At 51.8% G+C, this 115,343-nt stretch carries 111 protein-coding genes, 5 tRNA genes, 3 rRNA genes and 1 riboswitch (2 of these 120 only partly in view); of the genes, 39 read left to right on the forward strand and 80 right to left on the reverse strand.

What is annotated here, in order from left to right:
• Together BUQ98_RS10440 and nfuA are read left to right on the forward strand one after the other, a co-directional pair.
• A protein-coding gene (locus tag BUQ98_RS10440) for a ComF family protein (RefSeq protein WP_074214204.1) crosses the window boundary here: on the forward strand, window positions 1–408 show its 3' portion. 129 nt of this gene lie to the left of the window's left edge; only the last 408 of its 537 coding nucleotides appear in the window; its start codon lies off the left edge, out of view; its stop codon occupies window positions 406–408.
• Between the two features lie 36 nt (window positions 409–444).
• Window positions 445–1,104: a Fe-S biogenesis protein NfuA gene (gene nfuA / locus BUQ98_RS10445; protein WP_175566315.1), complete on the forward strand. Its 660-nt coding sequence runs from the start codon at window positions 445–447 to the stop codon at window positions 1,102–1,104.
• A gap of 86 nt (window positions 1,105–1,190) precedes the next feature.
• Here nfuA and dinF read toward each other — a convergent pair whose 3' ends face one another.
• Window positions 1,191–2,522: an MATE family efflux transporter DinF gene (gene dinF, locus BUQ98_RS10450; protein ID WP_074213795.1), complete on the reverse strand. Its 1,332-nt coding sequence runs from the start codon at window positions 2,520–2,522 to the stop codon at window positions 1,191–1,193.
• A 217-nt stretch (window positions 2,523–2,739) separates the two neighbouring features.
• On the opposite strand from dinF, the gene BUQ98_RS10455 reads away from it, so the two are divergent.
• On the forward strand, window positions 2,740–2,988 hold the full coding sequence (locus BUQ98_RS10455; protein WP_074213796.1) for a DUF3862 domain-containing protein: 249 nt from the start codon (window positions 2,740–2,742) through the stop codon (window positions 2,986–2,988).
• Between the two features lie 4 nt (window positions 2,989–2,992).
• Here the strand turns inward: BUQ98_RS10455 and cyoE are convergent, their stop codons facing one another.
• Genes cyoE through BUQ98_RS10475 form a run of 4 tightly spaced genes read right to left on the reverse strand, consistent with a single transcriptional unit; the run spans window position 2,993 to window position 6,120 of the window.
• Window positions 2,993–3,895 carry a heme o synthase gene (gene cyoE / locus BUQ98_RS10460; RefSeq protein ID WP_074213797.1) on the reverse strand — a complete coding sequence of 301 codons (903 nt, stop codon included), beginning with the start codon at window positions 3,893–3,895 and terminating at the stop codon, window positions 2,993–2,995.
• A complete protein-coding gene (locus BUQ98_RS10465) occupies window positions 3,870–4,892 on the reverse strand; it encodes a COX15/CtaA family protein (RefSeq protein WP_074213798.1) in 1,023 nt (340 codons plus the stop codon). The genes cyoE and BUQ98_RS10465 overlap by 26 nt, the downstream gene beginning before the upstream one ends.
• A 2-nt stretch (window positions 4,893–4,894) precedes the next feature.
• A complete protein-coding gene (locus BUQ98_RS10470) occupies window positions 4,895–5,416 on the reverse strand; it encodes a hypothetical protein (RefSeq protein WP_074213799.1) in 522 nt (173 codons plus the stop codon).
• Window positions 5,413–6,120, reverse strand: coding sequence for an SURF1 family protein (locus BUQ98_RS10475; RefSeq protein ID WP_175566316.1), 708 nt, complete (start codon window positions 6,118–6,120; stop codon window positions 5,413–5,415). Before BUQ98_RS10475 ends, BUQ98_RS10470 begins: the two co-directional genes overlap by 4 nt.
• 45 nt (window positions 6,121–6,165) lie before the next feature.
• On the opposite strand from BUQ98_RS10475, the gene BUQ98_RS10480 reads away from it, so the two are divergent.
• Entirely contained in the window at window positions 6,166–6,372 is a 207-nt protein-coding gene (locus tag BUQ98_RS10480) for a DUF2909 family protein (protein WP_074213800.1), read from the forward strand.
• 1 nt (window position 6,373) lies between these two features.
• Here the strand turns inward: BUQ98_RS10480 and BUQ98_RS10485 are convergent, their stop codons facing one another.
• The 6 genes from BUQ98_RS10485 to lexA all read right to left on the reverse strand — a co-directional run bounded on the left by BUQ98_RS10485 (window position 6,374) and on the right by lexA (window position 12,345).
• Window positions 6,374–7,240: a cytochrome c oxidase subunit 3 gene (locus BUQ98_RS10485; protein WP_074213801.1), complete on the reverse strand. Its 867-nt coding sequence runs from the start codon at window positions 7,238–7,240 to the stop codon at window positions 6,374–6,376.
• 10 nt (window positions 7,241–7,250) lie between these two features.
• Entirely contained in the window at window positions 7,251–7,778 is a 528-nt protein-coding gene (locus tag BUQ98_RS10490) for a cytochrome c oxidase assembly protein (RefSeq protein ID WP_074213802.1), read from the reverse strand.
• Window positions 7,768–9,369, reverse strand: coding sequence for a cytochrome c oxidase subunit I (ctaD, locus tag BUQ98_RS10495; protein WP_074213803.1), 1,602 nt, complete (start codon window positions 9,367–9,369; stop codon window positions 7,768–7,770). The genes BUQ98_RS10490 and ctaD overlap by 11 nt, the downstream gene beginning before the upstream one ends.
• 9 nt (window positions 9,370–9,378) lie before the next feature.
• Window positions 9,379–10,494, reverse strand: a complete 1,116-nt coding sequence (coxB, locus tag BUQ98_RS10500) for a cytochrome c oxidase subunit II (protein ID WP_074213804.1) — start codon at window positions 10,492–10,494, stop codon at window positions 9,379–9,381.
• 309 nt (window positions 10,495–10,803) lie between these two features.
• A complete protein-coding gene (locus BUQ98_RS10505) occupies window positions 10,804–11,598 on the reverse strand; it encodes a class I SAM-dependent methyltransferase (protein WP_371515115.1) in 795 nt (264 codons plus the stop codon).
• A 120-nt stretch (window positions 11,599–11,718) separates the two neighbouring features.
• Entirely contained in the window at window positions 11,719–12,345 is a 627-nt protein-coding gene (lexA, locus tag BUQ98_RS10510) for a transcriptional repressor LexA (RefSeq protein WP_074213805.1), read from the reverse strand.
• Window positions 12,346–12,558: 213 nt separating this feature from the next.
• Between lexA and plsB the strand changes: the two genes are divergently transcribed.
• The gene (plsB, locus tag BUQ98_RS10515) at window positions 12,559–14,994 is read left to right on the forward strand and encodes a glycerol-3-phosphate 1-O-acyltransferase PlsB (protein ID WP_074214208.1); all 2,436 of its coding nucleotides are present in this window, start codon (window positions 12,559–12,561) and stop codon (window positions 14,992–14,994) included.
• A 56-nt stretch (window positions 14,995–15,050) separates the two neighbouring features.
• On the opposite strand, the gene BUQ98_RS16810 is transcribed toward plsB, so the two are convergent.
• The 3 genes from BUQ98_RS16810 to BUQ98_RS10535 all read right to left on the reverse strand — a co-directional run bounded on the left by BUQ98_RS16810 (window position 15,051) and on the right by BUQ98_RS10535 (window position 17,769).
• Window positions 15,051–16,279 (reverse strand): IS3 family transposase gene (locus tag BUQ98_RS16810; RefSeq protein WP_139294628.1). Its coding sequence is split into 2 segments (ribosomal slippage): window positions 15,051–15,928 and window positions 15,928–16,279, totalling 1,230 coding nucleotides; the frame shifts between segments, so codons are not numbered across the junction.
• A gap of 96 nt (window positions 16,280–16,375) precedes the next feature.
• A complete protein-coding gene (gene ubiA / locus BUQ98_RS10530) occupies window positions 16,376–17,230 on the reverse strand; it encodes a 4-hydroxybenzoate octaprenyltransferase (RefSeq protein WP_074213806.1) in 855 nt (284 codons plus the stop codon).
• Window positions 17,227–17,769: a chorismate lyase gene (locus BUQ98_RS10535; RefSeq protein ID WP_074213807.1), complete on the reverse strand. Its 543-nt coding sequence runs from the start codon at window positions 17,767–17,769 to the stop codon at window positions 17,227–17,229. The genes ubiA and BUQ98_RS10535 overlap by 4 nt, the downstream gene beginning before the upstream one ends.
• A gap of 156 nt (window positions 17,770–17,925) precedes the next feature.
• Here BUQ98_RS10535 and BUQ98_RS10540 point away from each other — a divergent pair, with 156 nt between their 5' ends.
• Window positions 17,926–18,348 carry a flagellar basal body-associated protein FliL gene (locus BUQ98_RS10540; protein ID WP_074214209.1) on the forward strand — a complete coding sequence of 141 codons (423 nt, stop codon included), beginning with the start codon at window positions 17,926–17,928 and terminating at the stop codon, window positions 18,346–18,348.
• On the opposite strand, the gene BUQ98_RS10545 is transcribed toward BUQ98_RS10540, so the two are convergent.
• From BUQ98_RS10545 to ftsY, 8 genes are all read right to left on the reverse strand, one after another.
• Window positions 18,349–19,143 carry a DeoR/GlpR family transcriptional regulator gene (locus BUQ98_RS10545; RefSeq protein WP_074213808.1) on the reverse strand — a complete coding sequence of 265 codons (795 nt, stop codon included), beginning with the start codon at window positions 19,141–19,143 and terminating at the stop codon, window positions 18,349–18,351.
• Window positions 19,144–19,232: 89 nt separating this feature from the next.
• On the reverse strand, window positions 19,233–20,594 hold the full coding sequence (gene glpT / locus BUQ98_RS10550; protein WP_074213809.1) for a glycerol-3-phosphate transporter: 1,362 nt from the start codon (window positions 20,592–20,594) through the stop codon (window positions 19,233–19,235).
• Window positions 20,595–20,846: 252 nt separating this feature from the next.
• The gene (gene glpG / locus BUQ98_RS10555; RefSeq protein ID WP_074213810.1) at window positions 20,847–21,677 is read right to left on the reverse strand and encodes a rhomboid family intramembrane serine protease GlpG; all 831 of its coding nucleotides are present in this window, start codon (window positions 21,675–21,677) and stop codon (window positions 20,847–20,849) included.
• Between the two features lie 8 nt (window positions 21,678–21,685).
• On the reverse strand, window positions 21,686–22,024 hold the full coding sequence (gene glpE / locus BUQ98_RS10560) for a thiosulfate sulfurtransferase GlpE (protein WP_074213811.1): 339 nt from the start codon (window positions 22,022–22,024) through the stop codon (window positions 21,686–21,688).
• 317 nt (window positions 22,025–22,341) lie between these two features.
• Window positions 22,342–23,193 carry an RNA polymerase sigma factor RpoH gene (rpoH, locus tag BUQ98_RS10565; protein ID WP_371515118.1) on the reverse strand — a complete coding sequence of 284 codons (852 nt, stop codon included), beginning with the start codon at window positions 23,191–23,193 and terminating at the stop codon, window positions 22,342–22,344.
• A 132-nt stretch (window positions 23,194–23,325) separates the two neighbouring features.
• Window positions 23,326–24,264 carry a permease-like cell division protein FtsX gene (gene ftsX, locus BUQ98_RS10570; RefSeq protein ID WP_074213813.1) on the reverse strand — a complete coding sequence of 313 codons (939 nt, stop codon included), beginning with the start codon at window positions 24,262–24,264 and terminating at the stop codon, window positions 23,326–23,328.
• Window positions 24,257–24,925, reverse strand: coding sequence for a cell division ATP-binding protein FtsE (gene ftsE / locus BUQ98_RS10575; RefSeq protein WP_074213814.1), 669 nt, complete (start codon window positions 24,923–24,925; stop codon window positions 24,257–24,259). The genes ftsX and ftsE overlap by 8 nt, the downstream gene beginning before the upstream one ends.
• A gap of 2 nt (window positions 24,926–24,927) precedes the next feature.
• Window positions 24,928–26,286: a signal recognition particle-docking protein FtsY gene (gene ftsY, locus BUQ98_RS10580; RefSeq protein ID WP_074213815.1), complete on the reverse strand. Its 1,359-nt coding sequence runs from the start codon at window positions 26,284–26,286 to the stop codon at window positions 24,928–24,930.
• 87 nt (window positions 26,287–26,373) lie between these two features.
• Here ftsY and rsmD point away from each other — a divergent pair, with 87 nt between their 5' ends.
• Both rsmD and BUQ98_RS10590 read left to right on the forward strand, forming a co-directional pair.
• Window positions 26,374–27,003, forward strand: a complete 630-nt coding sequence (rsmD, locus tag BUQ98_RS10585; protein WP_074213816.1) for a 16S rRNA (guanine(966)-N(2))-methyltransferase RsmD — start codon at window positions 26,374–26,376, stop codon at window positions 27,001–27,003.
• The gene (locus tag BUQ98_RS10590) at window positions 27,000–27,266 is read left to right on the forward strand and encodes a DUF1145 domain-containing protein (RefSeq protein WP_074213817.1); all 267 of its coding nucleotides are present in this window, start codon (window positions 27,000–27,002) and stop codon (window positions 27,264–27,266) included. Before rsmD ends, BUQ98_RS10590 begins: the two co-directional genes overlap by 4 nt.
• A 19-nt stretch (window positions 27,267–27,285) precedes the next feature.
• Here the strand turns inward: BUQ98_RS10590 and BUQ98_RS10595 are convergent, their stop codons facing one another.
• From BUQ98_RS10595 to BUQ98_RS10610, 4 genes are all read right to left on the reverse strand, one after another.
• Entirely contained in the window at window positions 27,286–27,588 is a 303-nt protein-coding gene (locus BUQ98_RS10595) for a putative signal transducing protein (protein ID WP_074213818.1), read from the reverse strand.
• Window positions 27,589–27,599: 11 nt separating this feature from the next.
• Entirely contained in the window at window positions 27,600–28,226 is a 627-nt protein-coding gene (locus BUQ98_RS10600; RefSeq protein ID WP_074213819.1) for a lysoplasmalogenase, read from the reverse strand.
• Window positions 28,227–28,366: 140 nt separating this feature from the next.
• A complete protein-coding gene (locus BUQ98_RS10605; RefSeq protein ID WP_074213820.1) occupies window positions 28,367–28,726 on the reverse strand; it encodes a DUF4145 domain-containing protein in 360 nt (119 codons plus the stop codon).
• 145 nt (window positions 28,727–28,871) lie between these two features.
• Window positions 28,872–29,882, reverse strand: a complete 1,011-nt coding sequence (locus tag BUQ98_RS10610) for an acyltransferase (protein ID WP_074213821.1) — start codon at window positions 29,880–29,882, stop codon at window positions 28,872–28,874.
• 249 nt (window positions 29,883–30,131) lie between these two features.
• On the opposite strand from BUQ98_RS10610, the gene BUQ98_RS10615 reads away from it, so the two are divergent.
• The 3 genes from BUQ98_RS10615 to BUQ98_RS10625 all read left to right on the forward strand — a co-directional run bounded on the left by BUQ98_RS10615 (window position 30,132) and on the right by BUQ98_RS10625 (window position 33,779).
• Window positions 30,132–31,730 (forward strand): AbgT family transporter, encoded by a 1,599-nt coding sequence (locus BUQ98_RS10615; RefSeq protein ID WP_074213822.1) that lies wholly within the window; start codon window positions 30,132–30,134, stop codon window positions 31,728–31,730.
• A gap of 117 nt (window positions 31,731–31,847) precedes the next feature.
• Window positions 31,848–32,867: an alpha/beta fold hydrolase gene (locus tag BUQ98_RS10620; RefSeq protein WP_074213823.1), complete on the forward strand. Its 1,020-nt coding sequence runs from the start codon at window positions 31,848–31,850 to the stop codon at window positions 32,865–32,867.
• Between the two features lie 102 nt (window positions 32,868–32,969).
• The gene (locus BUQ98_RS10625) at window positions 32,970–33,779 is read left to right on the forward strand and encodes a Cof-type HAD-IIB family hydrolase (protein WP_074213824.1); all 810 of its coding nucleotides are present in this window, start codon (window positions 32,970–32,972) and stop codon (window positions 33,777–33,779) included.
• A gap of 44 nt (window positions 33,780–33,823) precedes the next feature.
• On the opposite strand, the gene BUQ98_RS10630 is transcribed toward BUQ98_RS10625, so the two are convergent.
• Entirely contained in the window at window positions 33,824–34,279 is a 456-nt protein-coding gene (locus BUQ98_RS10630; RefSeq protein ID WP_074213825.1) for an EVE domain-containing protein, read from the reverse strand.
• A 94-nt stretch (window positions 34,280–34,373) separates the two neighbouring features.
• On the opposite strand from BUQ98_RS10630, the gene BUQ98_RS10635 reads away from it, so the two are divergent.
• Window positions 34,374–35,402, forward strand: coding sequence for a hypothetical protein (locus BUQ98_RS10635; protein WP_074213826.1), 1,029 nt, complete (start codon window positions 34,374–34,376; stop codon window positions 35,400–35,402).
• A 58-nt stretch (window positions 35,403–35,460) separates the two neighbouring features.
• The gene (locus tag BUQ98_RS10640) at window positions 35,461–36,150 is read left to right on the forward strand and encodes a tRNA-uridine aminocarboxypropyltransferase (RefSeq protein WP_074213827.1); all 690 of its coding nucleotides are present in this window, start codon (window positions 35,461–35,463) and stop codon (window positions 36,148–36,150) included.
• A gap of 57 nt (window positions 36,151–36,207) precedes the next feature.
• Here BUQ98_RS10640 and BUQ98_RS10645 read toward each other — a convergent pair whose 3' ends face one another.
• The 6 genes from BUQ98_RS10645 to ftnA all read right to left on the reverse strand — a co-directional run bounded on the left by BUQ98_RS10645 (window position 36,208) and on the right by ftnA (window position 43,307).
• The gene (locus BUQ98_RS10645; RefSeq protein ID WP_074213828.1) at window positions 36,208–38,088 is read right to left on the reverse strand and encodes a methyl-accepting chemotaxis protein; all 1,881 of its coding nucleotides are present in this window, start codon (window positions 38,086–38,088) and stop codon (window positions 36,208–36,210) included.
• 343 nt (window positions 38,089–38,431) lie between these two features.
• A complete protein-coding gene (locus BUQ98_RS10650) occupies window positions 38,432–39,763 on the reverse strand; it encodes an ATP-binding protein (protein WP_083605272.1) in 1,332 nt (443 codons plus the stop codon).
• Window positions 39,764–39,895: 132 nt separating this feature from the next.
• Window positions 39,896–41,080 (reverse strand): BaiN/RdsA family NAD(P)/FAD-dependent oxidoreductase, encoded by a 1,185-nt coding sequence (locus tag BUQ98_RS10655; protein ID WP_074213829.1) that lies wholly within the window; start codon window positions 41,078–41,080, stop codon window positions 39,896–39,898.
• A gap of 76 nt (window positions 41,081–41,156) precedes the next feature.
• Window positions 41,157–42,278 (reverse strand): mechanosensitive ion channel family protein, encoded by a 1,122-nt coding sequence (locus tag BUQ98_RS10660; protein WP_074213830.1) that lies wholly within the window; start codon window positions 42,276–42,278, stop codon window positions 41,157–41,159.
• Between the two features lie 97 nt (window positions 42,279–42,375).
• Complete coding sequence (locus BUQ98_RS10665) at window positions 42,376–42,723, reverse strand: universal stress protein UspB (RefSeq protein WP_074213831.1); 348 nt, start codon at window positions 42,721–42,723, stop codon at window positions 42,376–42,378.
• Window positions 42,724–42,776: 53 nt separating this feature from the next.
• Window positions 42,777–43,307 carry a non-heme ferritin gene (ftnA, locus tag BUQ98_RS10670; protein ID WP_074213832.1) on the reverse strand — a complete coding sequence of 177 codons (531 nt, stop codon included), beginning with the start codon at window positions 43,305–43,307 and terminating at the stop codon, window positions 42,777–42,779.
• A 221-nt stretch (window positions 43,308–43,528) separates the two neighbouring features.
• Between ftnA and BUQ98_RS10675 the strand changes: the two genes are divergently transcribed.
• Together BUQ98_RS10675 and BUQ98_RS10680 are read left to right on the forward strand one after the other, a co-directional pair.
• Window positions 43,529–43,954, forward strand: a complete 426-nt coding sequence (locus BUQ98_RS10675; RefSeq protein ID WP_074213833.1) for a universal stress protein — start codon at window positions 43,529–43,531, stop codon at window positions 43,952–43,954.
• 151 nt (window positions 43,955–44,105) lie between these two features.
• Window positions 44,106–44,987 (forward strand): carboxylate/amino acid/amine transporter, encoded by an 882-nt coding sequence (locus BUQ98_RS10680; protein ID WP_074213834.1) that lies wholly within the window; start codon window positions 44,106–44,108, stop codon window positions 44,985–44,987.
• Window positions 44,988–45,071: 84 nt separating this feature from the next.
• Here BUQ98_RS10680 and fre read toward each other — a convergent pair whose 3' ends face one another.
• From fre to trxA, 5 genes are all read right to left on the reverse strand, one after another.
• The gene (gene fre, locus BUQ98_RS10685; RefSeq protein WP_074213835.1) at window positions 45,072–45,788 is read right to left on the reverse strand and encodes an NAD(P)H-flavin reductase; all 717 of its coding nucleotides are present in this window, start codon (window positions 45,786–45,788) and stop codon (window positions 45,072–45,074) included.
• A 148-nt stretch (window positions 45,789–45,936) separates the two neighbouring features.
• Window positions 45,937–47,406 carry a 4-hydroxy-3-polyprenylbenzoate decarboxylase gene (ubiD, locus tag BUQ98_RS10690; protein WP_074213836.1) on the reverse strand — a complete coding sequence of 490 codons (1,470 nt, stop codon included), beginning with the start codon at window positions 47,404–47,406 and terminating at the stop codon, window positions 45,937–45,939.
• A gap of 75 nt (window positions 47,407–47,481) precedes the next feature.
• Window positions 47,482–48,501: a hypothetical protein gene (locus BUQ98_RS10695; RefSeq protein WP_074213837.1), complete on the reverse strand. Its 1,020-nt coding sequence runs from the start codon at window positions 48,499–48,501 to the stop codon at window positions 47,482–47,484.
• A 136-nt stretch (window positions 48,502–48,637) separates the two neighbouring features.
• Window positions 48,638–49,903 carry a transcription termination factor Rho gene (rho, locus tag BUQ98_RS10700; protein ID WP_074213838.1) on the reverse strand — a complete coding sequence of 422 codons (1,266 nt, stop codon included), beginning with the start codon at window positions 49,901–49,903 and terminating at the stop codon, window positions 48,638–48,640.
• A gap of 183 nt (window positions 49,904–50,086) precedes the next feature.
• Window positions 50,087–50,413 (reverse strand): thioredoxin TrxA, encoded by a 327-nt coding sequence (trxA, locus tag BUQ98_RS10705; RefSeq protein ID WP_074213839.1) that lies wholly within the window; start codon window positions 50,411–50,413, stop codon window positions 50,087–50,089.
• A gap of 112 nt (window positions 50,414–50,525) precedes the next feature.
• On the opposite strand from trxA, the gene rhlB reads away from it, so the two are divergent.
• Together rhlB and gppA are read left to right on the forward strand one after the other, a co-directional pair.
• The gene (rhlB, locus tag BUQ98_RS10710; protein WP_074213840.1) at window positions 50,526–51,818 is read left to right on the forward strand and encodes an ATP-dependent RNA helicase RhlB; all 1,293 of its coding nucleotides are present in this window, start codon (window positions 50,526–50,528) and stop codon (window positions 51,816–51,818) included.
• 31 nt (window positions 51,819–51,849) lie between these two features.
• Entirely contained in the window at window positions 51,850–53,364 is a 1,515-nt protein-coding gene (gppA, locus tag BUQ98_RS10715) for a guanosine-5'-triphosphate,3'-diphosphate diphosphatase (protein ID WP_074213841.1), read from the forward strand.
• 66 nt (window positions 53,365–53,430) lie between these two features.
• On the opposite strand, the gene prlC is transcribed toward gppA, so the two are convergent.
• A complete protein-coding gene (gene prlC, locus BUQ98_RS10720) occupies window positions 53,431–55,473 on the reverse strand; it encodes an oligopeptidase A (protein WP_074213842.1) in 2,043 nt (680 codons plus the stop codon).
• 283 nt (window positions 55,474–55,756) lie between these two features.
• Between prlC and gorA the strand changes: the two genes are divergently transcribed.
• A complete protein-coding gene (gene gorA, locus BUQ98_RS10725; protein ID WP_074214211.1) occupies window positions 55,757–57,112 on the forward strand; it encodes a glutathione-disulfide reductase in 1,356 nt (451 codons plus the stop codon).
• 87 nt (window positions 57,113–57,199) lie between these two features.
• Here gorA and BUQ98_RS10730 read toward each other — a convergent pair whose 3' ends face one another.
• From BUQ98_RS10730 to BUQ98_RS10745, 4 genes are all read right to left on the reverse strand, one after another.
• Window positions 57,200–57,553: an Hpt domain-containing protein gene (locus BUQ98_RS10730; RefSeq protein WP_074213843.1), complete on the reverse strand. Its 354-nt coding sequence runs from the start codon at window positions 57,551–57,553 to the stop codon at window positions 57,200–57,202.
• Window positions 57,554–57,918: 365 nt separating this feature from the next.
• Window positions 57,919–58,176, reverse strand: a complete 258-nt coding sequence (locus BUQ98_RS10735; protein WP_074213844.1) for a hypothetical protein — start codon at window positions 58,174–58,176, stop codon at window positions 57,919–57,921.
• Window positions 58,177–58,956 (reverse strand): class I SAM-dependent methyltransferase, encoded by a 780-nt coding sequence (locus BUQ98_RS10740; RefSeq protein WP_074213845.1) that lies wholly within the window; start codon window positions 58,954–58,956, stop codon window positions 58,177–58,179.
• Between the two features lie 35 nt (window positions 58,957–58,991).
• Window positions 58,992–62,141 (reverse strand): ABC transporter substrate binding protein, encoded by a 3,150-nt coding sequence (locus tag BUQ98_RS10745; protein WP_254813923.1) that lies wholly within the window; start codon window positions 62,139–62,141, stop codon window positions 58,992–58,994.
• Between the two features lie 128 nt (window positions 62,142–62,269).
• On the opposite strand from BUQ98_RS10745, the gene asnC reads away from it, so the two are divergent.
• Window positions 62,270–62,731, forward strand: coding sequence for a transcriptional regulator AsnC (gene asnC, locus BUQ98_RS10750; protein WP_074213846.1), 462 nt, complete (start codon window positions 62,270–62,272; stop codon window positions 62,729–62,731).
• Window positions 62,732–62,805: 74 nt separating this feature from the next.
• On the opposite strand, the gene hemB is transcribed toward asnC, so the two are convergent.
• The 9 genes from hemB to rmuC all read right to left on the reverse strand — a co-directional run bounded on the left by hemB (window position 62,806) and on the right by rmuC (window position 70,824).
• The gene (hemB, locus tag BUQ98_RS10755; RefSeq protein WP_074213847.1) at window positions 62,806–63,858 is read right to left on the reverse strand and encodes a porphobilinogen synthase; all 1,053 of its coding nucleotides are present in this window, start codon (window positions 63,856–63,858) and stop codon (window positions 62,806–62,808) included.
• 69 nt (window positions 63,859–63,927) lie between these two features.
• Window positions 63,928–64,710: a TatD family hydrolase gene (locus BUQ98_RS10760; protein WP_074213848.1), complete on the reverse strand. Its 783-nt coding sequence runs from the start codon at window positions 64,708–64,710 to the stop codon at window positions 63,928–63,930.
• Window positions 64,707–65,459, reverse strand: coding sequence for a twin-arginine translocase subunit TatC (gene tatC, locus BUQ98_RS10765; protein ID WP_074213849.1), 753 nt, complete (start codon window positions 65,457–65,459; stop codon window positions 64,707–64,709). Before tatC ends, BUQ98_RS10760 begins: the two co-directional genes overlap by 4 nt.
• A 38-nt stretch (window positions 65,460–65,497) precedes the next feature.
• Window positions 65,498–65,866, reverse strand: coding sequence for a Sec-independent protein translocase protein TatB (tatB, locus tag BUQ98_RS10770; protein WP_074213850.1), 369 nt, complete (start codon window positions 65,864–65,866; stop codon window positions 65,498–65,500).
• Window positions 65,867–65,869: 3 nt separating this feature from the next.
• Window positions 65,870–66,124 carry a Sec-independent protein translocase subunit TatA gene (gene tatA, locus BUQ98_RS10775; protein ID WP_074213851.1) on the reverse strand — a complete coding sequence of 85 codons (255 nt, stop codon included), beginning with the start codon at window positions 66,122–66,124 and terminating at the stop codon, window positions 65,870–65,872.
• 54 nt (window positions 66,125–66,178) lie between these two features.
• Complete coding sequence (gene ubiB / locus BUQ98_RS10780) at window positions 66,179–67,825, reverse strand: ubiquinone biosynthesis regulatory protein kinase UbiB (RefSeq protein WP_074213852.1); 1,647 nt, start codon at window positions 67,823–67,825, stop codon at window positions 66,179–66,181.
• The gene (locus tag BUQ98_RS10785) at window positions 67,822–68,436 is read right to left on the reverse strand and encodes a ubiquinone biosynthesis accessory factor UbiJ (RefSeq protein ID WP_074213853.1); all 615 of its coding nucleotides are present in this window, start codon (window positions 68,434–68,436) and stop codon (window positions 67,822–67,824) included. The genes ubiB and BUQ98_RS10785 overlap by 4 nt, the downstream gene beginning before the upstream one ends.
• A gap of 9 nt (window positions 68,437–68,445) precedes the next feature.
• Complete coding sequence (gene ubiE, locus BUQ98_RS10790) at window positions 68,446–69,213, reverse strand: bifunctional demethylmenaquinone methyltransferase/2-methoxy-6-polyprenyl-1,4-benzoquinol methylase UbiE (RefSeq protein ID WP_074213854.1); 768 nt, start codon at window positions 69,211–69,213, stop codon at window positions 68,446–68,448.
• Window positions 69,214–69,282: 69 nt separating this feature from the next.
• A complete protein-coding gene (rmuC, locus tag BUQ98_RS10795; protein WP_083605274.1) occupies window positions 69,283–70,824 on the reverse strand; it encodes a DNA recombination protein RmuC in 1,542 nt (513 codons plus the stop codon).
• A gap of 132 nt (window positions 70,825–70,956) precedes the next feature.
• Here rmuC and BUQ98_RS10800 point away from each other — a divergent pair, with 132 nt between their 5' ends.
• Window positions 70,957–71,862 carry a DMT family transporter gene (locus tag BUQ98_RS10800; RefSeq protein WP_074213855.1) on the forward strand — a complete coding sequence of 302 codons (906 nt, stop codon included), beginning with the start codon at window positions 70,957–70,959 and terminating at the stop codon, window positions 71,860–71,862.
• Between the two features lie 74 nt (window positions 71,863–71,936).
• Here the strand turns inward: BUQ98_RS10800 and BUQ98_RS10805 are convergent, their stop codons facing one another.
• Together BUQ98_RS10805 and BUQ98_RS10810 are read right to left on the reverse strand one after the other, a co-directional pair.
• Window positions 71,937–72,230: an H-NS-like global regulator TsrA gene (locus BUQ98_RS10805; RefSeq protein ID WP_074214214.1), complete on the reverse strand. Its 294-nt coding sequence runs from the start codon at window positions 72,228–72,230 to the stop codon at window positions 71,937–71,939.
• Window positions 72,231–72,434: 204 nt separating this feature from the next.
• Complete coding sequence (locus tag BUQ98_RS10810) at window positions 72,435–73,640, reverse strand: multidrug effflux MFS transporter (RefSeq protein WP_074213856.1); 1,206 nt, start codon at window positions 73,638–73,640, stop codon at window positions 72,435–72,437.
• A gap of 98 nt (window positions 73,641–73,738) precedes the next feature.
• Here BUQ98_RS10810 and BUQ98_RS10815 point away from each other — a divergent pair, with 98 nt between their 5' ends.
• Window positions 73,739–74,719 (forward strand): LysR family transcriptional regulator, encoded by a 981-nt coding sequence (locus BUQ98_RS10815; RefSeq protein WP_046074598.1) that lies wholly within the window; start codon window positions 73,739–73,741, stop codon window positions 74,717–74,719.
• Window positions 74,720–74,782: 63 nt separating this feature from the next.
• Complete coding sequence (locus BUQ98_RS10820) at window positions 74,783–76,570, forward strand: aminopeptidase P family protein (protein ID WP_074213857.1); 1,788 nt, start codon at window positions 74,783–74,785, stop codon at window positions 76,568–76,570.
• A 53-nt stretch (window positions 76,571–76,623) separates the two neighbouring features.
• Here the strand turns inward: BUQ98_RS10820 and BUQ98_RS10825 are convergent, their stop codons facing one another.
• From BUQ98_RS10825 to BUQ98_RS10900, 16 genes are all read right to left on the reverse strand, one after another.
• Entirely contained in the window at window positions 76,624–76,854 is a 231-nt protein-coding gene (locus BUQ98_RS10825; RefSeq protein ID WP_069361819.1) for a glutaredoxin family protein, read from the reverse strand.
• Between the two features lie 13 nt (window positions 76,855–76,867).
• Window positions 76,868–78,019: a 2-iminoacetate synthase ThiH gene (thiH, locus tag BUQ98_RS10830; protein WP_074213858.1), complete on the reverse strand. Its 1,152-nt coding sequence runs from the start codon at window positions 78,017–78,019 to the stop codon at window positions 76,868–76,870.
• Window positions 78,016–78,792, reverse strand: coding sequence for a thiazole synthase (locus BUQ98_RS10835; protein ID WP_074213859.1), 777 nt, complete (start codon window positions 78,790–78,792; stop codon window positions 78,016–78,018). Before BUQ98_RS10835 ends, thiH begins: the two co-directional genes overlap by 4 nt.
• A gap of 2 nt (window positions 78,793–78,794) precedes the next feature.
• On the reverse strand, window positions 78,795–78,992 hold the full coding sequence (gene thiS / locus BUQ98_RS10840; protein ID WP_069361822.1) for a sulfur carrier protein ThiS: 198 nt from the start codon (window positions 78,990–78,992) through the stop codon (window positions 78,795–78,797).
• Window positions 78,976–79,743 carry a HesA/MoeB/ThiF family protein gene (locus BUQ98_RS10845; RefSeq protein WP_074213860.1) on the reverse strand — a complete coding sequence of 256 codons (768 nt, stop codon included), beginning with the start codon at window positions 79,741–79,743 and terminating at the stop codon, window positions 78,976–78,978. Before BUQ98_RS10845 ends, thiS begins: the two co-directional genes overlap by 17 nt.
• Entirely contained in the window at window positions 79,727–80,395 is a 669-nt protein-coding gene (gene thiE / locus BUQ98_RS10850) for a thiamine phosphate synthase (RefSeq protein ID WP_074213861.1), read from the reverse strand. The genes BUQ98_RS10845 and thiE overlap by 17 nt, the downstream gene beginning before the upstream one ends.
• Window positions 80,392–82,368, reverse strand: coding sequence for a phosphomethylpyrimidine synthase ThiC (gene thiC, locus BUQ98_RS10855; RefSeq protein WP_074213862.1), 1,977 nt, complete (start codon window positions 82,366–82,368; stop codon window positions 80,392–80,394). Before thiC ends, thiE begins: the two co-directional genes overlap by 4 nt.
• A 94-nt stretch (window positions 82,369–82,462) precedes the next feature.
• Window positions 82,463–82,562, reverse strand: a riboswitch (TPP riboswitch).
• A 55-nt stretch (window positions 82,563–82,617) separates the two neighbouring features.
• Window positions 82,618–82,998: a fluoride efflux transporter CrcB gene (gene crcB / locus BUQ98_RS10860; RefSeq protein ID WP_025739291.1), complete on the reverse strand. Its 381-nt coding sequence runs from the start codon at window positions 82,996–82,998 to the stop codon at window positions 82,618–82,620.
• A gap of 136 nt (window positions 82,999–83,134) precedes the next feature.
• Window positions 83,135–83,211 (reverse strand) — tRNA-Trp (locus tag BUQ98_RS10865).
• A gap of 146 nt (window positions 83,212–83,357) precedes the next feature.
• A tRNA-Asp gene (locus tag BUQ98_RS10870) sits at window positions 83,358–83,434 on the reverse strand.
• A 101-nt stretch (window positions 83,435–83,535) separates the two neighbouring features.
• Window positions 83,536–83,651: ribosomal RNA gene (rrf, locus tag BUQ98_RS10875) — 5S ribosomal RNA — on the reverse strand.
• An 86-nt stretch (window positions 83,652–83,737) separates the two neighbouring features.
• A 23S ribosomal RNA gene (locus BUQ98_RS10880) occupies window positions 83,738–86,627 on the reverse strand.
• 255 nt (window positions 86,628–86,882) lie between these two features.
• A tRNA-Val gene (locus tag BUQ98_RS10885) sits at window positions 86,883–86,958 on the reverse strand.
• A gap of 9 nt (window positions 86,959–86,967) precedes the next feature.
• Window positions 86,968–87,043: transfer RNA gene (locus BUQ98_RS10890), tRNA-Lys, on the reverse strand.
• 2 nt (window positions 87,044–87,045) lie between these two features.
• A tRNA-Glu gene (locus BUQ98_RS10895) sits at window positions 87,046–87,121 on the reverse strand.
• Between the two features lie 80 nt (window positions 87,122–87,201).
• Window positions 87,202–88,756, reverse strand: a 16S ribosomal RNA gene (locus tag BUQ98_RS10900).
• The 16S, 23S and 5S rRNA genes sit together here with 5 tRNA genes alongside, the layout of an rRNA operon.
• A 620-nt stretch (window positions 88,757–89,376) precedes the next feature.
• Between BUQ98_RS10900 and BUQ98_RS10905 the strand changes: the two genes are divergently transcribed.
• Window positions 89,377–89,916, forward strand: a complete 540-nt coding sequence (locus tag BUQ98_RS10905) for a gamma carbonic anhydrase family protein (protein WP_074213863.1) — start codon at window positions 89,377–89,379, stop codon at window positions 89,914–89,916.
• On the opposite strand, the gene BUQ98_RS10910 is transcribed toward BUQ98_RS10905, so the two are convergent.
• Genes BUQ98_RS10910 through hemF form a run of 3 tightly spaced genes read right to left on the reverse strand, consistent with a single transcriptional unit; the run spans window position 89,913 to window position 91,914 of the window.
• The gene (locus BUQ98_RS10910) at window positions 89,913–90,110 is read right to left on the reverse strand and encodes a DUF1488 family protein (protein WP_074213864.1); all 198 of its coding nucleotides are present in this window, start codon (window positions 90,108–90,110) and stop codon (window positions 89,913–89,915) included. The genes BUQ98_RS10905 and BUQ98_RS10910 overlap by 4 nt on opposite strands.
• A 58-nt stretch (window positions 90,111–90,168) precedes the next feature.
• Entirely contained in the window at window positions 90,169–90,993 is an 825-nt protein-coding gene (aroE, locus tag BUQ98_RS10915) for a shikimate dehydrogenase (RefSeq protein WP_074213865.1), read from the reverse strand.
• Between the two features lie 3 nt (window positions 90,994–90,996).
• On the reverse strand, window positions 90,997–91,914 hold the full coding sequence (gene hemF, locus BUQ98_RS10920; protein WP_074213866.1) for an oxygen-dependent coproporphyrinogen oxidase: 918 nt from the start codon (window positions 91,912–91,914) through the stop codon (window positions 90,997–90,999).
• A 178-nt stretch (window positions 91,915–92,092) separates the two neighbouring features.
• Here hemF and purE point away from each other — a divergent pair, with 178 nt between their 5' ends.
• Complete coding sequence (gene purE / locus BUQ98_RS10925; protein ID WP_074213867.1) at window positions 92,093–92,575, forward strand: 5-(carboxyamino)imidazole ribonucleotide mutase; 483 nt, start codon at window positions 92,093–92,095, stop codon at window positions 92,573–92,575.
• A gap of 4 nt (window positions 92,576–92,579) precedes the next feature.
• Window positions 92,580–93,728 carry a 5-(carboxyamino)imidazole ribonucleotide synthase gene (locus tag BUQ98_RS10930; protein WP_074213868.1) on the forward strand — a complete coding sequence of 383 codons (1,149 nt, stop codon included), beginning with the start codon at window positions 92,580–92,582 and terminating at the stop codon, window positions 93,726–93,728.
• Here BUQ98_RS10930 and BUQ98_RS10935 read toward each other — a convergent pair.
• Genes BUQ98_RS10935 through BUQ98_RS10950 form a run of 4 tightly spaced genes read right to left on the reverse strand, consistent with a single transcriptional unit; the run spans window position 93,725 to window position 96,946 of the window.
• Window positions 93,725–94,282 (reverse strand): DNA topoisomerase family protein, encoded by a 558-nt coding sequence (locus BUQ98_RS10935; protein WP_074213869.1) that lies wholly within the window; start codon window positions 94,280–94,282, stop codon window positions 93,725–93,727. The genes BUQ98_RS10930 and BUQ98_RS10935 overlap by 4 nt on opposite strands.
• Before the next feature lie 27 nt (window positions 94,283–94,309).
• Window positions 94,310–94,783 (reverse strand): DUF494 family protein, encoded by a 474-nt coding sequence (locus BUQ98_RS10940; protein ID WP_074213870.1) that lies wholly within the window; start codon window positions 94,781–94,783, stop codon window positions 94,310–94,312.
• 2 nt (window positions 94,784–94,785) lie between these two features.
• Entirely contained in the window at window positions 94,786–95,925 is a 1,140-nt protein-coding gene (gene dprA / locus BUQ98_RS10945) for a DNA-processing protein DprA (protein WP_254813924.1), read from the reverse strand.
• Window positions 95,885–96,946, reverse strand: coding sequence for a LysM peptidoglycan-binding domain-containing protein (locus BUQ98_RS10950; protein ID WP_074213872.1), 1,062 nt, complete (start codon window positions 96,944–96,946; stop codon window positions 95,885–95,887). Before BUQ98_RS10950 ends, dprA begins: the two co-directional genes overlap by 41 nt.
• A 117-nt stretch (window positions 96,947–97,063) precedes the next feature.
• Here BUQ98_RS10950 and def point away from each other — a divergent pair, with 117 nt between their 5' ends.
• From def to BUQ98_RS10995, 9 genes are all read left to right on the forward strand, one after another.
• The gene (gene def / locus BUQ98_RS10955; RefSeq protein ID WP_074214215.1) at window positions 97,064–97,576 is read left to right on the forward strand and encodes a peptide deformylase; all 513 of its coding nucleotides are present in this window, start codon (window positions 97,064–97,066) and stop codon (window positions 97,574–97,576) included.
• Window positions 97,577–97,583: 7 nt separating this feature from the next.
• Complete coding sequence (gene fmt, locus BUQ98_RS10960; protein ID WP_074213873.1) at window positions 97,584–98,528, forward strand: methionyl-tRNA formyltransferase; 945 nt, start codon at window positions 97,584–97,586, stop codon at window positions 98,526–98,528.
• Between the two features lie 103 nt (window positions 98,529–98,631).
• Complete coding sequence (gene rsmB / locus BUQ98_RS10965; protein WP_074213874.1) at window positions 98,632–99,915, forward strand: 16S rRNA (cytosine(967)-C(5))-methyltransferase RsmB; 1,284 nt, start codon at window positions 98,632–98,634, stop codon at window positions 99,913–99,915.
• A gap of 25 nt (window positions 99,916–99,940) precedes the next feature.
• Entirely contained in the window at window positions 99,941–101,317 is a 1,377-nt protein-coding gene (trkA, locus tag BUQ98_RS10970) for a Trk system potassium transporter TrkA (protein ID WP_074213875.1), read from the forward strand.
• Between the two features lie 124 nt (window positions 101,318–101,441).
• Window positions 101,442–102,473: a GGDEF domain-containing protein gene (locus tag BUQ98_RS10975; RefSeq protein ID WP_074213876.1), complete on the forward strand. Its 1,032-nt coding sequence runs from the start codon at window positions 101,442–101,444 to the stop codon at window positions 102,471–102,473.
• A 94-nt stretch (window positions 102,474–102,567) separates the two neighbouring features.
• Complete coding sequence (locus BUQ98_RS10980; protein WP_074213877.1) at window positions 102,568–102,843, forward strand: DUF1040 family protein; 276 nt, start codon at window positions 102,568–102,570, stop codon at window positions 102,841–102,843.
• Between the two features lie 179 nt (window positions 102,844–103,022).
• Window positions 103,023–104,450, forward strand: a complete 1,428-nt coding sequence (ccoG, locus tag BUQ98_RS10985; protein ID WP_074213878.1) for a cytochrome c oxidase accessory protein CcoG — start codon at window positions 103,023–103,025, stop codon at window positions 104,448–104,450.
• A 91-nt stretch (window positions 104,451–104,541) separates the two neighbouring features.
• The gene (locus BUQ98_RS10990; RefSeq protein WP_074213879.1) at window positions 104,542–105,522 is read left to right on the forward strand and encodes a serine/threonine protein kinase; all 981 of its coding nucleotides are present in this window, start codon (window positions 104,542–104,544) and stop codon (window positions 105,520–105,522) included.
• Between the two features lie 32 nt (window positions 105,523–105,554).
• The gene (locus BUQ98_RS10995) at window positions 105,555–106,262 is read left to right on the forward strand and encodes a thiol:disulfide interchange protein DsbA/DsbL (RefSeq protein WP_083605276.1); all 708 of its coding nucleotides are present in this window, start codon (window positions 105,555–105,557) and stop codon (window positions 106,260–106,262) included.
• Here the strand turns inward: BUQ98_RS10995 and BUQ98_RS11000 are convergent, their stop codons facing one another.
• Window positions 106,263–107,786: a YifB family Mg chelatase-like AAA ATPase gene (locus BUQ98_RS11000; RefSeq protein ID WP_074213880.1), complete on the reverse strand. Its 1,524-nt coding sequence runs from the start codon at window positions 107,784–107,786 to the stop codon at window positions 106,263–106,265.
• 489 nt (window positions 107,787–108,275) lie between these two features.
• On the opposite strand from BUQ98_RS11000, the gene ilvG reads away from it, so the two are divergent.
• Genes ilvG through ilvA form a run of 5 tightly spaced genes read left to right on the forward strand, consistent with a single transcriptional unit; the run spans window position 108,276 to window position 114,557 of the window.
• A complete protein-coding gene (gene ilvG, locus BUQ98_RS11005; protein ID WP_074213881.1) occupies window positions 108,276–109,919 on the forward strand; it encodes an acetolactate synthase 2 catalytic subunit in 1,644 nt (547 codons plus the stop codon).
• Complete coding sequence (gene ilvM, locus BUQ98_RS11010) at window positions 109,919–110,176, forward strand: acetolactate synthase 2 small subunit (protein WP_074213882.1); 258 nt, start codon at window positions 109,919–109,921, stop codon at window positions 110,174–110,176. Before ilvG ends, ilvM begins: the two co-directional genes overlap by 1 nt.
• A gap of 18 nt (window positions 110,177–110,194) precedes the next feature.
• Window positions 110,195–111,136 (forward strand): branched-chain-amino-acid transaminase, encoded by a 942-nt coding sequence (ilvE, locus tag BUQ98_RS11015; RefSeq protein WP_074213883.1) that lies wholly within the window; start codon window positions 110,195–110,197, stop codon window positions 111,134–111,136.
• 17 nt (window positions 111,137–111,153) lie between these two features.
• Entirely contained in the window at window positions 111,154–112,995 is a 1,842-nt protein-coding gene (gene ilvD / locus BUQ98_RS11020) for a dihydroxy-acid dehydratase (RefSeq protein ID WP_074213884.1), read from the forward strand.
• Between the two features lie 2 nt (window positions 112,996–112,997).
• Window positions 112,998–114,557, forward strand: coding sequence for a threonine ammonia-lyase, biosynthetic (ilvA, locus tag BUQ98_RS11025; RefSeq protein WP_074213885.1), 1,560 nt, complete (start codon window positions 112,998–113,000; stop codon window positions 114,555–114,557).
• A 39-nt stretch (window positions 114,558–114,596) separates the two neighbouring features.
• On the opposite strand, the gene BUQ98_RS11030 is transcribed toward ilvA, so the two are convergent.
• Together BUQ98_RS11030 and BUQ98_RS11035 are read right to left on the reverse strand one after the other, a co-directional pair.
• Complete coding sequence (locus BUQ98_RS11030) at window positions 114,597–114,968, reverse strand: helix-turn-helix transcriptional regulator (protein WP_074213886.1); 372 nt, start codon at window positions 114,966–114,968, stop codon at window positions 114,597–114,599.
• Between the two features lie 187 nt (window positions 114,969–115,155).
• On the reverse strand, window positions 115,156–115,343 hold the 3' portion of the coding sequence (locus BUQ98_RS11035) for a helix-turn-helix transcriptional regulator (protein ID WP_074213887.1). Its footprint extends 184 nt past the window's final position; the window shows 188 of its 372 coding nt (coding positions 185–372); its start codon lies off the right edge, out of view — the gene reads right to left on this strand; the stop codon is at window positions 115,156–115,158.

Below are 115,343 nucleotides of genomic sequence, written 5' to 3' on the forward strand. Positions count from 1 at the left end.
TTTGAATTGGCACTGCCCTTTGCGCAGCAGTTGAGTGAGCGCATCCCTCGTCCCGCCCCCGTGTTGCTTCCTGTTCCTCTCCATTGGCGGCGCCGCTGGCAACGCGGTTTTAATCAAAGCCTGCATTTAGCCTGGGCGCTGGCGGACCACCTTGATACTCAAGTTGTCGATCACTATTTAGTCCGAAACCGCCATACTGCGCCACAACAAGGTTTAAGCCGACAGGCACGGCTATCGAACTTGAAAAATGCGTTTGCGATCAGAGGAAAATTGCCAAATACGCATGTGGCTATCGTTGATGACGTGGTCACGACCGGGCAAACCGTGTCACAACTGTGCCGGTTATTGCGTCGCGCAGGCGCAAAAACGATCGATATTTACTGTTTGGCACGTACCGATTTACCCTAATGGAAAGCGTGCTATCCCTGCACATAAAGTAGCCACATGGTTCAAGGGGTGATAGCCAACGCAAACCGGAGTACACTGTATAAAACACACTGGATTAGTCAGGTATTTGTCGTGTCAGAAGTCAATATTTCAGAAAATGCACAAAGCCACTTTGTGAAGTTGCTTGAGCAGCAGCCCGAGGGCACCAATATTCGCGTGTTTGTGGTTAACCCAGGCACGCCAAACGCCGAGTGCGGTGTTTCTTATTGCCCACCCGAAGCGATAGAAAGCAGCGATACCGAACTCAAGTTCAACGGCTTTTCGGCCTTTGTGGATGAAATGAGCATGCCGTTCTTGGATGAAGCGGAGATCGATTTTGTCACTGATAAAATGGGCTCACAGCTGACGCTGAAAGCACCGAATGCGAAAATGCGCAAAGTCGCTTCCGATGCACCTTTGATGGAGCGTGTAGATTACGTGATCCAAAGCCAAGTGAACCCGCAACTTGCCAGCCACGGCGGCCATGTCAATCTGATTGAAATCACCGATGACGCCATTGCTATTCTGCAATTCGGTGGCGGTTGCAATGGTTGTTCCATGGTGGATGTCACCCTAAAAGAAGGGATTGAGAAGCAGTTGCTGGCTGAGTTCAGCGGCGAGCTACACGGCGTGCGCGATGTCACCGAACATGCTCGCGGTGACCATTCTTATTTTTAATCCCCATTTCAGCCCCCTACTTCATGGGGTCTAATCACGTACAAAAGACAGGCTCTTCAGCCTGTTTTTTTTGCGGCATCAGTGCATCACCTGAAAAAGCTATCCCGCCGCCAGTGGTAAACAAAGCACACCGCGAGACTTAGCCCTCTTAGCGCCATAAAGGTGAGCATCGCTAACCAAAGCGCATGGTTCCCCCATCCTTGCGCCAACCACCATGTGGCAAAAAAACCGGCGGTGGCGACAAACATCCCATTGCGCATGTCTTTCCCCCGCGTGGCACCAATAAAAATACCATCGAGTAAAAAGCACCATACCGAGATTAATGGCATGGCCACCAGCCAAGGCAAATAACGGGACGCTTCTTGCCGTACCGCCTCAATATCAGATATCAGCGCGATAATATATCCACCGGCAACGCCAAAAATAACGGTGATCAGGGCGCATATCATCACAGACCAAAACGTACTGCCTATTAGTGACACCAACAGTTCAGACTTGCTCTGCGCACCAATCGCTTTACCGACCATGGCCTCCATCGCATAGGCAAAGCCGTCCATGGCAAAGGAAATCAGCATCAGAAAGCTCATTAAGACCGCATTGGCGGCCACAATGTCGTCACCCAGCGTGGCCCCTTGGAACGTCATAAAGGTAAACGCCAGCTGCAAACTAAGGCTGCGTAGAAAAATGTCCCGGTTGAGCTTAAGCAAGCGGCTCATCCCAGTCAGCCCGCGCTCAAACACCGACCGTACGGTCGGTAACTGGCGGGATTGCCAGATACCTTTGACAAAATAGAGCCCCAGCATGAGCCCCATATAATCGGCGACCACACTCGCCGCCGCGGCCCCTTCGACTTTCATGTCGAGACCGACTACAAACAGCAAATCAAGGACAATATTAGCGCTATTGATCATGATCAGCAGCCACATCGGCTGACGCGCATTTTGCGCCCCCAGCAGCCACCCCATGATCACCAAGTTCATCAAGGTCGCCGGCGCGCTAAAGATCCGAATGGAGACATACTGGCTAGCGTAGTGTTTGACCTCGGCACTGGCATCACTCAAGTGCATCACCCCCTTTAAAATGGGCACATGCAGTGCGATTAATAACACAGCCAGTAGACCCGCCAAGGTCGCGCCACGCACGAAGGTGGCCGCCAACTCACGGTTATCACTCGCGCCATAGGCTTGCGCGGTAAACCCGGTGGTGGCCATACGCAAAAAGCCCAACAGCCAAAAGGTGACATTAATCATGGTGCTGCCAACCGCTACGCCACCTAAATACCACGCATGCTCTAAATGGCCGATCACCGCGGCATCGACCAGTCCCAGCAAGGGGACGGTAATATTGGAGATCACCATGGGTAAAGCCAGCGATAAAACGCGCCAGTGAAGCTCACGCTGGGTTAAAGACTGCCACATACTGCCTCATTCTAAAGTTTGAATTACACTCAATACGTCATGATGACGTATCGTTTTTGACAAAGCGCACGATTGCGTCGACAAGCGGCGTGATAGGCGGTAGCCCTTATCGGTGCAGCAGTGTACCATTACGGCAATCTAATCGACGAGCGGCAGCCTCACTGCGCCAGTTGCACTGGGTCAACTGCGCTCATCACTGAATGAATAAGGAATGGTTATGCGTGTGTTTTTTGCCTGTGTGTTGGTAGTATTGCTAGCGGGCTGCTCGAAAGTCACCAAGCAAAACTATGATCAAATCGAAGTGGGCATGAGCTATGACGTGGTCGTGAGCCACATTGGCGAGCCAAGCCAATGCGACGACACCATGGGTTTGACTCACTGTGTGTGGGGCGGCGATGGCAAACACATCAAAGTCTCGTTTGTCGCAGACAAAGCCACGGTACTGTCGGCACAAGGGCTAAAGTAGTCCCTCAATAGCGCAACGCGTGGTCGGCAAGGAGCACCACAAAGGTCGCGAAGATATGCCATATCGAGAACTTAAAGGTCTGCCACGCGATGCCTTTTTGCGACTGGGTTTTCAGTCGCCAGGCGTAGCCGACAAAGACCAGATTTAACGTGGTCGCGCCTACCAGATACAGCCAACCACTCATCCCGGTCAGCCAAGGAAAAATGCCTACGACCACCAGCAATAAGGTGTAAAGCAGAACCATGGTCTGGGTAAAACCGACCCCATGGGTGACCGGCAGCATCGGCACATCGGCTTTGGCATAATCCTGACGACGATGAATCGCCAACGCCCAAAAGTGAGGCGGCGTCCAGGTAAAAATAATCATCACCAACAGCAGCGCATGCGCGTGTAGCTCCCCTGTCACCGCGGTCCAGCCTAGCAGAGGAGGCATTGCACCGGCCAAACCGCCAATCACGATGTTTTGCGGGGTCGCGGGTTTAAGCCACTGGGTATACACCAACGCATACCCAACCAGGCTAGCAAACGTTAGCCACGCGGTGAGCGGATTCAGCCACCAGCAGGCAATGAATCCCATCACCATCAGTATCACCGCAAAGGCCAACGCGGCGCCTTGACTGACTCGCCCCTCGGCAACGGGACGATGGCGGGTGCGCTGCATTTTCGTATCAATTTTCCAATCGATAACGTGATTAAACACCGCCGCCGCGCTGGCTTGCGCACCAATCCCCAACAAACCCACCAGCACGGCCCACCATGGCGGCCAGCCGGGCGTGGCTAAACACATCCCCACCAACGCGGTGAGCAGCAGCATGGCGACCACACGCGGCTTAGTCAGCTCATAATAATCTCGCCAACGGGCGCCAACAGGCGTCGAAACACTAACGGTACGTTGAAACTGTGCCATCACAGGCTCCTTGTCGGGTCGACGGTGAAAGACATAAGAATCGGGTAAGCAATAATGTAGCCAATAGCGACAATCCACCGATGTTATGCGCCACCGCCACACTCAGCGGCAGTAGCGCGACCACATTGGTCACTCCCAAGGTAATTTGAATCGCCAACACGCCACTCACCGTCATTGCCAGCGCCCGCGCTCCGGCCAGCCACAGCATCCATGCCCAAGCGAGCACTAATGCGGTGACCACCATGGCGCCAAGACGGTGGGAGGCATGGATGGTCACCCGCTCGGCATGGTTCAGCACACCAAACTGATAGGTGTCGCTTAGCGGACTGACAGGATGAAAGGCGGAAGGGGTGAAAAGCTGCCACCAAGGGCTTTCGCAGATAGGTAGCTGGGTGCACACAGTGGCGGCATAGTTGGCGGAGGTCCAACCGCCGAGCCCGATTTGAACAATCACCGCCACCAAAGCTAAAGTGCCCACTCGGCGCGCGGATGACGACATTGCAATCACCGGCAACCGGCATGCGCCTGTCGCCACCGTCAGCCAAACCAGCAAGCATACGGTGGTGAAACCACCGAGTAAGTGCGCCATCACCACCACCGGCATTAAACTTAAGGTCACCGTCCACATTCCTAGGGCGGCTTGCGCGATGACTACCACACTGAGCAAGGTGGTCAGTGGTCGTAAAGCCTGATAGTCAGGACGTCGCCAGCTGATCCAGGCCAACGCAAAAATCGCCAGCCCGAGGGTGCCGGCCACGTAGCGGTGCAGCATTTCATTCCACGCTTTATTGATATCAATGGGCGCATCTGGGAAACGCGACATGGCGACCGATTGCGCGTTTTCACTGGCGGGCACCGCCAAATGACCATAACATCCGGGCCAGTCTGGGCAGCCGAGCCCCGCTTCAGTGAGGCGGGTAAACGCGCCGAGTCCGACCACCAGCACGGCCAATATCAGTGTCGATAAGACGGCGAGTTGGTAGCGACGCGTTGCCATAATCAGCCTACCTTAGACAATTTGAGAAGCCGTTTGAGATCGCGTAATAAGCCTTTGCCTTGCGCCACCCACTGCGTTTTATCGTCACTGACTGGGTACGCCAGAACCACATTATTCATCGGATCGCTAAGATAAATGGTGTTTTTATCAAACGCTTGTTTCTGCCATGCCTGCGCCTGCTCCGTCGTCAGGGTTTGCCATGTCAGTACCTCCGGCACTTTCGGGGTGGAGCTTGTCAGTGCCACGCTACTGACCCGATCGCGCTCTTTACCGACCGCAATTGGAATTTGTGTTAACTGAAACAGCGCTTGTTCACACACCGAGTCACACTGCTCTGGCACTCGGTATATTAACCGCCACTGACCTTCTTTTGGCAGCCAATTCAAGGTCGCCGGCTCAGTGAGAAACTGTCCGTAATTGGTGACCCCTTTTTCATACCAACTTTGCTCCAACACCAATTTCGCCACCACCACGGGCAGGACAAAGATGCCAATCAAAGCCACGAGCGTCATGCGTCCTTTCACACCGCTTCCCTCTGTTTAGTTTTGTACCACCAGATGCCCGCGCCAATACTGACCGCGAGCGCCATTAACGCCCACTGCAAGGCATAGCCATAATGTTTCACTGGCGGCATCACCACCGGCTGCCACACCGGCGTCACCCCCGCTTGCGCCAAGGCATCTCGGCTCGGCGTGGTCACATCCACCAGTTTTTCGGCCCGTATCAACCACTGCGCCTCCAGCGCGGGCATTTGGGCCTTAAGTGCTTGTAAGTCAATGCGCTGCACCCAAGCGGGCCACTTATGCGATGCCGTTTCTTTCTTGAGTACCACCCGCTTTGATGGTGTATCAATAAAGCCAGACAGCTGATAGCGCGATGCCAACGCGGGCACCGCCGGTAAGGTGCGCAGCGCAGGGGCGGCCATCCAGCCCAATTCCACCAGCCACCATCGCGATGGTTGCTGGCTCGGAATAAAGGGAAGGAAAAGACGGTAACCCACTTGGCCTTGGTGGGTTTGATTGTCGAGCCACACAGCAAACTCAGGGCGAAACTGGCCGTCCATCGCCAGGTATTGCCCTTTTTGCACCGAACCTGAGAGTGAGCGTGGTGCTTGGTTGGTGTCAAACTGTGCCAGATGTTGGGCTTTTTGCTCACCACGCGTCCATTGCCAATGGCTTAACTTGACGAGCAGCAAGACCACAACCACAGTCAATATCAGAAACCCCATTCGCCGTCCTTGTTTCATGATTACCTATTGCGCTAAGGAGCGCTTATGTTGGTCAAAGCCATTCTGATTTGTTTACTGATTTTTATTCTGTTTAATCTCTTCCGTGCCTTGCCCGTGCTACTAAAAGGCGATAGCGCTGTGCCTTTGTCGCGTTATCTCGGTCGGCGTGTGCTGTTTTCCGTGGTTGTCTTCGTGTTATTGCTGATTGCGCTATCCATGGGCTGGATTGCCCCCAACCCGCGCCCTTACTGAGCTACAAGATATACACAAAGACAAATAAGCATAACCAGACCACATCGACAAAGTGCCAATACCAGGCACTGGCTTGAAAGCCAAAGTGATGTTCAGGGCTAAAATGCCCACGCATCACACGCAGCCACACCACCAACAGCATAATGGTGCCCAAGGTCACGTGTAGACCATGAAAGCCGGTTAATAAATAGAAGGTATTGCCGTACACCCCGGAGTCGAGACGAAGGTTCATTTCTTGATAAGCGTGCACATACTCTTCACCTTGAAAGAACATAAACACCGCCCCAAGCAGCACCGTTACCAGTAAAAAGCCTTTCAATCGCTCACGTTGATTTTTTTCAATCGCGGTATGGGCAATATGGAGTGTGACCGATGAGGTGAGTAGGATCAGTGTGTTAAGTAAGGGCAGTCCCATTGCCGGCATCGCAGTGGTTTCAATTCCTCCAGGCGTGAGGGTCAACGGCCACTGGGCGACAAAATCTGGCCACAGCACCGCCGCGGTCATCGCGTTATTGCTCGCACCCCCCAGCCAAGGGACGGCGATAAAGCGGGCATAGAACAGGGCCCCGAAAAAAGCGCCAAAAAACATCACCTCAGAGAAAATAAACCAGCTCATTCCTTGGCGAAAAGAACGATCCATTTGTGCCGAGTACAAGCCTTGCATGGATTCGCGGATCACGTCGCGAAACCAACCGGTGAGCATAATCAGAATAAGTACGGTGCCCACCAGCAACAGCCAAGGGCCGTTGCCACCAAATAAGCCCCCCACGGTCGCCCCCGCGCCCGCGGCGATTAAAAACAGCGCCACAGCACCCACAATCGGCCAAATACTTGCCGCTGGGACATAATAACGTTCAGGCGTTGCCATGAGCGCCTCCTTATTCTTTGGCGCTGGCGGTCACATCAAACAATGTGTACGCCAGCGTTAAGTGGTTAATATCATCCGGCAACTCGGGATCCACGTAAAAGATCAGCGGCAAGGATGCATCCTCGCCACGCGGCAGTGGCTGACGGTTAAAACAAAAACACTCAATTTTATTGAAATACTGCGCCGCCAATCCCGGCGATACGGACGGCACAGCTTGCCCTACCGTGTCATAGCGCGCGTTATTGGTCGCAAGGTAGTTGATGGTATGGGTCTCACCAGGGTGCACTTGCATCTGGTTGACCTGCGGCTCAAACGTCCAACGCATCCCCGGGTTGGTATAGGCAATAAATTCAACCGTCACCAACCGACTTTCATCAATGCCCGCACTGGATGCCGCTGCCTCGTTATCGGTTTTGCCGTTGATCCCAGTGACGTCACAAAACACGTCGTACAACGGCACCAAGGCAAACGCAAAACCAAACATACCCACCGCGAGTAGCAGTAAGCGGCGAACGGAACGGGCCGACTTAGTGGCCATGGCGCAGCTCCTCTAGATCAGGCGGTATCTCGAAGGTGTGATACGGTGCCGGTGAAGGCACGGTCCACTCTAAACCCTCGGCGCCATCCCACGGTTTAGCCGCGGCTGGCGCGCCACCACGTGCGCACTTAACCACCACGACCAAGAAGATGAGTTGCGACAGGCCAAAGGCAAAGCCACCGATGCTGACAATGGCGTTCACATCCGCAAACTGCAGGGCATAATCGGGGATCCGGCGCGGCATCCCCGCGAGCCCCAGAAAGTGCATGGGGAAGAAGAGCACGTTTACCGAAATCACCGAGCACCAAAAGTGCCACTTGGCCAAGGTTTCATTAAACATATGACCCGTCCACTTGGGGAGCCAGTAATAAGCTGCGGCCATAATCGAGAACACCGCGCCCGAGACCAGTACATAGTGGAAATGTGCGACCACAAAATAAGTATCGTGATACTGAAAATCGACCGGCGTAATGGCCAGCATCAAGCCAGAAAACCCGCCGATGGTGAACAGCACAATAAAGGCAATCGCAAATAACATGGGCACTTCAAAAGTCAGCGCCCCGCGCCACATGGTGGCAACCCAGTTAAAGACCTTGACCCCAGTCGGCACCGAGATCAGCATGGTACAGAACATAAAGAACAACTCGGCAAATACCGGCATGCCGGTGGTGAACATATGGTGCGCCCACACCAAAAAGCTCAAGCCGGCAATCGAGGCGGTGGCATACACCATCGAGCTATAGCCGAACAGGCGCTTGCGTGAAAATGCCGGTACGATTGCCGAGATAATGCCAAAGCTGGGCAAAATCATGATGTAGACCTCGGGGTGACCAAAGAACCAGAAAATATGCTGGAACATCACCGGGTCGCCGCCCCCCGCAGCATCAAAAAAGCTGGTGCCAAAGTACTTATCGGTGAGCACCATGGTAGCGGCCCCTGCTAATACCGGCATCACCGCAATCAGCAAAAAGGCGGTGATCAGCCAAGTCCAGACAAACAGCGGCATTTTCATGTAAGTCATGCCTGGCGCGCGCATATTGGTGATGGTGACAATCACATTGATGGCGCCCATAATCGAGCTGATGCCCATGATATGCAGGGCAAACACAAACAAACCGGTACTGTCTGGGCTATAAGTGGTCGACAGCGGCGCGTAAAACGTCCAGCCAAAATTAGGGCCGCCGCCTTCCATAAACAACGAACCAATAAGCAGTAAGAACGCGAACGGCAGGATCCAAAAGCTCCAGTTATTCATCCGTGGCAGCGCCATGTCCGGCGCCCCTATCATCATCGGCACCATCCAGTTAGCCAAACCGGTAAACGCGGGCATCACCGCACCAAACACCATGATCAAACCGTGCACTGTGGTCATTTGGTTGAAAAAATTAGGCTCAACCAGTTGTAGGCCGGGTTGGAAGAGCTCGGCGCGGATCACCATCGCCATCGCCCCACCCAATAAAAACATGGTGAAGCTGAAAATCAGATACATGGAGCCAATATCTTTATGGTTGGTGGTCAACACCCAACGCATGATCCCGCGTGGTTTATGGTGGTGATCATCATGAACGGTATCTGGGGTAGTATCTGTCATCACGCGCTCCTAAAGATCTTCACCTGACTTCACTGCGTTAATTTGCGCCGCCTGCACCGTATCACCGGTGTCATTGCCCCACGCATTACGCTCGTAAGTCACTACAGCCGCCAATTCTTTAAGCGACAGTTGCGGACCAAACGCTTGCATCGCCGTGCCTGCCTTGCCGTTAACCACGATATCGATATGGTCGACCAACCTATCCGGTTGAACGGCAATTTCAGCGCCGGCCAACGCCGGGAACACGCCTGGCATCCCCTGTCCTTCGCTTTGGTGACACATGCCACAGCGGCTGTCGTACACCTGTTTGCCTAGCGCCATCAGCTCATCCATCGGCATGTCCATATCCAGCAGGCGTTGTTCCTCTTCGCGCGCTTTTTGCTGTGCTAGCGCCGTTTTTTGCACCCAAACATCAAATTCCTCTTGAGGCTTGGCAATTACCACAATCGGCATAAAGCCGTGGTCTTTACCGCACAGCTCGGCACATTGGCCGCGATAGATGCCGGGCTTATCAATTTTGGTCCACGCCTCATTGATAAAGCCGGGGTTAGCATCTTTTTTCACCGCAAAGGCAGGCACCCACCACGAATGAATCACATCTTGCGAGGTGATCAAAAAGCGCACCTTACGCCCAACTGGCAACACCAGAGGCTGGTCGACCTCGAGCAAATAGGTATCCCGCTTTTGTCTCTCATTGCGGATTTGTTCAGGACTTGAGGCAAGCAGTGAAAAGAAGGCAACATCATGATCAAAATAGCGGTAATGCCACTTCCATTGTGAGCCCGTCACCTGCACCGTGAGTTCCGGCTCGGTAGTGTCTTCCATATCGAGCAAGACTTGGGTGGCCGGGATCGCCATGCCCACCAAAATTAAAAACGGCACGAGCGTCCACGCAATTTCGACCTTGGTACTTTCATGAAATGAGGCAGGCTTCGCGCCTTTGGATTTACGGTGACGGATGATGGCCCAAAACATCACCCCAAACACCAGTACCCCAATCGCAACACAGATATAGAAAATGGTCATGTGCAGGTCATATACCTGCTGACTGATCGCCGTCACCCCTTGGGTGAGGTTCCAGCCTTCGCGCTCTGCGGCCAGCGCTGGGCCACTGAACAAGGCCATTCCCAATACTAGGATTCGTCGTTGGTGCCTCAGCACGGCTCCCTCCTGCCTCACGGCATCAATGCAAAGCGTTGCTGCTTATGGCCACATATCAACGTCGCACGCTGTTATAGCGGTCAGAGTGGCGATATCAGCAAGCCGTCGTTAAGGAAAAACCTCGATACAGCTGGTCACAACCATTAACGTTTTATTTACATTCAATTTAGGAGAGGTTTGTCCAAAGGACAAAAAAACAGAGGGAAAAAGATTGTGATGCCAAGCACATACTGATGCGTAACACAGTAAGGTGGAGTGACGGCTGGCACCGCATCAGATTTCGAGATGTAGCACCACAGGGGTAAAGCGAAGACGATAGCGTGGCATCGCCGCCAGCGCACGCTGCCAAAAACGCCAACGGGGACAAGGTTTATCCAGCGGCGATTTTTCTTCCACCCGGCACGCCCAAGGGAGAGCATTAATGATGGCCGCTCGCGGATCTGCAAATCCATGTTGATAGTGCTCACAGCCGAGTTTTTGACCCATACGGGTATGACATTTATCTCCCGCTAAGACCAAGCAAGCCTCCAGTTGAGGGAAATAACGGCTAATGTGGTGGCAAAAGGCAGAAATTTCTTGGTTGGTGCACTCTAACAAGGCTTGATCGCAAATCAGCATGGTTGGATGACCTGCCGGCACCGCCAACTGCGCCAGCCAATCAAGCTGCTTCACCGAGCCTTGCACCATCCGAAAACGCTCACTGGTATGAAATAAGCGCTCTCGCCAGAGCAGGGTTTCGTCGACGTCGACTTCCAACCAGCGACAACGGCCATTGTCGAGACGGTAAAAACGGGTATCCAATCCACCACCAACGTTAATAATCCATGCGGTAGGATGCTGAGCAAGAAACTGTTTTACAATGCCATCGCACTGGCTGGTGAGCGTGGCATAAAGCAGCTGGGTTTGATCTAAATTGTGCCAGTCACACTCGGGCTGCAAGACACAACCCTGGCACGCGGCAGCGGCCATGGGATCATAGATCACGCCGTCGTCAGTCAGGCTCTCACGACTGCGCAGCCACATTGGCTTAAATAGCTTACTGGGAACAGAATGCTGTTGAGTACGCACGGACACCTCCACACACGATAATCATTGATGATAATAATTATCGTTTAACTAGGCAAGAATGCAAAGGTGTTTTTTTAACCGCGTTCCAATGGCGGACGCTGTCGCCCGCCACGATAAAGATCACATCCAGTCGGTATTGCGGATCACCCCCACAGCAACGCCTTCAATAGTCAGCGATTGTGCGGTTAAATCCACCGAGATCGGCATAAATTCGTCATTTTCAGCATGGAGCACGACCTGAGCGCCTTTCTTCTCAAGGCGTTTAACCGTCACATCATCATCGACACGGGCAACCACCACTTGGCCATTATGGACATCTTGCGTCTTGTGCACGGCCAGTAAATCGCCGTCGAGAATGCCAATATCTTTCATGCTCATGCCGCTGACTCGCAGCAAAAAGTCCGCATTGGGCTTAAACAAAGTCGGGTCAACATGGTAGTGACTTTCGACGTGCTCTTGCGCCAAAATGGGCTCTCCGGCTGCAACACGACCGATCAATGGCAAACCCTGATCCTCGGGGGTCACCACTTCTTCTTCACAGATCAAACGAATACCACGCGATGCACCTGGAATAATTTCCAGCACACCTTTACGTGCTAAGGCTTTCAAATGCTCTTCAGCAGCATTGGCCGAGCGAAATCCCAACTGGCGGGCAATTTCTGCACGGGTCGGGGGCATCCCGGTGCCTTCTATGTGGGCTTTAATCAGCTCGAAGATTTGTTGCTGTCTCGCGGTTAACGGCTTCATGCTCTTACCTGTCTTTTTATACAGTTAACTGTGAGTATATCCAGTAATATACAGCTTGAAAAGGACTAATTATTAGCACGAGAAGTGGCTCTCATTCTCGAACACATCCTAACAAGCGCGCAGGGTACGACCAATTCTCTGCCTTTGATTGCAAGTTCGCGGCACTTTTCTGCTATCCTTGGCGCGCATTTTGAAATTGAGGCACTGACAATCATGGCACTCTGGCAAAAGATTTATTACAAGCTATTGAATTTGCCGCTTTCTGCCTGGGTGAAAACCCAATGTATTCCCTCTGAACCGGTCGAACAGCTTAATCTGTCACTCGCACGCCCTATCGTGTATGTGTTGCCGTTTCAGTCTCACTCCGATTTATTAACCTTACGGCGTACCTGTTTGCGTCAGGGGCTACCCGATCCGTTAACGCCCCTCACCATTGGCGACACCACCTTGCCGCGCTATGTGTTTATTAGTCACGGGCGTAAGGTTTTCTCCGGGGGTGACGATCTGCCCGCGCGCTCTTTAGCGCATTTTAAAGACTTACTCCACTTACACCGTCAAGATAGCGAGCTAGATATCCAGCTCGTCCCAGCTTCGGTGCTCTGGCAGCGCGATCCGGGCAATGAGACCCAACGCCACCAAGCGATTCTGCGTGCGATGAATGGGCCAGAAAAGTTGTGGACCATCCTCACCCGTGGCCGCGATGGCATGGTACGCCTTAGCCAAGCGGTATCGCTACGCTACATGGCCGATAAGCACGGCACCGACCAAGCCATCGCCCATAAACTGGCGCGCGTGGCGATGATCCACTTCTCCCGTCAAAAGCTCGCCGCCTCTGGCCCACGCTTGCCCAACCGTGCCTTGCTCTTCAAGCGTTTATTGGCCTCTAAGGCGATCGATAAAGTAGTGCACGATGAAGCGCAAAGCCGCAATGTGTCGGTTGACAAGGTGCGTAAAGAAGCGGTCGATATGATGGAGGAGATCGCCGCCAACTTTTCTTATCGCTTGATCCGTTACAGTGACCGCATTCTTACCTGGCTGTGGAACAAGCTGTATCAAGGCATCCATGTCAACAACGCCGAGCGGGTGCGTCAACTCGCGCAAGATGGCCACGAGATTGTCTACGTACCCTGCCACCGCTCGCACATGGATTACCTGCTACTTTCATACGTGTTATACAAAGAGGGCTTGGTACCACCGCATATCGCCGCCGGTGTGAACCTTAACTTCTTCCCGGCCGGCCCCTTATTCCGCCGTGGTGGTGCCTTCTTTATTCGCCGCAGCTTTAAAGGCAATCGCCTGTATTCCACCGTATTCCGTGAGTATCTCGCGGAACTGTTTGCCCGTGGCTACTCGGTCGAGTATTTTGCCGAAGGTGGCCGCTCTCGAACAGGCCGCCTACTGCCGGCGAAAACCGGGATGCTCGCCATGACCCTACAAGCGATGCTTCGCGGCCAACAACGCCCGATCACCTTGGTGCCCGTCTACATCGGCTATGAACACGTGATGGAGGTCAACACTTACGCCAAAGAGCTCCAAGGCCAGCGCAAAGAGAAAGAAAGCGTCGGCCAAGTATTAGGCATCGTGCGTAAGCTGCGTAACTACGGCTTGGGTTACGTGAACTTTGGTGAACCCATTGCGCTCAACCAACACCTCAATGAGCAAGTGCCTGACTGGCACGATTACATTAACCCGATGGAGCCGCAAAAACCGGCGTGGATGAATCCGGTCGTCAGTGATTTGGCCACCAAGGTAATGACCCATATCAACGATGCCGCAGCGACCAATGCCCTCAACTTATGCGCCACCGCGTTGCTGGCCTCACGTCAGCGCGCCTTAAGCCGTGAAGCGCTCGAGGCCCAGCTAGGGGTGTATCAAGCCCTGCTGACACAGGCTCCCTACTCGGCGAGCAGCAGCGTGCCTCAAGATTCACCGGCGGATCTGGTCGATCACGCGTTATCACTCAACAAATTGGTGGTCGAAAAAGACACCATGGGTGAAGTGATTTCTCTGGATCGACAGCAAGCGATCTTGATGACCTACTATCGCAACAATGTCATTCATCTGGTGGCACTGCCATCGCTGATCGCGCAAATCTTGGTGACCCACAAATCCATCAGCCAATCGGGCTTACGCGCTTGTGTACAACAGCTCTACCCACTGCTCAAAGCCGAGCTATTTATGAGCTTTAATGACGCAGGGCTCGACAGTTATTTTGATGCCCTCTTACAAGCGATGCATGCTCAGTCACTCTTGTGTTGTAACGACGGCAAAGTGACCATGAACAACGCCAAGCTCGGTGAGCTGCAATTGCTTGGCCGTACCATTGCCGAAACGCTGCAGCGCTATGCCATCACGCTGACCTTGTATACTCACCAGCCGCATATTAAAAAGCGTGATTTGGAGAAACATAGCCAGATGTTGGCACAGCGACTCAGCCGTTTACACGGGATTAATGCGCCCGAGTTTTTCGACAAAGGCGTATTTAGTACCTTCGTCGATACGCTCCGAGAGCAAGGCTATCTCGATGACGATGCTAAGGCCAATGCGGAACGTATTCACGCATTGAATGATTTAGTCTGTGGGCTGACATCACCAGAAGTGCAACTCACGATTGAGGCGGTATTAAATCAACCCCTGAGCAAGCACTAGATCAGTGACGAACGGTCAGTGGCTACATGTCCCGTCCTAATATAGGTTGACAGTTTTTAGGCCAGCTCCAGTAGCTGGCCTTTTTTATTATGCACCTGATTGGGGGTTGCCATACTTAAACTTAGGTGCGGTCTCATTTCGTTGTATATCGCTATCGATTCTTTTACCAATATTTTAAGCTCTGTCAGTGTCTTACACCGGTACAGTAAAAACTCATGCTTCAGTATGCCATTGACTCTTTCCGCTAACGCGTTTTGGTAGCAATCATAACCATCCGTCATCGACGGCTGGATTTGACTCTCCTGTAGCGCACTCTGATAAACGGCTGAGCAGTATTGCGAACCTCGGTCTGAGTGATGTACCGCATTGCCGATATAGCGCTTATCTTTGACGGCCATTTTCAGCGCTTTCACTACATTGTCGACTTTCATATCTTCGCTAACGTGATGACCCACTATCTTGCGTGAGTTGGCATCGGTCACCAGTGACAGATAGTGCACACCTTGGTCTGATTCAACATAAGTGATGTCGCTGACCAGTATATGCGCAGCATCATGCAGTCCGTCTTCTTTTAGCAGGTTAGGATGCTTCTTCATCCAGTGCTTACTACACGTAGTTTTTGTGTAGCTTTTCTTGGGTTTAACCAGTAAGCCTTCGCTTCTCAGATAGCTAAAAAACCCGTCTCGCCCTAGCTTAATTTCGTGTTCAACTAGCTTGGGCTTTACCAACGCGTAGAGCTTACGCGCCCCTAACCTCGGCATATACTTACGCCAGTATTGGACCCAGTCTCTGATGATTGATAGTTCAGCTCTTCGGCTTTCCATTCGAGCAACGGCTTGATAGACACCTTGCCGAGAAATGCCTGTGGCACGACATGCCGCCGCTAACTTTATTTTACTTTTGGCTTTGGCTTGCCAGATGTACCGGATAAGTACTTTTTTCTGAGGCCGGCTCCGTACTCATTGTCCATGATATCGACCATACCATTGAGGATTTGGTTACGCAGTTTCTCTTCGGCTAACTCACGCTCAAGGCGCTTGATAGTTTCGGATGGGGTTTCTTTTGAATGTGGCATAAGGGGATGCTGAAATGGCTTCGACCAATCGAGTCTACCATGTTTTCTGAGCCAGACGAGTACCGTTGAGCGGCCCTGAATGCCAAAACGGGCTTGAGCTTGTTTGTACGTCATTTCGCCTTTTTCAACACGCTCTACAACGCCTAATTTAAAGGCTAAGGTGTAATCACGTTGCGTGCGCTTACGGCTTGAATTACTTGATGTTGTCATAAAGAAGTCCTCTTTATGTCAACGTATTTCAGGACGGGACAACATTGATAAAAAAGGCGCTTCTATCTGAAGCGCCTTTTTATTTTACTCGCTGGATTATCCGTATATGCCCAAAAGTACACCAATAAAAATCACTAGGCCGACGTAGTTATTGTTCAAAAAGGCTTTAAAGCACGCCATCCGCTCGCGCTCTCTAGCGAGGTATTGCTGATAGACAAACAATGCAAAGGCGGCCAATAAGCTCCACTGATAGGCTGGCGACAGCGCTAACCACTGCCCGGCGAGCATCAGCAGCCCTAGGGTTAATAATTGCAAGCCACCCACCGTCGCTTTATCCCAGCAGCCAAATAGAATCGCCGTCGATTTGATACCAATTTTCACGTCATCGTCTCTATCGACCATGGCATACAAGGTGTCGTAAGCGATGGTCCAACAAATATTGGCGAGAAACAGCAACCAAACCACTGGTGGCAGCGCATTTTGCGCCGCCGCAAACGCCATGGGGATCGCCCAGCTAAACGCCAGCCCTAATACTAACTGAGGCAGATGGGTGTAGCGCTTCATAAAAGGATAAATAAACGCCAGCGCGACGCCGACAAAAGAAAGCTGAATGGTCAAACGGTTTTGGGTGAGCACCAGCAAAAACGCACCGAATACCAACATAATAAAAAAGCCAAGCGCTTCTTTTTCGCTGATCCGTCCGGCCGGTAAGGGCCTATCTTTGGTGCGCTTAACATGGCCATCGAAATGGCGATCCGCATAATCGTTAATGACACACCCGGCGGCACGCATCATATATACCCCGAGCACAAAGACCACCAGGGTTAACAGTGACGGCATGCCATCGGCAGCGAGAAACAAGGCCCATAAAGTTGGCCATAATAGCAATAAAGTGCCTATGGGCCGGTCTAGACGGGCCAGCTGTCCGAAGGCGGCCAGTTTTGCGCTCATGCAGGGATCTCCTTTCCATACACAGGTGAGTCTGGCAGAAACAGTTCTGCCACTAACATTGGCCGGTTGTGGAGCCAAAGGCGAGAGCGACGCGCATACAACTGATGGGGCAGGCACACTACATTAGCGGTTTCAATCGCATCTCGCCGTGAGGCGCGCTGCTTAAACACATGCTGGCCTAATGGTTCGGTCCCCAGTGCGTGCAGATGATCACCTTGACCTTCCAAGGTGGAGGCCGGCATCAAGGTACGCGCGCACAACCAAGGGAGTCCATCGCCTTTTAGTACCACTTCACGCACCACACAGGCCTCTTGACCAATCAGCGCGCTTTCGCTGTCGGTCAGTTTGTCTGGGGTTAATTGATAGACAGCAAGCACATCCACATCAAAGTCATGACAGTGGCGCTTTAATCGTGCTGTCATTGAGTGCGATTCGAGTAACCAGCTCCCTTCTGCGGTGCGCTTTAGCGCCGCAATATCTGGTCGCTCCCAGCGTGCCGTTTGCAGCGCCTCTAGATAGGTATGATTTAATTCCGACATTGTTTCCTGTGCCACATCGCGCAAAATTCGCCTGTCCTTACCCCTATGAGGCGGACAATGTTGCTATACTCGGTGGGCAATTATATCAGGCTCACCGCCATTGGAGAATGCGCGCGGCCTATCCCTATGAACCACGAACGGAATTGCTGGGTGGTTATGAGTAAACGACAACCTTTATTGATGGTTATGCTAAGCCTGCTGTTATGGGTTACCACCGCCGTCCATGCACAAGAAGATGGCAGTAACGGTGATAACCCTAAGTACAGCTATTTTTCTTTAGAGCCGGAAATTACCACCAATTATGTCACTGAAGGCCGTCGTCTGGGCTTTATCAAAGTGAAAGTTGAATTAATGGTTGATGACCCAAATTTAGTCAGCAAACTGGAATACCACTCTCCGCTGATCCGCGATGTCATCATTGAAACCTTGAATCAGCAAACCGCCACCCAAATAAAATCGCTATCAGGACGAGAGACCATCCGCAAAGCCTGTTTAGAAAAGGTCAACGAGTTATTGCTCGCCGAAACCAACCGGCGGATGCTCACCGACCTGCTATTTACGAAATATTTGTACCAGTAATTACGACGCCGCGAGATCATCTGCTGGAGCTGCATGACTAATCACCTCAAGGTGGCTTCCTTGGGCTGCTAACATCTCGCGGATCTGCGCTGGGGGCGTCGCATCGGTAAAGACCATATCCAGTTGAGTAATGTTCCCCAAATTAACCATCGCATTACGGCCAAATTTAGTATGATCCGCGGCCAACATCACACAGCGGCTGTTATCTAAGATAGCTTTTTTGACCCGTACTTCATGATAATCAAAATCCAGTAACGACCCATCGTCATCGATGCCACTGATCCCCAAAATACCAAAATCGAGCCGGAATTGAGAAACAAAGTCGAGCGTGGCTTCGCCGACAATCCCGCCATCGCGATTGCGTACCTCTCCGCCAGCAATAATCACCGTAAAGTCCTGCTTTGGCATCAAGATCGCGGCGGCATTCAGGTTATTGGTGACCACCCGTAAGTTGTGATGTTCGAGAAGTGCTCGAGCCACCGCTTCGGGGGTGGTGCCGATATCGATGAACAAGGTCGCCCCATCAGGAATATGTTGGACAAGCGCCTGAGCAATGGTGTCTTTTTCTTGTTGCTGGAGGACTTTACGAGTGGCGTACGCCGTATTTTCCGAGCTTGAAGGGACCGTTGCTCCCCCATGGTGACGACGAATATGGTTTTCCGCAGCCAGCTCATTCAGATCACGTCGAATCGTTTGTGGGCTGACATTGAAGCGCTCAACCAAGTCTTCCGTGCTCACGTATCCTTGTGATTTAACCAGATCAATGATTTGCTGGTGACGTTTGTTTTGCTTCACTGCCTCTCCCCCTTACAAAAAAAAGCCCCCGCGATCACGAGGGCTTCCTAGTTTACGCATAGCCACTAGGCGATGCCAAGACAGATTATTTAAGCAGCGTGCACAGGCGTGTCACGACGCACACGATGCTCCCCGACCCATGCCAAACACAGGAAGAAAATCGCCAAGATACAGCCACCGGTGAGCAGCATGAAGCCGCCGTCCCAACCGAAGTGGTCAACGGTATAACCGAGTGCAATGTTGGCAACAACCGCGCCACCAAGGTAACCGAATAATCCGGTCAAACCTGCCGCAGTCCCTGCCGCTTTTTTCGGTGCTAGCTCAAGTGCATACAGACCAATCAGCATCACAGGCCCATAAATCAAAAAGCCAATCGCGACCAAGGCAACCATATCGATACCTGGGTTACCCGCCGGGTTGAACCAGTAGACAAGCACCGCCACGGTCACCAGTACCATAAAGAGCACACCCGCTGGCGCTCGTGCACCTTTAAAGAACTTATCAGACATCCAGCCGCACAATAATGTTCCTGGGATCCCCGCCCATTCATAGAGGAAGTAAGCCCATGAGGATTTATCCACGGTAAAGCCTTTCGCTTCATCGAGATAAACCGGCGCCCAATCGAGCACACCATAGCGAATCAAGTACACAAAGGCATTGGCAATCGCGATATACCACAACAGACGGTTTTTCATCACGTAGGTGACAAAAATATCCTTAGCGCTCATTTCTTTTTCAAACGCTTCTTCGTCATAGTTGTCCGGATAATCGTCTTTATACTCTTCAATCGGGGGCAAGCCACAAGACTGTGGAGTATCTCGGAGGGTAAACCAGATAAAGACGGCAACCAACGCGGCGAAGAATGCCGGCACGTAGAAAGAAGCACGCCAGTCATCGTTAAACAGCCATAAGCCCAGTAAGAACAAGGGGCCAATCAGCCCACCACCGATATTATGGGCAACGTTCCATACCGAGACTAACTCACCTCGCTCACGTCGTGACCACCAGTGCACCATGGTTCGCCCACAGGCCGGCCACCCCATGCCTTGCACCCAACCATTGATAAACAACAGCACAAACATGATCGCAATGCTGCTCGTCGTCCATGGCAAGAAACCAAAACTGAACATCACCAACGATGACATCAAAAGACCGGCACTTAAAAAATACCTTGGATTTGAGCGGTCAGACACACTGCCCATCAGAAACTTGGACAAGCCATATGCGATCGACACCGCCGCCAGTGCCACGCCTAAATCACCTCGACTAAAGCCATATTCATCAATCAGAAAAGGCATCGCCAAGCTAAAGTTTTTACGCACCAGATAGTAACCGGCATAGCCGATAAAAATACCAAAAAACAGTTGCCAGCGCAGTCGGGTGTAGGTATCACCGATCTGTGATTCTGGCAACCTTTGCCGGTGAGCTGCCGGCCGGAAGATTCCAAACATGAGAGGGTCCTCAGTAAGATGTACGCGATGGATTTATAAAAAGGATAAAAATCAAAAAAGTGAGCAATAAATTTTTCGCATTCGCTCAACGAGTGGAATAATTACTCAAAATGAAAGTTAAAACCGTGAAAGCGAACATAAAAACATAGATCTGACGCAATAAAGGCGTGCTTTCGAACAAAAAAAGAGCAAGTCATTGCTCTTTTTTGATTGCTGCTCGTATCTGTCGAAGGAGCCGGGGGAAGAATGTCGTCAAGCGTGGCGTTTAGCATCCCATAAACCAAGGGCGCAACCGATCATTAAACCAAATAAATGTGCCATATTGGCGATATTCATGCCCATAGGCTGGAAAAAGCCAATCACAAGCCATACCAGCATAAAGATGACATAAGGTTTCTCGATGGTTAATCCACGCTCGGGGGCTAGCCAAGTTAACCACCATAAATAGCCCAAGAGCGCATAAACCACACCGGACAGGCCACCAAAATATGGGCCTTCTAACCAATACTGACCTAAACCAGAGAACAGTGCCGCAAACAGGAAAATCTGAACCAGTTTACTGCTACTTCCAAGGCGCTCAATACGGCCACCTAATACCCACCACCACAGTAGATTGAAGATGATATGTAAGGCAGAGAAATGCAGCAGCGCATGGCTGAATAGACGCCACAATTGCCAACGCTGGTGGCTGTCTGACGGAAATAGCAAACTGCGCACCACGACCTCAAACCCGCCTAACGTCATTAAGGCAAACAACACCACACTGACGCACATCACTACCAAGGTGACAGGGCCAGACTTATCTTTCACCGTTTGCCATAATCCAGCAGAGGGATAATGGAAGCGCGCTTGGCGAGTTTCAGCCACTTGCCAAGACGCCGCTTGGTAACGGCTATGCATAGGATCCGCGATAAAACGTTCGAGCTCTGTGTCGATCCAGGCTTTATCGTCTTCATTGACCAGCCAGAGAGCAACCTGTGCCTCGGGTTCAGGCGCTAACTCAAGCTTGACTCTATGTGCCGCCGCGTAATCAACAAAAGCTTGTGCTAAGCGAGCATTAGGCAATACCGCGATTTTTTGCATGGACTATCCTATTTAAGATCGATCCCCGATGTGGTCGGCAGCGCTTGTCGGTGCCACGCTTCAAACCCACCATCAACACTGTATACCGAATCAAACCCTTGATTAATGAGATATTGGGCGGCACCTTGGCTACTGATCCCGTGATAGCACATCACCAGAACAGGTTGATCAAAGTCAACCTGATCCATAAATGCCACCAAGGAATCGTTAGTCAGATGATAGGCACTTTGGGGGTGCGAGACCTGAAATGTTTGAGGATCCCGAATATCCACTAATACTGCATTTTGCTGATCATCACTCAGCATTTCCCACGCATCGGTCACAGAGATATGTGCGAACTGATCCATACCTTATACCACTCCACTCACAAAGTTATTCCCAGTAGGCGTTACACGAGGATAGCGTGCTCCTCGATAAGAGTCCGCATTGTACCTGAGTTTGTTTTCGCTCGCTTGCCTAGCCATACATGCTGTGCGCGCTTTTTGATCGTTTGTGGAAAAAGCTGTGGATTGCGTTGATAAGCGATGATCTTATTCCTGGATCCACTAGATGTAGTATGGATCCAGGATAAGCTGTGAATAACATTGTCGACACCCCATCATTTACTTCTTTTTCAGGCATAAAAAAACCGGCCACTGGCCGGTTTATCTGATCCTGCTAGGATCTATAAGGCATCACCCATTGCTTGTTTCAGCTTCTTCATCGCGTTTTTCTCTAACTGTCGCACGCGCTCTGCTGATACCTGATAGTGCGTCGCCAAATCTTGCAGCGTCGCCTTGTTGTCATCCAACCAACGGGCACGAACAATGTGCTGGCTGCGCTCATCCAGTCCCGCCAATGCGTTTGCTAAACGACGATTCGCGTGCGCTTCCCAGTTTTCGGCCTCTAGTGACTCGGCAATATCTGAGCTTTTATCCTCAAGATAGAAAACCGGTGCCATCGGGCCACTTTCACGCTCGTCGTCAGCGTTGGCAGGAGCCTCAAAGGTCGCATCTTGTGCCGCTAGACGCGCTTCCATCTCTCGGACTTCCGATGCCTCAACACCAAGCTGTTCGGCGACCATATTCACTTCGTCGTTGTTAAACCAACCCAAGCGCTTCTTGTTTTTACGTAAGTTAAAAAACAACTTACGTTGCGCTTTGGTCGTCGCCACTTTAACGATACGCCAGTTACGTAGTACGTACTCGTGAATTTCGGCTTTGATCCAGTGGACAGCAAATGACACAAGACGGACGCCAACTTCAGGGTTGAAACGTTTGACCGCCTTCATCAAGCCAATATTACCTTCTTGAACCAAATCCGCGATGGGTAAGCCGTATCCGGTGTATCCACGGGCAATATGAACAACAAAACGCAAATGAGATAGGATCAGCGACTTTGCCGCCTCCAGATCACCATGGTAATGGAGACGCTCGGCCAGCGAATGCTCCTCTTCCGCGCTGAGCATAGGGTGGCTGTTTACCGCTTGCAGGTAACCGTCAATGCTACCTTGTACAATCGGTGCCAGTGCGTTCATCTCTTTTGTCATTCAAACCTCGTTTCCGAATCGTCGAAGACCGAATTGCTGATTAAGCATGCAAAATATACCCAAGCGGGGAAAAACTGCAAGCCCTGATGTCTCTCTCGTTGTTCTATGACCGTTTTACCCCTAAACAGGTTCAATCTCTTTTAAGTGACGACGTGTGGCAAGCAATGCTGCCAAGACGCCAAGTAAGGTTGACCCCATCAATAATAGCAAAGACTCGTCCCAATTCAGTCCACGGAGGGTAAAGGGACTGTCATAAAGCTGTGCAAATTGGCGAACCGCGCCATCCATGAGCCACGTGTTTAACGCTGTCAGTATCCAGGCCACTATTGCAGCTAAGCTACCTAACCATACCCCCATATATAAGTACGGGCGCAAGATAAAGCTGTCTGTCGCCCCCACCATTTTCATCACCTGAATGCGGGGTTGATGATGCAGGACTTGTAACCGAAGCGTATTACCAACCAGTAACACCACCGCAGCGAGCATTAAGCAGGAAAATAGCCAGGCCAAGGTGAGGGCCAACGTTTTAATTGCATCCAATCGCGCTAACCAATCCGTATCAAGGCGTACTTCATCCACGGCGTCTAACGCGCTTAATTGCTCAGCCAATGCCTCTGCGCGAGCTGATAAGGAAAGCGCAGACTCCCCTTCCTCCGTATCCGTCGTTGGCACGACCACAATCACACTGGGAAGAGGGTTATCGTCTAATAAACTAATCGCTTGATTAAATCCGCGCTGGGTTTTGAGTGCTGTCATCCCCTCAGAGGGAGAAACATATTCTACGCTATCAATATTAGGCCAAGCGCTCAGCTTATCAGCAAGATCTTGTCCGTGTTGCTTAGACTGCACAGGGGTTAAAAAAACATTAATCTCCGCTGGGCTGTGCCATTGCTCACTCACTGCCACCACATTTTTGGCGAGTAAATAAAAGGTAGCCGGCAACGATAACGCGACCGCCAACACCATCAGCGTGAGTAAATTACCCATCGGACGCTGAAAAAGATCATCCCAGGCAGTGAGAGCGTGGCGTTTCTGGGTCTGAATAAATGACTCAGCCATGACGTACCTCCGCCAAACTCCCTTGCTGGAGGTCAAAACGCCGTAAGTGGTGGTATTGCGCCAGCAGGCTGGTGTCATGGGTTGCCATTAAAATGGTCACGCCGACTTGGTTGAACAAGCGGAATAGCTCCATGATTTGCGCTGACAGAGCGGCATCTAAATTACCCGTTGGTTCGTCCGCTAAGAGGACTTGAGGGCGATTGACCACCGCACGAGCAATGCCAACGCGCTGTTGTTCACCCCCAGAAAGCTGTATCGGGTTACAACGCGCTTTATCGAGTAAACCCACTTTATCCAAGGCAGCTGAAACCCGCTTTTTGATTTCATTGTCCGGCTGTTGTTCAATGCGCAGTGGTAAGGCGACGTTTTCGAATACCGTCGCCTCCATCAGCAATTTATGGTCTTGAAAGATAACCCCTAAATGGCGACGCAAGAAGGGAATGTCTTGACGAGGAATACGCGAAATATCATGCCCATTGAAATAAATTTGCCCATCGCTGGGACGTTCAATGGCACAAATCAGTTTCAACAAGGTGCTCTTCCCTGCGCCCGAGTGACCCGTCAATAAAGCCATGTCTCCCTTAGGCAGATCAAAACTGACTTTTTGCAGGGCCTGACGTCCACCCCGATAGGCTTTGCTTACCTGCTGAAACTGAATCACGGTTATTCCTCCCGGCTAAACAACGCCTCGATAAAGTCATTGGCATTAAAGGTCCGCAGATCTTCAATACCTTCACCGACACCAATATAGCGGATCGGAATATTAAATTGTTCAGCCACCGCAAAAATCACGCCCCCTTTCGCGGTACCATCTAACTTAGTCAGCGTAATGCCGGTGATCGGCGCAATCTCGTTAAACAATTTGGCCTGGCTAATCGCATTCTGTCCGGTGCCTGCATCCAGAGTAAGCATCACTTCGTGGGGCGCGCCTACATCCAGTTTTTGCATCACACGGACAATTTTGCGTAACTCTTCCATCAAGTTGGCTTTGTTTTGCAAACGTCCCGCGGTGTCAGCAATCACCACATCCACATTGCGGGCTTTGGCCGCTTCAATGGCATCATAAAGAACAGAAGCACTGTCAGCGCCCGTATGCTGGGCAATAACAGGCACTTGATTGCGCTCACCCCAAGCCTGAAGCTGCTCGACGGCGGCGGCTCGGAAGGTATCACCGGCAGCCAACATCACAGATTTACCCTGATCTTGGAATTGACGTGCCATTTTGCCAATGGTGGTGGTTTTACCGACGCCATTCACTCCGACCATCAAAATCACATACGGCTTTTGATCAGTCAGCACCAAGGGCTGCTCCACTTTTTCCAACATCTGTGCCATTTCTTGCTTTAAGATGCTGTACAGCGCTTCGCCATCTTTGAGATCGCGACGACTGGCTTTATCGGTCAGGTTGTCGATGATTTTGGTGGTGGCTTCCATCCCCACATCAGAAATCAGTAACTGCTCTTCAAGCTCTTCGAATAGATCATCATCGATTTTCTTACCGCTAAACAAGCTAAAGAAACCGGACCCAAGGTTGGTTTTAGTTTTTTGCAGGCCGCGTTTCAAACGGGCAAAGAAACCTTCACGTTGCGGTTTTTCCCGCTCACGCACCGCCACCACGGGGGAGGATTCTGGCTCTGGCTCTGGCTCTGGCTCTGGCTCTGGCTCTGGCTCTGGCTCTGGCTCTGGCTCTGGCTCTGGCTCTGGCTCTGGCTCTGGCTCTGGCTCTGGCTCTGGCTCTGGCTCTGGCTCTGGCTCTGGCTCTGGCTCTGGCTCTGGCTCTGGCTCTGGCTCTGGCTCTGGCACGGTATTAGCGTCGCTTTTACCCTCAGGTTCAAGGTATTCTTGTTGGGTTTGTGATGGTGTATCAACGGACGTATCCGTCGACGTCACTGACTCCACCGAATCATCCGCCACGTCTGGCGAATAGGTTAGCGATTCTTGTTCTGGCTCTGGCTGTGCCTGGTCTTTTTTACGACCCAAGCCCAACCATGACATAAATCCACGTTTCTTTTTTTCTGCCATTGGCAAATCCTAAAGCATGCTTGATACAATCAGCGGCACAATACCGAATCGACATAGTCTATCACCTTCTTTACGGTCAAAAAATCTATGGTTAAACGCGCTAACCGCAAACCCTCATCGACTCAAGTATCTCGTGGGGCTGGATCCGTCCGAATTATTGCTGGTCGCTGGCGTGGCCGTAAGCTTGTGGTGCAAGACGCCCAAGGGTTACGCCCCACCACCGACAGGGTAAAAGAAACCGTTTTTAACTGGCTTGCGCCTTATTTACCCGGTGCGCGTTGTTTGGATGTGTTTGCTGGGAGTGGCGGGCTGGGCTTTGAAGCGCTGTCGCGCGGTGCTGGTTGGGTCCACTTTTGTGAACAACATCCACCTGCCGCCCAACAGTTACGCACTAACCTGAACCAACTGGGAGCTGAGAACGCGCACATTGATACCGGCGATGCGCTCGCCATACTGGCGAATCCCCCTAAAGACGGCCCTTATGATATCGTTTTTGTTGATCCTCCGTTTCATCAAGGCTTGCTGAATGACACGTTAGCGGCACTGGAAGCAAATCATTGGCTGGCTCCCGATGCTTGTATTTACGTAGAAGCGGAAAGCGATTTGGGCGAGTTTCTCGTGCCGGCTTACTGGCAATGCCATCGTGAAAAACGTGCAGGCCAGGTCCATTACCGGTTATATTTCAGAGAGCAAGACGATGTGAGAGAAAATGAATGAAAGCGTTAATTTTACTGGCTAAAGCGGCCATCGCCTTTGTTTGGGCGGTATTGATCGCCAATATTGTCCACCCATTCCCTGGTGTAGCAGCGATGGCTCTCTACATTATGACGGGGTTTTTATTAGTGATGCATGGGCTGCAAATGCTGATCTTTTTGGGTGCGTTTGGCGATAAAGTTGCCATGAGTCGCTGGGAGAAGTGGTCGATTCTGATTTTTGGTATTTTTGCGCTGCTCGATATTCGCCGCAAGTACATGGTCTAACTGACCGTCGAATGTCACGCTAGCCATCGCGACTATGCTGGCACTGCCAGCATAGTTCAAAGCTACCGGCATTGTCTTCTCCACACTCTCGGCATTCCCAATGGGTGCGGCTTTGTGCTTCGTATTCCCGCAGTAATCCCCGCGCCCGGGTGACATCTTCTCGCGCGACCCATAACGTCACACCCTGTACATCGGTGGGTAGCTCGCCAACCGCTGCGCTTAGGGCTTCACCTTTTAACACACAATCAATCTGATGGCTCACCAGCAAACCTTTCAGACTATGTGCCTCTAGGGTATTCATCGCTTGATAGACTTTTTCCATGTGCGCCTCTTCTACGCGATAACGACCGAAGCACTGATCAATGCCTGAGCAATAAAGTAACTCGACATCACCGTCGCTTGTGCCGCGTGAAACTCCCCTTTGAAACGGGCAAAGGCGAGCACCGTATCTGACACCATAAAAAGTATTGCCCCCGCTAACGCCAACCCAGCGGCTGGAGAGTGGGTATTCAACCAATACTCGCCTGCTGCCCATACCATTTGGGTGATCACAGCAATGTAGACCGCCACAGGGAACGCAAATTGTCCTAAATTAGGCAATAGCAATAAAAATACAATAATACCAAGCCCTGAGAGCATAGCGGGCAGCCACCAGACCATATGGCCATCGAATTGTGCCCAAAAGGCAAAAATGTACACCAAGTGCGCGAGTAAAAAGCTCGTCAGGCCTTGAACAAACCGATCTTTGGGCCACATTAAGAAGATGTCACCCACCATGGAAAGCAATAAGGCAATGAGCACCCATTGCGCATAAGTTGAGACACTAAGATGCGCGCTGACAATAAGCATTAATAGCACTATGGTCAGTGGCTTAAATAGATAAAACTGCCAGCGAGGGCCCCGGTAGGCTGCGGAGATATGCAGCAGTCCAGAACAACAGACAGCGAACCAGCTCCACATGAGTATCATTCCTTTCACGACAAGGACGACAAGTCTAGGCAGGCCAGACAATATGTCCAGCTCTCCTTGGTGAGAATAAGATCCAGTTTAAAAAAATCGCAAGGTTTACCCCGGTATTACCTCTGAAAGCACGTTTGCGGTTAACCGCTCCATTGCGGCCACACTTGCGCATAAAATCCGAGCGCGCCAGCAGTAAACAAGAATATTAATCCCGCAGCAAGCCGCCAAATCAGCCGATTGCTTCGAGGTACCAGCTCCGACTCACAGTATTTGCTTACCGATATAAATTCACGGATATCATCCACTTCGTAACCGTCTTCATGCACCACTTTATTACGAATACTGGCGATAAAGCGCAGCTTTTTAACCACATCATGTGGCAGGCGCTTTTGACAACTATCCACCAGCTGATGAAGCCCTTTCCCTTCCGCGTGATAGTGCTCACGCAGCAAGCTTTCTAGGCGCTTACTGTGCTTAATCACGACTGCGACGTCATCCATGGTCTCTCTCCTTACCGGCTCCCACTTTATGAGTATGGTGGTTTTTATACCATTTAGGGGCATCAGGCTTCATGATTGCGATCTGATCCTGTCATCCTACATTCAATCAGTTATGACCGCTTTTGTCGCCAAAAGTGTCATCCATTTATGGTACCAACCAAGCAGTGGTGCGATATCGTTGCAATACAGCAGTCGTCAACGCTGCGCCCGCAAAGGCATAGATGGTCAGCAAGGGTATCCAAACCAGTGCGGGCGATAAAGTGGGCCAATAAGCCCTCACAGGCCAAAGGAAAAGCGGATGGATCAGATAAATTCCCAGACTATAACGACTCAGGGTTGCGACCCATGGTGGCGTGATTTTATTGGCTCGCCACTGCCGGATCGCCAAGAAAAAGGCCGCACTAATCAGCACCGTGTTGACCGTGGTATACGACAGCCAACCCTCAGTGATATAGCGCTGATGCGCGATGCTGGTGGCTACGACCTGGTATTCAGTAACCCCTAACGCCAGGAGCCCTAGCCCCCACCAAAGGGGCAACGCGCGAGGGAACTGGTGCAACCAATACCCTAACCACAGATAACCGCCATAGAGGATAAAATCATTCCGCCACCAGCCATGGGCACCGGTTAAATACCAGGCGGTTAAGCCTATCCACACCAGTCCAACCAGAGCCACTGACCATGGCGGTAAGCGTGGCACTAACGGGCGTAGCAATGGCACCCACAGGAGCAACGGGATGTAATAGTAGAAAAAACCAAGGTGATAATAGGTTTCATGCTGAGGGGCCGCTTGCAGTGTTTGAGTGACGGTCTGCCACGAAAAACCATCGGGCGTCAGTCCAGAGAGACACGCAAACCCCAGTGACCACACCAAAAACGGCACCACCACCTTGACGACGCGGCGGCGAATAAAATGCCCCAAGGTGAAAGGATGTGTCGAGGAGAGCAGCAACAAGCCTGAAATCATAATAAAAATCGGCACCGCCCAACGACTCGCGCTGTTCAGCCCCACCGCGACCACCCAATCACTCAGCGCAATATCGCCTATCTGAGAGCGATACGGGCCAAGTACATGAATCGCCACCACGAAAAAAGCAGCGAGAACGCGCAATATGTCGAGGTAATCAATGTGTGTCTGTGTTTTAGTCTGTTGCATTTGTTAACACTTTTAACCGGTCACCGAATCGAGCACTTATCCATCATACGCCAACTTCCCGTCAAATGATGTCCGTTAAAGTCATTATCCAGTCAAATATGTTTCTTTTTTGTCTATTTATTAGCACACAGATCGGTATTTAAGGTTAAAAGTTAGTTTTTAATCTTGCCATTTACGTTAAAAAACAATTAACATTCGGCCTCTTTTCCCATAGACGGGAAATGCAGTACAACCAAGGAGAAGAATGACATGCACTCAAGTACCTCCGAGCAGCAGGGCGGGCCGCAAAAGCGCACCCTGTTTACTCGCTTCCTCGATACCGTCGAGTGGCTAGGCAACTTATTGCCCCATCCTGTAACTCTGTTTGCGATCTTCTGCGTCGCCATTCTGTTGGCGTCTGGTGTCGCCGGTTACTTTGATGTTTCCGTGGTGGATCCGCGTCCAGAAGGCGCAAAAGGACGTGCCGCTGATGGCATGATTTATGTGCAAAGCCTGCTCAACGCGGAAGGCTTGCAAATGATCGTCACCAACTTAGTGAAAAACTTTACCGGCTTTGCCCCGCTCGGCACCGTGCTGGTGGCCATGCTCGGTGTATCGGTCGCAGAGCATTCCGGGCTACTGTCAGCCTCCATGCGCGGGCTGGTGATGGGCGCGTCGCGCCGCACGGTCACTTTTACCATTGTCTTTGCCGGTATTATCTCTAATACGGCTTCAGAGCTCGGTTATGTGGTTTTAATCCCGCTTGCCGCGATGATCTTCCACTCATTAGGCCGCCATCCATTAGCCGGGCTTGCCGCGGCGTTTGCCGGGGTATCAGGCGGTTACTCTGCCAACTTGTTATTGGGGACTGTCGACCCCTTGCTGTCGGGGATCACCGAGTCAGCCGCGCAAATGATTGACCCAGACTACATCGTTGGGCCCGAAATGAACTGGTATTTTATGTTCGTTTCTACCTTCTTCATCGCGATTGTTGGCGCGTGGATCACCGATAAGATTGTCGAGCCTAAGCTGGGCCAGTATGACCACAGCCAAGCCTCTGAAGATGTCGCCGCCGCATCCGCGAGCAAGCTCAATGACGACGAGAAGCGTGGTCTTCGTAATGCCGGCATTGCGGTGCTGATTGTCAGCGGTATTTTAGCGCTAACCATCGTCCCTGAGTGGGGACCACTACGTCACCCCGAGACTAATGAAGTGGCAGGCTCGCCGTTTTTGAAAGGCATTGTTGCCTTTATTATGGTGTTCTTTGCCGTCCCAGGCATCGTGTTTGGCCGTACCGTCGGCACCATCAATAACGATCGCGATGTGATTGATTCGATGTCCAAGTCGATGAGCGCCATGGGCATGTATATCGTGCTGGTGTTCTTCGCGGCGCAATTTGTGGCGTTCTTTAAATGGACCAATTTTGGCCAAGTGATTGCGGTCGGCGGCGCGGATTTCCTGCAAACTATCGGTTTAACAGGGCCAGCATTATTCTTTGCCTTTATCTTAATGTGTGGCCTGATTAACCTCTCGGTCGGCTCGGCATCGGCGCAGTGGGCAATCACTGCCCCGATCTTTGTGCCGATGTTAATGCTGGTCGGTTATGCCCCCGAGACGATTCAATCGGCCTACCGGATTGGCGATTCCGTGACCAACATCATTACCCCGATGATGAGCTACTTCGGGCTGATTTTGGCGGTGGCGTGTCGCTATGTGAAGAACCTTGGAATAGGCACCTTGATTGCCACCATGCTGCCTTACTCGATGATCTTTATGGTCGGCTGGAGCATCTTGTTCTATGTTTGGGTTTTTGTGCTGGGCTTACCTGTTGGCCCGGGAGCAGAGACTTACTACAATTTTAATCAGTAATAGCCCCCCATCTAAAGGCAAGCGGGTTCGTCTTGCCTTTTTTTCCACTTACGTGTCATTTTCATCCCCCCCTTAAGACGGTTATAGTATCGCTATCTCAGTGATGGTAAATGACCGATGACAACTCTCGCCGACAGTAAGGACCAACCGGCTTTTGACTCGCACTCCCTCGACAGAGAAGCGCAGCTTAGCGATGTGTTTAAACACAGTATTACGCCCTTTTGGCAACATCGTGAACAAGGATTCTTTCACGGTGAAGGGGGATTACGCCTGCACTGGTGCAGCTTTACCCATCCGCAAAATACTCGGGCTATCGTTGTAGTCAATGGCCGCATAGAAAGTGTGATGAAATACCAAGAGATCTTTTATGACCTCTTCCAGTTGGGCTATGACGTTTACAGTTTTGATCACCGTGGTCAGGGCTTGTCAGAACGTTTGGTGATCAAACCACGTGATCTGGGTCACGTTGAACGCTTTAATGACTATGTGACCGATCTAGCCACCTTTATGCAGACGATCCGAGCACATCGCCATTACGATCATACGTTCATGCTTGGTCATTCGATGGGAGGAGCAATCGCTACGCTCTATGCCCATCACTACCCGAGTGCGATTGATGGATTAGCACTTACCGCGCCAATGTTTGGCGTACAAGTGCATCCTTGGCTCGGACGTATTGCCCCTTGGCTATGTCGATCATTGGCGCGTTATCAACACCCGCCACGGTTTGGACCCGGGCAAGTCGGTTATCGCCACGTGCCCTTTGAGCAAAACCGTCTTACGCATTCAAGAGCACGATATGCTTGGTTCCGACAGCTGTATATCAACCAACCACAGTTACAAATTGGTGGGCCAAGCTCGCGCTGGATTGTCGAGGGGATGACAGCGGCGGAGCAATGTCTAGGCATTGCTCCGACACTTTCAACCCCCACGCTTGTCTGCCAAGCTAGCGATGATCAAATTGTCTCTAACCCAGCCATGTCACAGTTTCACGCTGTCCGCACACATGCGGGAAAACCGAGCTATTGGCGAACCTTTGACGGTGCCTACCACGAGATTTTATTTGAAACGGATAACCACCGAGTCACGGCGCTTGATGCCATCCATGAATTTTTCTCTCGCGATGCCCTCAAGTAAAAGCGGAAAAAACACAATGGCAGTGTTCCCTTTTTAACCCCGTTAAGTTGCAGTAGACTCAGAACATACTGTGATTATGATCGCTTAACTAATGAGGACATGATGTACAAACTTGTCGCTTCCGACCTAGACGGTACCTTGCTGACTCCTGAGCACCGTATCGCTCCCTATACCAAGCAAGTGCTAGAGCAACTCCATCAGCAAGGCGTTCACTTTGTGTTTGCGACCGGACGCCATCATGTCGATGTTGCCAGTATCCGCGAGACCGTGGGTATTCCTGCCTACATGATCACCTCTAATGGGGCCCGTGTGCACGACAGCAATGACCAGCTGGTCTTTCAGCACAATGTTGATCCTAAGATTGTCGCCGACCTCATCAATGAGGTGAAACAGGATCCAACCGTGACCATTCACCTGTATCGCGACAATGACTGGCTGCTGAGCAAAATGGATGAAGAGCTCGCACGCTATCACCAAGACTCTGGCTTTAACGCCAAGGTGTTTGATGTGGATAACCCACCGGTCGATAACATCGCGAAGATTTTCTTTATTCGCCACGATCACGACCACTTGCTCAAATATGAGCATCAGTTTTTGTCGCAATACGGCGAAAAAGTCAGCATCGCCTTCTCCACGCCATTCTGCCTGGAAGTGATGGGCAATGGCGTCTCCAAAGGCGCTGCTCTGGAGGAGGTTGCCCGTCGTCATCAGCTCAGCTTGGCGGACTGTATCGCCTTTGGCGATGGCATGAATGATGTGGAAATGTTACGTGCTGCTGGGCAGGGCCTCGTCATGGCAACCGCACAAGCACGCGTGAAAGCCACGCTCTCAGATAAGGCGATTATTGGCAGTCACGCTGATGAAGCGGTGGCGCGCTACTTAAAAACGCACCTATTAGACCAACGTTTATAAGCGGTTTGGCTCACACTATGAGCCAACAGGCTGCTTGCGATGCACTATTCCCCCGCCATCGTAACAATCGCCTGCCATTGCGCTGCGGTAACTGGCATAACACTCAGCCGGTTACCTTTTTTCACGAGTGGCATCTGGGCCAGCGCTGGGTTTTGCTTCATGTCAGCCAACGCAATCAAGGGTAAATGGCGCTGATATTCCACATCCACCATAAACCAACGTGGGGTTTCAGGTGTCGCTTTGGGATCAAAGTAGCCACTTTCTGGCTCAAATTGGGTATGATCGGGGTAACTTGCTCGCACGACTTTGGCGATCCCCACCACACCGACTTGCTTGCACGATGAATGATAAATCAATACTTCATCCCCAACATTTACCTCATCACGCAGCATATTCCGCGCCTGATAATTGCGTACGCCCTCCCAACATGAAACCTTTTGCTGCTTTAGCGTGTCTATCGAAAAGGTATCTGGCTCTGTTTTAAATAACCAATAACGCATGCTAGCTTGCTCTTAATCGGATGATGGCGGCAATCTTGCCCTCCCCGCATTCCAGGCGCAAGCCTCTCTTTTCGCTCAGTACAAGGAGTTTTTCGTGCCACTTATTCGCCCCCTAATCATTGCCTCGATGAGTTTGCTCGCCCTCGCCGGTTGCAGTAGTCCCTCGGGGCCAGTAGAGCTTGGTCACCGTAGCGACATGGTCACCACGGGCCTGGTTCATGCGCCGCAGCCTTTTATGCAAGCAGGCCGAATCTCGGTGAGTCCAGAAACAGCCAGTTTCACTCCTTGCGGCAGCCAACAGCAGTACTGGCTTGATTTAACCGCCGACCAGCGCGCCGCCCTCGATCAGCATGCGGGATCTGTCTATGCTGAATTTGAAGGCTTTTTCACCCCGGTGTCGCGACGTGGCTTTAGTGCCGATTATCCCGCCACCGTCACCATGACACGCTTGAACATGCTAACCAGTGAGCTAGAGGGGTGCGCCCAGCCTCGTAACACCCTGCTTGCTGAAGGCCATGAACCACTGCCTTGGTCAGCCGCCGTCGGGCAAGGACACCTCGCGTGGGAGAGCGAAAAAGATTCGGATGAAGTGCCACTCAAAGGGCATCAGCTTGATAAAAAACAGGCGCAATTTAGCAGTAAACAGGCCGTATTAACGCTTAGCGCACAAGGCTGCCAACAAAGCGCCAACACCCTCTATGGCTGGCAAGCACGTTTGAAAACGGCGAAAGCCACGTACCGAGGATGTGCGATCTTGCCCTCGGAGGACACCAGTCAACATTGGGCGGGGGAGTACCAAGGCACCAACCAGTCGCCCGGCCAACCGACACTGACCACTCAGCTAACCTTACTCCCGGATCATAGTGCTATCACGACGTATCACCCACAAGGTGAGACAGTCACCAAAGAAACCGGCATTTGGCAGCCAGTAGAAAAAAACCAAGTACAGGTGCTCACCACCCGCAGTGGAGAGCAAATGGTGGTGTCTGAGCGCGTATATACACGTAAAGGCGTTACCCTCACCGCGTCCGAGGAAACCTTTAATGGCAACACGTATCCTTTGGGTACAAAGGGGTTAACACTTAAACGCCAAGTGAGGAACCCAGACAGCAGCCAACAATAACCTGGCATTCGTGGCTGGGCTTGCGCACAATAGCGCGCTGTTAACAAAGGAGACAATCATGGCCCGTTCGCCCTGCCGCCAATGCGGTTTTACCTATCACTGTCTCTGTCACTGCTATTGGCCGCTGGAAAGCCAATTGCAATGTGTGCTGGTGATGCACGAAAACGAAGCGGCGCGCCAATCCAACACCGGCAAACTGGTTAAAGCGGCGCTGCCCCACACAAAAATCGAGATTTGGCAACGCAAACAACCACCGCAAGCCTTGCTCGACAGCTGGGCGCGCGGTGATGTGTCACCTTGGTTGTTGTTTCCCAGTGATGATGCCGTCCCCGCCGATAGACTGTTCGCTGACGCGGCTCGGTCTGTCTCTTGCGCGGATAGGTCAGTTTCTTGCGCAGAGGCGTTAGCCGCCACCAATGCGCCTCGCGCGCCATTACAGTTTGTGGTGCTGGATGCCACTTGGCAGCAGGCGCGAAAAATGCTCAATAAAAGTCCGTGGCTCAATGGTCTGCCGCGGGTCAGTTTGCCGTCGACAGCCGCCTCGCAATATACGCTTAGGCGCAACCAGCCACCGGGACATCTGTGTACCAGTGAAGCGGTGAGTGCATTACTACGAAGCCAAGGCGACGTGTGTGCTGCCACGCAGTTGGACCATTTTCTTGCCCACTTTATGGAGAGCTACGAGGCCGATCGCCACCATCACACCACACCGCTCCCCGCCCCCAAGATGCTGACGTCAAACGCGTGAACAAAAAAACGCCGAGCATAGCGCGCTGCCATGCCCGGCGTTTAAGCCGTTTATGGGCTACAGCTTAAAGCGGCTGATCTCTTGCTCGAGGCTATGAGAAAGCTCGGATAACGTCGCGGCTTGACGCGCGGCCTCATCCGCTTCTGTCGACAGCTCATTCGACACATCGCGAATGCCCTCTGAGTTACGGGTGATCTCCGACGTCACACTCGACTGCTCTTCCGCCGCCGAGGCAATTTGGGTGGCCATATCGCTAATTTGGCTCACCGCCGCGACAATTTGGCTCAAGCTCTCATGTGCCACGCTCGCCTCATCGACACTCGCATGTGCTCGTTGTTGGCTATTTTGCATCATAGTCACCGCTTTACCGGTCGCCTGCTGCAAGGTATCAATCATCTGCTGGATTTCGGTGGTTGAGGCATGGGTTCGCTGGCTCAGTATCCGTACCTCATCGGCCACCACCGCAAAGCCACGACCTTGCTCACCGGCACGCGCCGCTTCGATCGCAGCGTTCAACGCCAATAAGTTCGTTTGCTCGGCCACATTTTGAATGGTCGACAAAATGCTGGTGATACTGTGCGCATGTTGATCCAGCTCGCCAATCACCCCCGTTGCGGCCTCAACGTCATGGGCCAACTCAGTGATCGCGTGCTTACTTTTCTCTACCTGCTGGCCGCCATCGTTGGCAACGCTTTCGGTCTCTTGAGCAGTGCGCGCAGTGTTATCCGCATTGCCGGCAATATCTTGGGTCGCCGAGGCCATTTCATGGATAGCGGTTGCCACCATATTGATTTCATCTTGCTGATGACCAATCCGGGTAGAGCGCTCTTCCGCTTGCGCCGCGGTCAGCTCGGCTTGTTGCTTGAGCGAGCCAGACAGATGGCGCAAATGCGACACCATAGTGTGCATGTTGCCGACAAAGCGGTTGAAGTTGTTGGCAAGTTTGCCAATTTCATCATTACTGTGTGGCTCAAGGCGCTGGGTTAAGTCCCCTTCACCGGAGGCAATTTCTTCTAGCGCGGCGGATACATTGAGCAAGTCACGGAACAACACATGCATCAACCACGTCACGGCACCGGCCACCAGTAAGGTGATCACCACCGCAGTCAGCATCAGGTCGAACAAGGTATCACGCTGGCTGGCGTATTCGGTGCGCTTATCCAGCTCAATCGCTAGCACCCAATCGGTATTAGGAACCGAGGCAAAATAAAACAGTTTATCGACCCCATCGACAGGCAATTCCACCAGCGATTGCTGTACCAACGCCTGACGCACGCGGTTTTCATTCAGCTCAGGAGACAGGCTGCGATACGGTTTTAGCAGGCGCGCTTTGTCTTTATGGGCGAGAAAGGTGCCATCAGCGCCTAACAACATCGCGTTCGCATTTTTGCCCACTTTTAATTGGGTCACGTCACGGATCAGCTGGTCAATCAACACATCCGCGCCCACCACACCGATCAATTCGCCATTACGACGCACCGGCTCGGCCAAGGTCACCAACATCGCACCAGTAATCGCATCACTGTAAGCGGTGGTAATAATCGGGCTACCCGCGCTCACCGCTTGCTTGTACCACGGGCGGGCGCGAGGGTCATAATCATCGCGGTTGCGCTCTGGGCGCGAGCGATACATGGCGCCTTTTGGAGTACCATAATAGATATCGTCAAACCCACCGGCCTCACGTGCTTGCTGTAAATAGCTCACACGATGGCTACTGCTGGTGTAATCGGTAAAGGCACTGGTGATATCAGCACGGATTTGCACCCAACCGCTGATCGATTCAGTCGCCGCATCGGCGATACCACTGACGCGGCTATAGATGCTCGACTGGGTTTGGGCTTGAATTTGGCTTACAGCAAGCCAGGTGAGAAAGGCGGCCATCAGCAATACAGCAGATAAGCATGCCCCAATTAATTTTTGTTTTAGTGATAACTGCATGGGAACGGCTCTCAAAGCAACGACAGGTTAATTCCAAACTCCCCGATAACCGAGGTAGCAATAGTGAACAGCCGTCACCCCGTCCCTAGGGTACCGCGAGCCCATCCAGCGCGTCGCGGGTTCACAGCGCCGGATAATTTTTATCCGACATGGCAAGCGCGCGCTAATGTAACAGCGCGCAACAAAGATTGCCATTTTTTAGACAAAAAACAGTCAACTAGAGAATATTTAGAATAAAGATCACATAAACCAACCATCGCTTATGATACGCAGTTTGTTGCAAACAACACAAAAGCAAGCATCTGAGGATTAGCACTCCTCGCAAGACCGACAGAAACGCGGCCTATTGGCGGACCTCAATAATAACTCGGCTATCTGCATATGAATCAATCAGCGCACCTATCTTTTTCGTATTCTCTGAATCGAGAAACGCATCCCATTCATCCAGAATCAAGTGACCCGAGCTATTTTCCAGTAACCACTGAATACTCTTGGCGGAGTACATACCATCAGACAGTATTGCTGAATCATCCCAAGGCCACAGTAAGCGCTTAGACGGGTTGAAGTAGAGATAATCATTTTTGGCACAGAGGTGCCTTAAGAAAGACGTTTTCCCAGATCCGTTTTCTCCAACAACGCGAAAACGGCCCTCCTGCGCTTGAGTAAGGTTCACAGTATCAACGCTCTCGTTATCTTTAAGGATCGCGATATTCCATTGTGGTTGGTAAAGCGACTTACGTTTCGAAAAACACGTCATCACCGACAGCTGGCCTTTGATAGACGGAAAAGAGATTAACAAGCTAACAATATCAGACGCAGAATTTAAAAGATGATAAATGCGTGTGAGGTTAACAATCGACGCCACTTTTACCTCCATCGGGACACTGCTAGACGTAAAAATGAACAGTAATACACAGGAAGTTGGCGCAAGCGCGAGTAAGGAAGAGACCAACAATGCCTTATACCTAAACACAGCCTCTTTGATTCTCAGCCCTAAGTATTTCGCTTTCCCTTCCTCGAAGCGCGTTTGATAAGCCAATGCATTCACCGACGAACCAAAATGTACATTGTCATGGATAGTCGATAACGTTGATGTCAGTGATGAACCCGCTTTGTGGGTGGTAACAGCGTTCTTTTCTAGGTGCGAGGAAATGGTTTTATTGAACCCCAAGATAAGCAGCACACTGATCATCACGCTGACAAAAAAACGCCAATCAATAAAAGCGGTGATCATTAGCAGACTCAGGAAGAAGTTGAGGCCAGACGACATCCCCCAAAAGGCATAGCCAATAAAGTCAGAAATCGCACTCTTTCCCTGAGAAACGTACACGCCCAGCGTATGGTCGACAGTGCGACTGTCAGTGCAAGATTGATAGCGATTAGTCGCGGATTGCCAAAATCGACTTAGTGATTCACACAACCACTTTTCTTTATACACATCAGAAAAGTAGCCGATTATATGGGGAAGAATCATCGCGACAATATATAGGAACACCCAGAGCTTTAATGCTTCATAATGTTGATTAATTTCAATAATATAGCCTGAGACCATCACAGAGGCGAAAATAGAAAAAGCAATCGAAGACTGATGAAGCAGCACAAATAGAAACGTATAGAGCGTGTTTTTATTCGATATACCACGGCATATCTCTCTCACGCTAAGAAAAGAAATCACTCAACCACTCCTTGGTTCTGCTTAAGGAAAAACGGGGCGTTTCCATCCTTTATCCACCCCGCAGCAGATTCTCTATGTGATTAGAGATTAAGTAATATATTCAGTAAGATAACGTGCATTTGGTCACGTTTTTTATACATACTGTCCGGCTACCCAGCCGGAGCTCCAGGCCCATTGGAAGTTATAGCCGCCGAGCCAGCCGGTGACATCAAGCACTTCACCGATAAAATACAGGCCGGGGATATCTCGCGCTTCAAGGGTTTTCGAGGAAATTGCGTGGGTATCTACCCCGCCAAGCGTCACTTCTGCGGTGCGGTAACCTTCGGTGCCGTTTGGGGCAATGGACCACTGGTGAAAGTAGTGATGAAGCTGATCGAGCTGTTTGTCATCAAGCTGCTTGAGCGGTTTATCTGGCAAGCTATCGCGCGCAATCAAGACCTCGACCAAGCGTTTGGGGAATAGGCGAGACAGTGAGGTTTTTAAGGTTTGGTTGGGGTGCTTATCACGCATCGCCACCAGCACCTCTTTTAGCGACTCACTGGGGAGTAAATCGATGGTGACCGCTTCGCCCGGCTGCCAAAACGAGGAGGTTTGCAACACCGCCGGGCCCGATAAGCCGCGGTGGGTAAAGAGCAGGTTCTCGGTAAAACACACACCCGATTCGGTGGTGATCGAACACGGCACCGACACCCCGGAAATATCGGCAAAGCGAGTTTTGTCCTCTTGGTGCAAGGTATACGGCACCAAGGCGGCGCGAGTGGGCAGCACTTTTAGGCCAAATTGCTCGGCAAGCTGGTAACCAAAGGGGGTAGCGCCAAGCTTGGGCATCGAAAGGCCGCCCGTGGCGACCACTAACGACTGGCAGCGTACCGGCTCTCCATTGAGTTTAAGGCGAAAGCCAGCTTCTTCTTGCTCGATATCATGCACTTCACAGCGATAGCGTTGACTGATGGTGGCTTGGTCGCATTCGGCCAACAGCAGGTTAACGATATCTTTAGCGCTGTCATCACAAAATAGCTGGCCGTGGTCACGCTCGTGATAGGCCACCCCATGGGTGGCCACCAATCCAATAAAGTCCCATTGGCTGTATTGCGCCAATGCGGATTTGGCGAAGTGCGGGTTTTCACACAGGAAGTTATTGGCGGTGACGTCATAGTTGGTGAAATTGCAGCGTCCGCCCCCTGAGATCAAGATCTTGCGGCCCGGCTTTTTGGCATGATCCACCACCAAAACGCGGCGGCCACGTTGGCCGGCTTGTGCCGCACACATCAACCCTGCCGCACCGGCGCCAATCACAATTACATCATACTCAGTCACACGCTTACCTGTTTATTCTCTGCTCACCCTGTGGGAGCGGCATTGTAGCAGCCCGCACGTGAGCGGCAAGCGCGATTTAACGCGCCTGCGCTTCGGGCGGTGGCACCATGGCATCGGCGCCCTGCGTCATCAGGCTTGGATCCATATGCAGCGTACGAGTTGGGAAAGCAATATCCGCACCGTGCTGATGAATAATACCAATCACTTGCAGCAGTACATCCTGCTTCACACGGTGATAACGTTGCCAGTTCACCGTTTTGGTGAAGGTGTAAATAAAGAAATCGAGCGAATGTGGTCCAAAGCTATTGAAGTTCACAATCAAGGTTTGTCGCGTTTCGATGTCTGGGTGGGCTTCAAGCATGGCATACACATCGTCAATCACCGCGCTGATTTTATCGGCGTCTTGGTAACGTAGTCCGATGGTTTCATAGATGCGGCGGTTGAGCATCCGCGAGGGGTTCTCGACCACCACGTTACTGAATACCGAATTGGGAACGTATAAAGGGCGCAAATCAAAGGTGCGCACCACCGTCATACGAATACCAATTTTCTCCACTGTGCCCTCAATGTTGCGATCCGGCGAGCGCACCCAATCACCGACTTTAAACGGGCGATCAAAGTAAATCATCACCCCACCGAAGAAGTTCGACAGCAAGTCCTTAGCGGCAAAACCAACAATTAAACCCCCGACACCCCCGACGGTCAGTAGACCTGAGACGCTAACGCCCAGGCTTTTCAGCAAGGACAAGACCCCGAAGCACACAAAGAGGGCGCGTAAGACATTCCCCAAGGTATTGATAGTGGTGTGGTCGCGTTTGCTCGTCTCAATCATCACTTGCTCGCCGCTGTTAACTAGGCGTAACAGCACCCAAATGATGACCCAGATCACCACCAAATCTTGCACCAAGGTAAGCCAACTGAGTGAGACATTGCCTAAGGTGTTATCGACAACGATTTCCAGCGAATGAGAGGCTGGCCATAACCAAATCAACACACTTAAAGGCGTATCTATCGCCGGCCAAATGATGTCGTCCCAGCGGGTGATGGTCTTTTCCGCCAAGGCTTTCAGCCGCCCAACCAGTACGTGCCAAATCGTCCAGGCAATGGCACTGATGCCCGTTAACGTGACAACATCAGAGATCCATTCCCACGCCGCTGCCTCATGAAGCGACTGCCACCATTGGAGTAGGCTTTGCATGATTCCCTCAATTACACTGTGATCCGAGTAGTGGCGTCAGGTTAACAAAAAAAATGCTGACCGAGGTCAGCATTTTGTCGAAATTGTTAGCGTCCGCTTACCAGCCCGCAAAAGCGACAAGAAAAAAGGTCGCGAGCAAGGCACCAGACAGCGCAGCGTTGAGGAGAAACAGATGGCGCACTTTGTTGCATTTCCCCACAAACATCTCATCGTGATGATGAAGATACTCTTGACTACGAATGTACTGATACAAGCGTTTTTGGCGCGAGATATCGCCTTGAGGGGAGAGTGAGAAAAAGTTGCTTTCTCGGCGACAGATTTGCTGGTAAAGCAACGGGTTGGCATCGCGTAGCATCACCACGAGGGCCCGCAATGACGATATATAACGTGCAAGATTGATCAGTGTCACTGTGAACACCGCTACGATTAGAATATCACCGTTCATAATCCTCTCCCTCCACTACGCGAGATAGCGGTTCAGAGGGAGAGGTAACGAGATTACTGACCCACTGAGCCGTCCATCACTGACGTAGATTCTTCAACCGCCATTGATGCCAAGTCTTTGTCGATAAAGAACAGTGCCTTGCCATCTTCGCCGACTAACTCGATCTTATCGAGTACGCCTTTAAACAACTTCTCTTCTTCGTGTTGCTCCGCCACATACCACTGCAAGAAGTTAAACGTAGAATAGTCTTGCGTGGTAAACGCGACGTGCGCCAAGCTGTTAATTTTTTCCGTGATCAAGCGCTCGTGCTGGTACGTTTCACGAAAGACTTCACCTAACGACGCAAATTCGTGACGCGGTGCGTCGATCGAACCCAGAATCGGCATCGCCCCTGTTTCACTCACGTACGTAAACAGGCGCTGCATATGCTGCATTTCTTCCTGTGCGTGCTTGTGTAAAAATTTCGCCGCGCCTTCGAAACCCTGGTCTTCACACCAAGCGCTCATTTGTAAGTATAGGTTTGATGAGAAAAACTCCAAATTGATCTGCTCATTGAGCCTGTCAACCATGGCAGGTGCTAGCATATAAAACGTCCTCTTTATTTGGGGTTAGCTGCCATTCTGACCAGCAGCACGTTGGTTTTCAAGCGAATCACGCCGACTATATCCTCCAATGCCGAGTCTTGTACCGAATTTATGACAAGTATCATTATTGAATTGTTGATCGGAATGCGATCGCAGTGACTGTTTTTAGTACGCAAGCCCGCTAGACTGCGATGACAACCTGATAAAAAAAGGATAACCCTATGTCATACAAGCATATTTTAGTTGCCGTTGACCTGTCTGATGACAGTGAACGACTATTGAAAAAAGCTGACGCGTTGGCCACAGCGGTAGGAGCGAAGTTGTCGTTGGTGCATATCGACGTCAATTACGCCGAGCTCTACACCGGGCTCATCGACATTAACTTGGTCGAGTCGCGTAACCGTGTGATTGAAGAGGCGCAGCAAAAGCTTAATCAACTGGCCAGTGACGCGCAAAGCCCAGTGACGCATACCTTAGTCAGCAGCGGCGATTTGGCCGAAGAAATCACGGAGTCGATTCAAAATATGGGGATTGATCTGGTCGTTGTCGGCCACCACCAAGATTTTTGGAGCTCGTTGCTCTCCTCCACCAAGCAGTTACTCAATAAAACACCGGTCGATCTGTTGATGGTACCTATCCGAGACTAGCCGTGCCGCCTTATTTCCTCGCGAAGGCGGTGATTCCGCCTTCTTGCTGCCATCATCGCTTTCTCTCTTATCCACACAAGACGAACCGATTGCGCCCCCGCGATGAAACGGTACACTGCCCTTTTACCACTTTATCGAAGGAACCGAATTCATGGGGTATCTTAGCGGCGTCACACTGCTGTGGGCCTTTTCATTTAGTTTGATTGGCGTGTATCTCGCTGGCCAAGTAGACAGTTATTTTTCTGTGCTGATGCGCATTGTATTGGCAGGGCTGGTGTTTTTACCGTTTTTGCGCCCTCGCCAAGTGCGCCCCGCGTTTGCCGCTAAATTGATGCTGGTCGGCGCATTTCAACTCGGCATTATGTACTGCTTTTTCTATCAATCCTTTTTATTTTTGTCGGTGCCAGAAGTGCTGCTGTTTACCGTCTTTACCCCGCTTTACGTCACCTTGATTTATGATTTGCTAAAACGCCAGTTCAGCGTCTGGTATCTGGTTACTGCCGCCATTGCGGTGCTCGGTGCCGTAGTGATCCGCTATGCGACTATCAATCCTGATTTTTTAATCGGCTTTTTGGTAGTGCAAGGCGCGAACCTTTGCTTTGCCATTGGCCAGGTGGGCTATAAGTATCTGCTCGAGAAAGAGCCAGCGCCGCTGCCTCAACATGCGGTATTCGGTTGGTTTTATCTCGGCGCCTTAGTGGTGGGCGTGTTGGCTTTCGCACTGCTGGGCAACAGCGACAAGCTGCCTTCTACACCAACCCAGTGGGGTGTATTAATCTATCTAGGCACTATCGCCTCTGGGCTGGGGTATTTCTTTTGGAATAAGGGCGCCACCCTAGTCAATGCGGGCGCGCTCGCAGTGATGAACAACGCCTTAATTCCAGTAGGGATTGTGGTCAATGTACTGATTTGGAACCGCGATGCGGATCTCATGCCATTACTCAGCGGCGGCGTGCTGATCCTCGCCGCACTTTGGTTTAACCAAACGTGGGTGAAACGCCGCGTTGCCGCCCAACGGGGTGCCGCCCAATGAGATATGACCAACGACCTCAGTAACAGCCGATCAAAAAAGGCAGGGGATTCCCTGCCTTTTACGATTCCGGCATCAGCGACGTCGTTAGATAAATGCAAACGCGTCCGAGTAGAGGTGATCCCGACTCACGCCACGCTCTTTACAGAACATATCGCGCGCCACACCGGCCATTTCAAAGCGGCCAGCGATGTAGATGTCATAAGCGCCGAGGCTGACAAAATCTTCCATCACCGCTTCTAACACATTACCCACTTTGCCGCGCCACTCGCCTTCTGCTTGCTCAACCACTGGCATAAAGGTGATGTTCGTGTGTTGCTCAGCCAATGCTTGCATTTCGTCATGCGCATAGAGCTGACACGGCGTACGTGCGCCCCAATAAATAAAGATCGGCGACTGTATCTTCTGGCTAATACAGTGGTCTACCATGCTTCGCACGTAAGAAAAACCCGTACCGCCGGCAATCAAAAGCAGCGGACGCTCGCTATCGCGCAGCCACGCATCGCCATCAGGCTCAGTAATTTCGAATCCGGCGTCACCACTTTTCCGCAACGTTTTCGCTTTTTCGACCACTTCTAATGCAAAGGGGTTTTCATCCGCCGCCCCCACATGGAGCTCTAACTCTGCACCAGCTTTACGGCTTGGACTGCTCGCGATCGAGAAAGGACGTTTATCTTTTTCGCCCATCACTGCCATCACGTACTGTCCAGGTTGATAACTCACCGCTTGCTGCGGTTTCAGCACAATGCGGTAGGTGTGACACGCCAACGACTCAACGGCGGTCACTTCACATAGTATCGACATTCTGTTCCTCTGTTCGTTTTGCTACAGCCGATGAGGTTAATGAAGGTGACACGCATGTCACCTTTGGCTGTATTTTATCGTTGGTGTTGGCTGTTCGCACCTATGACTCAGGGCCAACGCTCAGTTCGTTTTACACGTGTGCAATACGCTACGTTAATATGCCTAATTCCTCCCACATGGCGTCGACTCGCGCCACCACGTCAGGATCTTTGGCTATCGGGGTCCCCCACTCACGGTCGGTCTCACCTTGCCATTTATTGGTGGCATCTAGGCCCATTTTCGAACCCACACCCACCACTGGCGAGGCAAAATCAAGCGAGTCAATCGGTGTATTCTCTACCATTACAGTATCGCGCGCTGGATCCATACGTGTCGTGATCGCCCAAATGACGTCATTCCAATCACGCGCATTGACATCATCGTCACACACTATCACAAACTTGGTATACATGAACTGACGCAAGAAAGACCATACTCCCATCATCACCCGTTTGGCATGCCCAGGATATTGCTTTTTCATGGTGACTACCGCCATGCGATACGAGCACCCTTCTGGCGGCAAGTAGAAGTCGACGATCTCTGGGAACTGCTTTTGCAAGATAGGCACAAACACTTCGTTTAACGCCACCCCAAGTACTGCTGGCTCATCCGGTGGACGACCGGTGTAAGTGCTGTGGTAAATCGGTTTTTTACGCATGGTCAGGTGGGTCACGGTAAACACGTGATGCCGCTCAACCTCATTGTAGTAGCCAGTATGGTCACCGTAAGGCCCCTCATCGGCGTACTCGTTAGGGTCAATATAGCCTTCCATCACGATTTCGGCACTCGCCGGCACATCCAAATCGTTGCTAATGCTCTTTGCTACCTCGGTTTTACTGCCACGCAGCAAGCCGGCAAACGCATATTCGGACAGGGTATCTGGCACGGGGGTAACAGCACCTAAAATCGTGGCTGGATCGGCACCATACGCCACTGTGACCGGAAAAGGCTCACCAGGATGGGTTTGCATCCAATCATGCAAGTCTAACGCGCCGCCGCGATGAGCCAGCCAACGCATGATCACTTTATTTTTGCCGATTTTTTGCTGGCGATAAATACCCAGGTTTTGCCGCTTTTTGTTGGGCCCGCGCGTAATGGTCAATCCCCACGTGAGCAAGGGTGCCACATCCCCGGACCAGCAGCGCATCACTGGGATGGTATCCAGATCAACTTCATCGCCGCTCAGCACCACCTCTTGGCAACGCGGGCGCCGCACGGTTTTCGCGGGCATGTTGAGCACTTGACGAAACACGGGTAGTTTATCGAGCGCATCTCGGAAACCTTTGGGCGGCTCAGGCTCTTTCAGGTAGGCAAGCAGTTTACCGACCTCACGCAGTTCAAGCACATCGTCACGTCCCATACCCAGGGCAACACGCTTAGGGGTGCCAAACAAGTTCGCCAGTACTGGCATGTCATAACCCACCGGGTTTTCGAATAAAAGCGCGGGGCCACCCGCCCGTAAAGTGCGATCGCAAATCTCGGTCATCTCAAGATCAGGATCAACCGGCTGGGCAATGCGTTTTAGCTCGCCTTGAGCTTCAAGGTAATCAATAAAATCACGCAAATCGGAAAGTTTCATATCAGGCTCAACGGGTTAATGGGATGCCTCTATGATACCAAGTAAACCGGTATCCGGATCGATAAAGGCTCGACATTAGCGCGACGGCAACGCAGATGCAATGTGCTGTTGGCCAAGCGGCCCGAGCTGGTCTTGTAACCCGCTCAACCAATCCCCCTTGCCCGCATCCACCAGCAACTGCGCCACTTCGTTGCCTTGTCGCAACGACAATTGTGTCAGAAGAAAATCCGCGACAGGCGCAGGCAGCGGCGACAAGTTGGCCATCTGGCGAATCGCAGGTCCACGTAACGAGGGGTTATCGGCGGCGGCCATCATCTGTTGCAGTGCAAAGGGCTCTGCACCGCGCTCACGCAGTGCATGCAAGGTGGAAAGACTGTACTTATCCGTGCCTCGGCGCCACAACCGCTGATAAAGTGCGACACGCTCAGTGGCTTGTGCCAGCGCCGCGAGAATGGCGTTGTCCGGCATCCACATCAAGGTCGGGTCATTGAGGTACTGGTCGACCAAATAGGTCAAACCATCGACATCATAATCGGCAATCATAGTGACTAATGCATCACGGCGTTGGCGATAATCCGGCCGATCAGGGTCAACCCAATCCGCTATCACTAACTGACGATAACTCAATAGCATGCCGAGTTCTTGGGTCAATTGTTGCTGACGGTACCGATTAAGCTGCTTGCGCGCCGCCGCCGCATAGTGAAATGCTGGCGTGGTCACCCAGTAACCATCTTGTTGATGACGCAGGAGAAAGTGTGGTTGCTGCTGACTTAAGGTGGCGAGATAATCGCGCCACTTATCGTTATCAAGCCGCAAAGGGGAGGATAGCAGTCGGTATAAGGTCGCCTCACGCGTCAGCGGAGGAAGCTGGAGGATGTGCGACTCAAGCGCCTTGATATCGCCACTGGCTTGAAGGGTAAACGCGGTACGCATTGCGTCAGCGGTGCTCGCTTTATCTAACACTTTCTCGATAAAAGGCTGCGCCACAATTTGTCCGTCCGCGGCTGGCTCGTTGGATGCCAACACACAGGGGGAAATCACGCCTATAATCCCTAGGCATACCCCTAATAGCTTGATGCGAAAACGTCTTGCCATCCGTTGCAATCCTATCTTCAGTGTTACGCGTCCTGCGTCACCTTTTCTTGGTAACGATGATTGTGCGAGCTCGCTATGTTTTGGGCAATAAAAAAGCACTGCGAATGCGCAGTGCTTAACATTATTCCGTTATCGATTACGAGTTTTGCCGACGCATCGCATCAAAGAACTCATTGTTGGTTTTGGACATCGCCAATTTACCAATCAAAAACTCCATTCCTTCAAACTCGCCCATAGGATGCATGATCTTTCTAAGAATCCACATCTTCTGGAGTTCGTCCGGTTTGGTCAGTAGTTCTTCACGGCGAGTACCTGAGCGGGTGAAGTCGATGGCAGGGAAAACACGTTTTTCAGCAATTTTACGTGACAGGTGCAGTTCCATGTTCCCTGTCCCTTTAAATTCTTCGTAAATCACTTCATCCATCTTCGAGCCGGTGTCCACCAATGCAGTAGCAATGATGGTCAGGCTGCCGCCTTCTTCTACATTACGCGCCGCACCAAAGAAACGCTTGGGACGGTGCAATGCGTTGGCGTCGACACCACCGGTCAATACTTTACCCGATGACGGCACCACCGTGTTATAAGCGCGAGCTAAGCGCGTGATCGAATCCAATAAGATCACTACGTCTTTTTTATGCTCAACCAGGCGTTTTGCCTTCTCAATCACCATTTCGGCAACTTGGACGTGGCGGTTAGCCGGCTCATCGAAGGTTGAGGCAACCACCTCACCTTGCACCAAGCGCTGCATCTCAGTCACTTCCTCTGGACGCTCATCGATCAGAAGCACCATCAGCTCACAATCAGGATGGTTAAACGCGATGCTTTGTGCAATGTTTTGCAGCAGCATGGTTTTACCGGCTTTTGGCGGCGCCACAATCAAACCACGTTGGCCTTTACCAATGGGGGATGCTAAATCGAGTACACGGGCGGTGATGTCTTCTGTGGAACCATTTCCACGCTCCATCACCATCCGCTCGCTGGCGTGCAAAGGGGTTAAGTTTTCGAAGAGGATTTTACTGCGGGCGTTATCGGGTTTGTCGCTGTTGACTTGATTGACTTTCAACAGCGCGAAGTAACGCTCGCCATCTTTCGGTGGTCGAATTTTACCCGCGATAGTATCGCCTGTACGCAGGTTAAAACGCCGGATTTGGCTTGGCGAGACATAAATATCATCAGGGCCGGCCAAATACGAGCTGTCTGCGCTACGCAAGAAGCCAAACCCGTCTTGAAGGATTTCCAGCGCGCCATTGCCGAAAATGTCTTCACCGCTTTTGGCGTGCTGTTTGAGGATCGAGAAAATAATGTCCTGCTTACGCAAGCGAGCCAGGTTTTCAAGTCCCATGCTTTCGCCAAGCGCAACCAGCGTCGAGACGGGTTGAGTCTTCAGTTCGGTAAGATTCATATTGGTGAGTGTCTTGTTTGTCAAAGTTGAGGTCTGAAATTAGTTAGCGTGTCGAGACCAGTGGCATGTTCGAGAGATGAACAGAAGTACAAATTCCGTGCAATAAGGTAGCACCTAAATGGGATATCGTCTAGTTGACAGAAAAACAACCGCCGCTGAGAGGCAGCGACGGTTACTTTAACACTATAGGTTAGCGTCAAGAAACTCTTTAAGTTGAGTTTTTGATACAGCCCCAACCTTGGTTGCTGCCACACTGCCATCTTTAAACAATAGCAGCGTTGGGATACCACGGATGCCGAACTTAGGCGGTGTACCTGCGTTCTGGTCAATGTTCAGTTTTCCGATGGTGACTTTGCCTGTGTATTCTTCGGCGATTTCGTCAAGGATCGGTGCGATCATTTTACATGGCCCGCACCATTCTGCCCAAAAATCAACCAAGACAGGCCCTGCAGCTTTTAGAACGTCTGCCTCAAAGCTGTCGTCGGTTAGCTGCATAATTTTGTCGCTCATCTTCTACTCCAATACATGTTTTTGTTACTGGCTAAATAGCGACCAGTAAATTATGGGACTATTTGACTGGATTCGCTTCCGTATTGCAAGCCTAAGCTGATATTCTATCCGGATGAAAATGACGCATATCACAGAGCAGAAATTTGCCGAGCTCGGCTTGCACGCCGATGTTCTCAAGGGCTTGGATGCCAAAGGGTTTACTCAATGTACCCCTATCCAGGCACTGGCATTGCCGGTCCTGCTCACCGGCCAAGACATTGCAGGACAGGCTCAAACAGGGACAGGCAAGACCCTGGCGTTCCTCGCTGCAACGTTTCATCACCTCCTTACGACCGACGCACCTTCGTCGCGTCAAAAGAATCAACCACGAGCCATTATATTAGCTCCTACGCGTGAATTAGCGATTCAGATCTATAATGATGCCGAGTCTTTGCTGGCCAATACGTCGATCACAGCCGGATTGGCGTATGGTGGCGAAGGTTACGAGAAGCAGCAGCAAACGCTGGAACAAGGCATTGATGTGTTAATCGGCACCTGTGGCCGCATTATCGACTTTCATAAAAAGAAAGTGATTGATTTACACAGTATTCAAGCGGTGGTGTTGGATGAAGCCGATCGTATGTTTGACTTGGGCTTTATCAAAGACATTCGTTTTCTGTTTAACCGTATGCCTGCACCCAATCAACGCTTAAACATGCTGTTCTCCGCTACCTTATCGTACCGCGTACAAGAGTTGGCCTTTGAGCATATGACCAACCCTGAACATGTGGTGGTCGAGCCAGAGCAAATTACCGGGCATCGCATCAAGGAAGAGCTGTTCCAGCCATCTAATAAAGAAAAGATGCCGCTGCTCCAAACACTGATCGAAGAAGATTGGCCTGAACGCGCGATCATCTTTGCCAATACCAAGCATCGCTGCGAATCGATTTGGGCACATCTCGCGGCCGATAATCATCGTGTGGGCTTGCTGACCGGTGACGTCCCACAGAAAAAACGGGTTAAAATTCTAGAACAGTTTACTAACGGCGAACTGGATTTGCTTGTCGCTACCGATGTGGCAGCACGTGGATTACATATTCCTTTGGTTACGCACGTTTTCAATTATGACCTCCCCGATGATGCGCAAGACTATGTTCATCGCATTGGTCGTACTGGGCGTGCCGGTGCGAGTGGCAGCTCCATCAGCTTTGCCTGCGAAGAATATGCGGTTAACTTGCCAGCAATTGAAGAGTATATCGAGCATAGTATTCCGGTGAGCGAGTTTGATAGAAACGCCTTGTTGCAGGATCTGCCGCCGCCGAAGAAAATAGCGAAACGCCCAAATACTCAGCGTCGCAGCAGCACCAACAAAGGCGGCGGAAATAATCGCAACCGCCAACGTCGTCGACCCCAAAAGTCGGCATAACCCTTAAGGCACGCATAGGTCAGAGCGCATCATGAGTGGTCACGGAAATTTAACATCGACCCCGTCGCTGTACGCCGCGATTGATTTAGGCTCCAACAGCTTTCACATGCTGGTGGTGCGCCAAGTGGCAGGCAGTGTGCAAACCCTCGCTAAAATTAAACGAAAAGTTCGCCTTGCCGCTGGGATGGACGATCAACAACAACTCAGTGACGACGCGATGCAACGTGGCTGGGATTGTTTAGCCCTCTTCGCCGAGCGATTGCAGGACTTTAATACTGACAATATTCGCGTGGTCGCCACCGCCGCGCTGCGCCGTGCCAGTAACGCCGATGCGTTTTTAGCGAAAGCGAACGCTTTGCTCGGTCATCCGATTGAGATTATCTCGGGGGAAGAAGAAGCCCGCACGATCTATCAAGGGGTCGCGCATACCTCTGGTGGGCCAGGGAAACGCTTGGTCGTCGACATTGGTGGCGCAAGTACCGAACTGATCATTGGTGAGCAATTTGAGCCCTCCCTGCTACGTAGCCTCAATATGGGTTGTGTCACCTTTTTAGAAGACTATTTTGCCGATCGCGTACTCAACCAGTCTGCGTTCGATACTGCCATTGCCGGTGCCAAAGCCGAGTTAGCTCCTCTGATTGATCAATACCGCGCGCTCGGTTGGGATTGTTGTGTGGGCGCCAGCGGTACCGTGCAGGCGCTACAAGAGATCATGGTCACCCAGGGCATGGATGAGGTGATTACGCTCGATAAACTTCACCGCTTGCGCGATCAAGCCATTGTCTGTGGGCAAATGGATGCGCTAGACATCGAAGGTTTGACCTTAGAACGGGCGCTGGTGTTTCCAAGCGGTTTATCGATCCTGATCGCTATTTTTGAATGCTTGGAAGTGACCCGTATGACCTTGGCCGGTGGCGCCCTGCGGGAAGGCTTGGTGTATGAAATGATGACCGCGATGCGCCATAGCGACATTCGCGCGCGTACCATTGCTAGCATTCAATCACGCTATCAACTCGATGAAGCACACGGTATCAATGTCGCCGATACCGCACTGGAGCTGCTCACCCAGTGCCCCACTTCCTGGGTGCCTGAACCTGAAGCGCAAAGTTTGCTCCATGCCGCCGCCTGCGTGCATGAAATTGGTTTGAGCATTGGCTTTAAGCAAGATGGTGATCATGCCGCGTATTTGATCACACACCTCGACCTTCCCGGTTTTACCCGAGCACAGAAACAATTGGTCGCGACCTTGTTGCGCTACTACCGTGAGCAACTGATGCTCATTGATGGCCAGCATGCGCTATCCACCACCAGTGCCAACCGCCTGTTGCGCTTGCTGCGGATTGCGGTGATCTTATGCCACCGCCGCGACAGCCGCGTCCGACCGATGATCACCCTCACCACCGAGGAGGATGCACTGACGCTGAAGCTAGATACCACACTGTTTGATGCTAGCCCGCTATTACGTGCCGAACTTGAGCAAGAGGCATTGCGTCAATCAAGCCTTGGGTTGCCCCTAGTGGTGCTCACTGACGAGAGTCGTATCTAACTGCGATGAATAAAAAAGCCCGCACCAGTGATGATGCGGGCTTTTTTTGTTGAAGACCTTACAATGCTAAGCAGTAGCAATCCCACAATGACGCAGCAGCGCTTCTGGGCTTGGCTCGCGGCCTCTAAAGCGAACAAACAAATCTTTCGGTGCCTCACTGCCGCCACGGCTGAGAATATGGTTCAGGAAGTCTTCCCCGGTGTCACGGTTAAAAATCCCCTCTTCTTCAAAGCGCGAGTAAGCATCGCTCGACAGCACCTCTGCCCACTTGTAGCTGTAGTAACCCGCGCTGTAGCCACCGGCAAAGATGTGGCCAAACGCATGCGGGAAACGGTTCCACTCTGGCGCTGGCACCACAGAGACCTGCTCACGCACCGCGTTCAGGGTTTCCATAATCCGTGGGCCGACCTCTGAGTCAAACTCACTGAATAAACGGAAGTCGAACAAACTGAACTCGAGTTGACGCAACATCGCCATCGCCGAGTTAAAGTTTTTCGCGGCGAGCATTTTTTCTAGCATGTCTTCCGGTAAGGCTTCTCCCGTTTGGTAATGCCCCGAGATAAAGCTCAGTGCGTCTTGCTCCCAGCACCAGTTCTCTAAAAACTGACTTGGTAGCTCAACCGCATCCCAAGGTACGCCATTGATCCCCGACACATCCGCCACTTCTACTTTTGTCAGCATGTGGTGAATGCCGTGGCCAAATTCGTGGAACAAAGTGACCACTTCGTCATGGGTAAACAGCGCAGGGTCATCGCCCACTGGTGGGTTAAAGTTACAGGTTAAATACGCCACTGGCGTTTGTAGCTCACCGTCTGCTTGACGACGACGAACGCGACACTCATCCATCCATGCGCCGCCACGTTTGTTTTCTCTCGCATACAAGTCAAGGTAGAAGCTACCGCGCAGGGTGCCTTGGCTATCATGAATATCATAAAAGCGCACGCTCTCATGCCAGGTGTCGATGCCTTTACGCTCGGTAATCGTCATGCCAAACACACGATGCATCACTTCAAACAAGCCGGAGAGTACACGTGCTTCAGGGAAGTAAGGGCGAAGCGCTTCGTCAGAGATGGTGTAGCGTGCTTGCTTGAGTTTTTCACTGTAATAAGGGATATCCCAAGGCTCGAGGGCATCAACCCCAAACTCTTCTTTGGCATAGGCTTTCACTTCCGCGAATTCACGCTCACCTTGTGGGCGCGCTTTATCGACCAGATCGTTCAAAAAGCCCATCACTTGGTCTGGGGTTTCCGCCATTTTCGTGGCGAGGGATAGTTCACTGTAGTGATTAAAGCCAAGTAGACGTGCTAACTCATGCTTGAGGCGCAGCGACTCGTTCATCAGCTCAGTATTGTCCCACTGCCCCGCCTGCGGCCCGCGATCAGAGGCGCGCGTGGTAAAAGCTTCGTACATTTCCTGACGCAGCGCTCGGTTATCACAGTACATCATGACTGGCAGATACGACGGGATATCCAGCGTAAATAAGTAACCTTGTTGCGACTTGCTCTCGGCTTGCGCTTTCGCCGCGTTGCGCGCCGATTCGGGCAAACCCGCTAAGTCACTTTCATCGCTAATCAGCTTGCTCCACCCCATGGTGGCATCGAGCACATTATTGCTAAACGACGACGACAGCTCCGACAAACGCTTTTGAATGTCACCAAAGCGGTGTTGCTGGTCGGCTGGCAGAGCAATCCCTGACAGTTCAAAGTCTTGCAGCGCATCGTTAATCGCTTTTTGCTGTGCCACCTCGAGGGCGGAAAACTCCGCACTGTCTTTCATCGCTTTGTATGCTTGGTATAAGCCTTTATGCTGACCACGCCAGGTGGAATATTCTGACAGCAACGCCAGGCAGCTTTCATAGGCCTCACGCAATGGCTGATTATTGACTACCGCGTTCATATGGCTCACTGGCGACCAGATGCGGCCAAGGCGATCTTCCGCCTCCGTGACAGGCACGCTGACAGTATTCCAGCCTGGCTGCTCAGCCGCCGCCGCGGCATCCACCGCTTGACGACAGTCAGCAATCGCAGCTTCCACGGCCGGCTTAACATGCTCTGGTTTGATGGCTGAAAACGGAGGTAAATCTTCAAATTGAAGAAGCGGGTTGGACATAGTGCCTTCCTTTTTGCTGATAAGGCGCTCGCATTGCAAGCCCCGGGAAGATGAGTGACCCTCTTTATATGCCGTCTCCTTCTACGCTTTTCAATCCCTGCATACCCGCCTAAGTGTATTGCGAGCGTTACAAAATGATTCTGAGACTGCTGCCTCACTGCTGGTTTGGTATGCTATGGCTTTGTCGGTCAGAGATGGTGGCTTTACAAGCGACACCAAACACGACAAGCTGACCTCGATATCAATGCCAGTGGCACCCAGTGCCTATAAGATGGAGAAAGACATGGCGAAGCATTTCGACTACATCTGTATCGGTGGCGGCAGCGGCGGTATTGCCTCAGCCAACCGTGCCGCGATGCACGGTGCTAAAGTCGCCCTTATTGAAGCAAAACACCTCGGCGGCACCTGCGTAAACGTAGGTTGTGTGCCTAAAAAAGTCATGTGGCATGGCGCCCAAGTGGCCGAAGCACTCAACCTCTACGCATCAGACTACGGCTTTGATGTGGATGTAAAAGGCTTTAATTGGTCAACCTTGGTCGATAACCGTGAAGCCTATATTAGCCGTATCCACAAGGCCTACGACAATGTGCTAGGCAAAAACAATATCGATGTGATCCGTGGTTTTGCCCGCTTTGTCGACAACAACACGGTGGAAGTGGAAGGTGAACACTACACCGCTGATCATTTCTTAATCGCAGTAGGCGGCACGCCCACCATCCCGAACATTCCAGGCGCAGAGTTGGGGATTGATTCCGACGGCTTCTTTGCCCTGCCCGAGCAGCCAAAACGCGTGGCCGTGGTCGGTGCCGGTTACATTGCCGTCGAGATCGCCGGCGTGCTACATGCCTTGGGCTCAGACACCCACTTATTTGTGCGTAAAGACCGCCCATTGCGCACCTTCGACCCTATGGTCACCGACACCTTGGTCGAAGTGATGGAAAAAGAAGGCCCCACTCTTCACACCCAACACGTCCCCGTGTCGGTCACAGAAGAAAGTGATGGTAGCCTGACTCTGGCCTTTGAAAACGGCACCACCCACAACACGGATACCCTGATTTGGGCGATTGGCCGTCACCCGACGACCGATAAAATCAACCTCGGCGCCACCGACGTGCAGACCACTGCCGATGGCTACATCAAGGTTGACCCCTACCAGACCACCAGCGTCCCACACATTCACTGTGTCGGTGATATCATGGATGGCGGGGTTGAGCTCACACCTGTGGCGGTCAAAGCCGGACGCTTACTGTCAGAGCGTCTTTTTAACGGCCAAACCCATGCCAAAATGGACTATGACTTGATCCCTACCGTGGTCTTCAGCCATCCACCGATTGGCACCATCGGTTTAAGCGAGCCAGAGGCCCGGGCCAAGTTTGGTGATGATAACGTTAAAGTGTACACATCAAGCTTTGCGGCCATGTACACCGCCGTCACGCAACACCGCCAACCGTGTAAAATGAAGCTGGTTTGTGCGGGTGATGAAGAAAAAGTAGTGGGTCTGCATGGTATCGGCTTTACTGTCGATGAAATGATCCAAGGCTTTGCCGTGGCAATGAAAATGGGCGCGACCAAAGCGGATTTTGATAGTGTCGTGGCGATTCACCCTACCGGGTCAGAAGAATTTGTGACCATGCGCTAAGCCGTGTGAGATGGGCTTACATCAAAACGCCGTGTCGACAACACGGCGTTTTTTATTGGTCACTCTCGAGCATGATAAGACAGGCGACTAGTGAGTGAGCTGCGCGCAAAATCGTGCTAAGCCTTCTTTAATGTCCGCTAACGCGGCAGCGGCTTGGTCGGCGGCCTCTTGTTTTGCCGCTTGCTCGAGCGTAAGCGCTTGTTGATACAACTCTAAGGCGGCCAAATTACCTGCACTGCCTTTCATTTTGTGCGCTTCGCGCGCCAAGGCAGCGTAATCGGCATTAGCAAGCTGCTTTTCCATGTTTGGCAGTTGCTGCTCACTTTCTTCAACAAAAATACTGCAAGCCTCATCGAGAAGCGCCGGGCTATCCATTAGCCGGCTTAAGGCTTCTTCTTTATCCCAAACCGATACATCGGCTTTTCCTTGATTGACACTCATGGTGGACCCTTTGTACTTATAGACCTATGTGCCGCGAGGGCTTGTTGATGGCTTTGTCGCCACCTTGTTTCTAATCGTTACTAAGCTTAACTAGCTGCGTCTAGCACATTGCAGATGCAGATAAAATCAGGCTCAATCATGCTCGCTTTTCCCCCAAATCATAAAAAAGAAGTGAGTGCAGAACATGATGGATATGTTGCCTTGGCTAATCGTTTCTGGCCTGATTGTCTCAGTGATCACCGGACTACTAACGGTACTGATGGTAAAAGGCCTCGACTAAGCCCTCAAAGGCTTCATGGTTCGCTATGGAGCCTTTATTTTTCCTTCCGCTTTTTTGCCTTTCTTTGTTTCTTTCTTGTCTTTTTTTAGCTTTTTAGCTTTTTAGCTTTCTTACTCGCTTTTTTCTTAGCTTTTTGCGCCTTTTTATCCGTGTTGTCTCCCTTCTGGGTCACTTTATTCCCGCTTTCAGGGGAAAGTGAAACCGGACGGCATAAATACCCTTTTTCACTGGCGACCCGCGCACACTTGCTACAGGCCGCGCGTGGTGGTGTCGTGATCGCTGCTAAGGCACTTAAATTGGCCTCGACCTCACCCCGTCGCCACTTACACAAAGACTTGGCCATTTACGCCTCCGCACTTAACGCTGCGTTGATGTACATGTCAAAGCGGTTTTTCTTGGTGGTAATACTCGAATGCGGTGGCGTTGCCGCCAAAGGCTCGGCATAATCTGGCCGCTTAACCACCACACGACTCCGTGCGAGCTGGCACGCAGGCGCTAACAATGCATCGGCGTCTGCATCCGCTCCTACCAGAGATTGGAACACCCGCATCTCTTTTTTCACCAAGGCCGCTTTTTTCTTGTGAGGGTACATGGGGTCTAAATAGACCACATCAGGCCGTAGCAATCCTGGCGTTTTCGCCATATCGATGAGTGCTTGCTCACTACTGGCATGCAGCAGTGTCATGCGTGACTGCATCCAGGCGCCAATCTCCACGTCTTGATAAGCACGCTGTAACCCATCATCGAGTAAGGCAGCAACCACAGGGTGCCGCTCAATCATTTGTACCTGACAGCCTAAGGAAGCTAATACAAACGCATCACGACCCAAGCCGGCCGTGGCATCCAACACCCGTGGCGTGACGCCTTTGTTGAGCCCCACCGCCTTGGCGATCGCTTGTCCCTTGCCGCCACCAAATTTTCGCCGATGGCCGACTGTGCCACCAATAAAATCCACATATACGGCACCTAGCTTAGGCTCATCCTGTTTGCGTAGCTCAAGGCGCGCCGCTGTCATGACCAAAGCAAACGGCGAATCTGGGTTGTGTGTAAGTGACCACTTGCTTTTTAATCCCTCGAATTTCGAGGATTTTTCAGGGGCGTCGCAAATCAAACAGAGTTGCACATTGGCTCTCCACGGCTGGTGATGGGCCGAGTATATCAGAGATGGATTTTTTCCTTCATCGTCTCTCGACGCGCAGACCAATTTTTTACCTGCTCCCCCAAGGGGGCGGGTACGCTAAAGTGATAGCCTTGAGCATAATCCACATCTAGCGCTCGCAGTTTGTTGAGAATATGGGCATTCTCGACAAATTCCGCCACGGTTTGCTTACCCATTTGTTTAGCCAAATCATTGATTGCTTTCACCATCGCGTAATCGGTGTCATCGGTGGCGATATCGCGGATAAATTGACCATCGATTTTAATGATGTCGACCGGCAAGCGCTTCAAATACCCAAACGACGAAATGCCCGCACCAAAATCGTCCAAGGCAATCACACACCCCAAGGCTTTAAGCTGAGAAAAGAGCTCGATGGCACTACTCATATTGGTGATAGCCGCCGTTTCGGTGATCTCCAAACAAATACACTCGCTAGGCACTTGAGTTTGCTCAATCGCGGCAATTAAGAAGGTAACGAAATCTTTTTGGGTAATCGACCGTCCCGACAAATTAATGGAGATCTTGCCTAGCTTAGCAATTTGCTCCGGGTGAGCATCAAACCACGCTAGGGTCTTAGTCACCACCACGGTGTCAAGTTGATGTGCCATATTGTAGCGCTCGGCCGCAGGGATAAACATGCTAGGCGGTAACCAGCCTCCCTGGGTGTCACGCATCCGCACCAAGGCTTCAATGTAGAGCGTATCTTGGCTGCCGGGCCGGATATCCACGATCTGCTGCGCATAAATATCAAAGCGGTCGTGGGCAATGGCATCATGGATGTGGCTAACATACGCCATTTCTTGCTCACGACGTTGTAGCTCTTCGTCATCAGGATGATAAAGGTGTAAGCGGTTACGCCCTTCGTCTTTGGCGGCATAACACGCCGTATCAGCCTGAGCATGCACCTGCTGAGGCGAACCGGCGGTGCGATCCAGAAGACGAATACCCAGTGAACACGCTAAACGCATCCGGCTGCCGTGCCAGAAAAACTCACTGTCAGCCAGGGTGCTAAGCAGTTTATGTCCCCAGGTAACCGCCTGCTCTGCCGGGTGGTGATAGGCAATGACACCAAACTCATCACCACCGAGTCGTGATAAGACGGAGCCTTTCGGTAGGTGCTGCTGGATAATTTGCGCAACTTGTTTGAGTGCCTCGTCCCCCGCTTCATGACCCGCGGTGTCATTAATCAACTTAAATTGGTCCATGTCGATGTAGTACATGGCATGACATTGATCTTCTTCTCGCGCTTGTAACAGCGCGGCGGCAAGCTTTTGCTCAAAATAACTGCGGTTATACAGCCCAGTTAAATAATCATGATGCGCTTGGTAGGTCAGCTGGCTTTCCATTTCTCGATGCGCGGTAATGTCTTCGCCGACCACCAGCAATTGCGTTTGATTGTGCATCGCACGTATGGTTTCTCGGACCCAAAGTGTGTGACCATTACCAGCACGATACGGGATTTCACGCCGCCACACCTGCTCTTGGTTGTTATTACCCCGTTTAATCATCCGATGCGGAGGCACTTGATGATCCGCATACAAGGTGGTGATCTTGTGCCCTAATAACGCCGATTTGTCATAACCAAACAGATCGGCGGCATACTGATTGAGCGATTGAATACGGGCTTGGTAATCAATGGTAAGTAGGATCACAGGTTGCTGTTCATACAGCATGCGGTATTCGATTTCGCTACGCTGTAGCTTTTCTTCGGTTTGTTTACGCTGGGTTATATCGCGCGCTTCAAACAATACCTGCTGCTGACCCGACTCACTCGGGAAGCTTTTCACTGCCACATCAAGGATCACTTCACGATGGGCCTCACTTAAACACAACTCGAAGCGATGAGGTTGTGTGGTTTCGGTCAGTTTTAGATGTTCTTCCAACCTGGCAGGGGTGCGCCAGATTGGCCACAACCACACAGGTCGACGCCGGTATGCGGGGCTGACCGTAACCAGTTGCTTAAAGCTCGCATTGCCTGAGACCAAAATACCGTTTTGATCCAACAACGCGATAAATTGGTTACTTTGGTCAAAGACCCCTTTCAACATGGCGCGATGGCGCATTAAGGACGATTCACTTCGCCGAAGCTGACGAATATTGGCCCCCAGCATCACAATTACGCTACCCAGCACCAAGACCGCCAGCGCAACCGCTTGTACGGCGACGGGATGCGCTTGCCAGATCGGCTGGGGGGTGTTGATGATCACCGCATCGTCAAGGGCGCTGACATCCAGCGCCCACCGCTGAATCGCCAGGTAATCAAACATTGTCCGGTTAGTGCTTTCACGCTCCGCGGGTAGTTTGCCATCCAGCACCTCGAGCAATAGCTTTCCCTGATATTGGCCTTGGGTCTTTCCGTCGATCACAATGCCCCCGACCACACCCTGGCCAAGCATAAAGCTCATCGCACCATAGATAGGAACAGGTGCATGTTGAGTGAGTGTGCTTATCCCACTCAGCCGGTCAAGGAATTGCCCATTAGCATCACGGAAATAAGAAAGGTAAAACACGGCCTCACCGTCGTGCATGGCTTGAATTCTATCTTGGAGTGCTGAGAATGAAAGGCTCGATATCCGTACAATATCCAATCCTGAGTCACCGCCCCTCGCTAGCTGCGCTTGCACCACATTCCAATACTGGCGACTGGAAAAGGTGTTATCGAGCAGTAAATAAACACGCTCTAAATCGGGGTGTAGTTGCTTCATCAGCGCCAGGTTGCGCGGCAAATCAACCTCCTCCTTAACACCTGTTAACTGAGGCAGTAGCGGGTAATGCTGGCGACCAAAATTATTTAACCCCGCATACACAACCGGCGTATCACCAATATAATCATGGAGTTCATGGATCAACCATAGTGCCGCGTTATCGGTGGTTAAGATGGCATCAAAGTTATGATTAGTCAGTTTATGGATATAGAGCTTTTTTAGCTGCTCTCGGTATGCCTCCGATTGGTAGCGCTTACTCTCGAGATAGGCATGCTGGAAGGCAATGTCCTTACCTTCCGTCGCCGTCTCTAACCCTTCGACTAACGATTGATTCCAAAAGAAACCAGGATGGTAGGAATGCACCACCAGCACGTCTTTCTGTGCTGCGCTTACACTACTTGCAATAATGAGCAGTAAGCTGCTTAAAAAGTATTTGATCCCCACATCCACTTCCTATTGGTTTGTTGGTATCTTACGGAACAACGCGATACCCTACATTAGGTGTTAACGGAACGACCAAGCAACAGCGTTAACGAAAAACCTGGCCGAGCTACAACAAAAAGATCAAATCAATGAATGAGTTGCCGAAACTGGATGACCTGGATCGCCGAATCCTTTCCACCTTGCTGGATGATGCACGCGTCCCTTACGCGGAAATGGCCAAGCGCTTTAACGTCAGCCCTGCCACCGTCCACGTTCGAGTGGAAAAAATGAAAGCTGCTGGCATCATCGAAGGCACCGAGATCTTGGTGAACACCAAAAAGCTTGGCTATGACGTATGTTGCTTTATCGGCATCAACCTTAAAGCGGCTCGCGACTACCATTCTGCCTTGGACAAGCTCAATCAGCTCGACGAAGTGGTAGAGGCTTACTACACCACTGGGGCTTATAACATTTTTGTTAAGCTGATGTGCCGATCTATCGAAGAATTGCAGTTCGTACTGATTGATAAGCTGCAAGCCATCGATGAGGTCCAGTCCACTGAGACGCTGATCTCACTACAGAACCCGATTAACCGCAATGTTATCCCTTGATTTTTGTGTGGTCACTCATCGCACATAAAAAAACGCCCTTGCGAACGGCAAGGGCGTGAAGGTTATTTTATTGATTAGCCGACTGTCTCTTCCGGTCGCGGTGGTAACGTCGCGCCCGCGTCTTCCGCCAGCCACTCCGCCACTTGCTTGGCAAAATAGGTCAAAATACCGTCGGCTCCAGCGCGCTTAAAGCACAGTAGAGACTCCATCACGGTCTCGCGCTCTTTCAGCCAGCCATTATCAATCGCCGCTTTGTGCATCGCATACTCACCCGATACCTGATAAGCAAAGGTCGGTACCTTAAGTTCATTTTTCACCCGACGCACCACATCCAAATACGGCATCCCAGGCTTGACCATCACGGTGTCGGCCCCTTCGGCAATATCCATCGCCACTTCGTGGAGGGCTTCATCGCTGTTAGCCGGATCCATTTGGTAATTGGCTTTATTGCCGCCTTTTAGATTGGCTGCCGAGCCTAAGGCATCGCGAAACGGGCCGTAATAGTTGGACGCATATTTAGCCGAGTACGCCATGATTTGGGTATGGATGTAGCCATTGTCTTCTAATGCTTCACGAATACGACCAATTCGCCCATCCATCATGTCTGACGGAGCAACAATATCGACACCTGCTTCGGCATGCGACAGCGCTTGCTTGATCAACACTTCCGTGGTCGGCTCATTCATCACATAGCCGTCTTCATCAATAATTCCGTCTTGACCATGCACCGTATAAGGGTCAAGTGCAACATCAGTGATCACCCCCATTTGTGGCACATGCTCTTTGAGCAGGCGCACAGCACGGGGCACTAAACCTTCAGGATTAAAGGCCTCCGAGGCGCAAAGCGTTTTAGCGTCTTTGGGGATCACGGGGAACAAGGCAATCGCCGGCACGCCCAGTTTGGCAAGGTAATCGGCTTCATGCAGCAGCAAGTCAATAGAGAGTCGCTCGATCCCTGGCATGGATGCCACTGGCTCGCGACGGTTTTTTCCCATCAGAACAAAAACCGGATAAATCAAATCACTGGCAGAGAGTGCGTGTTCTGCCACCAAACGGCGGCTAAAATCAGTTTTGCGTGTACGACGCAGGCGTCGAGCAGGAAAGGCGCCTTGAATGGATACGGCCACTGTATCCTCCTTAATATTGCAGACCTGGGCTTTGGGGCAGCGTACTGCCTCGCTATCGTTATGCACCCCTCACTGAATCGAGAAACAGTGCTGAGTGTTTTTTATTGTACAATCAATAACATGTTCAACCGGCTGTTGCCGGAGCCGTGCGATCGTTTGTGCGATGTGCGGCAAATATTTAGGTTCGTTGCGACTACGTTTAGGGCGTGGACGCAGATCGCGCGGCTGTAAATAAGGTGCATCGGTTTCTATCATCAGCTTGTCATCGGGTAGCCAGCTTATCTGTTGCTGAAGTTGCTGTCCGCGGCGTTCGTCGCACAGCCACCCCGTGACACCGATATAAAGCCCTGCTTCTACGCAGTCTCGCAATGCGTTGTCATCGCCAGTAAAGCAATGCAGCACCGCCGCGGGCAGTTTGTCGAGCCACGGACGCAAAATGGCGAACCAGCGATCGTGAGCATCACGACAGTGCATAAACACTGGCATCGAAAGCTCAGCCGCTAGCGCAAGCTGCGCCTCAAACACCGCTTCTTGCTGCGGGCGCGGCGAAAAGTCGCGATTAAAGTCGAGACCACACTCGCCAATGGCCACCACCTCGGGGCGCTGAGCCAGCTGCCGGATAACGCTTAAATTGGCTGAATCGACTGACTTGGCATCATGTGGATGCACCCCGGCAGTGGCATAAGCATAGCGCGGGTAGCGAACGGCCAAATCCGCAGCCGCTTGGCTTTCTTCTATACTCGTCCCCGTCAGGATCATGCCAGTGACCCCAGCCTGCTGCGCGTCGGCCACCACGGTGTCTCTGTCTTGGTCAAAGCGTGAGCTGGTAAGGTTGACACCAATATCGATCATTCGCTGGCCTCTTCAGATCCCGGTGGTTCTGATGGCACATAAAAACGTGATAACAACACACCAAGCTCAAACAATAAACACATGGGGATCGCCAGCAAGGTTTGCGAAATCATATCCGGTGGGGTCAACATCATCCCCACCACAAACGCCGCCACCACCACATACGGGCGTTTGCTCTTCAAGCTTTGCGCGGTCGTCGCGCCTGTCCAAACCAACAATATAATCGCAATGGGGATTTCAAAAGCAATACCAAACGCGAGGAAAAGCGCCAAAATAAAGTCGAGATAACTGGCAATGTCCGTTGCCACCTGCACCCCTTCCGGCGCGATAGACGTAAAGAATCCGAAGACCAGCGGCAGCACCACCCAGTATGCAAACGCGACACCTGCATAAAACAGCATGGAGCTCGACACTAATAGCGGCATCACCAAACGCTGTTCGTGTTTATAAAGACCTGGCGCGACAAACGCCCAGATTTGATAGAGCACCACGGGAATGGCAACAAACACCGACATCACTAAGGTCAGTTTAATCGGAGTAAAAAAGGGTGACGCAACATCGGTGGCGATCATGCTCGCCCCTTCGGGTAGCTTGTCGATCAGTGGCTGCGCAATCAGGCTGTATATATCATTGGCAAAATAGACCAACCCAACAAACACCACTAAAATAGCAATGATGGCACGAAGCAGGCGATTGCGAAGCTCCATCAAGTGGCTAATAAGCGGCTGGGTATCATTCACAGAAGACATGGTGATTTGTTCACAGAAAACATAATGGGTTTAGCTCTCTATCGCTTGTCGGTCGACGAAGCGCCCGAAGGCGTATCCAGATCAGTGGCGTGACTGTCGGTTGGCGTTGAGGAAGACGCATAAGGGCGCTGCACATCGGCAGCACGCTGACGCAAGGTATCCACCGACTCTTGTAACTCAGGAGAGAGATCTTTCATCCCAGCTTGTTCCGCCTTATGCAGATTATCCTGCAATTCTTTGAGCTTGAGCTCTTGTTCCAACTCATCACGCACCGAACCAGCCATACGCTTGGCTGCTCCCACCCAACGCGATATATTACGTATCGCCACGGGTAACCGCTCTGGGCCAAGCACCACTAAGCCAATAATGGCAATGAGCACCAGCTCCCAGAAACCAATATCAAACACCGCTTATACCTGCTCTTTATCGTTTCGCGTTTTGTCGCTTTTCGATGGCTCAGCACTCTCATCTAACGACTTTTGCTGGAAGTCGGCGTCTTTGTCGGTTTTGTCGGCGTGCTTTTCTTCATCATCGCCCATTGCTTTTTTAAAGCCTTTTACCGCTGAACCTAGGTCTCCACCCATGTTGCGTAGCTTCTTGGTGCCAAATAACAATACCACAATCACCGCAATGATCAGCAGCTGCCAAATACTAATTCCACCCATACCGATTCCCTTTAATTCTGTTTGGTTAACGTCACGTGCGCAGCTGTATGACTGCTATTTATGACAGGTTTTATTACAAAGTCGCCAGCCCCACAACCAAAAGATCACCGCTCCTGCGGCAGCAATGTTCGGTAGGGTTTCGACTCGATTCGCAAATAAAATGGTCGCCGTCAGTAATAACGTCGCCCCAATCCCCAGCATATAAGTGGCACGAGAATGCCGTTGCTTGGTCTGCAAGTAACCTTGATAGTACGCATCTAACCGTTGATTCACTTGGCGACCTTGGCGTAGGCCATCATAAATAAGTTCTGGGATTTCGGGCAGCTTCTCTGCCCAGAATGGCGCTTTCTCACGTACAGCAGCCCACACCGCTTGCGGGCCGACTTGCTGCTTCATCCACGATTCTAAGAACGGCTTAGCGGTCGTCCATAAGTCTAGCTGTGGATACAGTTCCCGCCCCAGCCCTTCAATATAAAGTAACGTTTTCTGCAGTAAGACTAATTGTGGCTGCACTTCCATATTAAAGCGCCGTGCCGTATTAAATAAATTGAGCAATACCGTGCCAAACGAAATCTCACAGAGCGGCTTTTCGAAAATCGGCTCGCACACAGTACGAATGGCAAATTCAAAATCATCCACATTGGTGTCATGCGGCACCCAACCTGAATCGACATGAAGCTCAGCCACCTTACGGTAGTCTCGGTTAAAGAAGGCAATAAAATTTTCTGCTAAATATCGCTTGTCGTCGCGATTTAAGGTCCCGACGATGCCGCAGTCTAACCCTATCCATTGTGGATCTTGGGGGTGCTCGTAGGAGACAAAGACATTCCCCGGATGCATATCGGCGTGGAAAAAACTATCGCGGAATACCTGAGTGAAAAAAACTTCAACGCCACGTTCAGCAAGCAGTTTCATGTCCGTACCGTTGGCCTCTAGCGCTTCGATATCAGACACCTGAATCCCGTAAATGCGTTCAGATACCATCATATCTTTGCGGCAATAGTCGCTAAACACCTCAGGTACGTACAAGGCGCGATCGTTTTCAAAGTTGCGACGTAATTGAATGGTATTGGCCGCTTCGCGCATCAAGTCCAGCTCATCGAGCAAGGTTTTTTCATATTCGCGGATCACTTCCACAGGTTTTAAGCGACGCGCATCAGGGAGAAAACGTGCCACCAGTCTCGCCACACGGTACATAAGGCGAAGATCGGCTTGGATTACGGGCAAAATGTCGGGCCGAATGGCCTTCAGTACCACCTCTCGACCATTTTCTTTCAACGTCGCGGTGTGGACTTGGGCAATGGAGGCTGACGCTAAAGGGATCGGATCAAAATCATTGAACCAGGTCTCAAGCGGCCCACCGAGAGAGGCTTCTATTTGCGCTTTCGCTTTATGGCCATCAAAGGGTGCCACTTTGTCTTGCAATTGAGCAAGCTCATTGGCGATGTGGGCAGGGAAGAGATCGCGACGGGTCGACATCATTTGTCCTAGCTTGACCCATACTGGCCCCAAACTCTGCAATGCTAAGCGTAAACGCTCTCCCACCGGCTTGTCTGGGTGTTGGTTTTTTAGCCAAAACAACGATTGACGCCCAAGGTGAGCCAGCCGCGTGAGTGGCTGCTTGGGAAGCAAGGCGTCGACACCGTACAACAACAAAGTACGAATGATAAAATATAAGCGACGAATCTCATTGAGCGTCATGCGGACTCCATCCGTTCTACCAACTGAGTAACCCTGGCGTCTAATCGCGCGGCATCACTGCGCAGTTCGTCCACTTGGTCACTGTATGCCGCCACTTCTAATGGCCCCGGCGCCAGGCGCCACTCTTCGGTGATCACATCCCCAGCATAACGCTGTTGACGCTGCGCCAGCTGCTGTAACTGCAGCCAACGCTGCTGTGCCTGACTGACAACGGTGTGGGCAAACACATCACCGGTATAAGATGAAAGCCACTCGGCCACATCAAACTGCATCCCGCTTAGCAATTGAGAGAATTGCTGGGCGACATCGATATCCCCTTCAAGCGTCAGCTGGTCGGCTTTTATCAACCCCGTTAAGTTCGCTTTTTGCTGTAATTGCGGCAGGGCTGACAGTGAGAGGGATAACCGGCAATCACACTCACCTTCATAATGGCTGAGGACATCAAGTCGTTGGCCAAACACAAAGATCCATTGCCGGTTTAGTTCTTGAAGGGTCACGCCAATACAGCGTCCTTTTAACCGTGCCAAGCGACGCTGGCTATCGACATCCCGCGCAATTACACCGTTGAGTGCCGTTTCCAATGCCGCGCACAAAAGTGAATCAAACGCCATATTGGCTCCTTAGAATTTGTACCCACGGTGTAGCGCGACAATGCCACCGGTAAGGTTGTAGTAGCGAGTTTGATCAAAACCCGCTTGCTCCATCATCCCTTTCAAGGTGTCTTGATCAGGGTGCATGCGGATTGATTCGGCAAGATAACGGTAACTGTCTGGGTCATTAACAATGAGTTGTCCCATTTTGGGGAGAATATGAAACGAATAAGCGTCATAGACTTTCGATAATGGCTTAGCCACAGGCTTCGAAAACTCTAAGACGAGTAGGCGCCCTCCTGGCTTTAGAACTCGAAACATCGAGCGCAGCGCTGCGTCTTTATCGGTCACATTACGTAGGCCAAACGCAATGGTAATGCAATCAAAGTGATCGTCAGGGAACGGCAGCGCTTCTGCATTGGCTTGTACGTAGCTCACATTGCCGACAATGCCCTTGTCGCGCAGTTTATCGCGGCCGACCTTGAGCATTGAATTATTGATATCCGCGAGGACGACCTCACCTTTCTCTCCCACTAAGCGAGAGAACTTGGCCGTCAGATCCCCGGTACCGCCGGCTAAGTCCAACACTTTTTGCCCTGGGCGTACACCGCTGCAGTCAATAGTGAAGCGCTTCCATATCCGATGGATACCCATCGACATGACGTCATTCATCAGATCGTATTTAGCGGCGACCGAATCAAACACATTGGCGACTAAACTTTCTTTTTCTTGGCGCTTAACTTGCTGGTAGCCAAAATCAATGGTCTCTTGGTCTTGCTGCGAATTTTTCTCTGTCATTGTATTCCCCTAACATATTGGCCCCAGTTTACTTTATCGCCCATCCTGACTCCAAGCTCGCGACCAAGTTTATTGTGATTCTTGACGGTCAGTGGCGTGATCTGGGTGCGCGAGATTGTCTGGTTCTCCGGGCTCTGACTCGGTCGCCACACTGGCTAAAGACGGGCTAATGTCCCGTTTCACTTCAACTCCTAGTGTTTTAAAGCTCTCTGCCTGGCGTAGAATATTCCCGCGTCCCTGGCTGAGTTTATTCAGTGCACCTTGATAACTGTCACTGGCTTTACCCAGCGCACTTCCCAACGCTTCCATATCGTTAACAAATAGCCGTACCTTGTCGTACAACTTGCTCGCCTTCTCGGCAATCTGTTTGGCGTTCTGATTTTGATACTCATAACGCCATAAGTTATTGATGGTACGCAGTGCCACCAGCAAGGTTGTTGGGCTCACTAACATAATGTTGTTATCCATCGCGTCACGAATGAGGGTCGCATCCGCTTCAACAGCAACCTGGAACGCTGGCTCCACCGGAATGAACATCAGTACATAATCCAGTGAACGCACACCGTGGAGCTGGTGATAATCTTTACGGCCTAAACCACGAATATGCTGACGAATAGCCTGAACGTGCTCTTTCAGTGCGGCATCCTGTTCCACCAATGTGTCGGCATTGTAATACCGTTCATACGCCACCAGAGCCATTTTGGCATCAACCACCACATCTTTTTCTTGTGGCAGTTTCACCACTACATCAGGCTGGTAGCGCTTGCCTTGCTCATTTTCAAAGCTGGCTTGGGTTTGATACTCTCGTCCCTCTCGCAAGCCGGACTCTTCCAAGATGCGCGCTAAAACCACTTCTCCCCAGTTGCCTTGCTGTTTGTTATCCCCTTTTAAAGCCTGCGTAAGGTTGTGTGCCTCTTGGGTCATATCCGCATTCAGTTGCTGTAGGTTTTTGATTTCATGAATGAGAGTATGCCGCTCTTTCGCTTGCTCTCCAAAGCTGTCTGTCACTTGCTTTTTAAATCCTTCCAGCTGCGATTTAAGCGGCCCGAGCAAACTTTCCAAACTCATCTTGTTTTGCTCATCCACGGAATGCACTTTTTGCTCAAAGACCTGGTTGGCCAGCTGCTCAAATTGGGTACGCAGTCTTTCCTCCGCATTTTCCAATAAGGCGTGCTTTTCTTTCGCGGCATTGAGTTGTTGCTCCGCGCTGGCTTTGACCTCGCGCAGCTCAGCGAGCAACTCAGACTTTTCCTCACGCACCGTATCGAGTTTATCTGACAGTGTATGATTGTCTTGGCGTAATTGTTCCAATTGGCGTAGCTTCTCGCTCGCCGACGTTAACTTTCCATAATACTGGCGTAACTCTTGCGTCAGACGATCGCGCTCGATATCTAAGCTATCTAGCTCGTGCTGTTGCTGATCAAGCTGCTGCTGCAGTTGTTGCTGTTGCATGTCGGCATTGGCTTGCTGTTGGGCATATTGGGTATCAAACCATTGTTGATATTGAGCGATCACACGTCGATGCAGCCAATAACTCAGCCCAGAGGCACTGATAACGCCGAAAAAAAACGTGAGGATAGACAAAGTGGATAATGACAGGCCATCAAGCATAATGGATTCTCTATTGTGCGGTCATTGATGTCAGCAAGGCTAATGGGATACTGGATAGATGTCCAGTCTATCTCGGGCCTCATGAATACCGTAGACTGCCTGGAATAAAAGGCATCACTGCAAGGAGGCAATATGCATAATGAACGTAAGGCGCTGATATTTGGGTTATCTGCAGTGCTATTATGGTCAACGGTCGCGACCGCATTCAAAATCACCTTAAACTACATGACACCCATTCAAATGTTGGCCGCCGCCAGTGTGGTGTCGGTGGCGATTTTAACGGTGATTGCTGCTGTGCAAGGAAAACTTCATGCCCTGTGGCCCACCTTCCGTCGCCGACCTGGCTATTATTGTCTACTGGGGATGGTTAACCCCTTGATTTACTATTTGGTACTTTTCAAAGCCTACGACCTTCTTCCCGCTTCCTTGGCGCAACCCTTGAACTACAGCTGGGCCATCACGCTCACGTTAATGGCTGCCATTTTTTTGGGACAAACGATTCGCCGTCAAGATTGGATCGCAGCCGCATTGGGCTATTTTGGTGTGGTTGTCATTGCGACGAAAGGCCAACTTTTATCGCTCCAGTTCGATAGTCCTCTAGGCATTGGGCTCGCGTTGCTCTCCACTCTATTGTGGGCAGGGTTTTGGGTGCTCAACGCCAAAAACCCCGCGGAGCCTGTACTCGGTATATTACTGAGTTTTATACTCTCACTGCCTATTTCATTAATATTGGCGGGGGTGACCGCTTCTTGGCAAGGGATCCCCTGGCAAGGTTGGTTAGCGGTAAGTTACGTGGGACTTTTCGAAATGGGCGTAACGTTTATGCTCTGGCTGAGCGCAATGAAATATACCCAGAATACGTCGAGGATCAGTAACCTTATTTTTATTTCGCCGTTTATATCGCTGCTATTACTGGCCACTATTATCGGCGAAACCATTCACATCAGTACTCTGATCGGCCTGGGCTTTATTGTGGTGGGGTTGTTGATCCAACAGCGCACTCCGAAAAAGCATAAGCAGCCTGCCGCGAGTGCATAATTAATTCTGCTATATCGGATGGGCGTTAACGCTTTCAAAGAAGACCGGCGCCCGTGGCACGGCGCCAATCGGCATTAACGTATTTTACGCTGGATCATATACTGGTACAGCTCGTCGGCTGACAAGCCGTCTTGCTGCAAGCCCTGGGTGAGTTCTTCAAGGCGTTCAGCACGTCGATCGTCAATCACTTGATTAAATTGATAAACCAGTTCGCGCAAATATTTCAATGGCACTTGGTGTGCTGCGCTACGTACACGCTCTTCACTTTGGCTACCTAACTCTGCCAGTAATTTGCCAAACATGATTTTTTCGGGCGATTCCTCTAGTTGTTCAAGGACGCGCGCCATTTCGATTGTCGATAATGACATAGTGTGTAACTGACCTTTGGATATAAAACGAAAAGGAATGAGCATTAATTCAGCTTGCTTAGTAAATATACTCTGAACTATGGGCTTTTAGCAAAATAAAAAAGCTGGCCGAAGCCAGCGAAAAGGGATGATGGGTTGTCGAGACCCCTGCGTTTTGCACGTCTTATTATTTTTGCCAACTGATACGTTGTTTTTATTCGTTTATTAGCTTTTTACCGTGGTGGCATGCCACCGTTTTCCTGTCGGCGACCACAAAATAATCAGGCCAGGAAGCAGCATCCACATGTGAACAGTCATCAAGTCACTGGCCGATAATCCCAAGCGCTGGGTTAAGCTGACTAAAAGGCCAGCGCCACTCATTTGGAACAGTCCCAACAAGGCTGCCGCCGTGCCCGCCCGGTCAGAAAACGGCGCCAACGCCGCGCCCGCTGACGCGCCTAACACCCAAGCAAAGCCAAATGACGAGGTAAAAATCGGCAACATAAAGGCCCAAGGCGTCGCAATAGAGCTTAATGCCAGCATCAGCCCACCCGAGCCGACCAGCATCATCAAGCCAATATTAAGCGCACGGCGGCTACCAAACTTTTGCATATAACGGGGCGCTAACATCGCGGCGGCAATGTTTAATGCTGCGTTGGCACCAAACCAAAAAGTGAAGCTGTTCATGGAAATGCCATATTTCTCCATCAACAATACAGGTGCGGACGTGACATAGGCTAAGATCACCGCCATGGCCAGCATGCAAAGAATAATGTGGTAGGTAAATGTTGGTACGCGTAGCACTTGCCAATAACGGCGTAAGCTAAATAGGCGACCCGAGGTGTCAGTATGCGCAGGGCGCGTTTCAGGCAGAAACACCATAACCAAGACCAAACCAAGTACGGCATAGCCGAGCATAAAAGAAAAATTGGCTCGCCAGTCAAATACCTGCGTGAGCCAGCTTCCCAGCAACGGGGCTAACGCTGGCACAAAACAAATTGCGCCGTTTAGGTAACTAATCATATGCCCGCTTCGTTCGGCACCAAAGCGATCACGCACGGCGGCAAAAGCACACACAGAGGTCGCACACGCGCCAAAGCCTTGCAGTAAGCGAGCGACCAACATCATATCCATCGAGGTGGCGAGCCACGCCATCAAAGAGCTCAATCCGTAAAGCAGTATACCAATTACGGCCACAGGTTTGCGACCAAAGCGATCAGCCAACGGCCCTGCGAATAGCTGCCCTAAGCCTAAGCTAAACATGAACCAAGTGATGGTATCCTGCACCAAGGTCGGATCGACGTTAAAGTCACCTGCCATATACGGTAATGCAGGCAGGTAAATATCAATCGCCATCGGACTAAACAGCACCAGTAGCACCATTAAGGCGACCAGCAAACGATTCGATGTCGGTGAATCAGTGTGTGTCATTGGTTACTCCTCTATACAGGCACGCAGTATAGTGGTTTCACGATATGAACCATAATGGTTTATAGTAAAAGCAGATATTCCAAAGGAGAATACCAGCAATGGATTTGGATCAGCTGCAGCGTACCGACCTCAATTTATTGGTGTGCCTACATGTATTGTTGGAAGAGTGCAATGTCACGGGCACGGCCAAACGCCTCCATTTAAGCCAATCGGCGGTAAGTAAAAATTTGGCCCGACTAAGAGCGCAATTTAACGACCCACTTTTTACGCGAGCGGCCCACGGGCTCAAACCCACGGTTCGGGCGCAAGCCTTACAAGCGAAACTACGCGCTTTACTCAATGATGTTGCGGCGATGACCGAGCCGGATCACTTTCAGCCGCATTTAAGCGATCGCTGTTTTCGTTTTGCCCTCGTCGAGAGCGCCTATCCATTGCTACTGCCACAATTTATTGGCGATATGCTAGAAGCGGCCCCAGCTATCACCCTCAATACCGCCGCTTGGGATCAAACTACCTTTGATGGGCTTGCGCGAGGCAATATCGACTTTGGCATCACCGGTAAAGATTTAAATCCCGCCGATGCCATGCTGACCATGATGCCGCCCAAAGGCGTGCGCTACCAAGAGCTTTGCCAAGATCACCAGTGTGTGTTGATGCGTGCCGATCACCCAGCACTCAAGGGACCATGGGATGAAGCGCGTTACCTTGGACTGCGACATGTACAGGTTAAGTGTGATGGGAATGACCGCTGGCTGTTGGACTATAAACTGGCAGAGCGTAATATTGAGCGTGACATAGCCATGTACGTGCCAGATTTCAACAGTGCAGCGAGCCTGTGTACCTATACCGACCTGGTGTTTACCTCACCAAGCCAGTTTGCGCATTATATTGCCGCATCGCTCAATTTGGTGGTACGGCCGTTACCAACGCCAATACCGCCGATGGCGTACACCTTGTTTTGGCATCAAAATCAAGAAAATGACCCAGGGCACCAATGGCTGAAAGCCTTGATTATTTCGCGCTGTCAGCAATTTAGCCCAGCGAAATTGCAGCCTATTGCCAATCGCGCTAGGGTCTAACCCACCGGCTTTTCACGCGTGGCCGAACATGGCGAGTTCACCCTATACAAAGAAGGAAGAATAATGGACGCGACCCTTACTAAGCGTATTGAGCAGCTAAGACACTGGCTGGCTCAACACGACTATGACGCCCTACTCATCCCCCATGAAGACGAATATCTCGGTGAGTATGTGCCTGAGCACAACGAACGCCTGCATTGGGCGACCGGTTTTACCGGATCAGCAGGCGCCGCGGTGATCACCCGCGACAAGGCGGCGATTTTTGTTGATGGCCGCTATGTGGTTCAAGTCCGTAAGCAAGTCCCCGCTGGCCTGTTTGACTACTGCCATCTGATTGATGAGCCACCGGTGCAATGGGCCCAACAACAATTACCCAAGGGCGCCAAGCTGGCTATCGACGCTCGCATGCATAGCGCCGCTTGGTACAAACGCACTCTACGCACACTGGATGGGGCTTTGACACTGGTAAGTGTTGAGCAAAATCCGATTGAAAGCCTGTGGGACGATCGCCCCGCCCCGCTTAATAGCCCTGCCATTTTACTGGGTGAAGAGAAAACCGGCCGCGCCAGCTTGGATAAACGTCAAACCATTGGCCAGCAGTTAGCCGAACAGAGTCTTGATGCCGCGGTACTCACTCAACCCGATGCCGTCTGTTGGCTGCTCAATATCCGTGGTCGCGACATCCCACGTTTACCCGTGGTACTGACCCAAGCGATTATCAAGCAATCCGGTGACGTGACGGTGTTTATCGACCCTGACCGTCTCCCCGAAGGCTTTGCTGCTCACGTAGGCCAAGGCGTGAGCGTCGCGCACCCTGATAGCCTGGTTGATGCCCTGCAAGCGCTGAGTGGTCAACGTGTATTGGTCGACCCAAACGGTGCCAATGCCTGGACACTGGACACCCTCCAACAAGCGCAAGTGACCGTGGTGGAAGCGCAAGACCCGTGTGCGCTTGAAAAAGCGGCCAAGAACCCGCAAGAAATCGCCGGTATGCAAGCCTGTCACGTGCGCGATGGTGTTGCCGTGACTCGCTTTTTGGCCTGGTTTGACCGTCAAGTCGACGCAGGTGAACGCCCTGATGAAGCCGTGCTCGCAGACACCCTGTATCAATTCCGCCAACAAGACGATCAACTGGTCGACTTAAGCTTTGATACCATTTCCGCCGCCGGTGGCAATGCGGCCATGTGTCACTATAACCACAACAATCAGCCCAAACCGAGCGTGATTGAAAGCAACAATGTCTACTTGGTGGACTCAGGCGGCCAATACTACGACGGCACCACTGACATTACCCGTACCGTGCCGGTGGGCGAGTGCAGCGCTGAGATCAAAAAGGCCTTCACGCTGGTGCTTAAAGGGCATATTGCGTTAGCGACCGCGCTATTCCCGAAAGGCACCTCAGGCAGCCAGCTTGATGCCTTGGCACGCCAGTATTTGTGGCAACACGGCTATGATTTTGACCATGGCACCGGTCACGGTGTGGGACATTTCTTGGACGTGCACGAAGGTCCACAGCGCATTTCCAAAGCGCCCAATAGCGTCGCGCTATTGCCGGGCATGGTGGTGTCAAACGAGCCGGGCTACTATCGCGCCGAGGCGTTTGGGATCCGGATTGAAAACCTCGAGTTGATTGAAGAAAAGCCCACCGAGGGCGACATGACGATGCTCGGGTTTGCCTCACTCACGCGTGCACCGATCGATCGTCGTTTGGTCGATGTCAGCTTGCTCAGCGAGGCGGAAATTCAGTGGTGGAATCGCTATCATCAAACGGTGTGGGATGAAGTCAGCCCGCACCTCGATGATCAAGACCAAGCTTGGTTAAAACAAGCGACCACGCCGCTAAGCCGTTAAGTCGCGTCTTCACCGAGTGTGAAAAACAAAAAGCGTCCGATTGGACGCTTTTTTTATTCCCCTTTCAGGGCTTTCTCGACCGCTTTAGGCGAAAAGCCGCGCAAGGTGGTATCGCCAATGCAAATCACCGGGACACCCCGCGAGCCTGTTGCCGCCAGCAGCTTCTTGCCTTTGGGCGTGGCCGTATCGACGACACGATAACGCAGCCCCTTTTTATCCAAGTAAGCTTTGGCCGCCTCACAGTGAGGACAGCGCGGGCCCACATATACAGTAATACGTTTCATGCCCGCATTGTCGCTAACCCGCTGCCGTTTGTGAAGCCATTTGCGCCTGACGCGCGATATCGTAGATGTTATCCCAATCTTTCCATACCACCTCAAAACCGAGCGCACGAACGCTGGCGGCTACCTCTGCCGCGCTGCGCTCATCACTGATAGCAAACTGCTCCAATTGTGGCTCCGGGTTCGCGTAGCCGCCCGGTTGGGTTTTTGACGCCGCGGATAAGCTCGTGACCCCAAGCGGTAACACATTGTCGCGAAAGTGCGGTGACTCACGTGTCGATAGCGACAGCTCCACCTGCGGATTCCACAACCGATAGGCACAAATCAGCTGAACCAGCTGCTTATCCGTCATCACCGATTTCGGCTGTAAGGCGCCCGCGCAAGGGCGTAAGCGAGGAAAGGATAGCGAGTAGCGGCTTTGCCAGTATTGCTTTTCCAAATAATCCAGATGCTGGGCGGTAAAAAAGCTGTCGGTACGCCAGTCCTCAAGGCCAATCAAGGCGCCCAAGCCGATCTTATCGACCCCTGCTTGTGCCAACCTATCTGGGGTTTGCAACCGATAGTGAAAGTCGGTTTTATTCCCGCGCTTGTGGTGTTCCCCATAGGTTGGAGCGTGGTAGGTTTCTTGATACACCATTACCGCATCCACCCCCTGTGCCACCAAGGCGCGATAGGCCTCGGTATCCAGCGGCTGCACCTCCATCGCCACATGATGAAAGTATTGCTTCACCACCGGTAAGGCGCGGAGAAAATAATCGAGCCCCACCTTGGTTTCATGCTCACCGGTCACCAAGAGCACACTGTCAAAGCCCATTTTTTTTATCGCTTCACACTCGGCGGCGATCTCAGCTTCATCCAGCGTGCGCCGTTTGATTCGATTTTCCATCGAAAAACCGCAATAGGTACACACGTTAGCGCACAAATTGGAGAGATACAGCGGAATATAAAACCCCATGGTGTAGCCAAACCGCTGCCGCGTCAGCGCCGCAGATTGCTGAGCCATGGCCTCGAGATACCCTTCAGCAGCAGGACTGATCAGGGCGGCGAAGTCGTCCAAATTACGCGATGACTTGGCCAGCGCCCGCTCGACATCTTGGCGCGTTTTGCTGTAAATCGAAAGACGATGATGATCCCAATCGAGTGCCGCCCACCGCTCAGAAAAACTCATCCTCCCTCCTTCACATCAAGAAACGCGGTTAATGGGCTGGAAGCATGGGCGTGATTGTGTGTGCCCGCCAGTCCAGCTTGATACGCGCATCGGCCTGCTTCAACCGCTTGTTTAAACGCCGCGCCCATGGCAATCGGATCGCCGGCGGTGGCAATGGCGGTGTTCACCAAGACGGCATCGGCGCCCCTCTCCATCGCTAACGCCGCATCTGACGGTGCGCCAATGCCGGCATCAATGATCACTGGCACACGGGCTTGCTCGATAATGATGTCGAGAAACGCCATTGAGGCCAGTCCTTGGTTGGAGCCAATCGGTGACCCAAGGGGCATCACCGCCGCGCATCCCACCTCTTCCAAGCGCTTACACAGCACAGGATCGGCATGACAATATGGCAGTACCACAAATCCCTCATCTACAAGCATTTTCGCTGCTTGAAGGGTTTCAATCGGATCAGGCATCAAATATTTGGGGTCGGGATGAATTTCCAGCTTCACCCAACGCGTTCCCAATGCTTCTCGGGCAAGACGCGCGGCAAAGACCGCTTCTTGCGCATTCTTCGCTCCCGAGGTATTAGGCAGCAAGTGCACACCGAGCTCGCGCAGCGGGGTTAAAATATCATCTTGTATGGCATGGACGTCGACTCGCTTTAGCGCCATGGTGACCAGTTCAGTACCACTGGCCGCCAGTGATTCGGCCATGGTCTTGCGACTGGCAAACTTGCCGGTGCCGGTTAACAGCCGAGATGAAAACGTCGTATCCGCAATGGTTAACATAATTATCCTCCGGCAATCGCTTGAAAGACCGCCAAGCTATCGCCAGCGGTGAGTGACGTGGATGACCAAGCATCACGCGCAATAATGGTCTGATTCAGCGCCACTGCGACCGACTCGGCTGGCACCTTCATCTCCTCAATCAGTTGCGCGACGGTCGTGGCATTGACCTCTGTCGGCGTGTCATTAATGATTAACTGCATCACTTACCTCCCGCGTTGGCTGACAAACCGCACAGTGCGGATGCACAGGCAGCGAAAAGTGCTGCCATGTCATGGTTTGTCCATCAAACCGTGACAAGCGATTGGTCCCGACCGCCTGCCCTAATAACAGTTTTATCCCTTCCAGCGCTTGCGCGGTGGCCATCATGCCGACCACAGGTCCCATTACCCCAGCTTCAGCGCAGCGTGTGGGTTCAGAAAGCGTCACGTCCGCAAAGGCGCACGCATAACATGCGCTATGCGGTTGATAAACCAATAACTGGCCTTGCCAGCCAATCGCAGCCGCGCTCACTAACGGCGTGCCAGCCTCTACACAGGCTTGGTTGACCGCATGACGGGTGGCGAGATTATCACTACAATCAAGGACCACATCCGCCATCGCCACTTCAAGCGCCAGACGCTCACCTTCTAGATAGGCATTGATGGCTCGGCACTGGCAATGTGGATTCAGCGCGACCAAGTTAGCGGCTAGCGACGCGGCTTTATCGGTGCCGATTTGCGCCTCCCGATACGCCACCTGACGCGCCAAATTAGATAGTTCAATGTGGTCCGAGTCAGCAATCGCTAACTGCCCCACGCCAGCCCCCGCAAGGTAGAGGCCCGCGGTGGTTCCAAGCCCACCGGCACCGACCATCAACACGCGCGCATTGCTAAGTGCCTGCTGCCCACGCTCTCCGACTTCTGTCAGCATGATTTGCCGGCTATAGCGCTGGTATTCACTGTCCGATAGCATCACGCTCTCCTTGCTGTCTGGATGGATTAAGACAGCGATTAAATGCGTCAATGCGCGCCGCTAAATCAGGCGCTTGCGTCACGGCGCGGACCACCGCAATGGCATCTACGCCGGTTCGCCAAACGTCAGGGGCACGGTTGAGATCAATACCGCCAATCGCCACCGTTGGGAAACGGCCATCGACAACCGCCACCTGCTGCGCTAACGCTGAAATGCCTTGCGGCGGCTCAGCGAGCTGTTTGGTGGTGGTGGGAAAAATATGGCCGATGGCGAGATAACTGGGCGAGAGCGCAATCGCTGCGGCAAGCTGTTCGGGACTGCGCGTCGATACACCTAGGCGCACGCCTTGCCGCGCAAGCCGGTCAAGGTCCGCCTCTTGTAAGTCTTGCTGCCCTAGATGAACGCCATAGGCGCCAGCCTCAAGCGCAAGCTGCCAGTAATCGTTGATAAACACCTGCGCATGGTGCGCGCGGCCCAAAGCCACCGCGCGCTGTACCCAGTCTGCCAATTGTGGATGGGCTGGCTGCTTCACACGCAGTTGCACGGTTTTCACGCCCAAGCAAAGTAAGCGTTCAAGTAAATCCACGTCGTCTACCACCGGATATAATGGGCCTACACCTTCCGCCATAGGCGCAAACGGGGTCAGGCTCATGATTCCACCTTATCGCTGTCGCTTATCTCAGCGCCTTGTTGTGACGAATGATGGGATTTCTGCAGGTAGAGCTCACTGCCCTTTGCTCGAAACTCTTGCGATTTTTGCTGCATGCCTGCTAACGGGTCTTCCAACATGGTGACATCAATCGCTTCGCCCGCAGCGGCATAGCCATTTTCTTTGGCGTAATCTCGGACTTCTTGGCTGATCTTCATAGAGCAGAATTTTGGCCCACACATGGAGCAAAAATGCGCGACCTTGCCTGACTCTTGAGGCAGGGTTTCATCGTGATAAGCACGCGCCGTCACCGGATCTAATGCAAGGTTAAACTGATCTTCCCAGCGAAATTCAAAGCGCGCTTTGGAAATGGCGTTATCTCGCACCTGCGCGCCCGGATGTCCTTTGGCTAAGTCGGCGGCGTGCGCGCACAACTTGTAAGTAATCAGTCCGGTTTTAACATCCTCTTTATTGGGCAGACCCAGATGCTCTTTGGGCGTGACATAGCAAAGCATCGCACACCCAAACCAGCCAATCATCGCCGCACCAATCCCGGAGGTAATGTGGTCGTAACCCGGCGCGATATCGGTAGTCAGCGGGCCTAAGGTATAGAAAGGCGCTTCGTGGCAATGGGTGAGCTGCTCGTCCATATTCTCTTTGATCATGTGCATGGGCACATGGCCAGGGCCTTCAATCATCACCTGTACATCGTATTCCCATGCCACCTTGGTCAGCTCGCCCAGGGTACGTAGCTCACTGAACTGGGCTTCGTCGTTCGCGTCAGCTACTGAGCCGGGACGTAACCCATCGCCTAGTGACAGCGATACATCATAGGCAGCACAAATCTCGCAGATTTCGCGAAAATGGGTATAGAGGAAGCTTTCTTGATGATGCGCCAAGCACCATTTGGCGATAATCGAACCGCCACGCGAGACAATCCCAGTCACGCGATTGGCAGTCATGGGCACATAGTGCAAACGCACCCCGGCGTGAATGGTAAAGTAGTCGACCCCTTGCTCGGCTTGCTCTATCAAGGTATCGCGCATCACTTCCCAGGTCAGGTCTTCGGCAACGCCATTCACTTTCTCAAGCGCCTGATACATAGGTACGGTGCCAATCGGGACTGGGCTATTACGTAAAATCCACTCGCGAGTTTCGTGGATATTGCGTCCGGTCGATAAATCCATCACCGTATCCGCGCCCCAACGCGTCGCCCACACTAATTTTTCAGTTTCTTCTTCAATGGAGGAGCTCACCGCCGAGTTACCAATATTAGCATTCACTTTCACCAGAAAGTTACGCCCAATGATCATCGGCTCCGCTTCTGGGTGGTTAATGTTGGCAGGAATAATCGCACGCCCTTCAGCAACTTCTTGGCGCACAAATTCGGGAGTGATGTTTGAGGGTAAATGCGCGCCAAAGCTTTCTCCTGGGTGCTGGCGGTTTAGCTGCTCTTCACGATACTGCTGACGCCCCATATTTTCCCGGATAGCGATAAATTCCATCTCTGGGGTGATAATGCCTTGGCGTGCGTAGTGAAGTTGGGTCACACATTGGTTAGGTTTCGCCCGACGGATAGGCGGTAAGGCACTAAAGCGAAGATCATCTAAGGTTTCATCACTGAGGCGGGTCTGCGCATAGTCTGAGCTCACTGCATCAAGAAACTCTGTATCGGCACGCTCATCAATCCAGGTTTTTCTCACTGAGGCTAAGCCTTGGTAAATATCGATGTAGGTGTCTGGGTCGGTATAGGGGCCCGAGGTGTCATACACCCAAATCGATTCATTATCTTCATACTGAGGGTTTTCTTTGCTGCCGCCCACAAAGGTGGGGGAAAGATGGATCTCGCGCATGCCGACGCGAATGTCAGGTCGCGAGCCTTCGACATAGACTTTTTCCGAGTTGGGATAGGTTTGCACAGAGAGGGAATCAATAAAGGATTTGGCCTCGAGACGGGCCTGTTTACGGGTCGACATAGCATTACTCCGGTGTTCATTATGGGAATTAATGCTTGCCGGAAAACGCTGAATTTGAGATGTGAGCAAAGTGGCAGACGGGTTGCGTCTGTGATCTGAAGCATCTCTTGTTCCCTTCGCTGGTCTTAACCAGATCAGGTTCAACGGATCCCACTTTATGTGGTCTCAGCCAATTGGCACTCCGACAAGTTCAACGCCAGTATAAGAAATCACCGCTGCAACAACAAGCGACGAACACGATGTTTTCCATTACCCGGTGATGCGCCCTAACAGCCAAGCTCCCATCGCTGCCGCCCCCAGGCATAAGGCGAGATTCAAACCAACATTTAGCAAGGCTTTCACCGTTTCCCCATGTTGGAACAGCATCAAGGTATCGACAGAGAACGTCGAGAAGGTGGTAAAAGCCCCTAAAAAGCCAATCGCAATTAGCTGACGCCAGGGCACAGGGGCGATCAATTCTTGACTCATGGCGGCTAAAAAGACCCCCATCGCCAATGATCCCAACACATTCACCATCAAGGTTCCGTACGGGAATCCACGGCCAAGTACCGCGACGCTCCATTCTGATACCAAAAAGCGTGAGGACGCCCCTAATGCACCACCAAGCCCTACCCATAATATGCTAATCACTGGGTGCTCCTTTTAATTGGCAAAAAGGCATCATACCGCGACAAATGCGTAAGAAACAGAAGGTAAAGGGAAGCACGGCTCTCACCGCAGACAGCAGATACAAAAAAAGCACCGACAATGTCGATGCTTTGGTATTTGGCAGGGGTAGAGGGATTCGAACCCCCAACACGCGGATTTGGAATCCGCTGCTCTGCCAGTTGGAGCTATACCCCTGTAGATAGGTGCCTATTGTAGCGATCCCGCGACAAATTACCACCATCAATTAACACTCAAACGTTTAATTGCTTATTTATAAAGCAAATTACTCGAATAGCCCAAACGCAAAAAACCCCAGCTTTTCAGCTAGGGTTTCTAAGTAGTGGCGGAGTGGACGGGACTCGAACCCGCGACCCCCGGCGTGACAGGCCGGTATTCTAACCAACTGAACTACCACTCCGCACCAATTCTGTCTCATCAAAGTCTTACGCATATCTGCTTTGATGCTTAAATCCGTTTTTGCCTTCAGATTTTTCCAAAAATCTGAAAACAAGAAAGCAAGCCTGGCGATGTCCTACTCTCACATGGGGAGACCCCACACTACCATCGGCGCTGCTTCGTTTCACTACTGAGTTCGGCATGGAGTCAGGTGGGTCCAAAGCGCTATGGTCGCCAAGCAAATTCGGTAATCTAGAAAGCTGTTCGTTCTCGCCACAATCAACTGGCTTATTTCGAGTCCAACCCAAAACCTCTTGGGTGTTGTATGGTTAAGCCGCACGGGCAATTAGTACAGGTTAGCTCAACGCCTCACAGCGCTTACACACCCTGCCTATCAACGTCGTAGTCTACGACAACCCTTTAGAGAGCTCGAAGCTCTAGGGATGACTCATCTCGGGGCCAGCTTCGCGCTTAGATGCTTTCAGCGCTTATCTGTGCCGAACTTAGCTACCGGGCAATGCGTCTGGCGACACAACCCGAACACCAGCGGTTCGTCCACTCCGGTCCTCTCGTACTAGGAGCAGCTCCCCTCAATCATCCAACGCCCACGGCAGATAGGGACCGAACTGTCTCACGACGTTCTAAACCCAGCTCGCGTACCACTTTAAATGGCGAACAGCCATACCCTTGGGACCGACTTCAGCCCCAGGATGTGATGAGCCGACATCGAGGTGCCAAACACCGCCGTCGATATGAACTCTTGGGCGGTATCAGCCTGTTATCCCCGGAGTACCTTTTATCCGTTGAGCGATGGCCCTTCCATTCAGAACCACCGGATCACTATGACCTACTTTCGTACCTGCTCGAGCCGTCACTCTCGCAGTTAAGCGGGCTTATGCCATTGCACTAACCTCACGATGTCCGACCGTGATTAGCCCACCTTCGTGCTCCTCCGTTACTCTTTGGGAGGAGACCGCCCCAGTCAAACTACCCACCAGGCACTGTCCTCACCCCCGATAAGGGGGCTAAGTTAGAACATCAAACATACAAGGGTGGTATTTCAAGGTTGGCTCCGCGACAACTGGCGTCGCCGTTTCAAAGCCTCCCACCTATCCTACACATGTAGGCTCAATGTTCAGTGCCAAGCTGTAGTAAAGGTTCACGGGGTCTTTCCGTCTAGCCGCGGGTACACAGCATCTTCACTGCGATTTCAATTTCACTGAGTCTCGGGTGGAGACAGCGTGGCCATCATTACGCCATTCGTGCAGGTCGGAACTTACCCGACAAGGAATTTCGCTACCTTAGGACCGTTATAGTTACGGCCGCCGTTTACCGGGGCTTCGATCAATGGCTTCTCTTGCGATAACCACATCAATTAACCTTCCGGCACCGGGCAGGCGTCACACCGTATACGTCATCTTTCGATTTTGCACAGTGCTGTGTTTTTAATAAACAGTTGCAGCCACCTGGTATCTGCGACTGCCCATAGCTCCATCCGCAAGGGACTTCACCGTGGGCAGCGTACCTTCTCCCGAAGTTACGGTACCATTTTGCCTAGTTCCTTCACCCGAGTTCTCTCAAGCGCCTTGGTATTCTCTACCCGACCACCTGTGTCGGTTTGGAGTACGGTTCCTACTTACCTGAAGCTTAGAGGCTTTTCCCGGAAGCATGGCATCAATGACTTCACCACCTTGGTGGCTCGACATCGGGTCTCGACCGTGTGTAATCCCGGATTTGCCTAAGATTACAGCCTACACCCTTGAACCTGGACTACCATCGCCAGGCCCACCTAGCCTTCTCCGTCCCCCCATCGCAGTAAGTAGCAGTACGGGAATATTAACCCGTTTCCCATCGACTACGCCTTTCGGCCTCGCCTTAGGGGCCGACTTACCCTGCCCCGATTAACGTTGGACAGGAACCCTTGGTCTTCCGGCGTGGAGGTTTTTCACCCCCATTATCGTTACTCATGTCAGCATTCGCACTTGTGATACCTCCAGCATGCCTCTCAGCACACCTTCAACGGCTTACACAACGCTCCCCTACCCAATACGATAAATCGCATTGCCGCAGCTTCGGTGTATCGCTTAGCCCCGTTACATCTTCCGCGCAGGCCGACTCGACCAGTGAGCTATTACGCTTTCTTTAAATGATGGCTGCTTCTAAGCCAACATCCTGGCTGTCTGAGCCTTCCCACATCGTTTCCCACTTAGCGATAACTTTGGGACCTTAGCTGGCGGTCTGGGTTGTTTCCCTCTCCACGACGGACGTTAGCACCCGCCGTGTGTCTCCCGGATAGCACTTACTGGTATTCGGAGTTTGCAAAGGGTTGGTAAGTCGGGATGACCCCCTAGCCTTAACAGTGCTCTACCCCCAGTAGTGTTCGTCCGAGGCGCTACCTAAATAGCTTTCGGGGAGAACCAGCTATCTCCGAGTTTGATTGGCCTTTCACCCCTAGCCACAGGTCATCTCCTAACTTTTCAACGTTAGTGAGTTCGGTCCTCCAGTTGATGTTACTCAACCTTCAACCTGCCCATGGCTAGATCACTCGGTTTCGGGTCTAATGCAAGCAACTGTGCGCCCAGTTAAGACTCGGTTTCCCTACGGCTCCCCTATGCGGTTAACCTTGCTACTTACATTAAGTCGCTGACCCATTATACAAAAGGTACGCGGTCACCCCACGAAGGAGGCTCCCACTGCTTGTACGTAGACGGTTTCAGGTTCTATTTCACTCCCCTCACAGGGGTTCTTTTCGCCTTTCCCTCACGGTACTGGTTCACTATCGGTCAGTCAGGAGTATTTAGCCTTGGAGGATGGTCCCCCCATGTTCAGACAAGATATCACGTGTCCCGTCCTACTCGTTTTCACAGATATGGCGCCGTCGGTTACGGGGCTATCACCCTTTGTTGCCAGGTTTTCCAACCTGTTCACCTAACGCCAAGTCTGCTTAAGGGCTGCTCCGGGGTCGCTCGCCGCTACTGCCGGAATCTCAATTGATTTCTTTTCCTTCGGGTACTTAGATGTTTCAGTTCCCCGAGTTCGCCTCTTAGCGCTATGTATTCACGCTAAGATACCTGCTTATGCAGGTGGGTTTCCCCATTCGGACATCCCAGATTCAAATGGCTTTTACTGCCTTATCTGGGCTTTTCGCAAGTTAATACGTCCTTCATCGCCTCTGACTGCCAAGGCATCCACCGTCTACGCTTAGTCACTTAACCATACAACCCCAAAAGGTCTTGTATGAAAACAACTAAGGTTTTGTTTTTGCCGGACTCAAATAGAGACTTTGCTTATTACTAAGACAAAGCCCAAGCACACTTGATTGTGTGAGTGACATTACATGTCACTGATTGAGAACTTTACTGTCATTCTTAAAGAATGACTTTGTCAGCTTTCCAGATTGTTAAAGAGCATGTCGTTTATTGCTAAATAAACCACATTCTAAAGATTCTCAAACAAAAACCTTTAAAGCGTGGTGGGCGATACCGGGCTCGAACCAGTGACCCCCTCCTTGTAAGGGAGGTGCTCTCCCAACTGAGCTAATCGCCCACAATAGTGTGGTGGGTTGTACAGGATTCGAACCTGTGACCAATTGATTAAAAGTCAACTGCTCTACCAACTGAGCTAACAACCCATTGGCGTCCCATAGGGGAGTCGAACCCCTGTTACCGCCGTGAAAGGGCGGTGTCCTAGGCCTCTAGACGAATGGGACACGCTGATATGTTTGGGAACATATCCTCTTATAACTTCAACCTATACAATCTGTGTGAACACTCGCAAGAATAGCGTCAGTAAGGAGGTGATCCAGCCCCAGGTTCCCCTAGGGCTACCTTGTTACGACTTCACCCCAGTCATGAACCACACCGTGGTAAACGCCCTCCCGAAGGTTAAGCTATCTACTTCTGGTGCAGCCCACTCCCATGGTGTGACGGGCGGTGTGTACAAGGCCCGGGAACGTATTCACCGTGGCATTCTGATCCACGATTACTAGCGATTCCGACTTCATGGAGTCGAGTTGCAGACTCCAATCCGGACTACGACAAACTTTAAGGGATTCGCTTAACATCGCTGTCTCGCTGCCCTCTGTATCTGCCATTGTAGCACGTGTGTAGCCCTACTCGTAAGGGCCATGATGACTTGACGTCGTCCCCACCTTCCTCCGGTTTATCACCGGCAGTCTCCCTGGAGTTCCCACCATTACGTGCTGGCAAACAAGGATAAGGGTTGCGCTCGTTGCGGGACTTAACCCAACATTTCACAACACGAGCTGACGACAGCCATGCAGCACCTGTCTCAGTGTTCCCGAAGGCACCAATCCATCTCTGGAAAGTTCACTGGATGTCAAGAGTAGGTAAGGTTCTTCGCGTTGCATCGAATTAAACCACATGCTCCACCGCTTGTGCGGGCCCCCGTCAATTCATTTGAGTTTTAACCTTGCGGCCGTACTCCCCAGGCGGTCTACTTAATGCGTTAGCGCCGAAAGCCAAAGTCTAAAACCTCAACCTCCAAGTAGACATCGTTTACAGCGTGGACTACCAGGGTATCTAATCCTGTTTGCTACCCACGCTTTCGCATCTGAGCGTCAGTCTTTGTCCAGGGGGCCGCCTTCGCCACTGGTATTCCTTCAGATCTCTACGCATTTCACCGCTACACCTGAAATTCTACCCCCCTCTACAAGACTCTAGCCTGCCAGTTTCAAATGCGGTTCCGAGGTTGAGCCCCGGGCTTTCACATCTGACTTAACAAACCGCCTGCATGCGCTTTACGCCCAGTAATTCCGATTAACGCTTGCACCCTCCGTATTACCGCGGCTGCTGGCACGGAGTTAGCCGGTGCTTCTTCTGCAGCTAACGTCAAGCAATGCACGTATTAAGTACATTACCTTCCTCACTGCTGAAAGTGCTTTACAACCCGAAGGCCTTCTTCACACACGCGGCATGGCTGCATCAGGGTCTCCCCCATTGTGCAATATTCCCCACTGCTGCCTCCCGTAGGAGTCTGGGCCGTGTCTCAGTCCCAGTGTGGCTGATCATCCTCTCAAACCAGCTAAGGATCGTCGCCTTGGTAAGCCTTTACCTTACCAACTAGCTAATCCTAACTGGGCCCATCCCAACGCGATAGCTTACATGTAGTGGCCACCTTTGGTCCGTAGACATTATGCGGTATTAGCCGTCGTTTCCAACGGTTATCCCCCTCGTCAGGGCAGGTTCCCAGCCGTTACTCACCCGTCCGCCGCTCGACGTCCAGTAAATCCACCGAAGCTTCAATACTGCCGTTTCCGCTCGACTTGCATGTGTTAGGCCTGCCGCCAGCGTTCAATCTGAGCCATGATCAAACTCTTCAATTTAAGTTCTTTTGTTCGCTTTCCTAAAAGGAAAGACAAACGGCTCGATAAATACTGTTTTGTTCGTCTCCTAAGAGACAAACGAATTGACTGTGCCGAATAACTAAAAGTTATCGTTTGGTCACTCAGTTCATCGAATAAATCTTTTTGTCTATTCTCAACGAGTGCCCACACAGATTGCATAGGTCAAATTGTTAAAGAGCGTTGACTGTGCGAAGCTGCGCTTCGCTTGGTCAGGGCTGCGTATCTTACGCGCCTTACCGTTAAAGTCAAGAAGAAATTTTATCTTTTCTTTTTAGCCAACCGGCCAAAACAAAACCTCTTATTGACTTCCCTAACGCGTTGTCTGCGTTAAGTAGGTGGGCTATCTTAATCGTTTGAACACTCACGTCAAGCGTTTATTTTCATTCGATTTTTTGCCCCGACATGGCCGATGAGCGCTTGCCCTGCCTGCCGTGTCGATGGAGGCGCATTATAGGGGAGCTGATCAAATTGGCAACCCCTTTTTTAATGTTTCTTAGAAAAAAACTGTCACTCGCTGTTTTTTTGCTCGCCAGGGTGTAAAACTGGTATCAAACTTACCGTTATCTAACGTTTTATAGCGATATAAAGAGGGATTTGTGATGGCAAAACAGCTGCGCGCTTATAAAGGCATGACGCCTCAGCTTGGCGAACGCGTCTATATTGATGAATCCAGTGTATTGGCTGGCGATATTACGCTAGGCGATGATGTGAGTATTTGGCCGCTGGTTGCAGCGCGTGGTGACGTGAACCATATCCAGATTGGCGCTCGGACCAATGTGCAAGATGGCTCAGTCCTTCATGTTACTCACAAAAATGCCGAAAACCCACAAGGTTACCCGCTGATCATTGGCGAAGAAGTGACAATCGGCCACAAAGTCATGTTACACGGCTGCCGGATTGGCAACCGAGTCCTAGTGGGAATGGGGACGATTATTCTCGATGACGCTGTCATAGAAGATGAGGTACTGATTGGTGCTGGCAGTTTGGTCCCGCCAGGAAAACGCTTAGAGAGTGGCTATCTGTATGTTGGCTCACCCGTCAAACAAGTTCGCCCCCTCACCGACAAAGAGCGTGCTTATTTTGCACGCTCAGCGCAAAACTATGTCGACACCAAAGACATCTACCGCTGCGAGCGCTAGATCACCAAGCTGCCATCGGGCTCAAACGCTTCTGACTCGATGGCCGCTTCCATGTGCTCTTCTATATCAAACCAGACCTGTTCGACGATCGCCTGCGCATTATCCGTGTCCACCGCACAGCCGGCAAGCGTGGATAAGGTAGTAAAGCGGACAGCGCATGGTAACAATGCACCATAAGTTGGCCGTAGAAACAAACACGAGCCTTTGCCGTATCGACCTGCGCTTGGTCCGCAGCCAGAATAAGGGATTGATTCATTGATTGAGTGCCTCTCTTAACTGCTCGCGCACACGTTCGGTTTGTGGCCGACAGCCGCGCCATAGGGTAAAGCTTTCTGCCGCTTGTTCCACTAGCATGCCCAAACCGTCTAAACACCGTCCTGCTCCTTGGTGTTGCGCCCACTGGTTACTGGTTGTGCAGCCAGCTTGATACACCATGTCATAGACAGTGGTCGCTGGGCCAATCGCTCCTTGAGGGAGAGGGGGATGGCTTTGATGTAAGCTCGCCGAGGTCGCATTAATGATCACATCCACGGGCGCCGCCATGGGTCTATCTACGGCGTGACGAGTAATCGGTCCGGCCTCACTAAATGCAGCGGCTAGTTGCTGGGCTTTTTGCTCGGTGCGATTCACAATCATCAGCGATGCTGGCTCTTGCTCCAGTAAAGGAAGCAACACACCCCGTGCTGCACCGCCCGCACCCACGACCATAATGCGCTTATCACGCAGTGCCACACGGTGGTAGTGCAAATCAGTCACCAAACCTGCCCCATCAGTATTATCACCCAGTAGGGAACCATCGCTTTGCTTAACCAGCGTATTCACGGCACCGGCGCGGCGGGCACGCTCTGTCAGTGTATCGACCCAGTCATACGCTTGCTGTTTAAAAGGCACGGTCACATTGGCGCCACACCCTCCTTGCGCAAAAAACGCCTGCATGGTGGTCACAAAGCCTTCGAGCGGTGCTTCAATGGCTTGATAGTCGATGTCTTGTTGGGTTTGCGTCGCAAATGCGGCGTGGATCTGCGGCGACTTACTGTGGCCAATCGGGTGGCCGACCACACAATAACGATCGGTCATCTGTTACCACTCCCTCGGTTTGAGATAGTCACGATAGAGTCTCGCTTCCGGCGCGTCTTCATCGGGTGACCAATTATATTCCCAACGTGCCATCGGCGGCATCGACATCAGAATAGATTCGGTACGCCCACCACTTTGTAAGCCAAATAGCGTGCCTCTGTCATACACCAAGTTAAATTCGACATAGCGTCCGCGGCGATAAAGCTGGAAATCGCGTTCACGCTCACCATAGGGCGTGGCTTTGCGGCGCTGTACTATCGGCAGGTAGGCATCGATAAAGCCTTTTCCAACCGCTTGGGTGTAGGCAAAGCACTGCTCGAATGGCCACTGGTTCAAATCATCAAAGAAAAGCCCGCCGACGCCACGGGTTTCATCGCGATGGGGCAGATAAAAGTAGCGATCGCACCACGCCTTGTGGTCTGCATACACAGTATCGCCAAAAGGCCCACACAAAGCTTTTGCGGTATCATGCCAGTGCTGACAATCTTCCTCGAAGGGATAGAAGGGCGTGAGATCGAATCCACCGCCAAACCACCAAACCGGATCAGAGCCTTCTTTTTCAGCAATGAAAAAACGCACGTTCGCGTGCGAGGTCGGCACGTACGGGTTGTGAGGATGGATCACTAACGACACTCCCATGGCCTCAAAACAGCGGCCGGCAAGCTCAGGACGGTGCGCTGTCGCCGAGGCGGGCATTTGATCGCCAAAGACATGTGAGAAGTTCACCCCCGCCTGCTCAAAGACGTGTCCCTGCCGAAGGACGCGGCTTCGGCCACCGCCCCCTTTCTCACGCTCCCACGCATCTTCAATAAAACGCGCTTGACCATCGTCCTGCGCAAGCTGTTGACAAATATCATCCTGAAGCTGGAGAAAAAAAGCCTTCACGGCTTGTTTATCAATTGTCGACTGACCGTGTGCCACGCTCACATCCTTTGTTACTGAGACTATGTGCTTACTTTACCTGATCCACGCAGTAGGATCTTGACGGAATTTCATTCCCCACCGCTGACGCAAACGTTTTCCTTGCGATGAAATCTGGGTATAATTCGCGCCACGCTCAGCGTATCTTATTCACGCTTGTCATCAAGAAGGACGTATTATGACTGTCGGTATCATCATGGGTTCGCAATCTGATTGGCCCACCATGACACATGCAGCAGCTATGTTGGATCACTTTGCCATCCCTTACGAAACCCGTATTGTCTCCGCCCATCGCACGCCACAGTTACTTGCCGATTACGCCCAACAAGCGGCTGAGCGAGGGATTAAAGTGATTATTGCCGGCGCCGGTGGTGCCGCCCATCTTCCCGGGATGACCGCCGCACACACCAGCCTGCCTGTACTCGGCGTACCGGTCCAGTCAAAAGCATTAAAGGGCATAGACTCATTGCTGTCCATTGCTCAAATGCCCAAAGGCGTGGCAGTGGGCACGCTCGCCATTGGTGACGCAGGCGCAGCGAATGCTGGCCTCCTTGCGGCACAAATTCTCGCAACGGCCGACCCTGATTTGATGGCAAAAGTGGATGCGTTTCGCCGAGCGCAAACTGAAGCCGTTCTCGCTCAACCCAACCCACAAGGGTAAGGCCATGAATATTCTGGTGTTAGGCGCGGGGCAACTGGCCCGGATGATGGCCTTGGCCGGCGCGCCGCTCAATCTTATCGTCAGCGCCTATGATGTGCGTAGTGGCGACATTGTTCACCCACTGACGCTGCAACCACTGGGTCACGGCCTCAATACGGCCATCGCTGGAGCGGATATTATTACCGCCGAGTTCGAGCATATTCCCGCTGATATCTTGCATCAATGCGAGCAAAGCGGGAAGTTACGCCCCAGTGCGCAAGCGATTCTAACCGGTGGCGACCGCCAAATTGAGAAAGCCCTGCTGATGCAAGCAGGCGTCGCCAATGCGCCATACCGAGTGGTGTATACACAGGCTGATTTAGAAAAGGCGGTCGACGCACTGGGGGCACCCTTGGTCCTCAAAAGCACCTTGGATGGTTATGACGGCAAAGGACAGTGGCGCTATCGTGACGGCGATGATCTTCACGCATTATGGGCCGAGCTCGACGCCTTTCTCACCGCGCCTGGGCAACGCGATGGGCAAGCCATCATTGCCGAAGCCATGATCCCCTTTGACCGAGAAGTGTCGCTGATTGGGGTTCGTGGTGCGAATGGTGAATTTGCCAGCTATAGCCTGACCCAAAACCACCACCATGACGGGATTCTGACTTTGTCCGTGGTGCGCCCGGATGAGCATGCCTTGCAAGCACAAGCAGCGGACATGTTGGAAAAGATTGCCAGCGCGCTGAATTATGTGGGTGTGCTCGCGGTGGAATTCTTTGATGTGGATGGCAGCTTGCTGGTTAACGAAATCGCGCCTCGGGTGCACAACTCCGGTCACTGGACACAGCAAGGCAGCGCGTGTTGCCAGTTTGAAAACCACCTGCGCGCAGTCAGCGGCTTACCCCTCGGTCCGACTGATTTAATTCAACCAACTGCGATGATCAATATCTTAGGCCAAGGCAGTGTTCCACTCGCGACCTATCGTGATGCCCATGTGCATTGGTACAACAAAACGCCACGCCCGGGGCGCAAAGTGGGCCACATCAATGTCACGGCGGCATCGGCCTCCGAGCTTGCCACTAAATTAGCCAGCTTAGCCAGTTACCTGCCAAACGATGCCTTTCACGGTTTGCAGTCGGCCGCGTTGGCACTGGCTGCACAAACCGATTAGCCTTCGGTCTCCGATTCTGCAGCCGGTTCATCTTGAATCGCGCTGCAGGGCTTATCGGCACATTGATACACGGTTTTTCCACCTTTTTTCCGCTCAAGTAACAAAGCAAAACCGCATTGCTTACAGATGCCAGCGACCGGTGACGTATTCACGGCAAAATGGCATTTGGGGTATTGGTCACAGGCAAAAAAGCGCTTGCCGTAACGAGAGGTGCGCTCCACCAGCTCACCTTTGTGGCAGGCAGGGCACGTTAGGGTAGTATGATCCGGCTCATCCGGTTTTTCGATATGCGTACATTGCGGGAACTGATCACAGCCAATAAACATACCGAATCGACCTTGGCGTAACACCAATTCTCCCTGATGACAGGCCGGGCAAGCCACGCCAAGGGCTTTTACTACATGGCCATCGCCATGATGTAACGCTTTGGTATAGTGGCAGTCTGGGTAGGCGGTACAGGCCAGAAACGGGCCTCGTTTGCCAGACTTAAACGCAAGAGCGCTGCCACATTCAGGGCAGCGCTCGTCCGTGTTGGGGATGTTTTGTTTATTCATTCACACCTTGAGCTTTGTTTGATGAGGTTAATGCACATACCCCTCTTGCGCGTCATAAAGCATGTCTTCCATCTGCGTATACGCACGCTCATTCCCTGGCACGTTAAACAGTACCATCAGGATCACCCATTTAAGGTCGTCTAAGCCGAACTCTTGGGTTTCTAGTTCCATCACCCGATCAATCACCATTTCACGTGTTTCTGGTGATAAGACACCCGCTTGCTCTAAGAATAGGAGAAAACCTCGGCTTTCTTGATCGATAAAGCGTGTTTCTTGCTCGGTGTAGATTCGAATCGAGCTTTGGGCACTGCCTGATAGGTAAGGCTGTTTATCCGCATTTTGCAACTGTGCTAGCTTTTCTAGCCAGTTCAGGGCCTTGTAAATATCGTCTTGATGAAAACCCGCTCGGGACAATTCATCCGCTAACTCGTCCTGATCGATAATGACTTCAATATCGCTATGGATATAAGTTTCGAACAGGTACATAAGAATGTCCATCATGGCTAGCCCCTCCTCGTTCTGACATAGCCACCGGGTACTGCTGCTACAAGCCCCTGGAGTTCTAAGTCTAACAACTGCATCATGATTTCGTGAACCGGTTGGTTGCAGCGCTCAGCCAGTACGTCGACACACGTCGCGTTAGACCCTACGTTAGCCAACAGCGTGGGAAATGGCAATCCTTGATCCGTATCTAACTTGAGTGCATCACTAAATAATTCGCTTTGTTGACTCACAGCAAACTGAACCAGACTGTCCACCTCGTTCAAAATATCATCAACACAGTCAGTCAAGGTAGCTCCTTGCTTTATCAATTGATGACACCCGCGCGATTGAACCTGGTCAATCGAGCCTGGGATCGCAAACACACCACGGTTTTGTTCCAAGGCATAGCGCGCAGTAATCAAGGATCCACTTTGCGGTGCAGCCTCAACCACTAATACGCCCGCAGACAAACCACTGATCAGTCGATTACGACGAGGGAAATGCTCAGCACGTGGTGGCGCATCAGGCCAAAATTCCGATACCAATGCGCCCTGTTCGACAATCCGGCTGGCTAAGTCACGGTGACGTGCAGGGTAGATACGATCCAACCCACTTCCCAGCACCGCCAATGTTTGCCCGTAGCCATCCATAGCGCCTTTGTGCGCCCGCCCGTCAATCCCCAAGGCCAAACCACTTGTGATCACTAAACCATGCTCGGCCAGTTGTTTAGCAAATTGATAGGCTGTCGTTAATCCAGACTGTGTCGCATGACGGCTTCCTACCATGGCAAGCTGTGGTTTTGCTAAAGCAGCAGGATCGCCTTGCACATAGAGCACCAAAGGTGGCCGCGCTATTTCACGAAGCAGCGCAGGGTAAGCGGGATGGTCAAACCCAATCAGATGGCAGTTCTCTTGCTCCGCCCATTCAAGGCTACAATTAATGACCGCCTCATTGGGCTGAATAATCGCCTGACATTGCTCAGCCGTCAGCCCAACAGCGGCAAGCTCGTGATGCGTTTGCTCGCACAGGGTCTGGATAGGGCGTTTAGCCAGCAGTGCGCGCCGCTGCTGAGCGCGCAATCGGGGAACTTGGGTAAGCAGTAACCATCCTCGCAGCGACTTATCGTACATAGGCCAATTGAGGTGTAGGAGGCACCGCATGCATGCCAGCTTTGATCGGCTGACGAGCTTGGGTTATCACCGCCAAACTGACCCAGGGGTAGGCCCGTACGACCATGGCTTGTCCCATCGGTACGTCAGGCAGTTGCATCGCTGGCTGCGCAATATTGTCGCTCGCGTTTTGATAGCGATAATCACCGGGACCATTTAGCACACTCGCCCCTGTTTCTGTGACAGTAAACACCTGACCAGCACCAACACCATCATTCGCGCCTTTATCGAGCACCACCAGCTGACCGTTCGCCACATATTCGCTACCGTAAAGGTGCCCTAACAAGGTCGCATCCGTTTTAGCGGGTTGTGGCCAGAAGTGAGGGGACTTCTTCTCCGGCAACGGCAGTAATACATCATTGGGACGCACTTCCTGCGCCACTCGAGTTAGCGTCATCACACTGCGTCCGTGGTTACGAGCATTGATACGTCCATCCGCAACATGTTTTAAGCTCACCATGATGATTGGCTCAGCGCTAGCGTCTGGCTTAACGGGACGCAAAAAGGTTTTATCGACCCGAAAAACTTGCCAATCTTCCGGACTTAACGCGGCATCAACATAAACCGTATCCTGTAACGATATATATTGGCGCCCATCCGTTGAGCCAAGCACGCGTGGCAGCGCGACTAAGCGCGCTTTTTCCACCAACATATCTTGTTGTAAATACGGCAAGAGAACAGGGTCAACACTGCTGAGTGCCGATGTTTCAGAAGCATTAGTCTGTTGCGTAATCACACGTCTGGGCTTATAGCTTACTGTCGGCTTTCCCTCCTGCCATGTGAGGGTGAGCTCATCGCCAGGATAAATCAGATTAGGATCGTTTATTGCCGGATTGGCGTACCATACTTCAGGCCATTGCCAAGTATTATCGAAAAAGGTGGCGGCGATATCCCACAAGGTATCCCCACGCTCAACCACATAGCGTTGAGTCTTGGCAGGGCTAGCTGCCATTAAAGGTAGCGCGACAACCAATAACCCAACAGCGACGAGATTGAATAGCTTTCTTGTCATCAATGTCTTCCTCACCAGATGGATGATGCCGATGCTGTCAATTGGCTGTCAAAATGTCTAGAATTAACCCAATTATCCCGTGCCACCTTCGGCACAGTTCAACTTTTACGAGACGTTATGGCTTTACTGAACGTATTAACCTATCCAGATGAACGCCTTCGCACCGTGGCCAAACCGGTGGAAGCGGTCACCCCTGAGATCCAGAAAATGGCCGATGACATGATTGAAACCATGTATGATCAAGATGGCATCGGCCTTGCGGCCACTCAGGTCGATTTTCACCACCGCATGGTGGTGATCGATGTATCAGAGATGCGCAATGAGCCCATGGTGCTAATCAACCCAGAAATCATCGAAAAACGCGGTGAAGATGGTATTGAAGAAGGCTGCCTCTCTGTGCCGAGTTCACGCGCCTTGGTACCTCGTGCTGCCGAAGTGACGGTCCAAGCACTGGACCGTGAAGGCAATCCATTCCAATTTGATGCTGAAGACTTGTTGGCAATTTGCGTACAACACGAGCTTGACCATTTAGACGGTAAGCTATTCGTTGACTATCTTTCGCCATTGAAGCGTCAACGTATCAAGCAAAAGATGGAAAAAATCAAACGCGCTAATCAAAAAGTAAGCTGAGGTCACTTTGAGCACACCGCTGCGTATAGTATTTGCGGGCACGCCGGATTTCGCCGCGCGCCATTTGCAAGCCCTGCTCGGTAGCGAGCATGAGGTGATCGCGGTTTATAGCCGCGAAGACAAGCCGGCTGGGCGAGGCAAAAAACTGACGGCCAGCCCCGTCAAACAGCTCGCCCTTGAGTACTCTCTGCCCGTCTATCAGCCTCGCACATTACGTGACGAAACAGCACAGGCCGACCTAGCCGCACTGAACGCAGATATAATGGTCGTGGTTGCCTACGGGTTGATCCTACCTAAAGCGGTGCTAGAAACGCCAAAACTGGGCTGTATCAATGTGCATGGTTCGGTTCTTCCTCGCTGGCGTGGTGCAGCGCCGATCGAGCGTGCCGTGTGGGCTGGGGATAATGAAACGGGCGTCACCATCATGCAAATGGATGAAGGGCTCGACACGGGTGACATGCTAAAAATAGCCACTCTCCCTATTGATGAGAAAGAGACCAGTGGGAGCCTTTATTATCGCCTCGCGGAACTTGGGCCACAAGCACTGATCGACTGCCTCAATGATATGGCTAAGGGCATTGTCTTAGCTGAACCGCAAAATGATGCCAAAGCAAACTATGCTGAAAAGCTAACCAAGCAAGAAGCACGCATCGATTGGCACCAAGAGGCCACCTTTATCGAACGCTGTGTGCGGGCGTTTAATCCACGTCCAGTCAGCTATTTCACACTCGGTGACCAAAACATTAAGGTATGGGCCGCTAATGCATTGGATATCAATGTAGACACAGCACCAGGTACCGTGATCAACACTGACAAACACGGTATCCAAGTGGCGACCGGAAAAGGCGTGATCCAGCTCACCCAGCTACAGCCACCTGGCAAAAAAGCCATGCAGGCCCATGAGCTGCTCAATGCACGCCGTGAATGGTTTGAAACGGGCACCCAACTATAGGTGAGTGCTGTCGACGCACGAATATAAGGCCAGTACGCTGGCCTTTTTTAATCTGGCGAACAGCATCTTTTGATGCCAATTTGGCCTTTGAATAGGTAAACGTATGAATGTAAGAGCCGCGGCTGCCCGCGTTCTGTATCAAGTGGTCGATCAGGGCCAGTCATTGTCGCAGCAACTCCCCCTTGCTCAACAGCAAATCGCCCCCCGTGATGCCGCCCTATTGCAAGAGATTTGCTACGGCACCTTGCGCTGGTTACCGCGATTAGAGCATATCGTGCAAGTCCTGATGGATAAGCCATTAAAAGGCAAGCAGCGTGTATTCCATCATTTATTACTGGTGGGTCTGTACCAGCTCAACTATATGCGCATCCCGGCCCATGCGGCCGTGGCTGAAACCGTCAATGCCACCAAGCCATTGAAGCGCCCGCAATTACGTGGATTGATTAATGCCATTTTGCGCAATTATCAGCGCGATCAAGCCGCGCTAGACCAAGCCAGTCAAGCACACGATGCTGGGCTTTATTGTCATCCCAGCTGGCTGCTGAAACGCCTTCAGACTGCCTATCCATCTCATTGGCAAGACATCGTGGCGGCAAATCACCAAAAAGCACCGATGTGGCTGCGCGTCAACCGCCAGCACCATTCTCGAGAAAGCTATCAAGCACAACTGCAACAAGCCGGTATTAGCGCTAGCGTTCATCCAAACGCCATGGATGCACTAAAACTCGACACACCTTGCGACGTTTCTCGCTTACCCGGCTTTGACCAAGGCTGGGTCTCGGTACAAGACGCCGCCGCGCAACTAGCGGTCGATTACCTCCAACCAGCGTCTGCAGAACATATTCTCGACTGCTGTGCCGCCCCTGGAGGAAAAACCTGTCATATTCTCGAGCATCAGCCTGATGCCAATGTCACTGCCATTGATGCCGATGAAAACCGCTTGTCCCGGATCAAAGAGAACCTGTCACGGTTAGGGCTTAATGCTGATGTCAAACACGCCGATGCTCGCGAACCAAACGCTTGGCATCAAGGGCCCGCATTTGACCGTATTTTGCTTGATGCGCCCTGTTCGGCAACCGGTGTGATCCGTCGCCACCCCGATATTAAATGGTTACGACGCGATAGCGATATCCACGCCTTGGTCACGTTACAAGCGGAGATATTGGACGTAATGTGGCAGCAATTGGCACCAGGAGGTACGCTGGTTTACGCGACCTGCTCCGTGTTACCGGATGAAAACGCGACACAAATTCGCGCATTTTTAACTCGCGAGCCAACGGCAATATTGCACACCGGCACCCACGACCAGCCAGGACGCCAAATTCTCCCCGGAGAACATGACATGGACGGTTTCTATTACGCATGCCTAGAAAAGCCAGCCAGCTAATCACTAGGCAGGGAGTAAAAATAGCATGAAAATCATTATCTTGGGCGCAGGCCAAGTTGGCGGCACTTTGGCGGAAAACCTGGTTGGGGAGAACAATGACATCACCATTGTTGACCGTGCCCCCGAACGGCTTCGTGAACTGCAAGACAAATATGACTTACGCGTCGTGCAGGGGTTTGCCAGTCACCCTTCGACCTTGCAAGAAGCTGGCGCTCAAGATGCTGATATGCTCGTGGCGGTCACCAACTCAGACGAAACCAATATGATCGCCTGCCAAATAGCCTATACCCGCTTTAATACACCCAACCGGGTTGCTCGGATCCGCAGTCCGGAGTACCTGGCAGTCAAAGAGCAAATATTTAACAGTGACTCCTGTCCCGTTGACCACCTTATCGCGCCAGAGGAGCTCGTCACCCGCTACATTCGTCGCTTGATTGAATACCCAGGCGCTCTACAGGTTGTGAGTTTTGCCGATAAAAAAGTCGGGCTCGTGGCAGTTAAAGCCTATTATGGTGGCCCACTGGTCGGAAAAGCCTTGTCTGCACTTCGTGAACATATGCCACATGTCGATACCCGTGTGGCGGCTATTTTCCGCCGTGACCGACCGATCCGTCCGCAAGGCACGACCATCATTGAAGCCGATGACGAAGTGTTCTTTGTCGCCGCCAGTAACCATATCCGTTCGGTGATGAGTGAGTTACAGCGACTTGAAAAACCCTACAAGCGCATCATGATCGTCGGTGGAGGAAATATCGGGGCTGGCTTGGCCATGGCGCTTGAGCGCCAATACAGCGTCAAATTGATCGAACGCAACCCTACACGCGCCGAACATTTAGCTGAGCTGCTCGAAGAAACCACCGTTTTTTGTGGCGACGCCTCTGATCAAGAGCTACTAAGCGAAGAACATATCGACCAAATTGATGTATTTATCGCTGTCACCAACGAGGACGAAGCCAACATTATGTCAGCAATGCTGGCTAAGCGATTAGGGGCCAAAAAAGTCATGGTGCTTATCCAGCGCGGTGCCTATGTTGACCTGGTTCAGGGCGGCGTGATTGATATTGCTATTTCGCCCCAACAAGCCACCATTTCTGCGCTACTCACCCATGTACGACGCGCCGATATCGTCAATGTTTCTTCACTGCGACGTGGGGCGGCAGAAGCGATTGAGGCCATTGCTCACGGTGATGCATCGACCTCAAAAGTCGTTGGGCGCGCCATCGGCGAGATCAAGCTGCCACCAGGGACGACCATTGGGGCTGTGGTACGTGGTGATGAGGTATTGATCGCGCACGATAAAACCGTGATTCAGCAAGATGACCATGTCGTCTTATTCTTGGTGAATAAAAAGTACATTCCCGATGTAGAGCGCCTATTCCAACCCAGTCCATTCTTCCTCTAATCGTTGCCTGTAGACCCGCGTGTCTGCAGGCTCACGCTTTTTATCTCGATGCTGCCGTTCCAGTGACTTTGGGTATACACTGAACTGAGTCCCTATCTATGTCGCGTAAACAGAAAGGACAGCCATGTCTGACGATCAATTTCAACAATCGACCGTATATTTAAAAAAAGCGGTCCCGCTAATGATGAAATATAAGGTGCCGACCACGCCGACCAACTATGCGCTGTGGTACACCTACGTCGCCAATACGGATCCAAAGCTCAACACCGATGTGGACAACACGGTCAATGAGCATGGCACCTGTAGTCCTTTGCAAAGCGACATCTTGTACCAGAAGCACATGGCGGATAAACATAGTCAAAATATCAGCACACTCAAGCAAAGCCTTGAATCGATGATGACGGAAATGAGTCACTCGATGTCTGATACCATACAAGATACCGATGCCTTTCATTCCGTGCTCGACAGAGCATTCGAACAATTATCTCGCGTTGAAAATGAAGGGCTTTCGATTGATGAAACCATTGCGGTTGTTCGCAACGTCGTCAAAGATTCACAAGCACTCACCCAATCGACGCGCTATTTCAAACACCAGTTGAGTGATGCACAACAAGAAATCGCCCAGTTAAAACAGAACCTCGCAGAAATGACCGAGCAAGCCACGCATGATGGTCTAACTGGCCTATTGAATCGTGCCGCTTTTGAACGTGAACTCACCGCATATATTGATAGTCCACAAACTTGGCCATTCTGTCTCATCCTCGTTGATCTCGACCACTTCAAAAAACTCAACGACACTTATGGCCATGTATTGGGCGATATCGCGTTAAAGCAGGTCGCCAAGCGGTTGCTCGATTACTGCCGGGACGGCATACAAGCATTTCGTTATGGCGGAGAAGAATTTGCCCTACTGTTGCCACAAAAACGCCTAAATAGCACCAAACGTACTGCCGAAACTCTGCGGGCGGCTATCGATAGAATGGTGATAAAAGATCGACGGCGCGGTCAAACCTTGGATCATATCACCGTGTCCATGGGGGTTGCCGAATACGATGAGCAAACACGCGAATCAGGCGCGGATCTCATTTACCGTGCCGACCAACATCTCTACAATGCCAAAAACCTCGGGCGTAATCGCGTGATGCCGATAAATTAACCGTCACCTGATGGGAATTTGATCCTGGCTAAGTTTCCACCTAGTCCGGTCGGGCAAAATGGTATTTTTTACGTGCCACACAAAGGATGCCATCATGCACTGCCATCGTATTAACGAATTACTCGATTTGCTCAATCAATCTTGGCAACAAACGCCCGATCGCTCACTCGTAGCGATGCTGACCCTGATTGCCCAAGAGGCAGGGCATAACGATGACTTGACCACCCTCTCCGACGATACATTGATCTATCAACTCAAAATGCGGCTAGAAGAGAGTCATGCGCCTATCCCCGGCTTAGCAAAAGACAGTGAAGATGACTTTAAGGCTGCTATTTTACGCGCACGAGGAATTCATAGCGCGAAAAAGTGAGCAAACCACCACGGCTAATCGTCTGTTATAGCTGGAATTCGTCAACTTTGTGGCTGTGTCTAAAACTATGACTCTGGTAGCGTATTCACGGCGTTCGCTGCGCTACAATCACAGGCAACAATGATAATCAGGGCCTGGCAATGCACCATGGACCCGACATCCCAAGGAAAGCCAATGTCATGAGCGATAAAAAGATAAACGTCAAAGACGTGACTGCAAAAGAGTACAACCCCAAAACCCATAAAGGAAACGATGATCGCTTTAATCCCAGCAATCGCATCTATGTGCGAGCAGTCAAAGGGTATTATCAGCGTATGCGACGCTATATGGGCTGGTTCTTCATGCTGCTGTTTCTGGCCATTCCATGGATCCCCTATCAAGGCCGGCAAGCCATTCTATTAGATATTGGTAACCAGAAATTCACCTTTTTTGGCACCACATTGTGGCCACAAGATCTGACCTTATTAGCAGCGCTACTGATGCTTTCGGCATTTGGCCTCTTTTTTATTACCACTTTTCTTGGCCGCGTCTGGTGTGGATACTTGTGCCCACAAACGGTTTGGACCTTTCTCTTTATCTGGTTTGAAGAAAAACTAGAAGGCGCTGCCAATAAGCGTCGTAAGCAAGATTCCCTCAAACTTACTCCATCGCTCGTGGCACGCAAAACAGCGAAGCATGCGGCTTGGTGGGTGATCTCATTGGTTACAGGGGCCACCTTTGTAGGCTACTTTGTCCCCATGCAAGAACTGGCCGTAAACCTGATCACGTTTGATACCAGTTTCTGGATCGGTTTCTGGGTCATTTTCTTTGCCGCTTGCACCTATGGTAATGCGGGTTGGATGCGCTCAATTATGTGTATCCATATGTGTCCTTACGCGCGCTTCCAATCAGCCATGTTCGACAAAGACACCTTTATTGTCGCTTATGATGCACAGCGCGGAGAAAAACGCGGCCCTCGCCCACGTAAAAAAGATCCTAAAGCATTGGGGCTGGGCGATTGCATTGACTGTAACCTCTGTGTGCAAGTCTGCCCGACGGGTATCGATATTCGTGATGGCCTTCAGTATGAATGTATTAACTGTGGTGCCTGTGTCGATGCCTGCGATGAAACCATGGATCGGATGGGATATGAGCGAGGCCTGATCAGCTACACCACCGAGCACAAGTTGGAAGGCAAGAAAACCGCGGTGATGCGGCCAAAACTAGTGGGGTATGGTGCCGTCATGATCATCGTCACCGCGATGTTTATTTATCTAGCCATGTCGGTCATGCCGATGGAGCTTGATATCATACGCGACCGTAATCAGCTTTATCGTATCAACAACCAAGGTCTGGTTGAGAATACCTATACACTAAAAATCTTAAACAAAACACAGTCAGATGAAACCTACCAGCTCTCGGTTAAAGGGCTCGACAAGGTGCAATGGCACGGACCACAAACTGTCAATGTACAAGCGGGGGAAGTGTTCTCTCTTCCTATCAGCCTCGCGGTAGACACCTATGACATGGAGCAACGCATTGCTGATATCACGTTTATGATGGAGCGTGAGTCTGGTGAACAACAAAAAGTCGCCACAGCAGAAAGCCGCTTTATTACTGACTTGTAACCCATAAATTACCGCACTCATACCAAGGGCGCAGGCAGCGCCCTTTTTATTTGTTACCATGGCTTTTTCTTTTGTCATTCCCAGGTGGAGCATGACCGAGATAGGCTTTGACTTTCACACTCTCACCCCAGATGTTCAACTGAATGCGATTGAATCGGTCGGGATTTATCCTCAATCTGGCCTGCTCGCACTGAACAGCTATGAAAACCGGGTCGCTCAATTTGTCGCCGATGATAACCACCGCTATGTGGTGAAGTTTTACCGTCCCGCCCGTTGGTCTGATGCACAAATACACGAAGAGCATGCCTTCTGTCATGAGGTGGCCGAGGCTGATATTCCAGTCGTTGCGCCGATTCAACGTGATGGCACTAGCCTCTTTCACGCATCAGGCTTTCGCTTTGCCTTGTTCCCCAGTGTCGGGGGACGAGGATTTGAAGTGGATAATTGGGACCAACTCGAAGCCGTAGGTCGGTATTTGGGGCGACTCCACCAAGTAGGTGCGGCAAAGCCGTTTCAATCGCGCGCCAAGTTTGATCTCGACAGCCACCTCTATCAGCCTCGTCAAACGCTGAGTGAAGCCAGCCTCATTCCTGAAGGCATTCAATCCACGTTTTTTTCTGACCTTGACCGCTTGATCGACGCCATTGCCGCACGTTGGCATACTAATTGGCCTGCGATCCGCTTGCATGGCGATTGCCATCCAAGCAATATTTTATGGCGAGATGGCCCGTTATTTGTCGATTTTGACGACACTCGCAACGGTCCAGCGATTCAAGATTTATGGCTATTTTTAAACGGCAGTCGCGCCGATCAACTCGCTCAGCTCGATACACTGGCGGAAGGCTATCGTGAATTTTGCGACTTTCCCGCCGAACAATTGCAACTGATCGAGCCTTTGCGTGGTCTGAGAATGGTGCATTACATGGCGTGGCTGGCAAAACGTTGGCAAGACCCTGCTTTTCCACGTGCATTTCCCTGGTTTGCTGATGCAAAATACTGGGAAGGTCAGGTGCTCGCGTTTAAAGAACAACTTGCCACCCTAGAAGCGCCGCCGCTTACGCTGTATCCGTAAGCGCTTAATCGAAAATGGAGAGTCATTTAATCATGTTAAAGAAACTGTTGCCTGTGCTACTCATTCTAGGCTTAACCGCCTGCTCTGAGCCTGAAAACGTGACACAGACGTCATCTGAAAACACGCAAACGACAAAAACGGCTCAGACGCAAAGCGAGCCTGCAGCCTCAATCGACATTGCCGACGCCAAACCAGGCCGCTTTAACGCAGGGGAAGATTACCAAGTACTGGATACACCCGCGACGGATACGCCAACAGTCACCGAGTTTTTCTCCTTTTACTGCCCACACTGTTATCAGTTTGAACCCCTAGTCCAACAGCTCAAACAGCAAGTCCCGGACAATGCAAAAGTGGTTAAAAACCACGTGTCCTTTATGGGCGGTGATATGGGTGATGTCATAACACGCGCTTACGCAACCGCGGTTGTATTGGATGCGCAAGACACCATTATTCCCGTACTGTTTGATCGCATCCACGTCGCACAGAACCCGCCAAAATCGTTAGCGGATGTTCGCCAGATGTTTATCGATAATGGCATTGAGGGCAGCGAGTTTGACGGCGCTTATAACAGTTTTGCCGCTAATTCAATGGCCAAGCGTTTTGACCAATCATTCCAAAAATCGGGATTACGTGGTGTGCCTGCGGTGATCGTGAACGGTAAATACCATGTCACACCAAAAACAGTAGAAACACCGGAAGAATACTTCCAGTTAATCAACTACCTACTCACCCAGAAGTAATCAACTGACTTGGGCGTTGAGATGGCGAAGTAAACTATCCATCGCCCGATACCCCAGCGCCTCCGCTAAATGGGGACGGGAGATCTGGGCATCACCCCCCAGATCAGCAATAGTGCGTCCAACCTTAATGATTCGATGATAGGCACGCACAGACAGCCCCAGCCGATGTAAGGCCTGCTCTAAAAACGCAGCATCAGTATGAGCGAGCTGGCAATGTTGCTCCATTTCGCGGTTAGTCAGTAATGCATTCACCTTACCTTGCCGTATCAGCATACGCTCACGCGCAGCCGCTACCCGCGCTTTCACTGTCTGTGTTGACTCGCCACGATCCCCTCCGCTAGAGAGACTGCCTCGTGGTAGCGCAGGTATATCAATCGACATATCAAACCTATCCAATAAAGGCCCAGATAAACGCGCTAAATAACGCAGAATTTGTTGTGGATTAGACCGAGCCAATTCCCCTTCATGATGACCGGTTGGACTGGGGTTTAATGCACCGATCAGTTGGAAGCGAGCCGGAAAACGGGTTTTGCCGTTGGCGCGCGAAATCACAATTTCTCCCGATTCCAGCGGCTCGCGCAACGCATCCAGTACACGACGCTCAAACTCGGGCATCTCATCAAGAAACAACACACCATGATGAGAGAGAGAAATCTCGCCTGGACGAGGCACACTGCCACCGCCAACGAGCGCAGCCATGGAGCTGGAGTGATGAGGACGACGAAAAGGGCGTTGTCGCCAGTTTCCTTCATGGAGTGGCTGCTGGGTTAACGAGGTGACGGCTGCCGACGCTAACGCCTCATCATCATTCATCGGTGGCAGCAGGTCACACAAACGCGAGGCGAGCATAGTTTTGCCAGTCCCTGGCGGGCCAACAAACAGTAAATTATGGGAGCCACTGGCAGCAATTTCTAACGCCCGTTTCCCTTGCTGCTGGCCGATAATATCGCGTAGACATTGGGTTGAGTCTGGCGTTTCATCCCCCTTAGCCGTTGCGTTTAAACGTAAACGTTGCTGGCCAGCCAAATGCTGACCCACAGCGATAAGATCGGGCGCCGACACATGCCGCTCATTGTCTACCAATGCCACTTGACTGGCATTATCATCAGGGACCACCAGGGCGCGTTGTGCCTTCTGGCTAGCAAGGGCGGCCGGTAAAGCCCCTTTGACCGGACGAAGTTGCCCCGACAAGGCCAATTCACCCAAAAATTCAAAGGCATTTAACCGCTTATCCGGCAGCTGCCCCGACGCGACCAAAATACCTAACGCGATGGGAAGATCGAATCGTCCACCCTCTTTAGGGAGATCAGCAGGGGCAAGGTTAACGGTGATCCGTCGTGAGGGAAACTCGAAATTAGAGGTGACGATCGCACTCCTCACTCGATCACGGGCCTCTTTGACCGTCGTTTCCGGTAACCCAACGAGCGCAAACCCCGGTAACCCATTGGATATATGCACTTCCACGGTCACACTCGGTGCCTCTACGCCCACACAGGCTCGACTGTGAACTATCGCCAACGCCATATTTCCCCGCTCAGCTTTATGCAATGACTATGAAACTCGACTCTTATACTGCCGTGCTAATCGGCGATTCAGAGTAATTTTTTCTTGTCATGCGAGTGAGGTCTGTGATACCACTACAAATGCACAACAATTAAACACAAGATTCGGCGATAGATCGAGTCCGTGACTGACCTGTAACAAGCAGGCATAAACACAAACACGATTAACAAAAAGCTCATGAAATGGGCTTAAATAAAAGATAAGACAGACAAATGTTAAATTTCGCTATGGTCCTTATTATTCGCCTCATCGTGGTCATTATTCCGCGAGGGGTGTAGGTACGCGAAAGACAGCAGCAACATCGCAACCAAGCCCCCGCAACCACCAGGTTCGGGGGCTTTTTTCATTCATGTGGCCGTGCCACGCGACAACGGAAGTAATAATGATGGAGAGCGCAGAAACAGAGCACTCGTACACCTGCCCTCCCCGCTCCGACGGGGAGGGACAACGATGACAGGTGCTCAATGGGTGGTAAAAGCGTTACAGCAACAAGGCGTTGATACCGTTTTCGGGTATCCGGGGGGCGCCATCATGCCTGTCTACGATGCGCTTTTTGACGGTGGTGTTGAACATATCTTGTGTCGCCATGAGCAAGGTGCCGCCATGGCCGCCATCGGCTACGCCCGCGCCAGTGGCCGTCCTGGTGTCTGTCTTGCGACATCCGGGCCAGGCGCCACGAACTTAGTCACGGGGCTTGCCGATGCGATGATGGACTCGGTACCTGTGGTCGCGATCACCGGCCAAGTCGCCAGCCCACTGATAGGGACAGATGCCTTTCAAGAAATCGATATACTCGGCTTATCACTCGCCTGTACCAAACACAGTTTTCTGGTCACCGATCCGGCCGAGCTGACCACCACCTTGGCTCAGGCATTCGAGATTGCACAATCAGGCCGACCCGGCCCGGTATTGGTGGATATCGCCAAAGATGTGCAACAAGGCTTGATCCCTGATACCACAGTTAAGATCACCACGCCATCTATCGCGCCACTCAACAAAACAGATATCGACCAGGCGAATGCGCTTATCCGTACCAGTCAGCGCCCCATGGTCTACCTAGGCGGTGGCGTCGTGCTCGGTAAAGCCACCGAGGCGTTACGCGATTACTTAACTCGCAGTCAGCTGCCTGTGGTCAGCACGCTGAAAGGCTTGGGCACGGTTGAATCAAACTATCCGTATTACCTGGGGATGCTCGGCATGCATGGCACCAAAGCCGCGAACCTCGCGGTACAAGCATCCGATTTGCTGATTGTCATCGGCGCGCGCTTTGATGACAGAGTGACCGGCAAGCTCGATACCTTCGCCCCTCACGCGAGCGTGGTGCATCTTGATATCGATGCGGCCGAAATCAATAAACTGCGCCGTGCACAAGCACCAATTTGCGCCCCTCTCAATCAAGTGCTTCCTACTCTGGCATGCCCTGATACTTCACCGGCATGGCGGGAACAAATTACCGAATGGCAAACCTCGCACCCGTGGCGCTACGACCACCCTGGCGAAGCCATCTATGCGCCGGCCTTGCTCAAAAATCTGTCGGATAGGATGCCAGCGAGCACAGTGGTCGCCACCGATGTGGGTCAACATCAAATGTGGGTCGCACAACATGTTCGTCCCTCACGGCCGGAGAACCTGCTGACCTCGGCGGGGCTTGGTACCATGGGGTTTGGCTTGCCTGCCGCGATGGGCGCCAAAGTGGCCCGTCCCGAGGATGAAGTCGTACTCGTGTCCGGAGATGGCTCATTCATGATGAACGTCCAAGAGCTCGGCACGCTAAAGCGTCGCGGTATCGGCGTAAAAATCATCCTGCTGGATAACCAGCGTTTGGGCATGGTACGCCAATGGCAACAACTGTTTTTCGATCAACGCTACAGTGAAACCGACCTGTCTGATAACCCGGATTTTCTCACCCTGGCACGCGCCTTTGATATTCCAGGACACACTATCCATCGCAAAGAGGAAGTTGACGATGCGCTCAACACTCTGATGACGCATCAAGGCCCTTACTTGCTGCATGTGGCTATCGATGAGATGGAAAATGTATGGCCGCTGGTGCCACCTGGTGCCGCCAACCAACAAATGATGGAGAAAAGCTGATGACACAACACCAATTTTCCATTCACGCCACACATAGCCCTGAACTGCTCGAGCGTGTTTTGCGTGTGATCCGTCATCGTGGTTTCACGGTTTGCCAGTTCAACATGTCTTTGCCTTCAGAAGGCGGCCACGTCATTTTTGATGTCACCGTCGAAAGCCAAAGAGCGATCGAGACCTTGCGACCACAACTGACTAAGCTATGGGATGTGGCAGAGGTCATGATGGCCTCATCCAACAAACAATCCCTACGCGCATAACCAAAAAGGAAAAAAAGAATGTCGACAAATACCGCTGATTACATTTGGTCTAACGGTGAAATGATCGCTTGGCAGGATGCCACTGTGCACGTACTCACCCACGCCATGCACTATGGCACCTCAGTGTTTGAAGGGATCCGTTGCTACGACACCCCAAACGGCCCCGTGGTATTTCGCCATCGCGAGCACATGCAACGCTTAAAAGACTCGGCCAAGATTTATCGTTTTCCGATCCCATTTAGCGTGGATGCCTTGATGGAAGGTTGCCGAGAAACCCTACGCGTGAACCAGCTTCGCTCCGCCTATATTCGCCCGCTTGGCTTTGTCGGTAACGTAGGTTTAGGGGTCTGCCCGCCACCCGATACGCAAATGGATATCATCATCGCCGCCTTTAGTTGGGGAAGCTATTTAGGTGAAGAAGCACTCGCCCAAGGCGTGGATGCCATGGTGTCGAGCTGGAACCGTGCCGCGCCCAATACCATTCCGACCGCAGCCAAAGCCGGTGGGAACTACTTATCCTCTCTGTTGGTGGGTGGCGAAGCACGTCGTCACGGTTATGCCGAGGGCATTGCCTTGGATGTGCGTGGCTATCTTTCTGAAGGCGCCGGTGAGAACCTCTTTATCGTGAAAAACGGCGTGATCAGTACCCCACCGGCCACCAGCGCCATTTTGCCAGGGCTCACACGCGATTCGATCATGACGCTCGCCAAAGCACAAGGACTCACCATTCGTGAAGAGCCGATTGCGCGTGAAGCCCTGTACCTGGCTGATGAAGTCTTTATGACCGGCACCGCCGCCGAAATCGTCCCGGTACGCAGTGTCGACCAAATTACCGTCGGTGAAGGCCAACGTGGCCCGATCACCACCTCGCTACAACACGCCTTTTTTGGCCTGTTTGATGGTACTACCGAAGATAAATGGGGCTGGCTTGACCCGGTCCACCCAGACCAGCGCGCATAAGGCAAAGGAGTCGTAATATGCCAACCTATCGTTCCAAAACTACCACCCACGGTCGTAACATGGCTGGCGCGCGTGCATTGTGGCGCGCCACCGGCGTCAAAGATGATGATTTCGGTAAACCCATCATCGCGGTCGTCAACTCATTTACCCAATTTGTCCCCGGTCATGTCCACCTTAAAGACATGGGTCAGCTGGTCGCGAGAGAAATTGAACAAGCTGGCGGGATCGCCAAAGAGTTCAATACCATCGCTGTCGATGATGGTATCGCCATGGGCCACGGCGGCATGCTCTACTCGCTGCCTTCTCGCGAGATCATTGCCGATTCCGTGGAATACATGGTCAACGCCCACTGTGCCGATGCCATGGTCTGTATTTCCAACTGTGACAAAATCACCCCGGGCATGCTCATGGCGTCGATGCGGCTGAACGTGCCGGTGATTTTTGTTTCGGGTGGCCCCATGGAAGCAGGGAAAACCAAGTTATCCGATCAAATCCTCAAGCTCGATTTGGTCGATGCGATGATGCAAGGGGCCAACCCGGATGTGTCTGATGAGCAAAGCGAGCAAATTGAGCGTTCCGCTTGCCCAACCTGCGGGTCTTGCTCGGGCATGTTTACTGCCAACTCAATGAACTGCTTAACCGAAGCACTCGGACTCAGCCAGCCCGGTAATGGCTCGATGCTCGCCACTCATGCCGACCGCGAGCAGCTGTTTATTAATGCCGGCAAACGCATTGTCTCACTCGCCAAGCGCTATTATGAGCAAGACGACGACAGCATCCTGCCCCGCAATATTGCTAACCGCGCCTCCTTTGAAAACGCCATGGCCCTTGATATTGCCATGGGCGGCTCGACCAATACGGTGTTGCACCTACTTGCCGCCGCGCAAGAAGGTGATGTCCATTTCGATATGGATGATATTGATAGGATGTCACGACAGGTGCCTCATCTTTGCAAAGTGGCCCCCTCAACTCAGCAGTATCATATGGAAGATGTTCATCGCGCCGGCGGTGTGATGGGGATCCTCGGTGAACTCCAACGCGCCCATTTATTGAATATTGATCAGCAAACCGTGCTGGGCATGAGCCTTAAAGAGCAACTGGCGCACTATGACATCATGCAAACCGACGATGAAGACATCAAAGCCTTTTATCGTGCTGGACCCGCCGGGATTCGTACCACGCAAGCCTTCTCGCAAAGCTGTCGTTGGGACACCCTGGATGATGACCGTCAATCAGGCTGTATTCGCGCTCTAGACCATGCCTTTAGCCAAGATGGCGGCCTCGCCGTGTTGCAAGGCAATATTGCCTTAAAAGGGTGTATCGTCAAAACCGCAGGGGTCGATGAAAGCATCCTGACTTTTGAAGGGCCGGCGGTGGTCTTCGAAAGCCAAGATACGGCAGTGGAGGCCATTCTCGGCGGAAAGGTCAAAGCCGGTGATGTGGTAGTGATCCGCTATGAAGGACCAAAGGGTGGCCCTGGGATGCAAGAAATGCTCTATCCCACCACCTACTTGAAGTCGATGGGACTCGGCAAATCGTGCGCCCTGCTCACCGATGGCCGTTTTTCTGGGGGGACGTCCGGGCTGTCTATTGGTCACGTCTCACCGGAAGCGGCTAACGGTGGCATCATTGCCTTAGTTGAAAGTGGCGATCGGATCCGCATTGATATCCCCACCCGTGAAATCAGCTTGCTGGTGGATGAGGCCACACTCGCCACTCGTCGCACTGAGGCCAACGCCCGAGGCTGGAAACCAAAAGATCGCCAACGTCAGGTTTCTTACGCGTTAAGAGCCTATGCCACACTCGCCACCAGCGCCGATAAGGGCGCGGTGCGCGATCGCAGTAAATTGGAGGAATAAGCATGCAGCAGGCGCAACCCTCACCCGCACAACCGATGGACGGTGCCGATTACCTTAGGGATATCTTGCGCGCGCCTGTTTATGAAGTGGCGATAACGTCGCCACTTCAAACCATGAAGCGCTTGTCTGAGCGCTTAGCAAACACGGTGCAACTCAAGCGTGAAGACCGCCAACCGGTTCACTCCTTTAAACTCCGTGGTGCACACAATATGATGGCACAACTGAGTGACGCGCAAAAGAAAGCTGGCGTGATTGCAGCCTCTGCCGGTAATCACGCCCAAGGGGTCGCCTTATCGGGAAGCAAGCTAGGCGTGAAAGCAACCATTGTCATGCCCCGTACCACGCCGGCGATTAAAGTCGATGCGGTACGTGGCTTTGGCGGCAACGTGATCTTACACGGGAATAACTTTGATGAAGCCAAAGGCATGGCGCAAGCGCTTGCCGAAGAACACGGTTACACATTTGTGCCGCCTTTTGATCACCCACAGGTGATTGCCGGACAAGGCACCATTGGTTTGGAATTAGTGCAACAAAATGGCCACCTTGATTATGTCTTCTTACCGGTCGGTGGTGGAGGCATTGCTGCTGGCGTCGCCGTTCTCATCAAGCAGTTAATGCCCAATATCAAAGTTATCGGCGTGGAAGCCGAAGACTCAGCGTGCCTGCGAGCAGCGTTGGATGCGGGTTTTCCTGTCACCCTTGATCGCGTGGGGACCTTTGCCGATGGCGTGGCGGTTAAACGAATTGGCGATGAATCCTTTCGGCTTTGTCAGCAATACTTGGATGACAGCATCACGGTGTCGAGTGATGCGATTTGTGCCGCCGTGCAAGATATTTTTGAAGACACCCGTGCGATCTCCGAACCTTCCGGCGCACTGGCCCTTGCCGGGCTAAAACACTACGTGGAGAAACATCAGTTAAAAGACAAACAAATGGCCGCTGTCTTATCAGGCGCGAATACCAACTTCCATTCGCTGCGTTATGTATCAGAACGTGCAGAGCTGGGTGAAAAACGAGAAGGCTTGCTCGCCGTCACCATTCCTGAACAAACGGGGGCGTTTTTCAATTTCTGCCAGATATTAGGCGATCGCGCCGTGACTGAATTTAACTATCGTTATGGGGATGAACAGCTGGCGAATATTTTTGTCGGTGTACGACTGCTTGGGGGCCAAGAAGAGTTGGATCATATTATCAGTGACCTTCGCCAAGCAGGCTACCCTGTAGAGGATTTGTCTGACGATGAAATGGCAAAAGTGCACGTACGCTATATGATTGGTGGGCGTCCATCCGTCAACCTCAATGAACGTTTATACAGCTTTGAATTTCCTGAATACCCGGGGGCGCTGCTGCATTTCTTGCAGACACTGGGCACCCAGTGGAACATTAGCTTGTTTAACTACCGAAACCATGGTTCAGACTATGGCCGTGTGCTATGTGGGTTTGAGATTGGCGATAAAGATCTACTGGCATTTACCGCACACTTACGCAAGCTCGGCTATGGGTGGAAAGATGAAACATCGAACCCCGCCTATCGCTTCTTCCTCTCTCGCGCCACCCCCTAAATCCATAAAGGGTCCGACATCGCATGTCGGGCCCTTTATTTATCGATCTCGCGGTTCAGGTGACAGCGACACCACATACTCAGCAATCGACAAAGCATTATCCATCACGGTTTGCCGCGCGACTTGTGGCATCTGGCTGAGTAGACTGGTCAAGGCAGCCAGATCATCGCGATGAGAAAATGCGATGTCCCGCTCATCTGTCTCGCCATGCACAAACCAATTAAAGGGGCGACCGGTGATCTCCGCAATCGTGACCAGCGCTAGGATTTTCGGATCCGTCTTACCCGATTCCATATCCAGATAGGTTTGACGCGCCACATTCAAACGCTGCGCCATCTCTACCTGAGTGATTTTACTGAATTCCCGTGCTTCACGGATCCGTTGCGCCATACGCGCGGTCGAAATCACCATGATTCATGCCTCATCTCTGCTACCCGAGCTGTATTAAACAAAAGCCCGTCACAACACCAACCCTGCATTATGCATGGCTAGATAGGCGTATCATGGTCGCACACATCGATAATGTGATGCTGCGCTGCTGATGCCTACCTCAGTAAGCAAGCACTTACCCGCATATCTAGTCGATCAGGCAGTGCTTTTATGCGCGCTGGGCCGCTTTAGAATAGTTCACTAAGAACGACGCCATGTTCACGCTTTGGTTCAAAATTGCTGTGCGTGCTTCATGCGGTAAACGAGAAAAGTGTTCGAGCAAGCGGTTCACATCTTGCTTGTATTGAACATCATGCATTTCGACATCTTCGTCACCGTAGACAAACCATACCAATG

The sequence above is a fragment of the Salinivibrio sp. ES.052 genome, assembly GCF_900141775.1.
In the GTDB taxonomy this organism is placed as follows: domain Bacteria; phylum Pseudomonadota; class Gammaproteobacteria; order Enterobacterales; family Vibrionaceae; genus Salinivibrio.

Coding starts and splice junctions, on each gene's coding strand:
- BUQ98_RS10680 (WP_074213834.1), top strand. CDS start 44,106: ATGGGGTATCTTAGCGGCGTCACACTGCTGTGGGCCTTTTCATTTAGT.
- BUQ98_RS10615 (WP_074213822.1), top strand. CDS start 30,132: ATGCACTCAAGTACCTCCGAGCAGCAGGGCGGGCCGCAAAAGCGCACC.
- BUQ98_RS10990 (WP_074213879.1), top strand. CDS start 104,542: ATGACCGAGATAGGCTTTGACTTTCACACTCTCACCCCAGATGTTCAA.
- gorA (WP_074214211.1), top strand. CDS start 55,757: ATGGCGAAGCATTTCGACTACATCTGTATCGGTGGCGGCAGCGGCGGT.
- BUQ98_RS10805 (WP_074214214.1), bottom strand. CDS start 72,230: ATGTCATTATCGACAATCGAAATGGCGCGCGTCCTTGAACAACTAGAG.
- BUQ98_RS10835 (WP_074213859.1), bottom strand. CDS start 78,792: ATGTTAACCATTGCGGATACGACGTTTTCATCTCGGCTGTTAACCGGC.
- BUQ98_RS10940 (WP_074213870.1), bottom strand. CDS start 94,783: ATGATGGACATTCTTATGTACCTGTTCGAAACTTATATCCATAGCGAT.
- BUQ98_RS10800 (WP_074213855.1), top strand. CDS start 70,957: ATGCATAATGAACGTAAGGCGCTGATATTTGGGTTATCTGCAGTGCTA.
- BUQ98_RS10825 (WP_069361819.1), bottom strand. CDS start 76,854: ATGAAACGTATTACTGTATATGTGGGCCCGCGCTGTCCTCACTGTGAG.
- thiC (WP_074213862.1), bottom strand. CDS start 82,368: ATGTCGACCCGTAAACAGGCCCGTCTCGAGGCCAAATCCTTTATTGAT.
- BUQ98_RS10475 (WP_175566316.1), bottom strand. CDS start 6,120: ATGGGGTTTCTGATATTGACTGTGGTTGTGGTCTTGCTGCTCGTCAAG.
- rsmB (WP_074213874.1), top strand. CDS start 98,632: ATGAATGTAAGAGCCGCGGCTGCCCGCGTTCTGTATCAAGTGGTCGAT.
- BUQ98_RS10785 (WP_074213853.1), bottom strand. CDS start 68,436: ATGGCGTTTGATTCACTTTTGTGCGCGGCATTGGAAACGGCACTCAAC.
- trxA (WP_074213839.1), bottom strand. CDS start 50,413: ATGAGCGACAAAATTATGCAGCTAACCGACGACAGCTTTGAGGCAGAC.
- BUQ98_RS10630 (WP_074213825.1), bottom strand. CDS start 34,279: ATGCGTTATTGGTTATTTAAAACAGAGCCAGATACCTTTTCGATAGAC.
- BUQ98_RS10980 (WP_074213877.1), top strand. CDS start 102,568: ATGCACTGCCATCGTATTAACGAATTACTCGATTTGCTCAATCAATCT.
- BUQ98_RS10625 (WP_074213824.1), top strand. CDS start 32,970: ATGTACAAACTTGTCGCTTCCGACCTAGACGGTACCTTGCTGACTCCT.
- aroE (WP_074213865.1), bottom strand. CDS start 90,993: ATGACCGATCGTTATTGTGTGGTCGGCCACCCGATTGGCCACAGTAAG.
- BUQ98_RS10645 (WP_074213828.1), bottom strand. CDS start 38,088: ATGCAGTTATCACTAAAACAAAAATTAATTGGGGCATGCTTATCTGCT.
- plsB (WP_074214208.1), top strand. CDS start 12,559: ATGGCACTCTGGCAAAAGATTTATTACAAGCTATTGAATTTGCCGCTT.
- BUQ98_RS10595 (WP_074213818.1), bottom strand. CDS start 27,588: ATGGAAAAAGTCTATCAAGCGATGAATACCCTAGAGGCACATAGTCTG.
- BUQ98_RS10665 (WP_074213831.1), bottom strand. CDS start 42,723: ATGAACGGTGATATTCTAATCGTAGCGGTGTTCACAGTGACACTGATC.
- BUQ98_RS10610 (WP_074213821.1), bottom strand. CDS start 29,882: ATGCAACAGACTAAAACACAGACACACATTGATTACCTCGACATATTG.
- tatA (WP_074213851.1), bottom strand. CDS start 66,124: ATGGGTGGAATTAGTATTTGGCAGCTGCTGATCATTGCGGTGATTGTG.
- glpG (WP_074213810.1), bottom strand. CDS start 21,677: ATGCAAAAAATCGCGGTATTGCCTAATGCTCGCTTAGCACAAGCTTTT.
- ftnA (WP_074213832.1), bottom strand. CDS start 43,307: ATGCTAGCACCTGCCATGGTTGACAGGCTCAATGAGCAGATCAATTTG.
- rhlB (WP_074213840.1), top strand. CDS start 50,526: ATGAAAATGACGCATATCACAGAGCAGAAATTTGCCGAGCTCGGCTTG.
- BUQ98_RS10950 (WP_074213872.1), bottom strand. CDS start 96,946: ATGACAAGAAAGCTATTCAATCTCGTCGCTGTTGGGTTATTGGTTGTC.
- BUQ98_RS10905 (WP_074213863.1), top strand. CDS start 89,377: ATGGCAAAACAGCTGCGCGCTTATAAAGGCATGACGCCTCAGCTTGGC.
- BUQ98_RS10810 (WP_074213856.1), bottom strand. CDS start 73,640: ATGACACACACTGATTCACCGACATCGAATCGTTTGCTGGTCGCCTTA.
- fre (WP_074213835.1), bottom strand. CDS start 45,788: ATGTCGATACTATGTGAAGTGACCGCCGTTGAGTCGTTGGCGTGTCAC.
- BUQ98_RS10535 (WP_074213807.1), bottom strand. CDS start 17,769: ATGTCGGAATTAAATCATACCTATCTAGAGGCGCTGCAAACGGCACGC.
- BUQ98_RS10660 (WP_074213830.1), bottom strand. CDS start 42,278: ATGCAAAGCCTACTCCAATGGTGGCAGTCGCTTCATGAGGCAGCGGCG.
- glpE (WP_074213811.1), bottom strand. CDS start 22,024: ATGGATCAGTTCGCACATATCTCTGTGACCGATGCGTGGGAAATGCTG.
- glpT (WP_074213809.1), bottom strand. CDS start 20,594: ATGTTTGGAATCTTCCGGCCGGCAGCTCACCGGCAAAGGTTGCCAGAA.
- gppA (WP_074213841.1), top strand. CDS start 51,850: ATGAGTGGTCACGGAAATTTAACATCGACCCCGTCGCTGTACGCCGCG.
- ccoG (WP_074213878.1), top strand. CDS start 103,023: ATGAGCGATAAAAAGATAAACGTCAAAGACGTGACTGCAAAAGAGTAC.
- ilvD (WP_074213884.1), top strand. CDS start 111,154: ATGCCAACCTATCGTTCCAAAACTACCACCCACGGTCGTAACATGGCT.
- thiH (WP_074213858.1), bottom strand. CDS start 78,019: ATGAGTTTTTCTGAGCGGTGGGCGGCACTCGATTGGGATCATCATCGT.
- ilvM (WP_074213882.1), top strand. CDS start 109,919: ATGACACAACACCAATTTTCCATTCACGCCACACATAGCCCTGAACTG.
- BUQ98_RS10730 (WP_074213843.1), bottom strand. CDS start 57,553: ATGAGTGTCAATCAAGGAAAAGCCGATGTATCGGTTTGGGATAAAGAA.
- BUQ98_RS10760 (WP_074213848.1), bottom strand. CDS start 64,710: ATGATCGATATTGGTGTCAACCTTACCAGCTCACGCTTTGACCAAGAC.
- ubiD (WP_074213836.1), bottom strand. CDS start 47,406: ATGAAACTTTCCGATTTGCGTGATTTTATTGATTACCTTGAAGCTCAA.
- ilvA (WP_074213885.1), top strand. CDS start 112,998: ATGCAGCAGGCGCAACCCTCACCCGCACAACCGATGGACGGTGCCGAT.
- ftsX (WP_074213813.1), bottom strand. CDS start 24,264: ATGGCTGAGTCATTTATTCAGACCCAGAAACGCCACGCTCTCACTGCC.
- BUQ98_RS10540 (WP_074214209.1), top strand. CDS start 17,926: ATGAGTAAACGACAACCTTTATTGATGGTTATGCTAAGCCTGCTGTTA.
- BUQ98_RS11030 (WP_074213886.1), bottom strand. CDS start 114,968: ATGGTGATTTCGACCGCGCGTATGGCGCAACGGATCCGTGAAGCACGG.
- ilvG (WP_074213881.1), top strand. CDS start 108,276: ATGACAGGTGCTCAATGGGTGGTAAAAGCGTTACAGCAACAAGGCGTT.
- BUQ98_RS11000 (WP_074213880.1), bottom strand. CDS start 107,786: ATGGCGTTGGCGATAGTTCACAGTCGAGCCTGTGTGGGCGTAGAGGCA.
- prlC (WP_074213842.1), bottom strand. CDS start 55,473: ATGTCCAACCCGCTTCTTCAATTTGAAGATTTACCTCCGTTTTCAGCC.
- BUQ98_RS10735 (WP_074213844.1), bottom strand. CDS start 58,176: ATGGCCAAGTCTTTGTGTAAGTGGCGACGGGGTGAGGTCGAGGCCAAT.
- rho (WP_074213838.1), bottom strand. CDS start 49,903: ATGAATCTTACCGAACTGAAGACTCAACCCGTCTCGACGCTGGTTGCG.
- tatC (WP_074213849.1), bottom strand. CDS start 65,459: ATGTCTTCTGTGAATGATACCCAGCCGCTTATTAGCCACTTGATGGAG.
- BUQ98_RS10600 (WP_074213819.1), bottom strand. CDS start 28,226: ATGTGGAGCTGGTTCGCTGTCTGTTGTTCTGGACTGCTGCATATCTCC.
- ilvE (WP_074213883.1), top strand. CDS start 110,195: ATGTCGACAAATACCGCTGATTACATTTGGTCTAACGGTGAAATGATC.
- BUQ98_RS10930 (WP_074213868.1), top strand. CDS start 92,580: ATGAATATTCTGGTGTTAGGCGCGGGGCAACTGGCCCGGATGATGGCC.
- BUQ98_RS10820 (WP_074213857.1), top strand. CDS start 74,783: ATGGACGCGACCCTTACTAAGCGTATTGAGCAGCTAAGACACTGGCTG.
- trkA (WP_074213875.1), top strand. CDS start 99,941: ATGAAAATCATTATCTTGGGCGCAGGCCAAGTTGGCGGCACTTTGGCG.
- BUQ98_RS10480 (WP_074213800.1), top strand. CDS start 6,166: ATGTTGGTCAAAGCCATTCTGATTTGTTTACTGATTTTTATTCTGTTT.
- BUQ98_RS10935 (WP_074213869.1), bottom strand. CDS start 94,282: ATGAATAAACAAAACATCCCCAACACGGACGAGCGCTGCCCTGAATGT.
- BUQ98_RS10455 (WP_074213796.1), top strand. CDS start 2,740: ATGCGTGTGTTTTTTGCCTGTGTGTTGGTAGTATTGCTAGCGGGCTGC.
- BUQ98_RS10485 (WP_074213801.1), bottom strand. CDS start 7,240: ATGGCAACGCCTGAACGTTATTATGTCCCAGCGGCAAGTATTTGGCCG.
- BUQ98_RS10815 (WP_046074598.1), top strand. CDS start 73,739: ATGGATTTGGATCAGCTGCAGCGTACCGACCTCAATTTATTGGTGTGC.
- ubiB (WP_074213852.1), bottom strand. CDS start 67,825: ATGACGCTCAATGAGATTCGTCGCTTATATTTTATCATTCGTACTTTG.
- rpoH (WP_371515118.1), bottom strand. CDS start 23,193: ATGAACGCACTGGCACCGATTGTACAAGGTAGCATTGACGGTTACCTG.
- ftsY (WP_074213815.1), bottom strand. CDS start 26,286: ATGGCAGAAAAAAAGAAACGTGGATTTATGTCATGGTTGGGCTTGGGT.
- lexA (WP_074213805.1), bottom strand. CDS start 12,345: ATGAAGCCGTTAACCGCGAGACAGCAACAAATCTTCGAGCTGATTAAA.
- thiE (WP_074213861.1), bottom strand. CDS start 80,395: ATGAGCCTGACCCCGTTTGCGCCTATGGCGGAAGGTGTAGGCCCATTA.
- asnC (WP_074213846.1), top strand. CDS start 62,270: ATGAATGAGTTGCCGAAACTGGATGACCTGGATCGCCGAATCCTTTCC.
- BUQ98_RS10695 (WP_074213837.1), bottom strand. CDS start 48,501: ATGGCAAGACGTTTTCGCATCAAGCTATTAGGGGTATGCCTAGGGATT.
- purE (WP_074213867.1), top strand. CDS start 92,093: ATGACTGTCGGTATCATCATGGGTTCGCAATCTGATTGGCCCACCATG.
- BUQ98_RS10675 (WP_074213833.1), top strand. CDS start 43,529: ATGTCATACAAGCATATTTTAGTTGCCGTTGACCTGTCTGATGACAGT.
- thiS (WP_069361822.1), bottom strand. CDS start 78,992: ATGCAGTTAATCATTAATGACACGCCGACAGAGGTCAATGCCACGACC.
- nfuA (WP_175566315.1), top strand. CDS start 445: ATGGTTCAAGGGGTGATAGCCAACGCAAACCGGAGTACACTGTATAAA.
- rmuC (WP_083605274.1), bottom strand. CDS start 70,824: ATGCTTGATGGCCTGTCATTATCCACTTTGTCTATCCTCACGTTTTTT.
- BUQ98_RS10620 (WP_074213823.1), top strand. CDS start 31,848: ATGACAACTCTCGCCGACAGTAAGGACCAACCGGCTTTTGACTCGCAC.
- BUQ98_RS10465 (WP_074213798.1), bottom strand. CDS start 4,892: ATGGCAACGCGTCGCTACCAACTCGCCGTCTTATCGACACTGATATTG.
- ctaD (WP_074213803.1), bottom strand. CDS start 9,369: ATGACAGATACTACCCCAGATACCGTTCATGATGATCACCACCATAAA.
- ubiA (WP_074213806.1), bottom strand. CDS start 17,230: ATGAGCGCAAAACTGGCCGCCTTCGGACAGCTGGCCCGTCTAGACCGG.
- BUQ98_RS10640 (WP_074213827.1), top strand. CDS start 35,461: ATGGCCCGTTCGCCCTGCCGCCAATGCGGTTTTACCTATCACTGTCTC.
- rsmD (WP_074213816.1), top strand. CDS start 26,374: ATGGTTAAACGCGCTAACCGCAAACCCTCATCGACTCAAGTATCTCGT.
- dinF (WP_074213795.1), bottom strand. CDS start 2,522: ATGTGGCAGTCTTTAACCCAGCGTGAGCTTCACTGGCGCGTTTTATCG.
- coxB (WP_074213804.1), bottom strand. CDS start 10,494: ATGGCCTTGTTCAGTGGCCCAGCGCTGGCCGCAGAGCGCGAAGGCTGG.
- def (WP_074214215.1), top strand. CDS start 97,064: ATGGCTTTACTGAACGTATTAACCTATCCAGATGAACGCCTTCGCACC.
- cyoE (WP_074213797.1), bottom strand. CDS start 3,895: ATGGCACAGTTTCAACGTACCGTTAGTGTTTCGACGCCTGTTGGCGCC.
- BUQ98_RS10845 (WP_074213860.1), bottom strand. CDS start 79,743: ATGCTATCGGACAGTGAATACCAGCGCTATAGCCGGCAAATCATGCTG.
- BUQ98_RS10605 (WP_074213820.1), bottom strand. CDS start 28,726: ATGGATGACGTCGCAGTCGTGATTAAGCACAGTAAGCGCCTAGAAAGC.
- BUQ98_RS10975 (WP_074213876.1), top strand. CDS start 101,442: ATGTCTGACGATCAATTTCAACAATCGACCGTATATTTAAAAAAAGCG.
- BUQ98_RS10490 (WP_074213802.1), bottom strand. CDS start 7,778: ATGGCCACTAAGTCGGCCCGTTCCGTTCGCCGCTTACTGCTACTCGCG.
- dprA (WP_254813924.1), bottom strand. CDS start 95,925: ATGCGGTGCCTCCTACACCTCAATTGGCCTATGTACGATAAGTCGCTG.
- BUQ98_RS10995 (WP_083605276.1), top strand. CDS start 105,555: ATGTTAAAGAAACTGTTGCCTGTGCTACTCATTCTAGGCTTAACCGCC.
- BUQ98_RS10590 (WP_074213817.1), top strand. CDS start 27,000: ATGAAAGCGTTAATTTTACTGGCTAAAGCGGCCATCGCCTTTGTTTGG.
- ubiE (WP_074213854.1), bottom strand. CDS start 69,213: ATGACAGAGAAAAATTCGCAGCAAGACCAAGAGACCATTGATTTTGGC.